This window comes from Pedobacter sp. ok626, from assembly GCF_900100435.1.
In the GTDB taxonomy this organism is placed as follows: domain Bacteria; phylum Bacteroidota; class Bacteroidia; order Sphingobacteriales; family Sphingobacteriaceae; genus Pedobacter.
Genome location: NZ_FNEX01000024.1, coordinates 1 through 96,243 on the forward strand (window position 1 = coordinate 1; position 96,243 = coordinate 96,243).

66 protein-coding genes and 1 rRNA gene are annotated in these 96,243 nt (G+C 40.0%); 14 read left to right on the plus strand and 53 right to left on the minus strand.

The window, feature by feature from the left end; genetic code table 11:
• From BLS35_RS25250 to BLS35_RS25275, 6 genes are all read right to left on the minus strand, one after another.
• Window positions 1–116: ribosomal RNA gene (locus BLS35_RS25250) — 16S ribosomal RNA — on the minus strand; the annotation flags it as partial.
• Window positions 117–1,029: 913 nt separating this feature from the next.
• Window positions 1,030–2,430, minus strand: a complete 1,401-nt coding sequence (gene uxaC, locus BLS35_RS25255) for a glucuronate isomerase (RefSeq protein ID WP_090786703.1) — start codon at window positions 2,428–2,430, stop codon at window positions 1,030–1,032.
• 52 nt (window positions 2,431–2,482) lie between these two features.
• Window positions 2,483–4,135 carry a UxaA family hydrolase gene (locus tag BLS35_RS25260; protein ID WP_090786706.1) on the minus strand — a complete coding sequence of 551 codons (1,653 nt, stop codon included), beginning with the start codon at window positions 4,133–4,135 and terminating at the stop codon, window positions 2,483–2,485.
• Window positions 4,135–5,652, minus strand: coding sequence for a tagaturonate reductase (locus tag BLS35_RS25265; RefSeq protein ID WP_090786709.1), 1,518 nt, complete (start codon window positions 5,650–5,652; stop codon window positions 4,135–4,137). Before BLS35_RS25265 ends, BLS35_RS25260 begins: the two co-directional genes overlap by 1 nt.
• Before the next feature lie 134 nt (window positions 5,653–5,786).
• Window positions 5,787–7,475 (minus strand): glycoside hydrolase family 28 protein, encoded by a 1,689-nt coding sequence (locus tag BLS35_RS25270; RefSeq protein ID WP_090786712.1) that lies wholly within the window; start codon window positions 7,473–7,475, stop codon window positions 5,787–5,789.
• A 260-nt stretch (window positions 7,476–7,735) separates the two neighbouring features.
• Window positions 7,736–8,686 (minus strand): pectinesterase family protein, encoded by a 951-nt coding sequence (locus tag BLS35_RS25275; protein WP_090786887.1) that lies wholly within the window; start codon window positions 8,684–8,686, stop codon window positions 7,736–7,738.
• 188 nt (window positions 8,687–8,874) lie between these two features.
• On the opposite strand from BLS35_RS25275, the gene BLS35_RS25280 reads away from it, so the two are divergent.
• The gene (locus BLS35_RS25280; protein ID WP_090786717.1) at window positions 8,875–9,888 is read left to right on the plus strand and encodes a LacI family DNA-binding transcriptional regulator; all 1,014 of its coding nucleotides are present in this window, start codon (window positions 8,875–8,877) and stop codon (window positions 9,886–9,888) included.
• A 5-nt stretch (window positions 9,889–9,893) separates the two neighbouring features.
• Here the strand turns inward: BLS35_RS25280 and BLS35_RS25285 are convergent, their stop codons facing one another.
• The 20 genes from BLS35_RS25285 to BLS35_RS25380 form a co-directional block, all read right to left on the minus strand.
• Window positions 9,894–11,300 (minus strand): glycoside hydrolase family 28 protein, encoded by a 1,407-nt coding sequence (locus tag BLS35_RS25285; RefSeq protein ID WP_254779131.1) that lies wholly within the window; start codon window positions 11,298–11,300, stop codon window positions 9,894–9,896.
• 22 nt (window positions 11,301–11,322) lie between these two features.
• Window positions 11,323–12,360, minus strand: coding sequence for a pectate lyase (pelA, locus tag BLS35_RS25290; RefSeq protein WP_090786723.1), 1,038 nt, complete (start codon window positions 12,358–12,360; stop codon window positions 11,323–11,325).
• Between the two features lie 27 nt (window positions 12,361–12,387).
• Window positions 12,388–13,410, minus strand: a complete 1,023-nt coding sequence (locus BLS35_RS25295) for a pectinesterase family protein (protein WP_090786725.1) — start codon at window positions 13,408–13,410, stop codon at window positions 12,388–12,390.
• Window positions 13,411–13,420: 10 nt separating this feature from the next.
• The gene (locus tag BLS35_RS25300; RefSeq protein ID WP_090786728.1) at window positions 13,421–15,076 is read right to left on the minus strand and encodes a glycoside hydrolase family 43 protein; all 1,656 of its coding nucleotides are present in this window, start codon (window positions 15,074–15,076) and stop codon (window positions 13,421–13,423) included.
• Between the two features lie 54 nt (window positions 15,077–15,130).
• Window positions 15,131–15,883 carry a rhamnogalacturonan acetylesterase gene (locus BLS35_RS25305; protein ID WP_090786731.1) on the minus strand — a complete coding sequence of 251 codons (753 nt, stop codon included), beginning with the start codon at window positions 15,881–15,883 and terminating at the stop codon, window positions 15,131–15,133.
• Between the two features lie 112 nt (window positions 15,884–15,995).
• Complete coding sequence (locus tag BLS35_RS25310; protein ID WP_090786890.1) at window positions 15,996–16,913, minus strand: alpha/beta hydrolase; 918 nt, start codon at window positions 16,911–16,913, stop codon at window positions 15,996–15,998.
• An 8-nt stretch (window positions 16,914–16,921) separates the two neighbouring features.
• Complete coding sequence (locus tag BLS35_RS25315; protein ID WP_090786734.1) at window positions 16,922–18,568, minus strand: glycoside hydrolase family 28 protein; 1,647 nt, start codon at window positions 18,566–18,568, stop codon at window positions 16,922–16,924.
• A gap of 55 nt (window positions 18,569–18,623) precedes the next feature.
• Complete coding sequence (locus BLS35_RS25320; RefSeq protein WP_090786737.1) at window positions 18,624–20,129, minus strand: pectate lyase; 1,506 nt, start codon at window positions 20,127–20,129, stop codon at window positions 18,624–18,626.
• A complete protein-coding gene (locus tag BLS35_RS25325) occupies window positions 20,114–21,118 on the minus strand; it encodes a pectinesterase family protein (protein WP_254779134.1) in 1,005 nt (334 codons plus the stop codon). The genes BLS35_RS25320 and BLS35_RS25325 overlap by 16 nt, the downstream gene beginning before the upstream one ends.
• Before the next feature lie 14 nt (window positions 21,119–21,132).
• Window positions 21,133–22,611 carry a pectate lyase family protein gene (locus BLS35_RS25330; RefSeq protein ID WP_090786743.1) on the minus strand — a complete coding sequence of 493 codons (1,479 nt, stop codon included), beginning with the start codon at window positions 22,609–22,611 and terminating at the stop codon, window positions 21,133–21,135.
• Window positions 22,612–22,718: 107 nt separating this feature from the next.
• Entirely contained in the window at window positions 22,719–24,308 is a 1,590-nt protein-coding gene (locus tag BLS35_RS25335) for a DUF4957 domain-containing protein (protein WP_165973425.1), read from the minus strand.
• Window positions 24,309–24,318: 10 nt separating this feature from the next.
• A complete protein-coding gene (locus tag BLS35_RS25340; RefSeq protein ID WP_090786749.1) occupies window positions 24,319–26,163 on the minus strand; it encodes a RagB/SusD family nutrient uptake outer membrane protein in 1,845 nt (614 codons plus the stop codon).
• Window positions 26,164–26,180: 17 nt separating this feature from the next.
• Window positions 26,181–29,420: a SusC/RagA family TonB-linked outer membrane protein gene (locus BLS35_RS25345; RefSeq protein WP_090786752.1), complete on the minus strand. Its 3,240-nt coding sequence runs from the start codon at window positions 29,418–29,420 to the stop codon at window positions 26,181–26,183.
• Between the two features lie 274 nt (window positions 29,421–29,694).
• Window positions 29,695–34,077 (minus strand): hybrid sensor histidine kinase/response regulator transcription factor, encoded by a 4,383-nt coding sequence (locus tag BLS35_RS25350; protein WP_090786755.1) that lies wholly within the window; start codon window positions 34,075–34,077, stop codon window positions 29,695–29,697.
• 139 nt (window positions 34,078–34,216) lie between these two features.
• Window positions 34,217–34,417 (minus strand): hypothetical protein, encoded by a 201-nt coding sequence (locus BLS35_RS25355; RefSeq protein ID WP_090786758.1) that lies wholly within the window; start codon window positions 34,415–34,417, stop codon window positions 34,217–34,219.
• Between the two features lie 88 nt (window positions 34,418–34,505).
• Window positions 34,506–35,660 (minus strand): peroxiredoxin family protein, encoded by a 1,155-nt coding sequence (locus BLS35_RS25360; protein WP_090786761.1) that lies wholly within the window; start codon window positions 35,658–35,660, stop codon window positions 34,506–34,508.
• Between the two features lie 15 nt (window positions 35,661–35,675).
• Window positions 35,676–37,025 carry a RagB/SusD family nutrient uptake outer membrane protein gene (locus tag BLS35_RS25365; RefSeq protein ID WP_090786765.1) on the minus strand — a complete coding sequence of 450 codons (1,350 nt, stop codon included), beginning with the start codon at window positions 37,023–37,025 and terminating at the stop codon, window positions 35,676–35,678.
• A 41-nt stretch (window positions 37,026–37,066) separates the two neighbouring features.
• Window positions 37,067–40,315, minus strand: a complete 3,249-nt coding sequence (locus BLS35_RS25370; protein ID WP_165973426.1) for a SusC/RagA family TonB-linked outer membrane protein — start codon at window positions 40,313–40,315, stop codon at window positions 37,067–37,069.
• A gap of 331 nt (window positions 40,316–40,646) precedes the next feature.
• A complete protein-coding gene (locus BLS35_RS25375; protein WP_090786772.1) occupies window positions 40,647–41,801 on the minus strand; it encodes a FecR family protein in 1,155 nt (384 codons plus the stop codon).
• 83 nt (window positions 41,802–41,884) lie between these two features.
• A complete protein-coding gene (locus BLS35_RS25380; protein WP_090786776.1) occupies window positions 41,885–42,475 on the minus strand; it encodes an RNA polymerase sigma-70 factor in 591 nt (196 codons plus the stop codon).
• 150 nt (window positions 42,476–42,625) lie between these two features.
• On the opposite strand from BLS35_RS25380, the gene BLS35_RS25385 reads away from it, so the two are divergent.
• The 9 genes from BLS35_RS25385 to BLS35_RS25425 all read left to right on the plus strand — a co-directional run bounded on the left by BLS35_RS25385 (window position 42,626) and on the right by BLS35_RS25425 (window position 53,444).
• Window positions 42,626–45,112, plus strand: a complete 2,487-nt coding sequence (locus tag BLS35_RS25385) for a TonB-dependent receptor (RefSeq protein WP_090786779.1) — start codon at window positions 42,626–42,628, stop codon at window positions 45,110–45,112.
• 178 nt (window positions 45,113–45,290) lie between these two features.
• Window positions 45,291–46,220, plus strand: a complete 930-nt coding sequence (locus BLS35_RS25390) for an outer membrane protein assembly factor BamD (protein ID WP_090786782.1) — start codon at window positions 45,291–45,293, stop codon at window positions 46,218–46,220.
• Between the two features lies 1 nt (window position 46,221).
• On the plus strand, window positions 46,222–46,548 hold the full coding sequence (locus tag BLS35_RS25395; RefSeq protein ID WP_090786785.1) for a DNA-directed RNA polymerase subunit omega: 327 nt from the start codon (window positions 46,222–46,224) through the stop codon (window positions 46,546–46,548).
• 44 nt (window positions 46,549–46,592) lie between these two features.
• A complete protein-coding gene (gene coaBC / locus BLS35_RS25400; protein WP_090786788.1) occupies window positions 46,593–47,792 on the plus strand; it encodes a bifunctional phosphopantothenoylcysteine decarboxylase/phosphopantothenate--cysteine ligase CoaBC in 1,200 nt (399 codons plus the stop codon).
• Window positions 47,789–48,694: a type IX secretion system protein PorD gene (locus BLS35_RS25405; RefSeq protein WP_090786791.1), complete on the plus strand. Its 906-nt coding sequence runs from the start codon at window positions 47,789–47,791 to the stop codon at window positions 48,692–48,694. Before coaBC ends, BLS35_RS25405 begins: the two co-directional genes overlap by 4 nt.
• Window positions 48,695–48,793: 99 nt before the next feature.
• On the plus strand, window positions 48,794–49,177 hold the full coding sequence (locus BLS35_RS25410) for a BlaI/MecI/CopY family transcriptional regulator (protein ID WP_090786796.1): 384 nt from the start codon (window positions 48,794–48,796) through the stop codon (window positions 49,175–49,177).
• A gap of 3 nt (window positions 49,178–49,180) precedes the next feature.
• On the plus strand, window positions 49,181–50,806 hold the full coding sequence (locus BLS35_RS25415) for a M56 family metallopeptidase (RefSeq protein WP_090786799.1): 1,626 nt from the start codon (window positions 49,181–49,183) through the stop codon (window positions 50,804–50,806).
• 97 nt (window positions 50,807–50,903) lie between these two features.
• Window positions 50,904–52,565: a DNA repair protein RecN gene (gene recN / locus BLS35_RS25420; RefSeq protein WP_090786802.1), complete on the plus strand. Its 1,662-nt coding sequence runs from the start codon at window positions 50,904–50,906 to the stop codon at window positions 52,563–52,565.
• 60 nt (window positions 52,566–52,625) lie between these two features.
• A complete protein-coding gene (locus BLS35_RS25425) occupies window positions 52,626–53,444 on the plus strand; it encodes an enoyl-ACP reductase FabI (RefSeq protein WP_090786807.1) in 819 nt (272 codons plus the stop codon).
• A gap of 68 nt (window positions 53,445–53,512) precedes the next feature.
• Here BLS35_RS25425 and BLS35_RS25430 read toward each other — a convergent pair whose 3' ends face one another.
• The 9 genes from BLS35_RS25430 to BLS35_RS25470 form a co-directional block, all read right to left on the minus strand.
• Window positions 53,513–54,079 carry a hypothetical protein gene (locus tag BLS35_RS25430; protein ID WP_090786810.1) on the minus strand — a complete coding sequence of 189 codons (567 nt, stop codon included), beginning with the start codon at window positions 54,077–54,079 and terminating at the stop codon, window positions 53,513–53,515.
• 45 nt (window positions 54,080–54,124) lie between these two features.
• Window positions 54,125–54,970: a hypothetical protein gene (locus BLS35_RS25435; protein ID WP_132226074.1), complete on the minus strand. Its 846-nt coding sequence runs from the start codon at window positions 54,968–54,970 to the stop codon at window positions 54,125–54,127.
• Between the two features lie 126 nt (window positions 54,971–55,096).
• On the minus strand, window positions 55,097–58,474 hold the full coding sequence (locus BLS35_RS25440) for a collagen-like domain-containing protein (protein ID WP_090786815.1): 3,378 nt from the start codon (window positions 58,472–58,474) through the stop codon (window positions 55,097–55,099).
• Window positions 58,475–58,491: 17 nt separating this feature from the next.
• On the minus strand, window positions 58,492–60,414 hold the full coding sequence (locus BLS35_RS25445) for a complement C1q domain-containing protein (RefSeq protein ID WP_090786818.1): 1,923 nt from the start codon (window positions 60,412–60,414) through the stop codon (window positions 58,492–58,494).
• Between the two features lies 1 nt (window position 60,415).
• A complete protein-coding gene (gene porV / locus BLS35_RS25450) occupies window positions 60,416–61,555 on the minus strand; it encodes a type IX secretion system outer membrane channel protein PorV (RefSeq protein WP_090786821.1) in 1,140 nt (379 codons plus the stop codon).
• 37 nt (window positions 61,556–61,592) lie between these two features.
• Window positions 61,593–62,087: a T9SS type A sorting domain-containing protein gene (locus BLS35_RS25455; protein ID WP_090786824.1), complete on the minus strand. Its 495-nt coding sequence runs from the start codon at window positions 62,085–62,087 to the stop codon at window positions 61,593–61,595.
• Between the two features lie 107 nt (window positions 62,088–62,194).
• Entirely contained in the window at window positions 62,195–64,330 is a 2,136-nt protein-coding gene (locus BLS35_RS25460; protein WP_090786827.1) for a tetratricopeptide repeat-containing sensor histidine kinase, read from the minus strand.
• Between the two features lie 6 nt (window positions 64,331–64,336).
• Window positions 64,337–65,059 (minus strand): LytR/AlgR family response regulator transcription factor, encoded by a 723-nt coding sequence (locus BLS35_RS25465; RefSeq protein ID WP_090786830.1) that lies wholly within the window; start codon window positions 65,057–65,059, stop codon window positions 64,337–64,339.
• Window positions 65,060–65,132: 73 nt separating this feature from the next.
• The gene (locus tag BLS35_RS25470) at window positions 65,133–65,927 is read right to left on the minus strand and encodes a helix-turn-helix domain-containing protein (RefSeq protein ID WP_090786833.1); all 795 of its coding nucleotides are present in this window, start codon (window positions 65,925–65,927) and stop codon (window positions 65,133–65,135) included.
• An 89-nt stretch (window positions 65,928–66,016) separates the two neighbouring features.
• Between BLS35_RS25470 and BLS35_RS25475 the strand changes: the two genes are divergently transcribed.
• Together BLS35_RS25475 and BLS35_RS25480 are read left to right on the plus strand one after the other, a co-directional pair.
• The gene (locus BLS35_RS25475; protein ID WP_090786836.1) at window positions 66,017–67,252 is read left to right on the plus strand and encodes a carboxypeptidase-like regulatory domain-containing protein; all 1,236 of its coding nucleotides are present in this window, start codon (window positions 66,017–66,019) and stop codon (window positions 67,250–67,252) included.
• 47 nt (window positions 67,253–67,299) lie between these two features.
• On the plus strand, window positions 67,300–68,373 hold the full coding sequence (locus BLS35_RS25480; protein ID WP_090786839.1) for a PA0069 family radical SAM protein: 1,074 nt from the start codon (window positions 67,300–67,302) through the stop codon (window positions 68,371–68,373).
• On the opposite strand, the gene BLS35_RS25485 is transcribed toward BLS35_RS25480, so the two are convergent.
• The 11 genes from BLS35_RS25485 to BLS35_RS25535 form a co-directional block, all read right to left on the minus strand.
• Window positions 68,348–69,352 carry an FAD:protein FMN transferase gene (locus tag BLS35_RS25485; protein ID WP_165973427.1) on the minus strand — a complete coding sequence of 335 codons (1,005 nt, stop codon included), beginning with the start codon at window positions 69,350–69,352 and terminating at the stop codon, window positions 68,348–68,350. The two genes, BLS35_RS25480 and BLS35_RS25485, sit on opposite strands and share 26 nt — an antisense overlap.
• A 1-nt stretch (window position 69,353) precedes the next feature.
• On the minus strand, window positions 69,354–70,673 hold the full coding sequence (locus BLS35_RS25490) for a Gfo/Idh/MocA family protein (RefSeq protein WP_090786841.1): 1,320 nt from the start codon (window positions 70,671–70,673) through the stop codon (window positions 69,354–69,356).
• A gap of 42 nt (window positions 70,674–70,715) precedes the next feature.
• Window positions 70,716–71,681 carry a formylglycine-generating enzyme family protein gene (locus BLS35_RS25495; RefSeq protein ID WP_090786844.1) on the minus strand — a complete coding sequence of 322 codons (966 nt, stop codon included), beginning with the start codon at window positions 71,679–71,681 and terminating at the stop codon, window positions 70,716–70,718.
• Between the two features lie 212 nt (window positions 71,682–71,893).
• Window positions 71,894–74,437, minus strand: coding sequence for an ATP-dependent Clp protease ATP-binding subunit (locus tag BLS35_RS25500; protein WP_090786847.1), 2,544 nt, complete (start codon window positions 74,435–74,437; stop codon window positions 71,894–71,896).
• A 370-nt stretch (window positions 74,438–74,807) separates the two neighbouring features.
• On the minus strand, window positions 74,808–76,454 hold the full coding sequence (locus BLS35_RS25505) for an FAD-dependent oxidoreductase (protein ID WP_090786850.1): 1,647 nt from the start codon (window positions 76,452–76,454) through the stop codon (window positions 74,808–74,810).
• Entirely contained in the window at window positions 76,454–77,236 is a 783-nt protein-coding gene (locus BLS35_RS25510; protein WP_090786853.1) for an SGNH/GDSL hydrolase family protein, read from the minus strand. Before BLS35_RS25510 ends, BLS35_RS25505 begins: the two co-directional genes overlap by 1 nt.
• 17 nt (window positions 77,237–77,253) lie before the next feature.
• Window positions 77,254–77,745, minus strand: a complete 492-nt coding sequence (locus BLS35_RS25515) for a hypothetical protein (RefSeq protein WP_090786855.1) — start codon at window positions 77,743–77,745, stop codon at window positions 77,254–77,256.
• 12 nt (window positions 77,746–77,757) lie between these two features.
• Entirely contained in the window at window positions 77,758–79,164 is a 1,407-nt protein-coding gene (locus BLS35_RS25520; RefSeq protein WP_165973428.1) for a RagB/SusD family nutrient uptake outer membrane protein, read from the minus strand.
• An 11-nt stretch (window positions 79,165–79,175) separates the two neighbouring features.
• Entirely contained in the window at window positions 79,176–82,577 is a 3,402-nt protein-coding gene (locus BLS35_RS25525; RefSeq protein ID WP_090786858.1) for a TonB-dependent receptor, read from the minus strand.
• 121 nt (window positions 82,578–82,698) lie between these two features.
• Complete coding sequence (locus BLS35_RS25530) at window positions 82,699–83,889, minus strand: FecR family protein (RefSeq protein ID WP_090786860.1); 1,191 nt, start codon at window positions 83,887–83,889, stop codon at window positions 82,699–82,701.
• Between the two features lie 59 nt (window positions 83,890–83,948).
• Window positions 83,949–84,545: an RNA polymerase sigma-70 factor gene (locus BLS35_RS25535; protein ID WP_090786862.1), complete on the minus strand. Its 597-nt coding sequence runs from the start codon at window positions 84,543–84,545 to the stop codon at window positions 83,949–83,951.
• A gap of 193 nt (window positions 84,546–84,738) precedes the next feature.
• Between BLS35_RS25535 and ettA the strand changes: the two genes are divergently transcribed.
• Together ettA and BLS35_RS25545 are read left to right on the plus strand one after the other, a co-directional pair.
• A complete protein-coding gene (gene ettA, locus BLS35_RS25540) occupies window positions 84,739–86,418 on the plus strand; it encodes an energy-dependent translational throttle protein EttA (protein ID WP_090786865.1) in 1,680 nt (559 codons plus the stop codon).
• A 190-nt stretch (window positions 86,419–86,608) separates the two neighbouring features.
• On the plus strand, window positions 86,609–86,875 hold the full coding sequence (locus BLS35_RS25545; RefSeq protein WP_090786868.1) for a hypothetical protein: 267 nt from the start codon (window positions 86,609–86,611) through the stop codon (window positions 86,873–86,875).
• A gap of 60 nt (window positions 86,876–86,935) precedes the next feature.
• Here the strand turns inward: BLS35_RS25545 and BLS35_RS25550 are convergent, their stop codons facing one another.
• The 7 genes from BLS35_RS25550 to BLS35_RS27970 all read right to left on the minus strand — a co-directional run.
• Window positions 86,936–89,581 (minus strand): peptidase associated/transthyretin-like domain-containing protein, encoded by a 2,646-nt coding sequence (locus tag BLS35_RS25550; RefSeq protein WP_090786871.1) that lies wholly within the window; start codon window positions 89,579–89,581, stop codon window positions 86,936–86,938.
• Window positions 89,582–89,585: 4 nt separating this feature from the next.
• Complete coding sequence (locus BLS35_RS25555; RefSeq protein ID WP_090786874.1) at window positions 89,586–90,365, minus strand: GLPGLI family protein; 780 nt, start codon at window positions 90,363–90,365, stop codon at window positions 89,586–89,588.
• Window positions 90,366–90,527: 162 nt separating this feature from the next.
• Window positions 90,528–91,346, minus strand: coding sequence for an alpha/beta hydrolase (locus BLS35_RS25560; RefSeq protein ID WP_090786876.1), 819 nt, complete (start codon window positions 91,344–91,346; stop codon window positions 90,528–90,530).
• Window positions 91,347–91,348: 2 nt separating this feature from the next.
• Window positions 91,349–92,221 carry an ROK family protein gene (locus BLS35_RS25565; RefSeq protein ID WP_090786878.1) on the minus strand — a complete coding sequence of 291 codons (873 nt, stop codon included), beginning with the start codon at window positions 92,219–92,221 and terminating at the stop codon, window positions 91,349–91,351.
• A gap of 81 nt (window positions 92,222–92,302) precedes the next feature.
• The gene (locus BLS35_RS25570) at window positions 92,303–92,527 is read right to left on the minus strand and encodes a helix-turn-helix domain-containing protein (RefSeq protein ID WP_132226075.1); all 225 of its coding nucleotides are present in this window, start codon (window positions 92,525–92,527) and stop codon (window positions 92,303–92,305) included.
• A gap of 480 nt (window positions 92,528–93,007) precedes the next feature.
• Window positions 93,008–93,544, minus strand: coding sequence for a CBS domain-containing protein (locus tag BLS35_RS25575; protein ID WP_090786883.1), 537 nt, complete (start codon window positions 93,542–93,544; stop codon window positions 93,008–93,010).
• A gap of 96 nt (window positions 93,545–93,640) precedes the next feature.
• Window positions 93,641–96,243: beta strand repeat-containing protein (locus tag BLS35_RS27970; RefSeq protein ID WP_175459633.1), on the minus strand; the 2,603-nt coding region annotated here is incomplete at its 5' end.

The window sequence follows — 96,243 nt, forward strand, 5'->3', positions numbered from 1 at the left end:
CGTTACGCACCCGTGCGCCACTTTCCCAATGAGCAAGCCCATTGGTATCGTTCGACTTGCATGTATTAGGCCTGCCGCTAGCGTTCATCCTGAGCCAGGATCAAACTCTCCATTGTAAAATGTTATGTTTGAACACTGACCATTCTTAACTTGTATTAATAATAGTCTTATTCTAATTATATTGTCTAGTTAGATTCTGACTTGAAAAAATAGCTTTGGTTTTCATGTACTTTGAAACCGTACTATCTTACCTTGCTATACTTTATAAATGACATCTCTTTAATGAACTTCGCGAATCACCTCACGGATCTTCTTTATATTTCTTCGTTTCCTTTTCTTCAGTTTCAACCTGGTCTTAATGTTCCTGATCTCTGTTTCGATTTTTCAACGTTTCAATCTTTTTATTCCGTTAACAAACTCCGTTTGATAACTCCCGTTCTGTTTGGGATTGCAAAGGTAGAAATCTTTTTGGTATTGTCAAGCTTTTTTATCAAACTTTATATCTTTTATTTTCCGAGTCTTTCAACTCATCATAAAGAAATACCAATCTCTTTTTCTAACCCCTTATTTCAACCTTCATCTTTATCCTTTTCACACAAACCCTTCCTCCGAAGCGGGATGCAAAAGTAGGAAAATTATACGCCCCCACAAACTTAAATAAACTATTATCTCTAAACAAGCCATAACTCACTGAAAAACAATAAGAAAAACTAAAAAAATATAAACCAACAGAAATAGCGATTCAGAATGGCCATACAAGCTGCCCCATACATGGTAGTATATATATACACCTATCGTTCGGTCAGGCTCCAAGGCAAACAGGTACTTCCTAGGTACCTCAGCCCTACCTCACAGGTACATCATAGGTGTAAACACCTTCCATATACCTGCCATGTACCTATGAGGTAGGGAGAATCTAACTGTTTGTCTTAGACCCTGCCTGAATTACCCCCAACTAGAACCTTATTCCACAAAAAAGCCCTTACGATATTTCTATCAAAAGGGCCTATCTAAAATTAAAACTGAGTATTAAAAGTTGAAATACGATTTAGCGTTATTATAACAGATATCTTGTACCACCTGTCCAATCCACTCCGTGTTGTCCGGCAATTCGCCTTTTTCTACGTCTTCGCCAAACAGATTACATAAAATACGTCTGAAATACTCATGGCGAGGGTAAGAAAGGAAGCTCCTTGAATCGGTAAGCATACCTACGAAACGACTCAACAGCCCCATATTAGACAAAGCGTTGATCTGTTTAATCATTCCATCCTTCTGATCAAGGAACCACCATCCCGATCCCCATTGCACTTTTCCTGCAACAGTTCCATCGTTATAATTTCCAATCATAGTTGCCATCAATTCATTATCGGCTGGATTTAGGTTATACAAAATGGTCTTAGCCAATCTGTTCTGCGAATCCAAGTTGTTTAAAAATTTAGATAGCTGTTTACCCTGACTAAAATCACCTATTGAATCAAAACCTGTATCGGGTCCTAACTGACTTAACAACCTATTGTTGTTGTTTCTTAAAGCACCAAGGTGATATTGTTGTACCCAACCTTTCTCATGATCCCAAAGGGCAAATTCGAACAACATAGCCGATTTAAACTTTAACACCTCCCCTAACGTTAAAGCTGCATTAGCCCTAATCTTTGTAAAAATAGTCTTCACCTCTGCTAGCGTATAGTCCTCTGCATAAATCTGCTCCAAACCATGGTCAGAAACTGTACAGCCATTGGCTGCGAAATAATCATGGCGCGATTTCAAAGCTGAAAGATAAACGTCCAGATCGTTAATTTCTCCACCTGTCAATTCTGCAAGCTTATTGATATAAACGTTTAATCCCGCTACATCATCAGCATTCATAGCCTTATCTGGTCTAAAAGCTGGGAATACATTTATATCTACCCCATCATTCTTGATTTTCTGGTGAAACTCCAAGCTATCAAGCGGATCATCAGTAGTACATAAAGTTTCCACCTTCATTTTGCGAAGTAAGTTCTGAACAGAATACTCTGCCGTTTGAAGTTTAGCAGTACATTCATTATATATACGTTCTGCATTATCCCCCGACAATACTTCATGTATATCAAAATAGCGTTGTAGTTCCAGGTGCGTCCAATGATACAATGGGTTTCTTAAAGTATAAGGAACTGTTTCTGCCCATTTTTTAAATTTCTCCAGATCAGTTGCTCCCCCGGTAATATAATATTCATCCACGCCATTTGCCCGCATAGCACGCCATTTATAATGGTCGCCCGCCAACCAAACCTGTGTAATGTTTTCAAAATTGATATCATTTGCAATCTGCTCAGGAATCAAATGATTGTGATAATCAATCACCGGCATATGCTTGGCATAATTATGATACAGCTTCTCTGCTGTTTTAGTTTCTAAAAGAAAATTATCATCTAAAAAATTCTTCATCTAACGCTACTTGTATATAGTATATATATGTTGATTATTTATGTCGTGCCCCTTACAAGGAAACACCTCTTTTCCACGGAATAAAATCATCCTGAATGTGGCGCACTGCACTTACAGTGGTTGTACCGCTTGCAACACCAATTACATAATCCAAAATCCGGCTACCCGCCTCTTTAATGGTTTCGTCGCCATCAATAATAGGCCCTGTATCCAAATCAATGATGTCATTCATCTTGTTAAACAATTTGGTATTACTCGATATTTTAATCACTGGAGCAATAGGATTACCCGTTGGTGTGCCCAATCCTGTAGTAAAAAGCACCACGTTAGCCCCCGATCCTACTTCGGCAGTTGTAGACTCCACATCATTACCCGGCGTACACAATAAGTTCAACCCTGGTTTAGAAACTTTCTCTGGATAATCTAATACTGCAACAACAGGAGAAGTCCCTCCTTTTTTAGCAGCACCAGCAGATTTAATGGCATCAGTAATCAAACCATCTTTGATGTTACCCGGTGAAGGGTTCATATCAAAACCAGAACCAGCTTCGGTCGCTCTTTTGCTATATGTTTTCATCAGATGCTCAAAACGCTCAGCATCTTCCTTATCTACACAACGATCGCTCAGATTTTGCTCTACACCACAAAGTTCAGGGAACTCTGCAAGAATCACTGATCCACCAAGCGCTACCAATAAATCAGAAGCATAACCAATTGCCGGGTTTGCTGATATTCCGGAGAAACCATCAGAACCACCACATTCCAGACCGATACAAAGGTTACTTAATGCAGCGGGCTTTCTTTCGTTCGCATTGGCTTGAATCAAACCAGCAAAAGTTTGTTTAATCGCTTGTCCCAATAATTCCGATTCTTTACCTATCGTTTGCTGATCCAGAATATAAAGCGGCTTATCAAAATTACGGCTCCTTTTTTCTATCTCTTCTTTAAGGATGCTTACCTGTGCATTCTGGCAGCCTAAGCTTAAAACCGTTGCACCGGCAACATTTGGATGGGTAATATAACCAGCTAACAAACCACAAAGGGTTTCAGAATCCTGACGAGTACCACCACAGCCACCTGTATGTGTTAAAAACTTAATGCCGTCCACATTTGGGAACATGCGGTTTTGCTTTGCAACATTTTCCGAATAAGTCAACTCCGCATTTAAAATATCGTTTACGCTGGCACCCTTTTCGTAAAGAGACATCAATTCTTTGGCTTGCACCTGGTAGTTTTCATTTCTACCATAACCAAGATTGTTCATCAATGCTTCCTGGATCACCTCAAGGTTCCTGTTTTCACAAAAAACCATTGGTATCACCAACCAGTAGTTGGCTGTTCCTACCTGCCCATCCGTACGATGAAAGCCATTAAAGGTTCTGCCTTTCCATTCAGTAATGTCCGGTTTTTCCCAATCGATGTGTGCATCCGTAGTGTTAAACTCCGTTGCAGCATGTTTAATATTACTGGTAGTAATAATAGAACCTACCGGAATATCTATTTGGGCCTTACCAACTAAAACACCATACATGATCAACTGATCACCAGCCGCCATATCTGTAGTAGTAAATTTATGCTTTGCAGGTACATTGTCGGTCAGCAAATAAGATTGACCTTCGTAAATCACCTCTTCCCCTTTCACAAGGTCCGTAAGCGCAACTAGCACATTATCTTTAGGGTGAACCTTTAATATTCTTTGCTTCATTATTTTGATACTTGTAGTGATTGATCAATGCTATTCAAAGCATTAGCCACGCCGTTTTTCAATATATTGTTATAATTCTCTTTTACAGTACGATTAAAACCATCAAGTGCCGAAAGATCAGCCCCCCATAATGCACTGTTCGCTAATAATAAATCTACGTAATCTGCCTCACTTTGTTGGGCAACCTCATGGAAATATGACGCTTCGTCATCAGTAATCAGGTATTCTTTACCTTCGTAAGTTCCAAAATACTGGTTGCCTTCTTTTCTTGCTACTTTCATAAACAACAGGAATGCAGCAAAACCGAAAGCAATGTGACTTGGTACTTTATTGTTTATTTTATAATAGTTTAGCAATACCGGTAGCACCCTGATTTTCATTTTCATGGTGTACTGAAAAGTAATGTTGATCCATAAATGCTCAATATTTGGATTGGCAAAACGATCAATTACTGTGTTGGCAAATGCTACAGCTTCTCCTTCGGCTACATCATAAGGTATAGCACCCACAATTTCCTGCATCATCAACTCTTTTACGTAGTTGCGGGTAGCCTCATTGTCCATCGCCTTAGTTACCGTATCGATACCCGAAAGGTAGGCTATGCCTGAGGTAAGTGTATGCGATCCGTTTAGCAAACGCACTTTCAATTCTTTAAAGATTTCAATATCAGGTCTTACAATTACCCCTTGATCTGCAGCTTCTAGTCCCAGTAAAGTCGAAACCTTCTCGTCGCCTTCAATTGCCCATAAGCGATAAGGCTCGGCCATAATGATCAGCTCATCGGTGTAGCCAAGCGCTGCTTCTAGTTTTGCTAGCGCAGCGGCATCTGGTTTACCTGGAACAATACGATCTACCAACGAATTGCAAAAACGAATATGTGTATTTAACCATGTCACAAATGCCTCTTCCAATTGGTTAAAAGCTGCAAGCTCAAGTACGATGGCCTCCAATTTCTTTCCATTATCTGAAATCAATTCTGTAGCAATTACGGCAAGATCAGCTGATGCTATTGAGCCTAGAGCTTTATATCTGGCATATAAAACGGCTAACAACTTAGCCGGAAATGATACCGGTGGTTTTTGAGTTGTACTTTCTTTTACCAACTGTATCCCCACTTCTGTGGTATTGGACACAATGATATTTAATTCTGGCGCACTGGCAATCTCCAATATCGTGTCCCAATCCTGGTCTGCAGTAAGTACGCGACTGATGGCTGATGAAATGATATTTTCTTCAACAGCCTGTCCGTTTTCAATCCCTCTTACACAGATTGTGTATAAACCGTCTTGTGCATCAAATTCCTTAGTCCCTCCTTTACTTGTCGATTTAACTACAGCTACCCTGCCGTTAAACAGGCCATTTCTGTTGGCTTTATCTATAAAATAATCAGGCAATCCACGCAACAGAACTCCTGTTCCAAATTGCAATACTTTTTCAGGAAGGTTAAATAGTTCTTCTTTTGGAAGGATTAAATCGACAGCTTTAATGTCGTTTAACGTATCTTTTGATAAGTTCATATTCAGTTTTTAATACGGTCGTAAAACAAGTCTACGCAATTATTATAAGTTAAAAATGCTGTTTCAGCGTAATTATTTACGCAAACGTTATCGATAACGATTGCGTTAAATCGGTGTAACACTAGTTTTACTATCTATTTCTTTTTTATTTGCAATACATTGGATCCGGCTCCATGACCAAACTCAGTTTGCAGCTTTGCGTTTGCAGTATTGGTTTCTGATAATATAATGTCGGCATTTTTATCACCATTTACCTTGATCAATAAATCTGCGTCGGTATAGCTTATGTTTTTCAGTCCAATAGTTTTCCCATTTTGGATATAAATTAAAGGCAGCGCACGCTTGATTTCCAGATGAGCATTAGAAATATTTATATTCTTTGCTTCCTGAATATCAATACCCGCTTTTGCTTTAACGATTAAATGATCTATGTAAATATCGCTGATACTCATTTCTGGCAGGCCTCTAACAAATATAGCTTTCTCAGCGCCATCACAAACTACATTATTGATGTAAAACTTCCTAAACACAGGTGTTTCTTCCGTAACGGGCAGCAACTTCAATTTGGGGTTTTCTCTCGTTTCACCTGCTAATGGTATAGGATCAACTGCAGCATAGTACATATCGAAAAGAATGGCCTCTCCTGCAATGTCTTTCATGTTGATGTTCCTGGCGTAAATGTTTTCTACCACACCACCACGTCCTCTGGTTGTTTTAAAACGCAGCCCAATATCTGTTCCTATAAATGTACAATCTGATATAAAGATATTTCTTGCTCCACCAGACATCTCACTGCCAATTACAAAACCACCATGTGCATGGTATACTGTGCTATTGCGAATAACTACATTTTCTGTTGGCATGCCGCGCTTACGCCCCGCAGCGTCACGACCTGATTTGATACAGATCCCATCATCACCTACATCAAATGTGCTACCTTCTACCAGTACATTTTTACAAGATTCCAGATCCAGTCCGTCGCCATTTTGGGCATACCATGGATTTTTAGCATATACATTTCTGATAGTTAAATCCTCTGTCATTAGCGGATGAAGATTCCATGCTGGTGAATTTTGGAAAGTTACGCCTTCCAGTAAAACGCGTTTACAACTGGTCAACACCATTAAATTAGGACGCAAAAAATCTTTTATTTCGGCATAAAAAGCAGTACTCTTCCCTTTAGCAATCAAGCCGGGATCTTTCATCTTTGAGCCTTTAAGTGATTTTTCTGAAGGATACCAGATCTTCTTATTTTCACTCAAGACTCCACCAGATGCCAACAGGTCTTTCCATTGGCTTTCGGTAAGTTTATCTTTTTTCACCATCCGCCATGCATCTCCCGCTCCATCAATAATACCAAAGCCTGTAATCGCAATATTTTCCTGGTTAGTAGCTGATATAGGAGATTGATTACGCATTTGAGGTATACCTTCCCAACTGCCTTCTACCAATGGATATTGATTAAAATCTTTGGTAAACTGTAGCAAAGCATTCTTTTTTAGGTGCAGGTTTACATTACTTTTCAACTCTATCGGTCCTGTAATCCATAAACCTTCAGGGATGAGGACAACACCACCACCGCGCTTATTGCAATCTGATATTGCTTGGTTAATGCTCTTCGTATTTAAAGTAAGGCCATCATTTTTGGCACCGTATTTAAGAATGCTGATGGTATCATTTTTAAAAGAGGTTGTAGCCACTACTGGCAGGTTATCAAAGGAATATCCTTTTGTAGCATTTGTATTTTGCGCAATGGCATTAAACGAGAAGACAAATAGAGGAACTGCAAATAGAGCAGACACTACTTTTTCATACTTGAACATAAGATTTATATTTGATTTTCACTCAATAAAACAAGTCTACGCAGTTTTAGAGAAGATTTAAACAAAAAGGCGGAAAATAACTGCGCAATCGTTGCCAAAGACAAAATAGGGATATGCTTCTGAGACTGCCTGATCTTAGGCTCCCTGAAAAGGGAGCAAAGCTCAGAAGGTCTCTTCTGCATACCCAATTTTGTAACTAAACTAGTGGAAGTAACTTCATTTTGCGAAGGATCCAATCCTTAATCTAGTAAGGGTTTGTTTTAAATAGTAGGATCCCAGCCTCTGAATATCTGTGCAGTGGTATAGTTCTTAGCTTCTTCATCGCTAAGCTGATGCGACCAGGTTACTCTTTTTTCAGGTTGGGCTCCTATTCCTTTGTTTTTATATTCCGCATAGAAAGCCGTTTGTTCATTACTTTCTTTGCCCCAATTGTGCCAGCCATCTGCTTTTATTACAGGGCTGAGTTCACAGTTAAAAAAAACAGTCTTTGCAGCTGGACGCCATGGCCTACCTAAATAAACAGTTCCATCTGGTGCGGAACCACCCAATTTACAGTTCATAAATACATAGCCATATTTTGTCGTATCTGGGGTAGAGGCAGCGGTAACATAACCGGGTTTCTTGCAAAAAATTTCACATTCCTTAAAAATCGCAGTGGCCGAACCAAATATAAAATCAACTGTACCACTGATAAAGCATTTATAAAAGTACTGTCTGCTTCCTTTTCCGTAAGTATATAGGGTGTCTTGAAAGCCAAGTATTCTGCAATTTAGAAACCTGGCTCTATCCCCGGCAACCCAAAGGGAAACGGCCTGACCAACTGGTCCGGCACTATTCTCAAAAGTGATATTCTCAGCAGTAAAATCATCTGCGTAAATGAAAAAAGAAGAGGATCCAGAAGTACCTATATCTTCTCCGAAACTGTTTTTCTTTTGAGCGTAGTCATCATAAGTTAACACCGTTTTATCCAGACTTTCACCTAACAATTTCACCTTTCTTTTAGAGGCTGAAAGATTTAGTTTCTCTTTATATACCCCGCCTTTAATGAGTATGGTAGTGGTTGTGTTTCTAAAGTCAGGCACAGCGTTTATCGCCTCTTGTACTGTTTTAAAATCACCAGTGCCATCTTTTGCCACCACAAAATCGGCTTTTTGGGCAAAGGTTTTATAAAAACACATTAGACAGGTAAGGCATAAAAGTAATCTCTTCATTTTCTGGTCGCGAGGTTTGGTTAGTTCTTTGCACAACAAATTACATCGTTTTGATAATAGATTATTCAAATCAGGCTCTTTAATTTGCGCAATCGTTCCCAATATAATTAGTCTCGCCATTAACATTATGAGAATGTCGCCATCTGATATTATAAGAATAACGTTATATTGCATCTTATTTAGTTTTTATGTTCGAGCCACCTACCTTAAAAGATATCGCGAATGCCCTAGGACTATCAACTTCTACTGTTTCCAGGGCTCTAAGGGATACTTATGAGATTAGTGCAAAAACTAAAAAACTAGTCTTTGAATATGCTGAAAAGATAAACTATCAGCCTAATCCGAATGCTTTAAGTTTAAAAGAACGAAGAACGAAATCGATTGGGGTGGTAGTCAGTGAAGTCGCCAATCATTATTTTTCTCAGGCCATCAATGGCATTGAATCTATTGCATACGACAGAGGGTACCATGTAATCATTACACAAACTCATGAATCTTACGCCAGAGAAAAAATAAACATACAACACCTTGCATCCCGTTCTATTGATGGCTTACTGATTTCTCTCTCTGCCGAAACCTCTGATACCGCTCATTTAAAATACTTACATGAAAGAGGTATGCCCATGGTCTTTTTTGATCGGGTTCCTAATGACATCCATACGCATAAAATCACGGCAAATAACGAGCAGGGTGCATTCGAGGCTACAGTACATCTGATTAAATCAGGCTATAAGAAAATTGCCCACCTCACCAGTTCAGATCATCTATCTATAAGTATTGAGCGTTTACGTGGGTATACCGCCGCGCTGAATAAATATAACATTTCAGTAAATCCCGAATACATTAAACATTGCCCACATGGGGGTATGTTTCCAGAAGAAACAGAACAGGCAGTTTTAGAACTGATCAACCTAAAGGATAAGCCTGATGCAATTTTTATAGCTGGTGATCGCCTATCCATTGGTTGCCTTGAAGTCTTGAAAAAACTGAACATTAAAGTTCCTGAACAAATTGCACTCGCAGGATTCAGCAACTCTGATGTACTAAACCTTTTTGAGTATCCCATCAGCTCTGTTCGACAACCCGCATTTAGAATGGGGGAAACTGCAACAGAAATGCTGCTGCAGCTCATAGAAAGTAAATATCCGGTAACAGACTTTGAAGATAAGGTGATTGATACCGAATTATTTACCCGCAACTAATACTTTTACTTTGTCATCAACTTACCGTTGATCGTTACATTTTCCAACTTAAAATTCTTCACATGATCAATCTTCATTGGCGTTTTTACACCACGAATATTGCAATTGATCATTCTTAGATTTTCAACCGGCGATTCTTTATAAGCGTTTACAAAAATAGCATAGTCGCCACCTTTCTCTACATCAATATTTTCCACCCAAATATTTCTAATCACGGGCATAAAATCACCCGGCTTCTCATAAAACATGTTACATGTAACCGCAGCATCGCGATAGGCGCCCACTTTGATGTCTTTCATAAACACGTTTTCAATAATACCACCTCTGCTAGAGCTCGTTTTCAATCTTAAAATCCGGTCTAAATTTGGACTGTCCATGATGCAATTGATGGCAAAAATATTCCTTGCTCCACCTGATATTTCACTACCAATAACCACTCCACCATGTCCATCCTTCATCTCACAATTCTCTATGATGTGATTTTCAGCAGCTCTCCCAATTCTACGACCATCCTGATCTCTTCCAGATTTAATAGCAATACAATCATCGCCTGTATCAAAATAACAATTCCTAATGAGTACATTTTTACAAGATTCAGGATCAATACCATCCGTATTGGAACCATGGGCAATAATCCTTAGGTTTTCCATGGTTACATTTTCGCACAATACAGGATTTACATTCCACATTGGTGAGTTAACCATCTTTACATCAGAGATCAGAATATTATTGCAGCTATAAAGCTGGATAAAATTAGGGCGTAAAAAGTCGTCCTCACCAAATACCCTCGTCTTAGGATTGGTTTGTTTATGATTTAACTCGTGCAACAGATCTCTTGCTTTAACTTGCTTTGATGGTTTTCCCACATTCCATGCATACCAATCTTTATACGTCGCATTGCCATCCAATATTCCTGTACCTGTAATCGCAATATTTTTCTGACCATAGGCGTAAATCAATGCGGAGTAATTCATCAACTCCATACCTTCCCATCGACCAAACACAATTGGATAGTGCTTGGGATTTACACTAAACGTAATTTTTGCGCTGTCTGCTAAATGCAGGTTTACATTACTTTTTAAGTGAATGGCACCGGTTAAGAAATTACCAAAAGGGACAACTACCCTTCCGCCACCATTTTTAGCACAATCCGCAATGGCTTTTTTAAAAGCTTCTGTATTCAGCGCTTTCCCATCCCCTTTTGCACCGTACTTGGTGATCAAAAAATCTTTAGCAGGAAAAACCGGTGCCTTGATCTGCTTCCTGATCTTTGCCATTTCCGCTAATGGTTCTGCCGTAGTTTTCCAAACTGTAATCGGTTGTTGTGCGCTAACGCCCAAAACCAGCATTACAAAAATTATTGCCATCAAGCCACTCAGCTTATACTTAGCATTTGTCGTATACCCCATCATTGTACCTATTTAAAATAAAAAATCATTTACTATTTCTTTTTAGCCACTCTGGATAAGCCTTTTCAAGCACTTTTTTTGGCCAGTTCCCATACCAGGCATATCCATTACGTCGCTCATAACCGATATCTTGAATGGAATATTTCACAATACCATCACGGTCACAAAAGAAAGGCCTGTTGGTTCCAATCTCATAATATCTTGCCCATATGGTGGAGGCAGGATCGGTTACCACTTGTCTATCTTTGCCCAATTCTGTACCTGGAGCTGGCACATCAATCACTTTGTAACCCGAAATTTTCACAGCCTGAAACCATTCTACGGCTGCATTTACAGCATCCTTGATTTCCTTTGAAGGGTTTGGTTGGCTCATTAAGAACTCAACAATTTCATCACTTTCAGAACCACTTATAGAAGGCAACTCGTAAGCTCTGGCCTTTGCGGGTTCTAATGTCCGTTCATCATACTGTTGACACCAAGCGGTAAGCTTACCCTTTACTTTGATCTGCGTTTTCAGGATACAATCAATCCCCTTCTTTATGGCATTGGCACCAGGCTCAATTAACTTCGGACTAACTACATCAAAGTCATTCTTCTTTAACACCACATCTTGCAGAACATTCAATGCATTGATCATCGCATTGTCGTTATAGGTAATATGAGCTCTATAAAGATGCTTATCTGGATAATATTGTGGCCATCCACCATTTTGATACTGGGCCTTTAACAGATAGCGAATACCATTCTCAGCAGCTGCAAGATATTTTGGATTGTTTTCTTTTTTATAAGCCTTTACTAAATACCTAATTTCCTTTGCGGTCGAGCCATTATCAATATTGGCATCATCTCTTGCTGCTTCTTCTGCTATCTCAGATTTTTGGCTCTCCGAAAACTCAACATCGTATTTAAAGGCTTTACCTTTAAACTGTTTAGACCAGCCTCCACTTCCCCGTTGGAACAGCAGCATATTATCAGCCTGCAGATCCTGAGCGTTAACCTCTACAAAAAACAGACAGGCCACACCAGTCAGCACAATCTTTGTTATATTTTTATATGATTTCATTGTTTATATTTTCGGTTAATTATGATTTTAAATTCCTGACAACGGGTTCCAATTATCCGCACCGCCAAGTATATTTTTAAGTGTATAGGATTTTATTGCTTTTGCATTTAACTGATGCGACCAAACTACACGGGCTTTTGCAGCTGCACCCGGCCCCTTACTCCCAAATTCAGCATAATAGGTCGTTTTCTCTTTATTAGGAAACATAGCATCGCCTTTCCAAGGGTTCCAGCCTTCGGGCGTGACGTGGCTACCTAAGTCACAGTTTATAAAAACCGTTTTTGCGTAAGGCCGCCATGGTCTGCCCAGATATACTTTTGTTACTTTTTCTGCAGCTTTAAGCGTGCAGTTAAAAAGCACAAAGCCAAATTTCTGATTGGCTCTTGTAGCCGCGGCTGTTACATAAGAATTACTAAGGCTGTTAATGGTACAGTTTTGAAAAACTACTGTCGCTTCACCAAAAATAAAATCCGTAGTACCCTCTATGAAGCAATCCTGGTAAAAGTGCCTGCTTTTCGCTGTCGCGGCATAAAGCGTATCCTGAAAGCCCAATAGTTTGCAGTTTTTCGCAACAAAGCGATCACCCTCCACATGTAATGCGACAGCCTGTCCCACTGCACCAGCAGTGTTGGCTATGGTCAGATTTTCTATACTTAAATCATTCCCTTGCACCAACACGGTATAGGAAGTATAAGTCGTAAACTTGTCTTTACCAAAAGCATCCTTCCCCTGCGGATAAACCTTTCCAGAAAAATCATTATTAGTGATGATGGTATTTTCCTTATCCTCTCCAATCAATGAGATGTTTGTCTTCCAGGAAGGAATAACCAGCTTCTCTTTATAGATTCCTATTTTAATAAAAATCTTCACCCTTTTCTCTCCTAAATCACGTACTGCATTTACAGCTTCTTGTATTGTTTTATAGTTACCAGTCCCATCCTGGGCGACAGTAATCTCCAGTGGAAAAGCGGTTGGCTGTGCCAAGAGTTGCGTTACGCAGCATACAAAGCATAGTACAATTAATAACGAAGTCCTTAACAAATATCTCATTTATATACATTTAGTTGACTGGTTCAATTCTGAACCAATCGAAATCAACATAACCTGAATCATTAATTTTAATATCTCTGGTACAGAACAGGCCAACTTTAGCACCTACCCATTGTCCAGGCGTTGCCACAAACTCACTTCCTGCATCTTGAAATTTCTGGCCATCCGTACTATAACTGAATTTGCATTTTCCACCTTTGTTTACATTTACCCTTAAGTACAAGGTAGCAGCATCCAGTTTGGTTAGCGTTGTTTCTATTTCTTTGCTTCCCTTATGCGCATTTTTACAAACCGAGTAAACCAGATAGTTTCCTCCCTTTTTACTTTTAATAGAAAGATTAGCATAACTCTGTCCCATAATGATCAATCCTGCTTTTTCATTTTCAATCTTTGTATTGGGCGAAAACGTAAGCTTTGCCGTTGCTTTAAATTCCTCAGTTGGAAATTTCTGTAATAAGATATTGGGTACATCCCAATAATTCTTTGCACTGTCCGGCATCTGATCAGAGAATAATCTAAGTGTTCCTTTACTCGTATTCATAAACGACCAGGTTGCTTTTGGATTCGCCTGCCATTGCCATTGAAGCCCCAAAACTCTGCTATTAAATTCATCACTTTCTACAGGAGTCAGAATGGGATAAACCTTACCTACATTCGGTTTTTTATAGGTCATTACCGGCTCCCCGATCCCATCTCCATCTTTATCAACGCCAATAACCGGCCAGTCGTTGATCCATTTCATAGGTTGCAAATGCACAACCCTGCCATACGCATCCTTATCCTGAAAATGCAAAAACCAGTCTTCACCAGTTTGTGTATTTACCCAGGCACCCTGATGTGGACCGTTAACAGCAGTATTACCCTGATCCATTACTACTTTTCGTTCGTATGGACCGTAGATATTTTTAGATCGCAGCACCAATTGCCAGCCGGTAGAGACACCACCTGCAGGTGCAAAAATATAGTAGTAGCCATTACGCTTATAAAATTTAGGGCCTTCAATAGTAGGATCTAATTCATGTCCATCGTAAACCAATACTCCGGCATCCAGTGTTTTAGTTCCTTCAGGGTTTAGTTGCTTAACGGCGATAACGCTCTTTATTCCGGCACGACTTCCCGCATAGGCATAAGCCAGGTAGGCTTTTCCATTATCATCCCAAAACGGACAAGGATCAATCAGCCCCTTACCACCTTCAATTAATATGGGATCAGACCATTCTCCAGCCGGGTTTTTCGCTTTCGTTACATAGATTCCAAAATCTGGATCGGGATAATAGATATAAAACTCACCTTTATAAAAACGGATGGCAGGTGCCCATACGCCATTGCCATGCTGCGTTTTGGAGAAATGATCAAATGGCGGCTGACGTTTTAAAGCATGATTAATAAGTGTCCAGTTCACTAAATCTTTGGAATGTAAAACCGGCAAGCCCGGAACAGCATCAAAACTGGAAGCTACCATATAAAAATCATCGCCTACTCTTATTGCGTCCGGATCAGAGTAATCCGCATCGAGTACCGGGTTTTTATATGTGCCATTACCCTGATCGGCTACCCATACTTTTGAAACATACTTTACTCCGGCAGGAACAGACTGGGCATTTGCCCCCACTGCTCCTGCTAACAAACAGCTGCTGAAAACTAAACGTTTTATATTTTTATTCATATCTATATATTATTACCATAAACCTAATTTTAATCAGGCCGGCTATTTTAAGGGCTAATGCTTTACAATCCGATTGGCAAGTTCCAAATTCATTTTTCTTAATTCCAACAATACCAGTTCAGCCATTCGGCGCGCACCGTACTCATTAAAGTGGGTATTGTCATCAACACCCGCAGGATAGTTAGGATTTTGGCCCGGCTCCAGCTTATTGAACAACAATTTCGAGTTTTCAACTCCCATTTTCTGCAACAACGCCATACTCTCTTTGTCTAGATCTATTAAAGGAACTTTCATTTCCCGGGATAGGGTTCGAACAATTTCCGAATAAACCTGATGCGTTGGCAAAACCTTGCCCTCGGTGTCAAAATTTCTGCGGGCAACCGGTGTTATCAATACCGGGAATGCGCCGGCCTTCAGGCTCTCACTTACATATTTAGCCAGATTATTTTTAAATTCTTCTTCTGTAGTATACGTTTTTTTCGTCTTTACCTCATCGTTATGACCGAACTGTATAAAAACGTAATCGCCGGCTTTTAAACTATCTGTCACCGACTTCCACCTACCCTCGGCCATAAATGACTTTGTACTACGACCGTTCTGTGCTCGATTATCAACTGTTATCGATTCATCAAAGAAATTAGCGAATGGCATTCCCCATCCAGTTTCAGGGTATTTGGAGACTTGTTTTATTGACATAGTGGAATCTCCTACCAGGTACACCTTAATCTTTCTGGCTGGAATATTAAAGGACATGAGTACAATCAAACTCAAAAAAGCTATGGCACTTAATTTATTAAACTGTTTCATACATAATTCTATTTGGTTAAACAATCATACAAACTTGGAGTTGCTTTTCAATGAGGCCATAAGATTAAATCTATGCAATCGTTACCGACAGCTGAAATGAGATTTTTACATTTTACTTGGTTATATTTTCAGGTATAAATCCCATTTCTATCAGCCAGCGCTCACAGAGCTCAGTCCACATTTCAGCTGACCCCGGATTGTTACGGAGCGCAATGGCGTGCCCACCCTGTGGGAAAATATGCAGACTACTTACAACTTTATGCTCCAATAATGCCTGGTAAAAAAGAAGGCTGTTATGCGGATCTACCGATTTATCATTGAATGCATCGACAATAAAACATGGAGCAGTCGTTGCTGTCACCTGCAACTGTGCCGAATATTTAACAATTTGTTCTGCCGTTGGCTTTTCACCCAACAAATTTTTCAGGCTTCCTTTATGGGCAAATTTGCCCATATCAATCACCGGCGAAACCAGGATCATAAAATCAGGTCGTGCAGAAACGTTATCCAGTGCATCACCGATTGAAGAAATATCATCGTTAAATGTGCCTGCCATACTAGCCAGATGCCCACCCGCAGAAGAGCCCTGGATTCCAATCTTATCTGTCTTTATCCCCCATTTTTCAGCATTGCTACGTATTATTTTAATCGCGCGCTGTGCATCTTGTAACGCTCCTTTTTCCCGTTCATTTAAATCCGGACTATTAGGGAGCCGATAGTTCAGCACAAATGCGGAGATGCCCATTGTATTAAACCATTTCGCCAATTGTGTTCCACTGATCACATAAGCCAAACGTTCATATCCACCCCCGGGACAAATAACTACCGCAGCCCCCTTGTTGTCTTGACTTGAGGGGAAAAATGAATATATGCCAGGTGTCCCCACCTGATAAATGCGCTCATTAGCAATGCTGTCTTTTAATTTTACCCCTTTCGTGTTTGGCATTTTACCCCGAGACCAAAGCGGAATAAACTCCTGAGCACTTAATGCACCAGCCCATAACAAAAGTAGTGTCAGTATAACTTTCATATGCTCCATTACTTTTTAAACGACTTTTCTTGCGCTCCGTGATTAAAGCTTGCCTTAATCGCATCGTTTTTCAAGTCGGCATTTTTCATCCGAATATTTGAAGTCGATACACCATTGATGTCAAATAAAACTCCTGCTTCCGGATTAAATCTAACCCCGTCTAAATTGATATTTTTACTGCTTTCAATGTATACTAAAGGATCTTTGCGTTTTGTTAACAATACAGAGTTCTTTATTTCAATGTGATCCGCATCAATTATCTCGATTGCATTATTGGTATTCAGAAACAGGTTTTTCATCTTAATATTCTTAACTGCCATTTCCGGAAGACCTCTGATAAAAACGCCCTTGTTCGCTCCGTTACAAACTATATTCTCTATAAATATGTCCTTGAACTGTGGTGTCTCTATACTAACTTTTGGTACTTGCTGTATTTCATTAGCTTCCGGTGGTTTAGTCCAGTAATACATATCAAAAAATATAGCCTCGTCAACAATGTTAAACATATTGAGGTTCTTAATGTAGATTTTCTCTACAATTCCACCACGGCCTCTGGTTGTTTTGAACCTAATCCCCTTATCTGTTCCCATAAATGAACAATCTGATACAAATATGTTTCTCGCTCCGCCAGACATTTCGCTTCCTACTACAAATCCTCCATGCCCTGCGTAAACCAGGTTATTCCTAATGATCACATTTTCTGTTGGCATATTTCTTTTTCTGCCTTCTTCATCTTTACCGGATTTAATGCATATCGCGTCATCCCCAACATCAAATACAGATCCTTCGACCAGTACATTTTTACAGGACTCAATATCTACACCATCACCATTCTGTGCATAATCTGGATTTTTCACCTTAATATTTCTTATCGTCAGGTTATTGCACATTAGTGGGTGTAGGTTCCAGGCCGGTGAATTCTGAAAGGTGAGTCCCTCCAAAAGAACTTTACTGCAGTTTGTCAGCACAACCAGGTTCGGCCGTAAAAAGTCTTTGATGTCTTCGAAATCTGATAGCTTCTTCGCGGGGCCTAATAAAACAGAGCTTTTTTCGAGATATGCTTTCTTTGTTTTTTCGCTGGGAAACCAGGTCTTCCCGTCTTCACTTACCAATCCTCCCGACAGTTTTTTTTTGTTCCATTCCGCTTCAGTCAAGGCATTTTTTCCTACCATCCGCCAGGCATCACCATTTCCGTCTATTGTACCAAACCCCGTAATTGCAATATTTTCCAGATTAGTACCCATAATCGGCGATTGGTTTCTGGCAGAGGGCTTACCCTCATAGTTACCTTCTATAATTTTATACTGGTTAAAATCAGCTGTAAACTGAAGTAATGCATTTTTCTCCAGATGCAGATTTACATTACTCTTCAATTCGACCGGTCCGCTAAGCCAATAACCGGCAGGGATCAACACCACGCCACCACCTTTTCTGTTGCATGCTATGATAGCTTCATTAATACTTTTCGTATTTAGTGTATTCCCGTTACTTATTGCACCAAACCGAACGATATTGAAAGTATCCGGTCTAAAAGCCGGCTGTTTTATTTCAGGGAGCTTGTCCCAGGAATAATCGTTCGTTTGCGCATTGAGGCATAACGTACATAGACTTAGCGCAACTGCGGTTAGAAAAAATCTTAAATAGTATAATTTCATCTGTTTGTATTTGTGTATTTGTATCTACTTCAACAGGTTTCCCTGCGATTTAATATTATTGGGTTTTAACCTGATTTTCAGTAATTGAAGCGACAAGACTGTTAATGTAAACCTCGATGTTATCATAAGCAGTACTCAGGTTACGACCACCAGCATTTGCCACTTTAGGATCGAGACCTTTGGATTTTTCCCAATCATCTGGCATGCCATCTCCATCTGTATCCGGCAATGCCGGTAGGCTTTGCAGCAGAGGCCAGCCATCAACATCGGCCTGTGTATCAATAATTCCATTAGTACTGCCATTAGAGCCTGCTTTATAGAAAGTTTTATTACGGGTGTGTAAAACAGTGCGTGTATCAATCGGATCTCTTTTTAAGACAGCACCCGCATAATCAAGCACTTTATCATACGCCTGCAATGCCGTATGAGTAGTTACATTGTTATCAATGGCCAAGGGTGTATTTAACTTCATTGCAAGCCTGTCTGCTTCCGATACCGTTCCATAACTACCATGAAATTGATTGTACACACCATACGTCCAGTTATCATTTGTAACCTGGGTGCCTTCATTTACATAATTGCCATTAATATAGAATTTGCCCCAGATGTCGTAGACCTCAGTACCAGCGATTTTATTTTTGTCGATTGAAAGAATACGTTCTTTCTTGGTTGTCGCTGGTCCAGGTTTATAATAGTTATTGATGACATTGATATTCATCCCTTCACCACCATAAGCATTATTAGTAGGCCCCCAGTTATAGAAAACATTGTTTCTCATATCCACCAGATCCGTCAAGGCGAAAGCTTTTCCCGCCTCTTCCCCAAACCTTGGATTACGACTATCGTGATTGGCCATTAGATTATGATGAAAAGAAGCATATTTCCCTCCCCATACACCCCCGTAACCATGCGCTCCCTTTCCATGCACAGAGTTTCTTAAACTCTCGGTAATTAAACACCACTGCAGCGTAAAGTTCTCATTGGCATAAAAAGATACACACTCGTCGGTAGACCAGCTCATTGAACAATGGTCTACAATGATATTTTTCTGAAACCTCCCGCCAAAGGCATCCCCCTCCTGCTGCTCGGTATCGCCCATTCTAAAACGCAGATATCGTACAATGACATTGTCTGCACCTACATTCACTTCATAGTTCCTCAGACAAATACCATCACCCGGGGCGGTTTGTCCGGCAATAGTGATGTCTTTGTTTTTAATTACCAGCCTACTTTTTAAAGGAATCGTACCAGAGATCTCAAAAACTACAATTCTGGGGCCTGTTGCGTCAATCGCGGCCCTCAAACTTCCAGCACCGGCGTCATTGAGGTTTGTAACTTTAATTATTTTTCCACCTCTGCCACCTGTTGCGTTACGTCCAAAACCTTCTGCTCCGGGAAAAGCATATGCAGATTCTATGATAGGTTTTGGTTCTGATGTACCCTTATTCTCTTCCGTCGTAGGAGTCAAATCTGCTTTTTTTCTTTTTTCGCAATTGGTAAAGCTGAAAACAATAAGCAACATTACCGTGCTCAATGATAATCTCTTTAAAATGGCTTCCATGTTCCTAAAATCTTTTCTACTGTATATTCTTTCGCTTGTTCGTCTGTTAATTGTTTTGACCAGGGTTGTCGTTGTCCCGCCTTATATCCTTCTCCGGTACTCTTGTATTCCGCATAAAAGGCGGTTGCTTCATTCGCTACATTCCCCCAGTTGTTCCAGCCCTCAGGTTTAATATGTCCGGCCATTTCGCAGTTTAAGAATACTACATTGGCATTAGGTCGCCATGGTCTGCCCAGGTGTACAGTTGCTGCACCTGATGTTCCGGTTAATTTACAGTTAAGATATACATATCCGTATTTTTTACCCGGAGGAGTAGAAGCGGCAGTTATGTAACCACTTCTTAGGCTATGTAAGATGCAGTTATCGAAAAGCGCGGTCGAGCCACCAAACATATAGTCTACTGTACCTGCGATATAACAGTCTTTGAGATACTGTAAGGTATTGTCTGCGGCGTAATAGGTATCTTGAAATGCCAGAAATCTGCAATTTTTGAAAGCAGCGAAATTGCCACCGATGTTAATAGCTAAAGCCTGGCCTGCATCTATTCCTGCAGTATTTTCGAAAGTCAGGTTTTCGGCCTTAAAGTAATCTGCTTTAACAAATACTGACGCAGATCCGGAGGTTCCAAATTCTGCACCATTAGCATCCAGTTTTTTCGAATAATTATCAAATGACAAAACAGTTTTCTCACTGTTTTCTCCCTTGAAACAGATGTAGCTTTTATTTTTAGGAACGGTGATCACTTCTTTATAAATTCCGTTCTTTATCGCTATGACATAATATTTTGTTGCATTCGAAGGCGCGGCATCAATTGCGGCCTGTAAGCTGGTATAATCTCCCGTACCATCCTTAGCTACTGTCTTATCTGGCTTAGCTTCTACGACGACATTTACTTCCGGATCTGGCTCAGTCGCCGCATCATCCTTTTTACATGCCACACAAATCAAAAAAATCATGACACAGATTAAGTACTCTATATTTCTTTTCATCTTCATAAGCCTTGTTATTTTATCTGGTTAATCGTTATATCTTTAACCAGGCTGTTTATATAAACTTCGATATTGGTATATCCTGTACTTAAATCATTTCCATTGGCATTAGCTATTTTAGGATTCAATCCTTTTTCCGTTTCCCAGATGTCAGGCATACCATCTCCATCTGTATCCGTAAGCGGGGCCGTAGCGTTCAAAACGGGCCAACCACCAACATCGGTCTGCGAGTCGATTATTCCTTTTTTTTCCGTCTTTGAACCATTGTAAGTAACAATACCTTCTTTAACCTCTTTCATAATCCTCGCATCTACGGCATCTCTCTTCAAACTTGCTCCTCCATATAATAACACAGCATTGTAGGCTTGCAGGGCAGTATGCGGTGTTATTACTTCTGCAACAAAAGCTGTTGCCATTTTTGCAAGTGCATAATTTACATCTCCCAAACCCGATCCTTTGTCCATTCCCCCACTCCAATTATCCTGTGTTACCGTAGTGTTACCATCTACATAATTACCTGAAACATAAAATTTACCGAAGCCTGGCCCATATTTAACCAGATCAGTCTCCATCGAGATTTCCATAATCCTGCTCTTCCTCGAAGTTGCAGTTCCCGGTCCTGCTTTATAATAATTGGCTACGAGATTATATTCTCCGTTTTCTCCGCCGTACGCACTGTTGCTTCCCCAGTTATAGATCACATTGTTCCGGTAATCAACCTTGTCTATTCCAAAAGGACTGCTTCCGGTTCCTGTTCGGTGCCCACCATCAAAACGTGCATTTCTACTGTTATGATGCGCCAATAGATTGTGGTGAAATGTAACATTTGAACCTCCCCAGATTGCACCATATCCATGGTCATCTTTTTCATGAAAAGATTTATTTAAGCTTTCTGAAAGTACACACCATTGCATGGTGAAATTTTTATTGGCATAAAACGAAGAGCATTCATCTATTGACCAGCTCATGGAGCAATGATCTATTACGATGCTCTGGTGATAACGTCCCCAAAGCGCATCTTGCTCATTTTTTGTTAAGTCACCCATACGGAACCGCATATAGCGGATAATCACGTTGTCAGCATCGATATTCATCTCGTAATCCTGGATACAAATACCATCACCTGGAGCAGTCTGCCCCGCTATGGTCACATTGCCATTTTTAACCTGGATACGACTATTTAGTTTAATATTCCCCGATACTTCGAAGACAATAACTCTTGCACCTGTTTCAGCAATAGCTGCTCTCAGGCTCCCAGTCCCAGAATCATTCAGATTAGTCACTTTAATTACTTTACCACCCCGCCCTCCCGTAGCTAACTTCCCATATCCTTCCGCACCTGGAAACGCCAAGGCAGTTTCCTGTTGGGGAACACCTGCTTCCGGCTCACTAATTTTTTCATTTTCAATCGGATTTTTCGCCGATTTTTTGCATGATGCCAGGAAGAAAAAAAGCATGGCAATGCCCGATAAAGAAATCTTTAATGTTTTCATGTAGTTCAATTAAGATGTGAATAATGAGATTACGCTCTTATTAGAGTTATAAAGAAACTATACGGAAAACTTCTTCTTTCCGTATAGTTTCAGGATCACCTGTTTCTTTATTTAAGTCTCCAACGTGGATCTCCGGCCGTACTTCTCCCTCCGAAACCACCATCTTTGATTGTAAAATTTCTGGTAGCAGGACTGGTAAAGATATCTGTGGCAGTTTTGGTGTAAGCTGTTGTCCCCGGAATCTGCAGCGCACTTGCTGACCAAACAAAATCGGATGTAGTAAAATTATTGGAACCGGTTATCCCAACCGAAGCTGCTCTAAAACTATTTACAGCACTAACTGGCGGCGTAGCAGCTGTCGCTTTACCTGGTCCAAAAATATTATTAGTAAAATCCAAGGTTCCAAGTACTACATTATTGTAGTCGACCATAAACTTTGCACCAAGTGGACTGCGATAGAAAGTTGAGTTATTTATTTTCACACTTTCTGCGGCACTTTTACTAACCAGCAAAACTTCGGCTCTTGAAACCGTACTGTTACTTATGGTTATATTTTTCGCTTTCGAAGCTGCATCGTCAACAGTTAATATTCCATAGCCGCCAATGCTGTCGATCAAACAGTTATTAAATGTTAGACTATTAATGGTTAAGGCACCTCTGAGTCGTGCAACACCTCTCATATTTTCTATTCTGCAGGATTCGAAAGTAATTGCTCCGATGTTCCCTGCGGAGTTAGGGTTGAACGCATATTTACCTGCAGCATCATTCGTTCGGATAATTACATCATTAAATGTTATATTATCAATACTGGCATTAGCAGCAAATGCAAAATTACTGCCTGTATTAAAAAATATTACTGCCTGGGCTGGCACCAGTTGATTTTCGCCACTGATTATCGTTACAGATTTATTCAGATTGATGCTCGTCATGCTATATTCCATTCCTCTTCTTAAAACAATTGTCGCACTGGCAGGAACCTTCAATATCGTATCTGCTAATATAGTCGGCTTGTCGGCAATTGCTGTCAAATCAATAATTACACCACTTGGAATTGCCTTTGTGGTATAGCTATTTGAACCTCTAAATTTCGCACCACTGTAAAGTTCTATTTTGTAAGCTGTTTCAGGCGATAATGCTGCAACCAGCAGATAGGCATTGCTGATATCAGTAGCCGTAAGACTGATCGTTTGCACAATTGCATTGTTAATGACACTCACTACTTTTACTGTTGTTACGGCTTCGCCCTCGTTCCTCCATTTAAATAATATAGATTTCGAGCCAACATCAGCTAACTGGGCATCCACAACAATAGTTGGAAATCGCGGGGTTTTTATCTCACCTAAAAATGACGGCTTAGAGTTTTTTGATGAATCAGTTGCGACTGCAATAACCTGTATCTGATACAATTGTTCCCAAAGTAATCCTTCAAATGTCACTTTGTTAGAATCGATATTAACCGATCTGTCAATAGTTTTAAAAGTATCACGACTAATCTGCGCGATATAACCCTTAACTCCACTCATTTGCTGCCATGATGCATCAATATAATTTGAAGGAGCAGTAAGATCCCCTTTGATTACTGGTCTAAACAACCTCGGAGCTTCCCCAAGATCATCCTCTTTTTTGCAGGACATGATGCTGCTGACCATCGCTATTAATAAAGCGATCATCATATAATTCTTGAATATATTTTTCATGATCTGAATATTAATTTCCGTAACCATAACCGTCATTTTTCAATGTACCCCTGCTTGCAGATATCGTTGAACTGTGCAGCGGAAGAATATACCTTACCGGGGTTAATCCTGTTTCGTCTTTGTAACCACGCCATGAATTGAGGACGTAATCTCCCGGACGCTTCAACGTATTATTATAAAGCGTTTTTAACCAATTGACACTTATCCATCCATTTGGGTTGTCGCCTTTATTTGGTATATCTTTCAAAGGTGGAGTTTCTGACGTCTTTCTAAATGTACCTCCGTAAAAAACAATTTTTTTATCAGGTGTATTGCGATAATAAACTGTGCCAGGTAAATTAGCATATGTTCCAGCACCATTAAAAGTATTTTCTCCCATTTGTGCCAGGATATTCTTAGCTTCTGCGATTTTCTTGCCGTAATTATTCCATCTAATCAGATCATAACGACGAATACATTCACCAGCAAATTCAAACGCACGCTCATCAACAATTGCGTCAAAAAACCGCTCTTTGCTCACACTTACGGTATTGATATAGTTGTCAACTTTAGTTTGTACCGTAATGGCATCTTTAGGAAATGCCCTGGCTCTTACTCGCCTCAATGCAGCCTTTCCTTCTCCGGTAGGTCCTTCATTCAACTCATTATCACTTTCCGCAAACATCAGCAAAACATCAGTGTAGCGCATAATCGGCCAATTGATTCCTGTTCCTTTTGCAGATGCAGGGCCAGATGGGGTGGGCATCAGAAGCCTGGACCATTTACCAGTACTTACGCCATTTCCCGCCAACGGAACCTGTACCAGCTCAGAGTTGTATTTAAAAATAGCAAAAGATTCCAGACGTGTATCAAGCGTATCATAAGCATAATATAATGCCGGACTCAAACCGATATAACTACTACTGGCACCATAAGGATGAGTTCCACCGTCAACCGTGCGTCCAATATTCCAACCTACATCACCAAATCCAGGTGCAAAAGCGACCTCAAATAAAACATCTTCATTGCTAACTACCCTCCATTTACTTTGATTATCAAAAATATCTTGAAAACGCGCAGTTAAAGGTCTATCGAAATCTGTCATCAATTTACGGCTGTAATCACGTGCAATTTTATAATATTCTTTGTAATCAGTCTTTCTCTTTGAAGTCATATCAGGATATAGCCAATAGCCCCCCCGGCACAATGCCAATTTCGCTATTAGTCCGATTACAAACTCCCTACTGATGCGTTCTACACCATAAGGAACCTGGCTTGCCGGCTTCATTAAAGGTTCAATGCTGATTAGGTCGTTTATTAACGTTGTCATAATAGTATCACGACCGACTCTAGGCTGATAAAAATTATCTCCGCCACGGGTAGGTTTCAAATTAAACGGTATATCTCCCCAGTAATTAATTAACCAATAGTACCACAGTGCCCTCAAAGCTTTAGCTTCACCCAACAATTGTTTTATGTCAGGATTCTCAGCAATCTTCGAGTTTTCTAAACCTTCGACACAAAGATTCGCTCTATTGATGGCACTATAAGCATTGTTCCACACCGTGCTGATATCATTATTGGCATCTGTAGCTTCCAGAGACCATATATCTCGTCTTGTATTATCTGGTGCTGAGCCCACTCCTCCGATTTCAATATCGGTATTCCCGATGAAAGTATTAGATAGTCTTGAGGTGAAAGCATCCTGATTAAATAAAGCATAAATGCTGTATACAGACTTTGTCGCATCAGGTACGGTTCCAAATATTACCTCTTCGGTAAAGATTGATGGAGAATCCGTTTCTAAATATTTTTTACAAGATGATAGCACTACCATTCCCAAAATCAAAATGGTAAATGTTTTTATATTTTTCATATCAAAATTCTTTATTGTTAAAAACTCAGGCTAAGACCAAATGTATAGGTTCTACTTTTCGGATATGCTGAATAGTCTACCCCCGGGGTCAAAGCAGCATACCCTCCACTTCTGGTTGTAGATACTTCGGGATCATAACCCGTATAGTTTGTCAACAGAAATACATTGTAAGCGGTCCCGTAAAATCTCAATGACGAGATGCCTACTTTGGATGTCAGCTTTTTTGGCAAAGTATAACCGAGCGTTATGTAAGTCATCCTAAAGAATGAACCATCTTCAACCGCGTCATCACTAAATAGTGGAGATGCTGTTCCACTGGAAAAAGGAGACCAAATCTTAGCGTTTTTATTGAGCTCCGCCAAATCATTCAGTTCTGTTACCAATTGACCCTCACCATTAATATATTTGAAGCGATCTTCATAATTCATGGTGTTTAACATATTGCCAAACGTTGTTCTGTAAAGCATATTAAATTGAATTCTACCCGTGTTGTAAATCTGATTTCCGTAAACCCAGTTGAAGAATGTTGATATGTCAAACGATTTATAGGTTGCGTTTAAACCGAAACCTCCACTATGACTTGGAACCGCACTTCCAATTATCCTCCTATCCTTATCAGCAGTCACAAGCCCGTCGCCGTCAAGGTCTTTAAGCTTCATTGTACCAGGCCTTATTCCGATGGTACCACCTAATAACCCACCTGAAGTTGGCACGCCAGGTTTGAGTACATATGTTCTTGTAGCCGGGTTATATGATAAAAAGTCATCAACGGTATAGAAGCCATCACTTACATACCCGAACATTAAACCAATTGTTTTGCCTACCTCAAGCAAATAATCTTCCCGGGTTTTTAAATCTGTTCCAGCCCACTCAGATCTGGCAACCCGTCGGTCATTACCATCCAATTTATCAATTTTAGGTTGATTCCTGCCTATGTTAAATGAAGCACTAAGTGTAAAATCTTTTTTGGTGATCAGGTTCGCATTAAGTGAAAGCTCAATCCCTCTATTACTTGTTTGTCCAATATTTAAATATTGAGCACTAAACCCGGTCTGAGGTGGAATGTCATTTTCTACAATTAAATCTTTGGTGGTATTCTTGTATATATCTAAGGTTGCACTAATTTTATTATTAAATAATCCGAAATCCAAACCTAAATTTCTCGATACAGTTGTTTCCCATTTTAGATCAGGATTAGGTAATGTTTTGTTAACCGGCCGATAATAGGTTTGGGCAATATCTCCGGCGCCATAACTTCTATCCTGCGTATTTCCAAATACAAATCTCCAAACATCATTATTGATCCTGTTATTTCCAGCTTCGCCATAACTCGCCCTAAACTTTAAATCAGAAATAACATCGATATTTTTCATAAATGCTTCATCAGATACCCTCCAGGCAAATGATGCGGCAGGAAAATATCCCCAACGATTTGATGGCCCAAATTTACTACTACCATCCGCTCTTAAAGTTAGGTATAAGATATATCTGTCCTTGAAAGTATAGTTAATGCGACCAAAACCTGAGATCAAATCCTCCCCTCTGGATTCCAAGGTCTCAACCCTTTCCGACGTGCCTGATGCCATATTTGCAAATACCATTTCAGGGGTAAGATTTTCTTCAAAGTACTTCGCACGGTTAAATACTGAGCTTCCTGAAGTTGTATTCAGCTCCTGGCCCAATAAAACGCTGAGGTTGTGATCTTTCTTTTTCAGCACCTTATAATTTGCGGTATTTACCCATCTATAAGTATTACTTGTTCCGCTGGAAAGCTCAACAAGTGGCTTGTTTAAACCAACATTACGCGACTCTCCAGTCAACGGCCCCCAATAACGTTTGTTTACATTATTTCTTTTGATTACTGAAAGCTCCGACCGTAAGGTTAGTTTTTTGTCAACATCCCAACCTAAAGCGGCATTCAAGCTTAAATCATTATTTGTCCTTTTACGATAATCCTGTTGAACCAGATCGGTAGGTTTAATTACTGACCTGAGAAAGTTATCAAAATCATCATTTCCCTCCGCTACATCATCCGGATCAAGTACAATCTGATCTGCAAGACCATTGACAGGTCTAGTTTGGATTCCATCGCTTATCCTGATGCTAGAAGTACCTGAAGTACCTGCACCGTCTATGGCTGTAGCCGAGTACCTAGCTGCCAGATCTAGTTTCAACTTGTTAGAGATCTGGTGGTTCAATTTAAAATTTAGATAAAAACGCTCTTGCCCGGAATTTAGCATCAAGCCCTCATCCTTGTTATAGGTTGAATTAAAGCTAAGCTTGGTTTTATCCGTACCTCCGGTTAAGCTTAAATTGTGTTGTTGAGAATTTACAAAACGACCAAAAAGCTCTTCCTGCCAGTCTGTAGGCTTTTGATATTTATATAATTCGAGATCATCATATACGCCAAAATACCTGGTAAAATTTTTGAACTCACTAGACGTCTGCCCTCTTAGCATCCCGTATTCATATTGAACCAATGCAAAATCATAAGGCGAAAGGACTTCTAATTTTCTTGGTAACGTTTTAGCCTGCCCATATCCATTGTAGGAAATAGCAGTTTTCCCAGCTTTTGGTGATTTGGTAGTAATGATCACTACGCCATTTGCACCTCTGGCACCATAGATGGCTGTTGACGAAGCATCCTTCAGCACATCAACACTTTCAATATCCGTGGGTGCAATATTGTTAATGTTATCTACGATAAATCCATCTACAATATATAAAGGTGTATTGTCCTGTGTAATCGAACCACCACCCCTTACGCGGATAATCACGTCAGCTCCGGGCGCACCATCTAAGGTGGTTACCTGCACCCCTGGTATCCGGCCGGTTAATGCCTCCGCAATATTTGCTACTGGTGTTTTAGCGATTTCACTGCCTTTTAGTGATCCCACAGCTCCGGCAAGGTCTTTTCTTGCTACTGTACCGTAACCAATCACTACAACTTCATTTAGCCCCTGCTGATCATCCTGCAGGGTAACGTTTATTTCGGAACGGGTTCCTACAGTAACCTCTTTCGTTACGGAGCCAATGTAGCTAAAAACCAGAACCACATTACCCGTTGCCGGGATATTAACTGTAAATTTTCCGTCTGAATTTGTGGTGGTCGCGGTAGTCGTTCCCTTTAGCTTAATGCTCACACCCACCATAGCCCCTTTGTCATCAGAAACTTTACCTGTAATTTTCCGGGTTTGCGCCCACGCTGTACTACATATAAGTAACAGCATAAAAAATGGAAGTAGTAATTTATTCATAGTTTATATTTAGTTTCTTGTTATTAACCAAATAAACTATCATTCATACAGCCAGGATCTTCGTATGACAAACTTAATTTCAGACGAAGGTGCGTGAAGACTATTTTCTCATTTAAATGAGTGATGCCGTTCCTGTGATAAGCTCGAATGGTTTAATATTTGGTTATTCGTTTAAACAAACTTACCTAACAGGTGAATTTTAGAGGTCTAATTTTTGACCAAATACGTCCAAAAACTATCAATAAAGCGTCAGAAACACATTTTATCTCTTTAATCAGGATTTTAAGCCCTTAGACTTTAAATATTCGGATGGAGATACACCATATTCCTCTTTGAAACAAGTACTGAAATATTTGGCACTATTAAAACCAACCGCGTAAGCGATCTCAGAAATGTTTTGCCCATTGGCATCCAGAAACTGTTTCGCTCTTTTTAAGCGCATCTCACGAACAAATTCAACAGGAGCCAGATTGGTCAGGCTCTTAAACTTTTTATAGAAAGTCGTCCGTCCCATTCCTATTGATTCGGCTACAGAGTCAATATTAAATTCCATATCTACCATTCCATTTTCGACAATATCGATGATCTCCTTCAGGAAGATTTCATCTTTGGAAGTGATGACAATTTCCCCGGGATTAAGTTCTATGGTTTTCTTACTGGTTAATAAAGACTCAAATATTTTTTTACGTTGCCTTAACAGGTTATCTATCGAAGCAAGAATAAAATTAGTTTGAAAAGGTTTAGTGATGTAATAATCAGCGCCGTATTTTAAACCTTCAATCTGATTTTCAACCGATGATTTTGCAGTGAGTAGAACAACGGGAATATGACTTGTAGCAACATTACTCTTCAATTTATCCAGCAATTGTATACCGTCCATTTCGGGCATCATCACATCGCTCATAATCAAGTCTGGCACTAATTTAAGGGCAACTTCGAGCCCTTCTTTTCCGTCTTTGGCTTCAACAACCCTGTAAAACTCCTGTAACTGATCTGCCAGGAATTTCCGCAGCTCATTGTTATCATCTACCAGCAATACCAAAGGCAGATCCTCCTTCTCTCTGGGAGATGAACTGATCTCAACATTCGTAATGACTTCTTCAGGCTTCGGGAAAACATATTTTTGTACTGGTGATCTATCTATAACAATACTTTCTCCATCTTTAAAATGCTGTTTTCCCGATGGCAGTTTAAGAATAACTGCCAAGCCTTCATCTACATTATTTCGGGCTTCAATGTCACCATGATGCAGTTTAACAATTTCCTTACAAAGCGCCAGACCAATCCCTGTGCCTTCCAGATTATTTCCAGGTGCCTTCTCTACCTCGTAATAGAGTTCAAATATATCGTTCAGCTTGTCTCCTGGAACGCCAATTCCCTGATCAATGACACTAATTGTAAAGAAGTCTTCCTCTTTATCAATTACTATACTGATTATTTTATAATCTGCTGTAAACTTAAAAGCATTAGATAGCAAATTATAAATCACAATGTCTATTTTCTCTGCGTCTATCCAGGCATAAAGCTCCTCAACATTTGCAGAGATGGAGAGTTCAATGTGTTTTTCATTGGCAATTTCAGAAAAGTGCTGTGCAATGTCCTCCACCAGGGCCAATACATCTACATGGGTTACCTTAAGATTCATCTTTCCACTTTGAGCTTTCCTGAAGTCTAAAAGCTGATTGATAAACCTAACCATTCGATTGGTATTTCTACGTACCACATTGATATACTCCTGTCCTTTAGCTGATAGATTCTCCTGCCGTGCTATTTCTTCAATAGGATTTACAATGAGTGTCAGGGGCGTCCGTAGTTCATGAGAAATATTCGTAAAAAAACTGAGTTTGAGCTCTGTCAAACGTTGCTCAACGGTAATTCTGTTACGAAGCCTGATCATGGTAAATACAATCCTACGGGCTATCTCAATTAAAACACCGAATAAAATAACATATAAAATATAGGCCCATACCGTACGCCATGGTGGCGGGGCAATATTTATGGAAAGTGTTTTTACCGGCAAACTCTCATATAGGTCCGAGTTCAGACTCTTCACCTCAAAAATATATTTACCCGGAGGTAAATTCGTATAGGTAGCTTTTCGCTGATCATTTACATGATGCCATTCTGCGTCGAATCCCCTTAAACGATAGGCATACACCTGCTTATTGCTGGAACGATAATCGAGCACAGTAAAATCGACACTGATAATATTTTCGTTGTATTTAAGCTCAATATTCTTTTCATCGTTGATATCAACATTCAATGGAGAACTTGCTTCTCCAGGAACAACATCCTTATTGTTAATCTGAAAATTGGTAAAAGCTATTTTTGCTTTGATTTTCTGATCGATAATTGCCAAAGGATTGAAAGTAATATAGCCATTTATACAGCCAAAAAGCAGGTCGCCATTAGGAAGTATTAAACTTGAAGCTTCCGAGAGGCCTGTTTTCGGCAGCCCGTCATAAGAATCGTAATTTCTGAAGCGCTCCTGTTCAGGATTCAGCTTCGAGATGCCATTCTCCGTTCCCAGCCATAAATTGTGCGTCTTGTCTTCAATGATACTTAAAATATAGTCACTTGGCAAACCATCTTCTATGGTATATGCTTTAAATTTTAATCCATGATCAGAGACGCCCAGGAATTTGTTTAGGCCTCCTCCCGAAGTTGCGATCCACATGCGGTCCTTGCTGTCTCTGTAAATATATTGAGCATCATTATTGCCCAGACTACTTTTGTCGCCGGGAATTTTACCATAACTCTTAAAAGTATAGTTGTCTGGTTTTCCTCTATCAGGATCAAATATGACGAGACCATTAGTCGTCGCCACCCATATGTCACCATTTACGTGTTGTTGCACATGCCTCGCTTTCCAGGAACCTACAGGATAATTTTTAAAAGAATTATGGATATTTACAAACTTGATTTTATCTCCGTCAGGTACGAGCAGATTAATCCCATACTGATAGGTAGCTACCCATATCCTACCTTTCTTGTCTTCCAGGATAGAATAAATAAGGTCACTGCTCAAGCTGTTGATATCATTTTTATCAGCCTTGTAATGTGTAAGTACGTACCTTGATCCATTTTTATCGGTGGGTACGGCCCTGTATAAACCATTTCCTTTCGTCCCCAGCCATATTGTACCGGTTCGATCCTGCACCATATTATAAACCAAGCCAATACTTCCCGAGGGCTTATTAACAAAAATATCTTCTACTTTTTCCCCCTTGTTATAAACATATAGGTTACCTGATTTTGAAGAAATCCATAAACGCTGATTTTTATCGCTAAATATTCCCCTGATCTCATTATCAGATTTATTAAGTGTCTTTGACACAAGCAACCCATGCTTAAAATCATTTACCTGGAAAATAATCTTCTCTATACCTCTGTCTCTCGTACTGAGCCACAAAACTCCCGCTTCATCAAGATAACTCCAGATCACAATGTTTGAGAATTGATGATCTGCCGAACCGGGTTTATTGTAAAAATATTCCACAGCATCAGTAGCCCGATTATAATACCCAAATCCCCCTCCCTTCATACTCATCCAAACCCTGTCATTATGGTCTTCAAAAACTTTATATTCCTTTGCTGTATTGTAAAAATTAGCGTCATTCTCCTGAAAGAAATACTTAAATGTACGCGTAACCGGATTATACTTGATCAGTCCATGCTTTTCAGGTTCAATCCACAATAAGCCGTTCTTGTCTTCATACATAGACAACATTGGCCCTATCCCAGGCATCGACGCAGTCACGCTTTTCAAATCTGAAATGCTTATCGTAATCACGTCCCTCCCAGCTGTAGCATATATGATCTGTTGTTTTTTACTCAGCAATAATGCATTTAACCTGTTAACTGCTATTTTCTTCTTTAAAAACTGACGGGAGGATTTATCATAACGAATTAAATATCCATCGTTTGTACCAAACCATACATGCTGCCCCTCTTCAACCATGCAGGTATAAGCCATCCCCTTTGCAAAAACAGCATCCAGGCTCATATTTTTATATTGCCCAGAAGGATCGAGAAGTAAACAAGAAAGCCCAGACTGTGTACCAATCCATATATTATTCTGTTTATCCGCCTGTAAAAAATTAACCCTATTTGATGGCAACTGAAAATCTGCTTTCTGTCCTAGTCCGTATCTGATAATTTCAGGATTACCGGAAGTTGTATTTTTAACTGCAAAAACACCTTGATCCAAGGTAGTAAGCCAAACAAAATCCTTCCCTCCCAGTTCAATTCCAGTAAACAAGATATTCTTGATTTTCTTTTCTTCAAGGAGGCTTGATATCGCCAGAAACTTTTTACGCTGCTTATCAAAGCGGTATACCTGATTATCATATACTTCAAGCCACAAATAACCTTGTTTATCTTCTATGATATTGTCAACCCTATTAATTTTTAAGCTGGAACTATCACCCGGACGGGTTTTATAGGTTACGAAATTATGCCCATCAAAGCGGTTGATCCCATCCCAGGTACCAAACCACATAAAACCATCACGGTCTTTAAGGATATTCATCACCCCATCATGGGATAAACCGTCTTCAGTTGAATAATGCTCAATCTTACACTTGATCTGTGCGGTAACCTCCACTGTTGAAAACAGCAAGAAAATAAGACCAAACAGCGTCATTTTTTTAAGCATAATACAAACTTAACACATACCCGATTATAATTGGTGTTACAACAAGATTAAATACTATGTGTTAATAAAAAAAAGATATCGCCGATTAAATGTGTGCAATCGTTTTCCAATTCTCTAATCACGCCTAAACAAAAAGACGCTACAGGCTCAACACCTCATTGAGTCCAGCCGGCACTAGCCTTTTTTCCACCAGGAACATATCAATCAATTCTTTAATTTCATATATTGATATATGCTCATAAAATTTGATCACCGTTCCATTGGGGGCAATAATTTCCATTACTGGCATTCTGCTTTCCATCCTGTCCTGTTCCAATTCTATATCACTTAATGCTTGCATACCATTTACTTTGTAATACTATTTATTCAATTAAACATAAAGTACCTCAAGCCCGAAAGTAAGATCGCCTGAGGTACTTCGTTTTTTTTTATTTAATCAACTCGCGCAATTTCTTTGCTAACTCCTCACCTCTTAAATTCTTGGCTATAATCTTGCCTGAAGGATCAATTAAAAAATTCTGAGGAATCCTGGTAATTCCATAAAGTACTGCTGCATAATTTTTTATCCCCTTTAAATCTGACACATGGGTCCATTGCGATATCCGATCTGTTTCGATAGCTTTTAACCATGCTCCTTTTGCTCTTTCATCATCTACGGAAACCTGCAAAATGGCAAAATTCTTGTCCTTAAATTGTTCATAGCCCGCTCTTAATGCCGGGCTCTCGGCCCTGCATGGAACGCACCAGCTGGCCCAGAAATCAAGCAGTACATATTTACCACGATAAGAACTTAAAGAAATCATTTTACCACTTGTGTCTGGCAATCTAAAATCCCTGGATTTTTGTCCAATATCCGCACTCTTAAAAGTCTCAATCTGCTTCCTGATATATTGTCCTGCCGGCAATTCCTGATAAGATTTGCTCAACTGGTTATACAAAGAATCTGCAGCAGCAGGACTATAAGAAAAAGAAGAAAGGATACTGCCGAAAGCCAGTAATGCCACAGGCGATTTTTTTGCGAAATCAATTACAAATTGTTTGTTTGTCAAAACTCTCCGTTTAAGAATTTCGGCATACTTTGATGACAGACTATGAAGTGCTATTGAGTCTTTTTTCTTATCAAGTTTCCTCATCGCAGACTGTATATCATACCCTTCTTTCAAACTAGTGGTTCTAGCCACCATAAAAGCGCTATGGGAAGCATCAAATTTTCCGTTGGAGCTAAAATCAGCAAAACTACCTTTCAGCTTTATCTGCATAATCCCCGGAACGATATAACAAACCAGAAAATCTTCAACCTGGCTTTTTATTTTACTTGACATTGACAGCCGACTGATTCTTGCTTCAACTGGCTCCGCCAGTTCACCTTTAAATACCGCTAGGTCCGATACTACTTTGACACTGTCGTAATGCTGCTGAACTACTCCATTTTGCAATACCTTATAAAAAATGTATAGGTAATCGGGCTTTACAGAGACTTCCTTTAGGTCCACTGTTAAATTAAATGGCCCGAATAATTTCGTTTGCCCGTAACTGCTCATCCCTGCAAGAAGGAGGATGATAATAAATATTTTTTTTTTCATTTTTATAAATTATAATTAGTTATATCCCTTATTCTGTATCAGGTTACCATTTTTACTCATTTCAACAACCGGAATAGGAAATAAAGCAGCATCCGTCTTCCACACACCAGGCTTCACAGCACTAAGAACAAGATCTATTTTACCCCTGCGCTTCAGGTCATAAAAGCGATTTCCCCATTCGGTGAATAATTCCAGTTGTCGCTCCTTAGCAACAGCCGCAATCAGCAGATCTTTATCCAGTGTGGTCAACCTTGTAGCATTTGCACGATCCCTAACCACGTTTAAATCGTCCTGCGCAACCTGAACTTTTCCCTGCTGAACACAGGCTTCGGCATGAATAAGATACATTTCCCCCAATCGCAACACCGCGTCATATTCCAGATTATTCTTCGTCGATTTATATTTACCTGGGTAAGGATAACCCGCAGACATGGAAATCCAATTACTCCTGCGCAAATCTTTCGTCTCAAAAGCGTTGTACAGAATATCCCTAATTGTATAACGTGGTCTGGCATTGGCTCCGGTTACAAATGTTGTCGCAATAGATGCATACCCCTTAGCTCTGGAATCGAATTGCCAAATTGCTTCTGTGCTAGCTGTAAGGAAGGCTTTTGCAGGCTCTACCATTTGAAAAGTTTTCTTATCGGCAAGCAATATGGCCGACTGCAATTCCGCATTTTGCCAATCGCCAAGATATAGGTAAACTTTCGCCAACATGGCAATTGCAGCATATTTATTTACCCTGATACGCTCTCCACCCGGATAGTTAAAAGACATGCCTGCAACAGCCTCCTTCAGATCGTTTAAGATAAATTGATAAACTTCATCTGGTGCCGACTGTTTCTTCAATGCACTGATCGTGGGATCAGTAGTATCAATAATCGGAATATGGCCAAACATATTCAGCAAGTGAAAATGGGAAAATGCGCGAAGGAATTTTGCTTCTCCCATAGCCTTCATTTTAAAAGCCGTACTGAGATTTGAGCTTTCTGAAAGCCCTTCTATAACTGTGTTTGTCCTAAAAATGGCTGCATAAGATACAGACCATAAAGTCGACACGTTTGCGTCGGAGGTAAGCAGTGAATTACTCTCAAAAGAATTGCTTGTAGTACTCACTAATTCGTCTGCATACAATGCATTTAAGTAGCCAATACCACCACCATAAGGAGCTCCTATAGCTGTTGCATTGTACATCATACTATAAAGTCCGACTAAGGCCGCATCCACACTAACGGAGTCCGAATAGACCGCCTTTGGATCAAGAGTTCTTTCAGGTGAGCCAGTATCCACCAATTTATCACAACTGGTAACTAAAACCAGGGATAAAAACCCAAGTATTGTCAAAATAAAATATCTAGTTTTCATTTATTTCTTCTTTGTTATTAATGAAGTCATTGATTCATGCTTTAGAAAGATGCCTGTACACCGATTGTAACCAACTTGAGCAAAGGCATTGTTAGCCCCACTGTTTCAGGATCCAATCCGTTGTAATTTGTAATCGTTAACAGGTTTTGGGCCCTCAGGTAAACATTTGCACGTCTCACATTTATAGGCTTAAGCCAATTTTCAGAAAGGCTATAAGTTAGTGACACATTTTTAAGTCGAATAAAGGATGCATCACTGAAGCCAGCATCAGACAATCTAAATAAATTCAAATAGGTTTTTGAAGCATCCGAACTACTTTGACTACTATAGATAAATGGGTAGTCTAAAATACTGGCTGGGAAGTTGCTATTGTTTCCAGGTGCACTCACTAGATCTCTATAGATGTTAGGAGCTTTTTTTTCTACAAACTGAAATAAAAAATCCAACTGAAATCCTTTATAAGTGAGACTATTATTTATCCCTCCATAAAATTTAGGATCTGAGGTTCCCAGCACAACAAAATCACCCCTGTCATTTTCAGAAAGACCTGCAGTAATCTTTCCATCACCATTGATATCTTTTACTGTTGGCAACCCATTCTCAAAGCCGGTAAATATATATCCATTCAACAGGTTTAATGATTTACCAATTACCATCCCTCCCCCGGAAGCCCCTGATGCATAAGCGCTATTTTCCAACCCGGGGTAACTCACCAGCTCATTTTTCGGGGCCGTGAAATTAAACGAAGTCCTCCAGCTAAATCCTCCAGTATTTAGGTTAACCGTACTCAGCTCCAGTTCAAATCCTTTGTTTGCAACTTTGGTTCCGGAAAGATTCCCCGTATATCCTGTAAATCCTGATTGTGAAGCGATAGGTACAATATTCATCAATAAATTATTGGTTTCATTTCGAAAAAATGATCCTGTCAGTAAAACCTTATCTTTAAAAAAACCAAGGTCTAAACTCAGGTTAAACTTTTTAGTCACTTCCCAGCTATAGTTTAATTGATTCGCTAATTTACTTATATACAAACCACTTACACCACCATATGGCACTGCTGTGCTCCCGTATGAGCTAGCATAACCATTACCTGAAATCTGATCATTACCAATACTACCATAACTGGAACGTAGCTTTCCAAAGCTTAACCAGGACAGCTCCTTTTTAAGGAAATCTTCTTCAGAAAATATCCAGGCGGCACCTATACTTCCAAATTTACCATATCGGTACCCGGGGGCAAATCTGGATGAGCCATCGATCCTATAGCTAGCATTTACAATGTATTTTTTATCCCAATTGTAATTTATGCGACCAAAAAGGGAAGCGTACTTCCCGCTACTTTCACCACTGCCTTTTGATGTTACGTTAAGACTCCCGATGTCATTGTACAAGGCGTCATTGACAAAAGTGCCTATCATAAAAATAGGCTGAACATTATGTGTATACTGATAGGTTGCTCCAATCAATGCTTCCAACTTTCCCTTACCAAGCACCTGACTATAATTTAACTGTGGCTCAACCTGATAAAGTTCATTGTACGAATTGCTATAGGTCAGGCTACCTGTTCCTGCCGTTGATGATGCGGGATTTTTTGAGGCCCTTGTAATGGCGGAAGTAACCTCGACGTTTATATTGTTAAATTGCAAATCGGTTTTAAAGTTCAGACCTTTGATAATTTCATAGCTAAGCCCCATGTTAGCAAGCAAATTAAAGCTATTGTACTTATTAATGTTCTTTAAACTAGAAAGCGGGTTAGAATAGCCTGTTTGCCATGCCAACGAACTGTCGTCATTATACAAAGGCAAATTTGGCGGAAGGTTATACACCGAACTCAATATTAGCGCAGCCGGCTCATTCCGTTCTTTTGCCAGGCTCACATTCGCATTTACCTTAAATCTTCGATTGTTGCTCTGATGTTGCAGATTGAACCTGCCTTGGAATTTTTCATCCGAAAAGTCATTTGAGACCACACTTGACTCCTTTCTAAAATTACCACTAAGCAAGAATTGGGTATTTTGTTCTCCACCTGAAACAGTAAGATTAGCATTTGTAAAATGACCGTTATTACCTGTCATTAATTTCAGCATATCAATGTCGCCCCCAGTATTAAATACAGTAAGATCTGGGGCATTCAGCGGTGTAGGGGTAATTTTATCATATGCAAATCCCTGGGTTCTCATACTTAAATATTGCTCTGCATTTAACATAGGTACTGTTCGTCCCACCTTATTGATTCCGCTATACAACTCTGCATCAATTGTTGTTTTGCCCTTCAGACCTTTTTTTGTTGTAATTAATATTACACCATTAGCGGCTCTGGATCCATAGATGGCTGTTGCATCAGCATCTTTCAATACATTGATACTTTCTATATCATTAGGTGATAATGAGTTTAAAGGGCTAAAACCACCCCCTTCTCCGGAACTAACTACTCCCACCGTATTTTCTATAGGTTTGCCTCCAAAAGGTATACCATCGACAATATACAATGGTAATTTACCGGCCTGGATCGTATTCTGTCCCTGGATCACAATGTCGAAATTAGAGCCTGGCGTACCATTACTCTCCTTGATATAAACGCCGCTCATCCTGCCAGCAAGTGCAAGGATTGGATTTGATATAGGCTGTTTGGCAATCTCATCGGATTTCAACGTACTGATGTTTCCTGTGCTAAACCTTTTACTCGTCTGCCCGTAAGCTTGTACACTAACTTCATCCAGTTTTGATATTGCTGGCTCGAGTACTACAGTGCCGATATTGGCAGTAACATCGATCTGTTTGCTGTTAAAACCAACACATGAAATGGTAATTATGGCTTTTTCATTTACGCCTTTTAGCACAAACTCTCCTTTTGCATTTGTAATTGCGACCAACCTCGTGTTGCCGTAACTGGCTACAACCGTAGCGCCCGGTAATGGATTACCAGGCCCATCAACTACCACCCCGCTAATATTAATATTACTCAGGTAATCGACCACGCGATCTAAAACAGAAATAGTTTTTTGCCTGATGACAACAGTTTTATTCTCTATGGAGAAAGTCAAAGGCAGACTCCCAATACATTTATTAATGGCTTGTTCAATGCTTGCATTTTTTAAACTGACAGAAAGCCGTCCGGTCCTTTTAAAAGAATTGGCATCATAAAAAAAATCATAGCCACTCTGTCTGCCAATTTCATCCAGCAAGTATTGTACGGAGACGTCTTTTTTATTCAGCGTTATTTTTTGCCCATAAGATGCTGCATTCACATGCACCAAGCTTATGACTAACAAAAAAAATGTGAGTTTCATGAGTATTAGAAATTTGGGTATCCAGCCCGGAAGCTTACTTAATATCCTGGTAAAATTTTTATACATTTGATTTTCTGGTTTAGGGCGAAGCATACCATTGCCTGTCAAAGCTTTGGCTTATTTCGCAGGTTAAGCACATGCCTTCTGTTCTCAGGATTTAGCATGCGCTGGAAATTGAAAAATTGTTTACATTTTTTTAACTGAAATCAGAATACATGCAGGAGCGTCGCAAGCGCTCCTGCTGTTCTATATCTCAGCTTTTCCTTTAAATTCAGGGGGCTCTTTTTCTCACTTTCTGGTTTGGTTTAGGTTTCAAATTATAAATAGTTGATCATCTGCTCACTTTAATATTTCGTCCACGTATTTCAAAGTGGACTTTCCCGGTTCGTTCAATAATATTGAGTATTTCTGAAATAGGTTTTGCGGTGGACACGGTTCCGCCGAATGCTAAATCTCTATAACTATCCAGCCCACCTTCGTAAATAAAATCGACATTATACCATCTTGATATTTTTTTCATCAGTGCTTCAAATTCAAGCTCATGAAATCTAAAATAACCATCTTTCCAAGCAGTTGCTTCAGCAATATTAGCAGCTATTACCTCAATTTTCCCGTGCTTTATTATAGCTTGCTGACCAGGTACAATCTGTTCAGACTTGTTACCGGTTAAATTGGTAACCTTTACAGCACCTTCTAATAAGGTTGTTTTCATGCTGATATCGTCGGGATAAGAACTCACGTTAAAATGCGTGCCCAATACCATTACTTCTTGTCCCCGGCTAACTACAATAAAAGGATTTCTGCGATCCTTTGTTACTTCAAAGTATGCCTCACCAACCAACTCAACTCTCCTTTGTCGCTTAACATGATTCGTAAAAATAGTGGGGAATGTTACCCTGCTCTCTGCGTTCAGCCAAACTTTTGAACCATCTGGCAATGTTACCTGATAAGTACTTCCACGAGGTGTACTTACACTCGCGAAATTTTGAACGGTAGGTATACTGTTCTTTGAGCCGTAAATAATATCCGATCCATCATTATAAGTTAATTTGTTTGCACCGATAACGACTCCAGAATGGGTATTGCTCAATTGCATTATCTTACCATTTCCAAGTTTTAATATTGCTGATTTTCCACCAGGTGCAATATCATTTTGGCTTACGATTGGCAAATAATCGTTTGAAATAGAATGATCATTATAGAAGTAAATACTAAAAGCAATAAGCGCAACTGCAGCAGCGATTCCTGTAGCAATTCTTGCCCATAATCTTCTTACAGGCTTTAAAATTCCGATACTCGCTTCCTTCTTTATATACTGCAACATAGCATCTTTTAACAACTCCTCTTCGTTGTTAACTTCTGCCATCCATTCTATTTCTTCAATATGCGCAGTGCTATACCATATTGACAACTGCTTCAGTTCATCCTCTGTCGCTTTATCATTAAGGTATTTATGAACAAGGATCTGTATTTCTTCTTTTTGCATAGCACCCTATATTGGCCAGTTTACAATGAAGTACCATAAGAATATAGGTTACCCTTGCTCTACTTAAAAAAAAGAGAAAATAGTTACTTCAATATTTCATGAACGGTCGTAGAAACAACAAGCGTCAATATTCCTGAATCTTTCAAGTTCATTTTAATCGTTTTCAACCCTTTGGTCAAGTGGCCCTCAACGGTCTTTTCAGAGATATTCATCTTTTTTGCAATCTGAGGAATCGTCATCCCAATAACCCGACTATAGTTAAAAACCAGGCGACACTTTTCAGGCAACAAATCGACTTGCCCATTGATATACTCCTGTAAAAATTTAGCTTCTATCTTTTGGTCATCATCAGCATAACCGTTCAGTTTATATTCCTTGTTCTCTATATCTCTACGCCGCCGTTCTCTTTCTATCTGTTTGAATACCGAAAATTTTACAGCTGTCGCCAGATACCTCTTTAATATCCGTATATCCAATTGATCTCTCCTATTCCAGATTCCAATAAAAAGTGATTGCACAATCTCCTGCGCTGCAGACTTGTCTTTAGTATGATTGTAGGCAATTGCCATCAAAGTGTTCCAATACCGATCATAAATCTCAGTAAACGCGGCCACATCACTTCGCCTCAACAAAGCAACAAGCTCTTGATCTGAATATAAACGATAAGTAACCACTATGCCTTTTTATCCTACCAAGGTAAATTTACTAAAAAGCTGTCCAGCATCTCTCTTTCATTATCTATTTAAAATTATTCTAAATAAATTTGCTGTTCTAAATTTCAGATCTTACATTTGCCGCCGTTAGAATTAATCTAAATAAGCACCATGAGGAATATCTACTCTTTTTTCATTATCACTATTATATTTTTATTAACCCAACCTGCTTTCGCTCAAGAGGGCCCTTCGCAACTTGCGTCTGCACCAGTTAGAGGTGGTATTAAGGGAAAAGTAAGAACTAATGATGGCAAGTCAGCCGGCCATGTTACCATTCAAATAGTTGAAAACAATAGAAAAACATTATCCAATGAAGAAGGGAACTTCAAATTCAACAACTTAAAAAGTGGAGAATATACTTTAAAAACCTCGTATGTAGGTTTGAAAGTTCAAACTCAAAAAGTAACGGTAATTGAAGGACAAACAGTAACTGTTGAATTTCTGCTTTTAGAAAACTCTGGACAGCTTGACGAAGTAGTGATTGGTGGTTACCAAACACCTAATCAAAAACCAGTTAGTCTTGGCAAAATAGCGATTGCCCCTAGAGATTTGCCGCAATCTGTTCAAATCATAGGAACTCAGGTAATTGAAGATCAACAAGCAAATCGCTTAGCTGATGTCATTAAAAATGTAAATGGCGTTTCTTTGGGCGCTAACCGCGGATCTGTTGGCGAGAACTTTTATGCTCGTGGTTATAGCCTTGGTGCAAACAATGTGCTTAAAAATGGCGCTAGAACAACCATCGGTGGTATGCCAGAAGCCAGCACATTAGAATCTGTAGAAGTACTTAAAGGTAGTTCTGCTTTACTTTATGGCGGTGTAAGTGGTGGTGCTGTGGTTAACATGGTGACTAAGAAGCCTAAATTTGAGTATGGCGGTGAGTTTTCTATGCGTGCAGGAAGTTATGATTTCTATAAACCAACGCTTGATTTATACGGCCCAATATCTAAAAATGTTGCTGTTCGCGTAATTGGAACTTACGAAAAAGCCGGTAGCTTTAGGGATAAAGTAAACTCTGAAAGAATCTATGTTAACCCTTCTATACTACACCAAATTAGCGAAAAAACAGATCTACTCATCCAGGGTGATTATTTAAAAAGTGACTATACACCAGATTTTGGTATTGGCACTGTAGGTAACCAAGTATCTCCACTTGGCAGAAATGTATTTATAAATACGGATTGGGCTTATAACAAAACCAATACGACTACCGCACAAGCTGCTTTAAATCATAAATTTAATAACGACTGGAAATTAAATGTTTCTGCATCCCTACAATCTTATGATAGAAACTATTTCTCTAGCGAACGTCCTTTTGTAAAAACAGATGGCATTTGGAATCGTGCACTTACCAGATCTAAAATAAAAGAACTTACCTTCAACCAACAAGTTAACTTAACTGGAATATTTCAAACCGGTTCTTTGAAACATACATTATTGATTGGTGCAGATGCTGATCAATCCAAGATAAAAACTGCTGCTTTCAGCAATCCAAATACACTAACCGCTGCGGATAAATCAAAATATTATGACCAGGTAAATCTGCTTGATCTGTCTTCGTTCAATATCACTACAAACTTTAATGCCCCAGAAACAACTTTATTGACCAATACAGAAGCTCCTATTTATCGTGTGGGTGGCTTTGTTCAGGACATGGTAGCTGTTAGCGAGAAGTTTAAAGTTTTAGCAGGTATCAGATGGACTTATCAAAAGACACCAACAACAACTATAAAAACGCTTGCTGATGGTACAGAAGCTAAAGGTACAACTGCGGATAAAACAGATAAAGCCTTTTCACCTAAAGTAGGTATCATTTATCAGCCTATTAAAGCAACATCTTTCTATGCAAGTTACGCCAGCAATTTCACTTCAAATGCTGGTACAGATGTCGCTACAAATGCGCCAATGCGACCATCCATTATTGATCAATATGAGGCCGGAGTTAAAAACGACTTCCTTGACGGAAAACTATCAGCCAACCTTACCTGGTACAAAATTATTAACAACAGATTTGCACAAACGGCTGATTTAAACCTTCAGGGCCAACCCAACGGCGATAGCAACCTAAAAGAGTTTAGCGGAAAAACGGCAAGTGATGGCGTTGAAATTGACATTACGGGAACTATCGTTGAGGGGTTAAATTTCATCGCTGGATATAGCTACAACTACATGCGCTATACCAGTACATCAGCCACAAGGACATATACAGATCCTACTACTAATAAAGAGACCATCATCAGTGGGATAGTAGAAGGTGAACGTCTAGTTGGTACGACTAAAAACACAGCTAACGGAAGTCTTTTTTATACTTTCAACAACGGTGTTGTTAAAGGCTTAAAACTCGGTGCATCTGCGTTTTATACTGGCGACCGTAATGGAGGACGTAATACCAATAAAGCTGGAACAACAACAGGTATTATCCCTGTCAAAGGATTCACTACTTTTGATCTGTCAGCGGGTTATAGCTACAAAAAATTCAGTATCCTTGGCAAATTATCAAACTTGACGAATGAGCTGAATTACTACATTCACGAGAACTATAGTGTAAATCCTATCCCTCCAAGACAATTCATGACTACAGTAGCTTATAAATTCTAAATAGATATTTGCCATCCCTATAAAACCGGGCTATCTGTAAAAAGGTAGCCCGGTTTGCATTTAAAAATGGTCATTTGTTAAATTATGTTAAGACCTTGCTACCTTCAATGCCTTTACATAGCTTAGCGTCCTATTATTTTTAATTGACGTTATCGTATTATTACCTTATCTTTGCAGAATGTTTAAAATTAAACACGTACTACTATTAAGTTTCACCATTATAGCCCTGACCATTGCGGGCTGCAAAAGCCAGTTTGAAAAAATCAGATTGAGCAATGACGTAGCTAAAAAATATCAGGAAGCTATGCGACTGTATAACAAGAAAAATTACGCAAAAGCGTTAATCTTGTTTGAAGACCTTTCTCAGAAGTACAGGGGTAGAGCTGAAGCTGAAGAGTTGAACTATCACTATGCCCTAACGCTATATAAACTAAAAGATTACACTACTGCAAGGTATCAGTTTAAATCATTTGCCGACACCTATCCTACCAGTAAATATGCTGAGGAATGCAGATATATGAGTGCATATTGCTATTACCTTGATTCGCCGGCACCTAGTCTGGATCAGGAAAATACCTACAAAGCAATTGATGCCTTACAACTATTCATCAACTTTTACCCTAAGAGCGAACGTGCTATCGATGCAGCCAAATACATTGGTCTGTTGCGCGCAAAACTAGAGGATAAAGCTTATACCAATGCGAAGCTATATTACGACCTTGGCGGTGCAGGCGCTAATGCGGTGAATTACCAATCGGCAGTTATTGCATTGAAAAATGCTCAAATTGATTTCCCGGATATTAAGTATGCGGAAGAAATGGACTTGCTGATTATCAAATCACAATATGAGTATGCAAGAAATAGCTACGAAATTCGTCAGGAAGATCGTTTTAATGAAGCTATCGCTTATGCAGATGAATTTATTGAAGCGCATCCACAAAGCAAACTATTACCAGAGGCCAATTCTTTAAAGAAAGCTAGTCAAAATGGTATAGAGAAAGCAAAAACTTTCCTTGCTGAAGTAGAAAAAAACCAAACAAAATATAAAGCATTGCTGGAAAAGGATGCTAAAAGAGACAGTATTACTACTAAAACCCCCATCAAATAATATGAACACTAATAAAACCACTGTACCGAATACTACGGTTACCAGAAATGTTAATGACCTGGATCAGAAAACACATAATATTTATGAGTCTTTAGTTATTATTTCTAAAAGGGCCAATCAAATTTCTAACAATATGAAAGAAGAGCTTCATGGCAAATTAGCTGAGTTTGCTTCTTCTAATGACAACCTGGAAGAGATTTTTGAAAACAGAGAGCAGATTGAAATCAGCAAGTACTATGAGCGTTTACCTAAGCCTAGCTTAATCGCTATTGACGAGTTCTTGAACGATAAAATCTATTACAGAAATCCTGCTAAAGAGCAACAATAACATTACGCATAGGGGTTATTTGCATCAATGCATTCATTAAAACCATGCTAAAAAATAAAAAAATAATTCTTGGCGTTTGCGGCAGCATTGCAGCTTATAAATCAGCTATACTAGTAAGACTACTGGTAAAGGCTGGCGCAAACGTCAAAGTAATTCTTACAGCCGACGCGGGAAATTTCATTACTCCCCTCACCCTGGCTACCCTCAGTAAGAATCCTGTTTACACACAATATTTCGAAGAAGAAACCGGCGTTTGGAGCAACCATGTAGAATTGGGCCTTTGGGCAGACTTAATGGTTATTGCCCCAGCAAGTGCCAACACTTTAGCCAAAATGGCTGGTGGCTTATGCGATAACCTACTTACGGCTGTCTACTTATCCGCTAAATGCCCGGTATTTGTTGCTCCGGCAATGGACCTGGATATGTGGAAACATGAGAGTACTCAAGCTAATATTAATAAAATACTCTCATACGGAAATCAGGTGATTAAACCTGGAAGTGGCGAGCTGGCAAGCGGTTTATATGGGGAAGGTAGAATGGCCGAACCAGAAGAAATTGTTGCTTTCTTATCGGATGCAGTAAGTGCTTCACTCCCCTTATTGGGAAAAAAGGTATTGGTTACTGCCGGTCCAACTTATGAAGCTATCGATCCTGTACGTTTTATTGGAAATCACTCTTCAGGTAAGATGGGTTTTGCTATTGCAGATCGGTTTGCCAGTTTAGGTGCCGACGTAACACTGATTACAGGCCCTACTTCGGAAAAAAGTACTTACCCATTGAAACGTATTGATGTAGTGAGTGCTGCTGATATGCTACATGCCTGTAAAGCTGAGTTTAATGCTGCTGAGATCACAGTAATGAGTGCTGCTGTTGCAGATTATACTCCCGTACAAAAAGCCAATCAGAAGATTAAAAAAACGAGTAGCGAATTTAGTCTGGAGTTAAAAAAGACTGAAGACATCCTGGCTACACTCGGACAGTTAAAAAAAGCAGGACAAATATTGGTTGGTTTTGCTTTGGAAACTGAGAATGAGGAAGAATATGCAAAAGGTAAGTTGGTCAAAAAAAATCTAGACCTTATTGTGCTCAATTCGCTGAACGATAAAGGTGCTGGCTTTAAAATGGATACCAATAAAATAACTATATTTAATAAAGCTGCTGAAAAAAACGTTTTTGAAATGAAATCGAAGACAGCCGTGGCAATTGACATCTGTAATGAAATATTAAAACTGGCCAAAGCATGAAAAAACGCTACTCCCTCATTTTCTTAATCCTTTTTTTCTGCAGTACTTATAGTATAGCACAAGAACTAAATGCCAGGGTACAGATACTGGCGCCTACCGTTCCGAACATCAATAAAAGAAATTTAGAAATACTTCAAAATATCATCAGGGAGTTTTTAAACAACAATAAGTGGAGTAATGAAACTTATACACCTATTGAGCGCATTGAGTGTAATTTTGTGATCACGATAACGGCCTGGGATGGGGGGGCGGGCTATAAAGCTGAGGCACAGATTCAATCGAGCAGACCGGTTTACAACACCGCATACAATAGCACTTTGTTGAACATCAGCGACAAGGATTACGATTTTAATTACAATGAAGGCCAATCTTTAGATTTCTCTGATCAGAACTTTATTTCCAATTTAAGCTCTCTTCTTAGTTTTTATGCATACACCATTATCGGTTTGGATAAAGACAGCTTTAATAAATTAGGCGGTACGTATTTTTACAATAAAGCTCAGAATATTTTAAATGTTGCTCAAGTATCTGGCAACAAGGGCTGGAAGGCGTTCGATGGCTTAAAAAACAGATATTGGTTAAATGAGAACCTACAGAATAAAAGTTTTGAGGAACTGAGACAGTTTATTTACGATTACCACTTGAATGGACTGGACCTGATGCAAGAAGATCCAATTGCTGGAACCAAAAGAATCATCACCCTCCTATCGGCCTTAAAAAAAATGGATAAGCAAAAGCTAGGTTCTATTTTTCCTAACATGTATCTAGCTACCAAAGCTGATGAACTGGTTAATATCCTTTCTGCCACCAATCCCCAGGATAAAATTCAGGCATACAACCTGCTCTCTGAAATTGATCCAGCCAACATCAATAAATACGAAGCGCTAAAAAATTCCCGTTAACCCCTTTATTACAACACATTAAAAAAAATATGTTAAACTATTTTTAATATACGAACAGATTCGTATATTTGATTACGAAACAATTCGTAGATAAAGATTATGGCAGCGATAAATAACCTTAAACCTACAGAAAGCGAACTCGAAATCTTACAGATTCTGTGGGAAAAGGGAAACTGTACGGTTAGGGATGTACACGAGATTTTAGAAAAGAATAAAGATGCCGGCTATACAACAACGCTTAAACTCATGCAGATTATGCTAGAGAAAGGTTTAGTGGCCCGGGACGCTTCTTCTAAAACGCATATCTACCGCGCCTTACTAAACCAGGAAAAAACCCAACAGCACCTGGTTGATAAAATGATAGACAATGTTTTTAATGGCTCGGCGGCGCGTATGGTTATGCAAGCGCTGGGCAACCATACTGCAAGCAAGGAGGAGATTGATTCAATAAAAAAATATTTAGACGGACTAAGTAATCAATAAAAAATGGAAGCAATTGTAAACAACTTAATCAAAGCAACAGGATGGAGTATTTTTCACTCTTTATGGCAGGCGGCAATTATTTACGGATTATTGTTAGTACTGGTTGCGATTTTACCTCGCGTAACCGCAAAATTAAAGCACAACCTTGCCTACGGGGCCATTTGCATGATGTTTACAAGTTTTATCATTACCTTTTTCTACTCCTTTAAATGGCCTGCTGCAGGGAAATCAGCTCCCGTTGCAGACCTTGGTCATCAGCTTATCAACAATCCGTATCTATCAGGTTTCTCCGATACCATTGGTAGCCGTACAGAGCAGTTTTTCCCTTTACTGGTAGGCGCTTATACAATTGGTTTGCTTTTGCAACTGGTTATCCTTTCCGTTGGCTACAGAAAAGTGCATTTACTAAAGCAATCTGGTAAGCAAGCGGTACCCCTGGCTTGGCAAATCACTTTCGAAGAACTCTTTTCCAAGCTAAACCTGCGTCGGCAAGTCGGTTTCTATTTGTCTGAACATGTAAACATGCCATTGGTAGTTGGTTATTTTAAACCTATAGTTCTTTTTCCGATCGCTCTTGTTGCACAGCTAGATATTAAACAAGTTGAGGCCATCCTGATTCATGAACTTTCGCACATTAGAAGGAATGATTATCTGCTGAACCTGATAAAAACAGCCATAGAAACGCTAATGTTCTTTAACCCTTTTGTATGGCTAAGTGGCAAATTTATCAATATAGAACGCGAGCATGCTTGCGACGATCTGGTACTTTCGCTTACAGGAACTCCACTAACGTATGCTCATGCGCTTTTAAAACTGGAAATCCTTAAAGATAAATCTACCCCCACTCTTTCCATGGCTGCGTCGGGTAAACAACAACACTTGTATCAACGTATAAAAAGAATTACTGATATGAAAACAAATTACAGGAATGCAAAGCAACAGCTTTTTGCAACCATGCTTGCCGTAGTTGCAATACTCTCATTGGCCTGGATCAGTCCGGCAAAAATAGCAACACCAAAAATTAAACCTAAGTCAACTGAACTCGTGGTAACCAACAGAACTGACCATTCTTTGAGCATTACCTCTACGGCACCAGATGCCCGATATGGTGTACTAAAAATAAACATTGATACACCAAAGAAAAAGCTTAAGGTTAAAACCGTATGTGTAAAAGTAAATGGTACTGACCAAAAATTTAAAGATAGCCTTGCCCTTGTCAATGACTTTCAATTTAATATAGACTCGACAATCAACCAAAGCCTTGCTTTTTTAAAATCTCCAAAATGGCAGGCAGATGTTAAAAAAATGGCAGAAGGCTTCAGTAAAAATTTCGATGCTAAAGCAATCGAACTACAGGCTAGAGAAGTAGAAAAACAGGCAATGAAGATGGAAAAGTATTTCAATTCTGAAAAATGGAAACAACAACAAGTGCAAATTGAAAAGCAAGCCAAAGAAATAGAGCGACACTTCAACTCACCAGAGTTTAAAAAAAGCATAGAAAAAGAGGTGGAGAAAGCAAAAGCGCTTCAAAATTCTGCTGAGTATAAAGAATTAAAAAAGAAATTTGATGCTGATGTTGAAGCCATCAAAAAGAAAAATCAGTCAGCAACAGACAGTACATCTCATTAACAGACCAATACACAATGTAATCAAAAGGCAGAGGATAATCTTCTGCCTTTTTTTGTGGAGTTCATCGCTAAGTTTTCATAATTTAGCAACATCATATATGCTACAAAAACTTTCCATCCGTAACTACGCTTTGATAGACAGTGTTGATCTGGAACTTGACAAAGGTTTGAACATCATCACTGGTGAAACTGGCGCCGGTAAATCGATTATGCTTGGTGCATTATCTCTAATACTTGGACAACGTGCAGAAACAAAGTACTTTTTTAATCAGGATAAGAAATGCATTATAGAAGGCTGGTTTTTATTAGCCGATACTCAGCTGCAATCCTTATTTGAAGAAAACGATGTCGACTTTTACAAAGAAAACACGTTGAGAAGGGAAATTTCCACTGATGGAAAATCGAGGGCATTCATCAATGATACCCCAGTAACCCTTACGGTAATGAAGCAGATTGGTGAGCGACTAATCGACATTCACTCCCAACATGCTACGCAAGAAGTTAGTGATCCCTCATTCCAATTATTGGTTGTAGATACGCTTGCTGGTCATCAGCCATTACTAATGGACTACCGCAACAAATTTAAGCTGTACAAACAACAGCAGCAGCATTTGTCCGAATTGCAAACAAAGGCCAATGAAGCCCGGAATAAGCAAGATTATGAGCAATTTCTGTTTAATGAACTAGAAAGTGCAAGCTTACAAGCTGATGAACAGGAAAAACTGGAAACCGAATTGCAAATGCTGAATAATGCGGAAAGCATTAAAAGGAGCTTGCTTACCGCTTACAATTTATTAAGCGAAGAAGAAACTGCCATCCTTCCCATTTTAAAAGAAGTGGTTGGCCAATTCCAAAATGTAGAAAAATTTAATCCTGAATACGAAGCTTTAAATGAGCGACTGCGCTCGGTTTTAATTGAGGTAAAAGATATTGCCGCCGAAACAGCTGGACTGGAAGAACATATTGTTTTCAATCCTGCCCGGATTGATGAGATCAATGCCCGTTTGGACCTTATCTATGGATTACAGCAAAAACACAGGGTAAACAACATTGAAGAATTACTAAACATTCAGCATCAATTATCTGATAATCTAGCTAACCTTTTAAGCAGCGATGAGGAGATTGAACAGTTGATCAAAGCCTTGGAGCTATTACAAGCTGATTTGGAAATCATGGCTGGAAAGCTATCTGCAAATAGGACTAAGGCGATCCTGAATACTGAAGCTAGTGTTGGCAAGATCTTACATCAAGTTGGCATGCCCAATGCAAAAATAAAGATTGAACAATCACAAGCCGCAGCACTCAATAAAGACGGTAAAGACCTCATCAGCTTACTCTTCTCTGCCAATAGCGGTCAAGCACCTGCTCCGGTAGGCAAAGTAGCCTCTGGCGGTGAGCTTTCACGTTTAATGTTAGCCATTAAATCTATTATGGCTAAGCACACTTCCTTGCCTACCTTAATATTTGATGAAATCGACACGGGAATCTCCGGAGAAACCGCTTTACGCGTTGGAGATGTAATTGGAGAGTTGGAAAAGAACATGCAGGTAATTTGTATTACGCACTTACCTCAAATTGCAGCCAAAGGCGATGCACACTACTTTGTTTATAAAAATGAGCAAAGTGAGCGTACTACAACCGGCATTCGCAAGCTAAGTAATGCTGACCGGGTAAGTGCAATTGCGGAGATGTTGAGCGGCAAAACACCGGGTGCTTCGGCCATGGAGAATGCTAAAGACCTGCTGGGTTATAAAAACTAAATGCGGTATTCTGCAAAGAAAAAAATCATTAACTTCGGCCTGTTTTAAAACAGACATACTATGTATAACTTATTAAAAGGTAAACGCGGCATCATCACAGGCGCATTAGATCAAAATTCCATTGCCTGGAAAGTTGCAGAAAAAGCACACGAAGAAGGCGCAACATTTGTTTTAACAAATGCCCCTATCGCGATGCGTATGGGAGAGATTAATGCTTTGGCTGAAAAGACAGGATCACAAATTATTCCTGCAGATGCAACCAATGTAGATGAGCTAACCAACTTGTTTACCCAATCACAAGAAATATTAGGCGGTAAAATAGATTTTGTATTGCACTCTATCGGTATGAGTGTAAACATTCGTAAAAAGATCCCTTATACAGAATCTAATTACGATTACTTTATGAAAGGTATCGATGTTTCGGCTATGTCCTTTCACAAAATGCTTGCTGTTGCTAAAAAACTAGATGCCATTAGTGAAGGTGGTAGTGTGGTAGCGCTTACTTATATGGCTGCTCAACGCACCTACCCATTCTATACAGACATGGCTGATATTAAAGCTATGTTGGAATCAATTGCCCGTAGCTTTGGTTACCACTATGGTTTAGAGAAAAAAGTACGTATCAATACAGTTTCTCAATCACCAACCAAAACTACTGCCGGTACTGGTATTAAAGGTTTTGGTGATTTTTATGATTATGCTGACGCTATTGCTCCATTGGGTAATGCAGATGCTGAATCTTGTGCAGATTACTGCGTAACTTTATTCTCTGATTTAACCCGCATGGTAACTATGCAAAACCTTTTCCATGATGGCGGCTACTCTTCAACTGGAGTGAGTGACATCGTGATGCAGAAAATGGGCATTGAACAACAATAATTATAAAATTAAAACCCCGAAGCTTAAAAAGCTCCGGGGTTTATAAAATTTGCAATATAGATTGATCATCAAAATGGCGGATCATTTGTTCCTCCAGCATGATAAATCACCCGGAACTTTCCTTCTGTTAATTTAGAAGTACGCTTTGGATTGGTTGCATACGCTGCATATAAGGTGGGCGAAAAAGTACCCTCAATAATATAGGCTTTGGGATCCGATTTATCTATTTTACTAATCTGCACTACATTTTGTTGTATTGGAACTTCCGATGTAGTAGCCGACATATATTTATCAGAACTTTTGCCCCCAACTTCAGGATTGTAAAATACGCCACTGTGAGTACCGTTATCATTTTCGGTTGCAGGATAATTTCCTACTCCTATTTTATCGATGGAATGAAAAGAAAGATCCATAGTTGAACCATCTTTTGCCACTGCAAAAATAGAAAACTGCCCGTCAATAGCCGAATGACTTACATTGTACTCTTTGAATTCTTCATCCGGAAAGGCTTCCCACAGTACACCATCGACTTTTACAGAAAAGAATTCACTGGCACCCGCACTGCTCTCCTTTTTTTTACTGCAGGCAATTAACGCTGTTATCGTAACAAGCGCGATCAATATTACGTTTTTCATAGGTATATATTTTTGTAATCAGATATGGTTTCGTAAGCATAGGTTTTAATTCAAAGGCCAACCCTCAAACAGGTTACTAACAGGCTCCCATTGGGTTGTTAGCAACGTTTGTCGGCCTTTATCAGCACCGTTTACGGGATCATCCAGCTTATTGCGGACAAAGGAAGCGTAGGTATTCGTATTCAGGTCAACAAATACAATCTGACTGACATCTTTTCCATTGTAGGTCGTGTTAAAAGAAAAAATAAGATCAGCTTTCGACCAGTCAATAGGATCTGCGTCCATATTTCCATTGGGCTTTTTAACCAAATCGCTAATCTTATATCCATCAATAAACTGATTGGCACCTCCTTTTACATAAAGATACTGTTGTGATCTTACATCAAAGTAGATAGAATTATTACTGTAATTGACAATATATGCTTCATAAAGAGAAGCACCACCTGATATTTTACCAGGGACCTTCCATGCCGGAGGCAAATTACCAAAAAAGCTTTCATAAGTTCTTATTGTAGAATAATGGTAATCGTACACTTCTTCAGGCTTATCATTATTTACAAATTCAGACTGAAATTCGGGAATCATCCGGACGCTTGTCCAGCTTGTTGGCCAATTTTTATCCGCCTTAAAACTACTGGCCGCACCTAGTGGCAGTGATGCGGAAAACTTAAATTTACCATTAGTCATTTTAAAGACCAGTTTCTTAGGGTCATTTTTCACACTTAAATTGAATATATATAGATCTTCATTAGCAGCATACGTCCGATCGGTAATTACAATTTTACCTGTCATATCTTCTTTTTCAGGTTCAGCTGTATCTTTCTTTTTTGAACATGAAAGAATCAATACCATGAGCCCAATAAGAGCCAGGCTTATAAGTTGTTTTGTCATTTTCATAGGCTTTAGCATAATAGATTGAAGATAGCAGTCACACACCCTCCAATGGTACATTAATCGATGAACCTATTTGTTTAATCGTTAAAGGGAGAGAAATATTTACCTTGTAAAATGATAAGTTTATTTAATACTAACCAATACCTTTATTTTCTGTATCCCCGCTCCATCAAAAGCTTCCAATGATTTACCTAAAACCTCACCTACTTTTACCTTTGTTAAATCTGCTTTCATAGCTACGCCAGGTTGTGATGAAGTAACCAGCATATCACCACGCTTAATTACTCCGCCTTCTAAACAAACTTTGGTTGGTATTACCCCGATTACACCCATAGGTACTTTTGCACTCAGGTCGGTATCAATATGTTCTTCAGTCAACAAAACGCCTGGTTTTGTTGCATAAACACCCGCTACCAAATTAGAATACGCACCATTTGATTTTTCAACCGCCCGATCCTGATCTCGAGAAATGATCAGGATATCTCCAGGTTCATAAGCTGTTACACTTCCAAAAACATCAAAAGCTTCGGCAATGTCAGCGCCACTATTTTGCGTACCACCGTTAAAAAAGCCTGTCCCTGCATTATCAATCCTAGCGACATTGGTTGCTGGATTTGCAGAAACAAATGGGTTATTTTTAAAGATAGCAACATTACTGGTACCGGGGCTGCCAAAAGCTGTAGCAATAAGCGCAGGCCCCGTACCAAAGGTAAGCGCAGAGACTGCTGGCGATGCCGTACTCCCGCTTAAGTTTACAAAATAGCCAGCTATTGCCGCCCCCGTTGTCTGCACATTAACAGCTTGCCCCCCAGTTGAAACATCATTTACATTTAGCTTACCATTTACTTCTACATTTCCTTTTGTAGTTTGTATGGCAAGCCCTGTACCGCTGGAAAAAGTACCCGCAGCCCCATTTTGACTGATTGCCCTCAAACCAATTCCATCTATACTCGCGGCATACACACCGTTACCACCACTTTTTGATTCTCCAAATACACCGATCCCATTACTGACAGTTCCATAAACACCTGTTCCGCCAACTCCAGCGTGAGTACCGTATACACCGTATCCATTGCTCCCCAGGTTCTTGTTTTCGCCCCTTACAGCTATAGAAAGTGATCCAGCACTTGTGGAAGAGATCTCAGCCCGAACAGCAACGGCATTTGTAGCGGTAGAACTGTTTATTCCCTCAATTGCAGCACCAGAACCAACAGTTAGCCCCTTTAATGTTGTACTGTTATTCGCTTGGGCGGTGTTATTGAAAAAACCAGCAATACCAGTTGCGCTAGCTCCATAAACCCCATAGCCACTTCCATTTGCAGATCCACTAAGCCCTGCACCATCAGTTGTCGAAGCAAAAACTCCATTGCCGTGGACAGAAGTACCATAAACACCCCAGCCACTATTCTCTTGAGATCCCCAAATCCCAATACCCTGTACTCCAGTACTTACCCCGCGCAAAGCTGAAGCGAAAGTACCTTGACTGGATATCGTTCCGGTGATAGCAGTTGCATATGCATCGCTAGCGCTATTTGTTGCGTCTATAGCAGATCCTTTTACTGTATTCACGTTTATTCCTTTACCCGTACCTCCAGTTGTTATTGTTAACACATTATTTGAATTGGTTGGGTTAGTGAGTTTAAATTCCGCTGCAGGTCCGGCAGCACTAAAAGCCATCAATCCTGTACCAGAATTGCTGCTTCCCGTTACGCCAACGCCCAAAGGTGAAATACCAAAAATACCGCGACCTTGCTCTGAAACACCATAAATACCAATACCATAACCTGCATGAGTACCTTTAATACCTGCCGATTGAAAATCATTTACCGCCGTGTTCTTGTTTTCTCCAAGGAAGGAAACAGCATCCGAAAACAAACCTGTAGTGGAGGTTATTTCAGCTCTAATCGCAACAGCCTTGACATCTGTAGAGCTATTGACAATATTAAAAAGAGGATTTACATTACTCTGTGTGGCAGAATAAGGCAAGGAAAAACCGGCAGCAACAGTCGGGGGTTGCCAGGTAGCATTTCCCGCAGCATCACTCGTTAATACTTTGCCGGCAGCTTCGCCAATACTTTGAAATGTAAGCTTCCCAATTGTTAGCAATGCAGTACTACCACCATTACCATTGAATATACCTGCGTACCCCCCTACCGCTGCTGCAAAGCCACTTACACCAACTCCTTTTTGTGTATTCCCAGAAACACCGGTCGCATTTTCTGCAGAGCCAAAAACACCAGCGCCAAATTTTCCACTACCCAGCAGTTGCCCCGAAACACCCGACGAAGTTTTGGAAGTTGTATTGGAATTTGCCAAACCTTGAACCCCCACACCGAAATTTTCCTCAGATTTATTGCTACCCAAAATGGCCGGTTCAGAATTACTTACACTGGTATTTTCGAAACTGCCTGCAGATCTTAGGCTTGTCGAATTATTGGTTATGCTAAAAGGAATAACATTATCAGCTGATGAAACACCAGAATAAGGCAAGCTAAATGCTGTACCACCCATAATTGCAGCTGGTATCCAATTTGCACCATCAAATTTCAAATATTGATCGGCAAGCGGAGCTATATTGGATACTGGTTTATTTTGTAAAGCTATTACTTTAGGATTTGGGTATGTTCCGCCCAAATCGCCACCCGCTGTACCATTTGGAGGCAAAGCTGCAGGTATAATACCCACTGCTAATTTGGGGAGGGTTACTGAGCCATCAAGTATTTTTGAGGTTGTTATTTTATCATTTTCGATGGTTGGGTTAGGATAATTACCTGATAAATCACCTCCTGCAACTGAATTGGTAATATCTCCCGGATCACCTTTTGGACCTATCGGACCTTGTGAGCCAGTTACTCCGACGGGACCAACTGCACCGGGATCTCCCTTATCTCCTTTTGGACCGGGAATCCCGGCAGCGCCTGCCGTACCATTTGCTCCGGCAGGGCCAACAGCTCCAGCAACACCTTGAATTCCCGGATCCCCCTTATCTCCTTTGTCTCCTTTTAATCCGGGAGCTCCGTCAGCACCGTTTGCACCAGCTATGCCCGTAGGACCAGCAGGGCCTTGCAAACCTTGCGGACCTATTGCTCCCGGATTACTATTTGCAGCAAATAAAGCATAAGGAACACTCATCAATTGTGTAGTACCAAGGTCAGAAAAGCTACCGCTACCTATAGCTAGTTCAACTTTTAAGTATTGATTGGTATTTTGCCAGGGCACAGCGGCAAACGTACCTGTTGACGCGGTACCTCTACCGATCTGTAAAGTAAACAAACCCAACTGGTTTGTACTTAAATTATGGTTTTCCTGGTACTGAATAGCCCCACCGGCTGAGCCACCAAGAATAGATATTTTAACTTTAACCGGTTGATTAGCCAACACAGTACCATTTATATTTCGGGCTACGGCCTGATAATTGATGCCATTTAACCCACTTTGCGCAAAGGTTCCTGGTATCGCCAAAAGCACAAAAAACAACAGTAATAAAGTATACTTCTTCATGATATATGTGTTTACGGTTAGTTTGTTAATGCAATAGAGAAGCTATTTGATCCGGTGCTATTGTCAAATGGCAGAGTCGTAGCCGATCCAGAATTTTGATATAGCGCAATTTGTATTTTATCACCTCGGTTTAACCTAAGCGATTCGCTAATCAGAAGTGTATTGGGATTATTTCCAGCCGTAGTAAAAACGTACTCCCCTACACTGCCATTCACAAAAATCTGAATGCTTAAGCTACAGGCATTGGTATATGCCGGCAAAATTAGTTTTGCATTGATCTGGTAAATTCCATTTATTGGAACTGTATACGAGCCATCACTGTCTTTAAATGCCCCGTATTTATCAGGATCATCATAATTATCATAGTTATTGTAATCCTCAATTAGCCATTTGTTAAAAACTGTAGTAACCCCATTTGGCAACACCAGGCTACCACCTCTCCCGCCTTTTATTTTTGCCTGTACACCTCGATGTACCCCTTGCCAGGTTGCATTCCCATTTTCATCACTTGTAAGTACTTTTCCATCGGTTGAACCCTGACTACCTGTATTTGTAAATTGTAATCCACCATCCGTTTTTAGCGCAACACCTATGGAAGTTTTAAAACTCCCGGCAATTCCAAAACTAGTCTTAGCACTTATGGCAATATTACTACCCTCTACTTCGAGCCCCGTACCAAGCACACTTTTAGCCACGATTGCAGCACCATTTGTACTTTCGGCAAGTATGGCATTTCCTGCACCATTATTTTTCAAACTCAAAAGCGATTTGGGATCAGCCAAAGTCCCCGTATAAGGCAATACAAAACCATTATTATCCTGCCAGGTGGCATTACCATCAGCATCACTGGTAAGCACCCTCCCCAACTTTGCACCAATCTTATCAAATCTTATTTTCCCATAGGTATACAAAGCTCTTCCTTTGTCTGCCAATGCGAAAAACGAACCGCCAGTCCCCTCCTCTGTAATGGAACTCCCATACACACCATTACCTTTACCACTTGCAATTCCGGCAACGCCATAGCCATTGATGGCACGCCCCCTAATCCCTGCAGCCTGATCTCCAGTACCCTTAGCCTCTCCAGATACAGCAGATGCTTCAAGTCCATCTGAATTACCCACTATTTTGGCCGAAATCGCTATTCCTCCGCTCGTTGAAGCACTGGAAACTACTAAGGCGGCTGTTTCGTTTGCTGCATCCGTATTGGTAAAAGCGGCTACCGAATTTGAAGTACCAGTATTTGAAATACCGAAAGCAGCCCCATTGGTCACTAAATAAGATGAACTGTAGGGCAAGGTTAAACCATCTGCGGCGGGTATCCAGTTTGCGCCTGCAAACTTCAACACTTGATTTGGAGTCGGAACAGTAACAGCAATAGGTTTTCCTTGTAGACCAACTACCTTTAAATTGGGATAAGTACCAGTCAAATCTCCAGCAGCTGCTGATGCATTAATATCACCAGGATCCCCCTTAAGTCCCTGCGGGCCAACAGGCCCCGGAATTCCCTGCAAACCCTGCAGCCCCTGTGGGCCGGGATTACCACTAGCAGCAAACAACGCATAGGGTACACTCATCAATTGTGTTGTACCCAAGTCAGAAAAACTACCTCCACCAATAGCCAGTTCTACTTTTAGATACTGATTGGTATTTTGCCAAGGCACAGCCGCGAATGTTCCAACATTTGGTGTTCCTTTTCCTATTTGTAAAGTAAATAGACCCAGCTGATTTGTGTTTAGGTTATGGCTTTCCTGATATTGCACGACCCCACTTGCAGCGCCTCCAATAATAGAAATCTTTACACTTATAGGCTGATTGGCCAGCACAGTTCCGTTTGTATTGCGCGCCACAGCTTGATAATTGACACCATTTAGCCCAGTTTGTGCTTTCACAGCAATAATGCCTAGCATTATGATGACGAAGAATATAAATATTTTTTTCATGTTACTTATTTAAAGCGTAGCTTATTGTAAATTTCAACCCATTTTTAAGCACATACCGTTCTGCAGTAGGTGCGATGAAACTGACATCAAATTGAAAAGGATTCACCTTTAACCCTGCCCCCACAGCAAAATGCTGCCTGTTCCCTTTTTCAGGATTTTCATAGAAAAATCCACTCCTCAAAAATAATTGGTCCTGAAAAGCAAGCTCAAATCCACCGGCAACAGTAAATTCCGCCAGTTCTTCTTTAAAACCTCCGGGAGCATCAAACAAGGAAGTAAATAAAGCTGAGGGTACGCTTCTGTTGGGGTCTTTACCCTTTTCAATCACACTGGTAGGTATGCCATTTTCATCCCTTTTGTATATGGGTGTAGTTGGTACCATCAGCTTATTAACATCGAACAAAAGGGTGATGCTGCTTGTACCATTCATAAATAAAGTATAACCACCACCAATCCGCAAGTTCATGGGTAAAAAAGCTCCCCGGTCTGTTTCTGATGTATAATTCAACTTTGTTCCTATATTACTCAGGCATACCCCCCAGGCATATCTGGAATTACTTAAGCTTTGCTCAGCATAAATACTTACATCGGCGGCAAGGGCATTTACACTTTTCACTTCTGACCCGTTAAATGTTCCACTACCCAGATCACTGTGGATATATCTTCCCGAAAGGGCCAACGCTAATCCATCTCCAAACTTTCTGGAGTAAATGCCACTCACAGCATATTCACTGGCCTGATATTGCTGTAAAAGCATCCCAGTCTCGTCCCGGAAGTTGATACTACCCAGATCCAGGTATTTTAAGCTCAACCCTATGGTCTCCCTGTCACCGAATTGATGATGTGCACTTAGGTAGCCCAGATTAAGGTCTTTCCCCAACTGCCGAAGCCAGGGTACATAAGAAACACTTATCCCCGTTTTGCTGGCAAAAGACAATTTTGCAGCATTGATAAATGAGGCATTGGCATCTGGCGTTAAACCGGTTGCAGCTTCTGCCACTCCAGTAGTGCGGGCATCCGGACTAATGAGTAAAAATGAAGCCCCAGTGGTTACCGGGCTGTAATGGTATTGTTCCTGCGCGATACTGCGTAGATTTATACTCAAGAGTATAAAAACTATGATTTTAATCAGCGGTTTCATAAGCATATTTTAATAAGGATAAAGGCAGATGTGCAGCTTAGTGTATAACCAGTTTTTCCGAATACACTTTATAATTCACATACATCACTACATGATATACTCCCGGAGCCAGACCATTAAGTGAAATAATGTGTTCTATTTTCCCGGCAATTGCGCTTAGCGAATAGGAATAGACCATCCTTCCGGCATTATCCACCAGGTTGATCATTACTTTTGCATTGGCCAGCAGATCAAACTCCACTTTAGTTCTGGTAGTCGCCGGGTTTGGATAAACGATCATATCTTTTATCACCAGTGTTTCGGTGGTAGGAATAGCAGATTCTGGCTGTTGAAAACCTTGCGTAAGCATCAGGTCGTTGCTTTGCTGCGTTAAAATGGCGACCTCGCCAAGGGTATACTGTATTAAAGTATTACCTGTTTGGATACTACCGCCAGTACTGCCAACGACACTTCGGTTTAAGACAGCCTGAGCATTGCTTTTATAGCATAGAAAGAGTAGCGTAAAAATGAGTAGTAGAAGGTTTGGTTTCATAGAGAGATTGATTGTAATCTTGATAAGATGAAGTTAATCAAGACCTTAAACACTCCCATCATTTAATCGGTAAACGTATCGAAATACTCGATAGAGGAAAATTACAATCAGGAAAAAACCACTTGTGTAGTCGTCCCCTCCTTGGTACTAAAAATATTTAGCTTAGCGCCGATCATTCCGGTTAATTCTTTTACAATCAACAAGCCGTAGCCGGATGATTTACTATTCACGTGAACATCATTGATCAATTCTTTGATTCTTTCGGCCGGAATAATTTCACCATGATTTAAAATTGAAATATATTGTTGCTTTTCCGCATTGATGTTCGCATGGATCGATATAACCGTTTCTGAAAAAGAATGGTTCACTGCATTTTGCAATAGGTTACGCAAGATGGTAAACAACAGGTTATAATCACTATTTACAAACTGATAATCAAGCTTTCCTATTTCCAGTTTCATTTTTTTACCCTCAGCCTGGTCCCGTAATAGTTTCAACACCTCCATCAGCAAATGTTCTACGTCGACCTCTTCATTGTCAAGTTCAAAATGATCCATTTGGCTTTTAGACCATAAGAGGAGATCCTCCATTGTTGCCAGCAAATTGGATGAAGATTGCATCAGGCCCTTTTGGTGCACCTTTTCACTTTCTTCATTAACAAAGCCAGGTTTAGTTTGCTGTAATTTCAAGAAAGTAAACAACTGACTAACGGGACTACGCAGATCATGCGAAATGATTCCAAATAGTTTAGCTTTGGTTTGATTGGCAACAAACAGCTCCTCGTTAATCACATCCAACTGTTTGTTCTTTTTATCCAACAACAAATTGGCCTTTTGCTTGCTTCTATAGTTTACATAAATTAAGACCAGTGCCACCAGCAACAACAGTGCCCCTCCGATTAATAACCAGCGGGCATTTCTTTCCTGCAATAACTCCATGTTTTTGGCTTCATTTTCTTTATTTAACAAGCCAATTTTTTGCTGCTTATATTCATTCTGAAACCGGGCTTCCATTTCAGCCAGATTCAAAGAGACCTTTTCCTGGTTAAGTGAATCAGAAACTGTTACATATTTACTGAAGTAGTTTTGCGCACCTGCTTTACCTCCCAACATGATCGTTACGGCTGTTAACGACTTTAACAAATCCACATATCGTTCCTTATCATAAATCGCAGTACCATGTTCCGAAGCTTTGTAATATTTAACCGCAAGTAAATAGTTACCAATACTTTTATAGTAATCACCATAAGAAAGATTAACCGCCGAGGTTAACATTTCATTACTATCCAATTTCGCCTGCTGATCAGCCCTATCTATATAAGATTTGGCCAAAGGATAGTCTTTATCCTTTAAGGCCAACGCAGCAATCTCCAAACTTGAAGAGACGAGTTCCGACCACTTACCGTGCACTTTACCACTTACACTATACAAAAGATTATAATACTTTAACGCTACTTTTCTATCATTTAAAAGCACAGCAGCCCTGATAAATTTACCGTAAGCTGTTATATCAAAAATAATAGATTGTCCGAGGTATGGATTTACCTCATTTAAATATTGCAGGGCTTTATGCGGTTGCTTTAAGTAAATATAAATTTCTGATACCATCATCAGTTTAACACCATAATCTAATTTACTTTTTACAGCTTTCACCGTGTCGGCAATGTGTTTGTGCAGGGCTGCACTTTTTAAAAAATAACTCAATGCAATGCCGTAGTAAAACTTTTGCTGCTGGTTATACAGGCCCAGATTATAATAGATGTCACTTTTATTTTTTAAGGTATCTGTTGCTTCTGCAAGCAGCTTTAATTTTTGGGCAGCATCATCTGCTTTGCCTTGCATCCCCAGATAATGATAAATAGCAATAAGGTTACCCAACGATTTCAGGCTTTTCTCTAACAAACCTGCTTTTAGGGCCTCAGAATAGGCTTGTTCAAAATGGTCTTTCGCCTGTTTAAAATCCTGCTTGTAATAAAACCCATTGCCAATCGCCTGATTAAAAAGAAATTTGTAGCCATGATCATCAGGCCGCGTTAATTTAAGCCCGGCACTCCCCGTGTTAATTAACAAATCTAAACTTTCGGGTTTACCAGAGAATGTAGCCATAGTAGTTTCGCAAATTTTCTTTTTCTCCTTCAGCAATTGGTCGTACCGATCCTGTTGGGCATAAGAGGTGCTACAGAAAAACATATTTGAGAGCATCGACCATAACAGCAGGCAAATTGGTAACGTTTTTAGATGCATGTGATTTTATTTAAAGGTTTGTTTGGCTTCTTTCAGGTAAGTTTTACCTATTGGCAATACACTGGTTCCTATGTCAATATTTTTAACATTGAGACTTCTCACTTTACCTACAGCAATAACATAACTCCTATGGATACGCATAAATTTACCCACTGGTAGTGACTCTAAAAAATTTGATAATGTAGCTAGTGTTAGATACACTTTATTTTCCGTTACAATCTTTGTGTAATCACCAAAAGCTTCAAGGTATAAGATCTCGATACAGTTTAGCTTTACGGTTGACAGCCCTACTTTAAAAATAACTTCTTCTTGTTTAAAGAGTATATCATAGGCGTTTGCCTTTTGCTTAAGCCGGATAAAGTCATCGATCCGCTGTACGGTGCTGTTGAACCTATGGCTTTCAAGGGGTTTTAAAATGTAATCAAAAATCCTTAATTCGAAACACTGGCTGGCATAGTCTGGATAAGAGGTTATAATCACACAAATGGGGGAATAACTCCCAATTTTATTAAACAACTGCAAACCTGTTATATCCGGTAAATCTATATCAAGGAATATGATATCAGGTTGCAGTGTGTTGATACTTTCCATCGCTTCCACGGCATTACCAAAACTTCCTAATAACTTTAAGTGACTAAAATTCATCACCTCTGCTTCAACGGCTATCCTGTCTAAATAATTGTCCTCAACAATAATACAGCTCAAAGTATTTGTCATGAAATGTTTCATGTTCGAAGGTACACGGTCTACCTACCCGTGCATAGTAAAAATCGACGGTTTTCAAATTAGTGTCCCAGGCCATTTATCTTCTGTGCCATTCAGAAGGAGTACATCCGTAAAACCGTTTAAATTCTTTAATAAAATGATTCTGATCAAAGAAACCGAATTTATAAACCAACTCCTGCCAGCTAACATTCTGATTTCTGCTTATAAAATTATTGATATCATTAAAGCGTACAATCCGGCTAAAAGTTTTTGGGCTGAGGCCTATTTTTTCACGAAATTGATCACCAAGTGTAGTCGTTGAGATGCGCATACTTCTTGAAAGCTCATCAATCCTTACCACCCCTTTGCTGTCTTGAATTTGTTGACAGGCGTAGGCAACCACATCTACATTGACTTTTGCAGTCAAAGGTAACCGATTTAAGAGCCATTTCTCCAAAAGCACGATCGCCTCAACTGGTGAATGGGCAGCTGCCCTGAGCTGTTCTGCTAAGCTTGACGCTTCCGGAAACAGCAGTCGCATGTCTGTGCCCTGATTGCATAGGTACCGTTGTGGAATCCCAAAAAGCTTAAAAGCACCGTATGGTTTAAATAGCACCTGGACAACACTCTTAGGAAAACGGTCAAAAGATCTACCTTGGTCAAGCAACCCAACAAAACAAAGCGGGTAGCTGGAGATCTCTTCAATCCCGATTTCGCGGAACTCATGATATTCGTCTAGGACAAATGACATCTGCGTATAATCAACAGGATAAATACTCAGCGCACTGAAATGATCCTTTATCACTCCTGGCCCCATATAACAATAACTCTGCACATAGGGTTGAAGTGCCTGGTGTGGGGTGAATATACCCATGTTCGCTAGGTCTTCCATAAAAAAATACGAAAATTGACTATATCAAATATAACTTTCTAACCAAATATTCTCCTATCCTTTTTGTTCTTTTTACTACATTCGCATTCATGATGAAGTCTTTGATTATAACGATGCTTATCTGGTTTACAGGACATTGCACCTGTGCTCAAACTTCGTTCTCAATAACTGGGACAGTTAGGGATCAAAAAGAATCATTACCGGGTGCCGGTGTCTATTTAAGTGGCTATAAGGTATCCACTGTGGCGGATAGTGAGGGTAAATTTAGAATCAGTAACCTCAAGCCCGGCAATTACGATCTTTTGGTGCAAATGGTGGGTTATCTCCCCTTTTCAAAAAGTGTCATCATATCCGACAAATCGGTTCAGGTTGAATTGGTTTTAAAGGAAAGTACCACCACTTTAAGTGAAGTGGTGATACATGCCGATCCAAATAGAGCCAAATACCTCAAGCAATTTAAAGAGTACTTTATAGGCACAACTCCCAATGCCACACAATGTAAAATATTAAACCCTCAGGTATTAGATATTGATTATGATGTGACCAAAAGCCTTCTCAGTATCAAATCGTCTGATTTTCTAATTGTAGAAAATAAAGCGTTGGGATATCGTCTAAAATATATGCTTGATTATTTTGAGTATAACTCAAGAACTCGGATCATCTATTTCTCAGGACATCCTTTTTTTGAAGAATTAAAGGCTTCTGGCTCGAAGATGAAAAAGTATATCGATAAGCGTGAAACAGCCTATTATGGCTCATCGCAACACTTTTTCAGATCTCTTTACCAGGGAAAAGGTAAAGAAGAAGGATTTATCATCAACAAGATGATTAAAATTCCTAATCCTTATCGCTACCCGGATAGCATCATTTTTAAAAATCTAGTGTGGCTGAAAACACCGGGAAAATTCTCCATTATCAGCAAAAGTACCCCACCCAGAGATACAGCTATGATTTCCTTTTGGTTAAAGCAGCAGGATATGCCTAAATTTATTGACTGCCTGGACCGTAAAGAGATATCACCAGACAATCTGGTCTATACTTACAACAAGAACCTAAAATTATTAGACGGCACAGGCGCATTGGCTATAAGCTATACTCGAGAAAGAGAATCATTAGCTTATTCAAAAACAGGCTTCTGGATTTTCCGCCCACTTGATGTACCTGATTATGAGATATCTGTAGCGAACTTAACCCAAGGACAGGTACGTTTTTATGAAAATGGTGGTATATACGATTCCAGAGCGATGTTGTACCAAGGCTTTTGGGCGTATGAGAAAGTAGCCGATATGGTTCCAATGGATTATATTCCTCAGGTAAAAAGGTAAAAACATCCCATCTTGCAAATTACTAATATTATTAGTAATTTTAACTAATGAATTTAGACAAGGAAAAACCAGATAGTTATGTTAAAGGGCGCGGTGCCCAATTTAATCCGCACAACCGTTTCGCCAAAAACGATTATGTAAAAGAGCATGATGAGGGGATTGACGATTGGGAGGAGGAAGACCATAAGACTACTTTTATTCTCGGAAAATCTAAATCCATCGTCAACAAAGTAGACAGCCCAGATGTGGGCATGGACTATTCTTTAAATCCCTATCAGGGTTGCGAACATGGCTGCACCTATTGCTATGCGCGCAATGCTCATGAATATTGGGGCTTTAGTGCCGGACTCGATTTTGAGCGCAAGATCATTGTAAAAACAGATGCACCAGCTTTATTTAGAAAATTCCTTGAACGCAAAGCCTGGGATGCATCCGTCATTTCCCTATCTGGCAATACAGATTGCTACCAGCCTGCAGAGCGAAAGTTCAAGATCACCAGACAATTGCTGGAAATCGCACTGGAATACAAACAACCCATTGGAATGATTACCAAAAATGCTTTGATATTAAGAGATATAGATCTGCTGACTGAGCTAGCTAAACAGAACCTTTGCATGGTATACGTTTCCATTAATAGTTTAAACGAGCAACTGCGCCAGAAAATGGAGCCGCGCACCACCACAGCAAAACAACGTTTAAAGATTGTCGAACAATTAAGTACCGCTGGGATCCCAATGGGTGTAATGGTTGCTCCATTGGTCCCGGGCCTAAGTGATCACGAAATCCCCGCTATTTTAAAAACCATTGCCAATTGCGGCGCCATAGCGGCAGGTTATACCGTAGTGAGACTAAATGGTGCAATTGGTGGAATATTTGAAGACTGGTTGCGTAAAAACTACCCTGACCGCTTTGAAAAAGTATGGCACATGATCCAATCTTGCCATGGCGGAAATGTGAACGATAGCAGATTTGGCGACAGAATGAGAGGCGATGGTAACATTGCCAAGCTCATCAAAGACAATTTTAAATTGCATTGCCGCTTAAACCATCTCAATGAGCAAAAGATAAAACTAGACTCCAGTCTTTTCAAAGTGCCTAAAGTCCAACTATCATTTTTTTAAAACCCTTTGTTAAAGTATCCGCTACACTCCCATCACGTTTATGATAAATGATATAGGCTTCCATCCCCTTTTTTGAGGCTACAAAATCAAGTGCTTCATGAACACTCATAGCCATTAAAGGACTATCATAACCATCGGCTGTAACCGCATCTTTAGCATAAACGGTCACGCTGATTAATGCATTGTCCAAGGGATAACCTGTTTTTGGATCAATCAGATGCGCAATTTTCTTCTTCCCTTTTTGCAAATACTTCCTGTAATTGCCAGCAGTTGTGATTGCACCATTGTTGATGTTAACGACATGCCTGATCACGGGTTCTGCATTTGCTGATGCTGCCGGACCTTCAATGCCAATACGCATCGCCGAGCCATCAGGCTTAGGCCCCTTTATCCTAAGTTCTCCACCTATTTCGACCACAAAAGACCTGATGCCTTTCTTTTTTAAATAATCAGCAACTACATCAACACTATAGCCCTGAGCTATCCCATTGAGATCGATTTTTATACAAGCTTTGCTTTTTTTAAGATAATTACCTTTTAAACTGAGGTTATGCATCCCTATGCAATTTAGCAATTGTTTCACCTCCGTGCTATCCGGAAACTTAGCTATAGGCTTAGGGCCAAAGCCCCAGGCTTGTACCAAAGGCGCTACAGTTACATCAAACATACCTTTGGTATCCTTATAAACAACGAAAGACTTCCGCATTACCTCAGCAAAGTGAGAATCCAAATCAAATCCTTCACTAGATTCATTGAATTTATTGATCAATGAATATGGTTTATAAAGTGACATAGAAGAATCTATTACACTTAAGATACTATCTACCGACCGCTTGGTCACCACACTATCCCGGGCAAAATATTTAACAGTATAATCTGTCCCCTGCGCGTACCCACGAATGGTAAATTCCTGCTGATCTTTTTCCTTAAGCAAGAAAGAGATCAGCAGGGGAAATAACAATAGAATATACTTAAACAATTTAAATCACCTTTGTTTTACCTGGAGTAGGGATTGGATAAAGGCCATTTGCATCAGGCATTAGTTTTGGATTGGCATCCCAACTCAATTGATCAGGGAATAAACTGTTATCCGCTTTTAAAGCATCATCCCATTTAATCACCTGCCCCGAATAAGTCGCATACCGACCTACAATTGCCGTAAAGCAACTCTTCGCTGCACGTTCTGCATCCTGAAATTTAAACTGCCCCTTGCTGATTGCCTCAAACAACTCATCATGCTCAGTTTGATAAGGATTAGCATTACCTTTTGTCGGGTGGCTAAAGATTTGCTTCCCCTTACTATCCCACAATATGCCGTTATGACCTGCCGATAAATAGGTACGCCCCTTAGTTCCCTGGAAAGTCTCATCAACCCGGTTTGCAGTTCCCTCATAATGGCGACACTGACTATAAATCACTGCACCATCGGCATAAGTAAGCTCTACCGCATGGTTATCGTAAATCTCCCCGTAATCCTTACCTGTTCTCCAGGCGCGGCTACCCGTTCCCTGGATCGAAACAGGATAAGCGTTTTTAACCCAGTTGGCAATGTCTATATTATGTACGTGCTGCTCTACAATATGATCCCCACACAACCAGTTAAAATAATACCAGTTGCGCATTTGGTACTCCATTTCGGTTTGGTTAGGCTGACGTTTTTTTACCCAAACACCACCACTATTCCAATATACCTGACCACCAACAATATCACCTATAGCACCATCCTGAATGCGTTTTAGGGTTTCCCTATAATTCGCCTGGTACCTACGCTGCAAACCAACTACCACATTTAATTTTTTCTGTTTAGCCAATTCAGCGGCCGCCAACACTTTACGAATTCCCGGTGCATCAACAGCAACTGGTTTTTCCATAAATACATGTTTCCCTTGTTTTACGGCCTCCTCAAAATGCATTGGCCTAAATCCTGGTGGCGTTACCAATAAAACCACGTCGGCAAGCGCAATTGCTTTAGCGTAACCATCAAAACCTACAAATCGGCGGTCCTGAGGCACGTCAACCTTGTCTTTAAACCTTTCCGAAAGCTTCTGATAACTACTGTTTAGTCGGTCTTCAAAAGCATCAGCCATGGCTACCAGCTTCAAATTTTGCTTAGTACTTAAAGCTTGAAAAGCAGCACCAGTCCCTCGATCCCCACAGCCAATTAAAGCTATTTTAATTGTATCATCAGTTGATGAATGTCCACCTGCAAAAGCAAACTGGTTTAACATTATTCCGCCTGCAACCAGTGCTGAGGCTTTTAAAAATTCGCGGCGTTTATCGCGTAGTTCTTCATTGTTCATGTTGGTTTGATATTTGGTTCTTGATTTGTGAGTTTTTTCTTATTAATAATCAGCAATCGGCGCCCGGTTGTAATAAGCGTCAATATCTGCCTTTGAAGGTGCTTTTACAGGTCTTACCAGTCGCATACCAATAAATGGAGCTTCTGGAAACCACCAATTACTTTTAGGAATTTGAGGATCCAGCTGTTTCCAAACCGGATCAGAAGGTGTTCTAGCCGCTGAACGCAATTCTTTGGCTTGATCATCATATGATCCACCGCGAATTACATTTGCATATAATTTATCCGGAACAGAAACCGGGTTATTGGCCTTATCGCCCTTCACCGTAGCATAATAATCGGCTTTATATTGATCATAAGTCCACTCAGCTACATTGCCGTACATGTCGTACAAGCCCCATTGATTAGGCTTCTTTTGTCCCACTGGATGAGTTTTCTCTTCGCTATTGATCTTATACCAGGCATAATCACTTAATTGAGCAGGATCATCGCCAAAAGCATACTCAGTCGTACTTCCTGCACGACTTGCGTATTCCCATTCAGCTTCCGTTGGCAAACGATAAAACACGCCAGTCCTGGCATATAACCATTTGCAAAATTGGATGGCATTATAATGAGTCATGGCAAGCGCTGGGTGATTCTCCTTTCCCATACCAAAGGTCATGTCCAAATAGGGTTTTGTTGGTCGCGTAACGGCATCTACATTGGCCGGTACTGCCCCAATACTCTGGGTAGTTTCGTAATCCTTATACAAAAAAGGTTCGTAAATATCCCAGGTAACTTCGACAGCCCCCATCCAAAAAGGATCTAGCTTAACAGAATGAACAGGCTGCTCATCAGATTTACCTTTCTTGCTTCCCATCAAAAACTCGCCAGCGGGAATAGCTTTCATTTCGAAGCTCAGCTTTGTGCCGTTGATTTGTTGGGTATAGGCTTCTTGCTTTTCCTGAGCTGATGCCTGAAAGACACCAATGATCAGGGGCAGCGCTAATGATAATTTACATTTCATTTAGACTGATTTTGATATTATTGATATTTTAACCTAAACTATTTCTATCTAAAATAGAGGCATTTATCTTAATAACCAAAATCTATTATCGCTTAATTTATCAAAATGTGTAAAAAACACACTATCTAGCCAAATATTGGATAAAATCCTTCAAATAAAAAACCCCGATCAGCTTATCGCTCATCAGGGTTTTCTCTATAATATCCCGGGAATTATTCTATACTTCCTTCTTCTTTTTTCTTCTTCTTATTACCGGGACTTTTATTCTCTACCACAATAACATCATTTTCTTTATCGTAGTCGATCTCCAGTGTATCACCTTCATGGATTTCTCCTTTAAGGATTTCTTCTGCAATCGGATCTTCCAGATATTTCTGAATCGCACGTTTAAGTGGTCTTGCTCCAAAGTTTGCATCAAAGCCTTTATCTGCAATAAATTCTTTGGCTTTATCAGTCAACTTCACTTCATAACCTAAGTTGTGAACACGACCAAACAATGATTTCAATTCAATGTCAATGATTTTAAAGATTTCTTCTTTACCCAATGAATTGAATACCACTACATCATCCACACGATTTAAAAACTCAGGAGCGAAAGCACGTTTCAAAGCGTTCTCAATTACGCCTCTTGAATGCGAATCTGCCTGATTTGTTTTGGCAGAAGTAGAGAAACCGACTCCTTGTCCAAAGTCTTTTAATTGACGTGCACCAATGTTAGAGGTCATGATGATGATTGTATTTCTAAAATCCACCTTACGACCTAAACTATCAGTCAGCTGTCCTTCATCCAATACTTGCAATAAGATATTGAATACATCAGGGTGTGCTTTTTCAATCTCATCCAGCAAAATTACTGCATAAGGCTTTCTACGTACCTTCTCAGTCAGCTGTCCACCTTCTTCATAACCTACATATCCCGGAGGCGCGCCCACTAAACGTGATACCGCAAATTTCTCCATGTACTCACTCATATCAATCTGAATCAGCGAATCATCACTGTCAAACATAAAACGAGCAAGCTCTTTTGCTAATTCGGTTTTACCTACACCAGTTGGGCCAAGGAAAATAAACGAACCAATTGGTTTCTTAGGATCTTTCAATCCGGCTCTGGTGCGTTGAATAGCTTTAGTTAATTTCTTAATTGCCTCATCCTGTCCAATAATTTTGGTAGCAACCGTATCGTACATATTTAACAGTTTTGCACTGTCTGTTTGTCCAACACGTTGCAAAGGAATGCCGGTCATCATCGAAACTACCTCAGCAACATTATCTTCTGTAACGGTATAACGTTTTGTTTTGGTTTCAGCTTCCCATTCCGCTTTTGCACGATCAAGCTCTTCTAAAAGATTCTTTTCAGTATCTCTTAATTTTGCAGCTTCCTCATATTTCTGGCTTTTTACAACCTTATTTTTCTCTACCTTAATTTCCTCGATTTTATTCTCGATCGTAATGATGTTGTCAGGAACATGAATGTTTGTTAAATGAACCCTCGATCCAGCCTCATCCAAAGCATCAATAGCTTTATCTGGCAAGAATCTATCCGTAATATACCTCGAAGTTAAAGCCACACAAGCGTGGATCGCTTCATCAGTATAAGTTACACCGTGGTGCTCTTCATATTTCTCTTTAATACGATTCAAGATCTCGATCGTTTCGTCAGGAGATGCTGGCTCGATCATTACCTTTTGGAAACGACGGTCTAATGCACCATCTTTTTCAATGTACTGACGGTATTCATCCAATGTTGTTGCCCCGATGCATTGTATTTCTCCCCTTGCCAAAGCAGGTTTAAACATATTCGATGCATCCAAAGAACCCGAAGCACCACCGGCGCCTACAATGGTATGAATCTCATCAATAAACAGAATCACATCCGTAGATTTTTCCAGCTCGTTCATCACGGCTTTCATACGTTCTTCAAACTGTCCACGGTATTTAGTACCAGCCACCAACGATGCCAGGTCTAAAGTTACCACACGTTTGTTAAACAATACCCTCGAAACCTTACGTTGAACAATGCGTAATGCCAATCCTTCTGCAATTGCAGATTTACCAACACCCGGCTCACCAATCAGAATAGGGTTATTTTTTTTACGACGTGATAAAATCTGCGACACGCGCTCAATCTCTTTCTCACGTCCAACAATTGGGTCCAAGCGACCTTCTTCAGCAGCTTTGGTCAAATCTCTTCCAAAGTTATCTAAAACCGGAGTTTTAGATTTAATATCAGAAACCTTTTTAGGGCTACTAAATGCTTCTTCTTCGCGATAATCGTCATCACCACCGGTTGATGCACTATTCTGCGTTTCGTCTCTAAAGCCGTTTTTATTCACTTCAACCTCCTGTTTAAATATCTCGTAATTGATGTTAAACTGTAGTAAAATCTGTGAAGCAATGTTATCGTCATCGCGCAGGATAGAAAGCAATAAATGCTCCGTACCTATCAAATCGCTTTTGAAGATCTTTGCTTCCAGATAAGTGATCTTTAATACCTTTTCTGCTTGTTTGGTTAAAGGAATATTTCCCAGATTAACCGTAACACTCGACGTACCTCTAACTGAATCCTCTATTGAACGACGAAGTTTTGAAGTATCAACACCGAGTGATTTTAATATTTTAATAGCCATACCATCGCCTTCGCGAATAAGGCCTAACAACAGGTGCTCAGCCCCTATGTAATCGTGACCTAATCTCAGGGCTTCTTCCCTGCTAAAGGAGATCACATCTTTGACTTGTGGTGAAAATTTAGCTTCCATATATACCTTTCTAATTCGGGAATGCTCTAAACTATAAAATTTGTTTTACAAATGAGCACCCGTATTTTTTTTAATTTATCAACAATTACGCCATAGCGACTAAAATAGATGTTGTAACTGCCGTTATTGCATAAAACTTACCAAGTTCTGACTTAATTCGCGGCAAGCCTCATTAAATAGATAAAGTTAAGAAGCCTCAGGAGCCGAATTAAACAAATTATAAAGGTCTAAAAAACTGGATTGTCCACAAATTGTAATCATTATCTCTCTTTCCTCCTCCCTGTCAAAAATGCTCAACAAAAATAATTTATCTAGCAAAATGGCAGATTCCTTCGTATATCTCTTATAAAACTACCAAATAAATATCTAATTATTTTGCACGAAGTCGTTGCTTTTGATTCAACAGCAATTTTTCTAATTGTCCATAAGGTACTTTCTGCACATTTAAACCACCATCTATGGCCAGTACCGCAGCGGTTGCCGCAGATTCACCTAAAATCATAAATACAGGCTCCATCCTTACCGATCCGAAAGCGATATGAGAGATTGACAAACATACAGGCACCATCAGGTTGGTGCACTCCTTTTCCTTTGGAACTATCGCGTCATAAGCAATACTATATGGCTTAGGTGCTTTAACACCAATATCACCTTCATTCTGGATAAAACCTGCCTGAGTAACATATCGCTGTGCATTGTGCGAATCCAATGCATAAGACCCCATTCCAATCGGATTAGGTGCTTCCCTGTTTCCCAGCACTTCGTGTTCTGTCATCACATAGGCACTCACCATCCTCCGGGCCTCCCTAATGTACAGTTGATGTGGCCAATTACCGTTATCTTTGAACTCGTCTTTTGCCAATCCCCAGGTATTCAGTTTATCCTGTAAGTTCTTCGGTATGCGTGAATCTGTTGCCATGAAATATAATAACCCCTTCTGATAATTTTCATGATCCTTGATGATCTTTCGGCGTTCCTTATAAGTAGCCTCAGGGTAAGCGTAATTCATACCAATATAATCTGTACTAAAAGGACCGTGGTTATTCGTGTCAGTCTTCCTGTTTGGAACGGCATCAAACTTATTAAACAGTTCATTCCAACCGCTTTGAAATACCCTGGCCAACAGCTCATAGTCTGCAGGGTTATAGCGGTCAGGTTTTGGAAAGGCAACTCGATTCTCCGGATGATCGGTTAAACACATCCTGAAACAATAAGCCTGCAATTTATTGTCACCCTCGCCTTTTACCCCTGGATCCTCCTTAGAAATTCCGGCAAGCAAGCCACTCGATTTATCCCCCGGCACTTTGTAAGGGTCAATCTGTTTTGCAAAATGATGGTGATGCTGAAAAACCTCCGTCTGGATGCCATTCCAACTTTCTCCGTACACACTATTGGCTTCGCGGCCTACATGGTAGCTTACTTTGGCCGCAGCCATCAGGTCACCCTCATAGGTTGCATCGATAAACACCTTACCATAAAACTTCTTACCACTCAACGTAGTCATAGATATGATCTTTCCATTCACTTTATTGACACCCTTTTCCCTGTCTAACCATTCATTACGGTAAACATTGAGCTTGTTTTCCTTCACAAAATCTTCCATCACCTTTTCTGCCACATGAGGTTCAAATATCCACATGGTTCTGTCGGTGCCGTCTATTGCTGGTGTACCCTGACCTTTATTACCGTATTCTTCCTTTTTCTGCCATTTCCAGGCAGTATCGGTATGGTAATACATATACACACGGTGATAAAATTCCCTTGCCAATCCGCCAATCACCTCCTTATCTCCGGTATCCGTAAAGCCGAGTCCGCCCGAAGAAAGGCCACCAAGGTGTATATCGGGAGAAACGATAATCACCGATTTGCCTAATTTTGCAGCCTGTACGCCAGCTGTTATCGCGGCAGATGTACCTCCATAAATGATGATGTCGGCATTATAAGTTTTCTTTTGAGCCCAGACTGTATTGGCCAGAAGGGTAACAGACAAAATCAGAATTGCGAATTTATTTCTCATTACTTAATCTTTAACAATTTACTTAAAAAACCAGGATAACTGTCTTTATCAATAGACCCATCCCCTTTCGTGATGCTGTCACCAAAACATACGATGCCCGAAGCCGGCAATTTATGGTCAGTTATGAAATCATAGACTGTTAAACCAATAAACCGATATCCGTTTGCTGTGGGGTGGATCCCATCCCGCTTGTTGGTATTGGCAAGATTCTGAATTAAAGAATCCTTGTCCGTGCCTATTTTGCCAATTGCCGCAAAGCGATGTTCCAGATCCAGCAAATAGGTTTTATACTCCGCAGCTATTTTTCTTACGACATCGTTGATTTGCTTTCTTCTTCCGGACACCCCCTCGGGTTCATAAAATGCTTCGGAGTGACGGGTTAGCAGATCGGGCTCATAACAAGGAAGTATGGTCATCAGCAACACCTTGCTTTTCGTTGCTTTAATTCGGTTCACCATCTCTTTAAGATTTTGTTCATATTCCGGCAAGGGTACGTGCTTTACACTGTTCATATCATTGGTACCAACCATCAATATGGTTAGTTTTGGCTTATGGATCAGACAATCCTTCTCCATACGTTTCAGCATATCCACTGTATTGTTTCCCCCGACACCAGAATTAATGATGTCAAAAATCGCCGGTTCTCCATTTCCCTTAAAAGGAAAAGGAGAACCAGCAGTGTGCGCAAAAGACGCATTGCGCAGCAGACTATTCATCAAAGCAGTTCCGGCAATTGCACTAAAAACATACTTAACAGTTTGTCTTCTGTTGATATAATTCATTATTTGCGAATTGAAATTTATGGTTTAGTTATGGTGTAAGTAAAGTTTTTGTATGCTTTAACTGATCCAAGGCCCAACTCTACATTGTTACTTGCGGATGTCAAGGTAATAATAACTGTTTTATTCACCGTCACCGGAACATTCTTAATAGGAATGAGAATCTCAGCAGTGTATTGGCCCGCGGGAATCGTCACACTGCTGTATGTTGGCATTGTATAGTTTACATCAACCACAGCTGTTCCTGATATAGTAAAATTTACCACTACATCATAATCCTTCGGCGTATTTACGTAAACTCTGGCTCCGGCAACCGGTATGCTAGGTGCTCCGCTTGCAGTGTTGCCTACTGCGGTTACAGCCCCCGGATAAGGTCCTGTATTTACTTTTGCTACAATGTATACTGCATTTGGAATGTCCGGATAATTCTTTTCATCTTTCTTACATCCCACAATTGCAATTCCAAATAATAAAACGATTAAGCTTATTTTATTAACTATTAAAGTTTTCATAATTTCCATAAATTAATATCCTGGATTAGGAACCAGGTTAGGGTTATCAATAAGTTCCTGGGCAGGGATTGGCCAGCGCAACCAGTTGGGATTGGTATTTCCAGTTACCGTAGCATAACGTCCTGTTCTAATGAGGTCATAATATCTTTTACCTTCATAAACCAGTTCTCTTAGCCTTTCTCTTTCAATTTCCAAACGAACGTCCCCCTGCAAGGTAGCTAGCGTACCGCCAATATTAGCCCGTCCGCGAACTAGATTTAGTAGTGTAATCGCATCCGGTGTTAGTCCCTGTTCATTTAAGGCTTCGGCTCTGAACAAGATGATTTCAGGTAAGCGGTACACGATTCTGTTCGCATCCTGCTGTAAAACATTATTGGCTACCGTACCAGGATATTTCAGCACGTAAGTTTGATTAGGGTCTCTGTAGGGAGCTGGACTGGGGCCGGAGTTACGGTAAGTACCCGCGGTTCTCAGGTCACTGGCAGCGAGCGCACTAAGCACAGCAGGAGACGGCTGGAACCTCCAGTTGCCAGCAGTATAGGCCTGACCTAAAGGAAGAAACAGATCCGTCAACGGATTTGTATCACCTTCCTGATAGGTATAGTTATACTGGATTTCGAATATCGATTCTGAGGAGTTCTTATTGGTAAAAATAGTAGGGTAACTTGCTCCGGCTACCAAACTGTAATTCGCCGGACTCACCATCACTAGTCTGGCCATTTCTGCTGCCTCAACATAACGCTTCTGCCATAAATATAAATCAGCCAGCGTACTTCTGATTGCTCCTTTTGTAGCACGTCCTTTATTTTCAAGCGTAGAGCTAAAAGGAAGATCTGGCACCCTTACTTCTGCAGCCTTCAAATCCAGTTCAATCTGTGTAAAAATCTCTGCTCTGGTTTTTTGTTTAGGAAACAGCTCGCCGGAAAGGCTCTCAAAAGGCTCGAGTACTAAAGGTATATTTTCAAATGTGCGTGTTAAATAGAAGTAAAAAAGTCCTCTTAAGAAATAAGCTTCTCCCATAATCCGTTCCCTGCGGACATCCAATGCCGGATCTGAAATTGCAGGCACGTGTTTAAGTACGCCGTTGATCCTGTTTATGCCCTGATAAAGAAAATTCCAGGTCACATAACCGTTGCCTGAGCCTACATTACCACTAGTCACCTGCAAGTCATTGGATAGAGTCCTGTCGGTATTAGCGAAAACATCTGTCCGGCCATCTCCCCAGACTACATAATTCACCGCATTTTTTTGCAATGCGTCATAACAAGCATTGATGGCATTGTCTGCATCAGATGCTGTTTTAAAGAAATTGGCACCGGTTATCTGGCTTTCAGGAACTTGGTCGGTCACTTTCTCGCAACCAATTCCTGCCAAAACCACCAGCATGCCTAGTATATATTTTAATCTAAATCTTTTCATGGTCATAACTTTTAAAATCCAACACTTAACCCAAATATGAATGTCCTGTACTGAGGATAAGTTCCCTGGTCAATACCAATATCGGTAACTCCGCTTCCAAGAGAACTGGCTTCAGGGTCATATCCGGTATAATTAGTAATGGTAAAGAGATTTTGTGCAGTGGCATATACCCTGATATTTCTGATCGGCGTCTTATTAAAAAGCTTTGTAGGCAGCTTGTAGCCTAGTGTCACGGTTTTAAATCTTAAATAAGAACCATCTTCAATCCAACGGTTAGAGAATCTTTTGTTTCCAGCAGGATCGGCATGGTTAGCACGTGGAATATCTGTCACATCACCTTCAGCTCTCCATCTTCTGAGCATATCCAGACTTCCGCTAAATCTACCGTCACTTTCCACGGTAAAGCGGCTTCCGTTAACCACATCATTACCATAAACAAAGGTGGTCAGGATATTCAGGTCAAAATTCTGATAAGTAAAAGAGTTGTTGAATCCTCCGGTAAACTTTGGAAGCGCAGAACCGATAATCATCCTGTCCCCATCATCTATGGTCTTGTTACCGTTAACATCCGAAAACATCATATCCCCACCCTTAAACACGTAATTGTTAGCTCCAATACTGGTAGAAGTTAAGCCCGTGGCATTGTCGGTGGTATATTGGTACACCCCATTGGACTTCCAGCCATAAAAACTACCGATAGACTCTCCAACCCTAAGCACAGAATAGGAAATTAATGAACCAGTCGATCCCGCCCCCTTTTGTAAGATAATCTCGTTTGCGCCCGAATTTAGGCTCAGCACTTTGTTTTTATTAAAGGAGATATTGAAGCTAGAACTCCATGTAAACTTTTGCCCTTCTATATTTCTGGTATCCAGCGTAAACTCCAATCCTTTATTTTCCGTAGCGCCCACATTCTGAAGTACAGAACTAAACCCTGTTGTACCCGGCAAAGGAACATTCAACAGTAAGTTTGAAGTTTTCTTTAAATACACATCGGCATTCAGGGTAATCCTTGAATTAAGCATAGAGATATCCAAACCGATATTGTATTGATCGGTCGTTTCCCAGGTAAGATCAAGATTAGGGATTGTGGTCATGTGGATGCCACTTTGTCCCAAATATCTTGAACTGGTACTGTATCCGCCCTGCGCAATGTAATCATCTATAGACTGGTTACCGGTCCTGCCCATACTTGCACGAAGCTTGAAGTCATTCACTGCGGTTATGCCCGACCAAAATGATTCATTACTGATTCTCCAGGCTGCCGATACAGCAGGAAACATAGCATAACGTTTGTTTGCACCAAACCTTGAGGAACCATCACGACGAGCGGTTGCTTCTAAAAGATATTTGTCTGCAAATGAATATCCAATTCTCGCAAAGGCAGAAGATAGCCCATTGGCGCTAACGCTAGACCCCACTCCATTAGCTATCGAAGCTGCATTCAGCGTATAGATGTTGTCAGTTGCATATTGGGAACCTGAAGCTTGTAGCCCAAAAGAACGTCGCTTTTGCTGACTGTAACCCAATAAGCCTGTAAGTTTATGGTTTCCAATGGTTTTAGCATAACTTAGTGTATTCTCATTTACCCATCCGGTAACATTTGATGAAAAACCAAAACCAGATGATACACCATTCCGCGTAGCATTCGAGGGCTCAAAAAAAGTATCCAGTACAGAGGCATAGTTGACACCCAAGGTCGACCTCAACCTCAATCCCGGAATGATTTCGAATTCCCCATAAACATTCCCCAGCAAAGAAGTCACCTGATTCTCATACTTTACACGCTCAGCATAGGCAACCGGGTTTATAAAGCCGGATACATCATCATTGTACAACGTACCATTTGGATTATAAAGTGGCATAGCCGGGGATTTTTTTAAAGCCACCTGGATCAGCGATAAACCACCATCATCAGTCGACGAGCGCCTATTCAGGTATCTTGTAACCGACAGATTAGAACCGAACTTTAACTTGTCTGTCGCATCATAATCCAGGTTCAATCTACCGCCGCCCCTTTGATAGCCAGAATTAATGATGATACCCTCCTGGTCAAAATAGTTACCACTTAGCGCAAACCGAAGTTTATTTTCCCCTCCTCTTATCGCCATTTCATAATTTGATATCGGAGCACTTCTTAAAATCGCATCCTGCCAGTCGGTATTAGCCAAATTGCCAGAGTTATCCGGCAAAATAAAACTATATAGAGAAGTAATACCGTCATTAATTGCATTTGCACGCTGTTCCTGAATTAACTCCAATGACTGTATGCTGTTCATCATTTTTGGCCTGGTGTTTTCATTGTCTTTTTGCACACCTCTATAATAGCTCAAGTTATAGGTTGTGGCTCCTTTGCTTCCTCTTTTCGTAGTTATTAATACCACACCATTTGCCGCCCTTGAACCATAAATAGCCAAAGCTCCAGCATCTTTCAGAATTTCCATAGATTCAATATCATCAGCATTGATGGCCGACAAAGCCGAAGGTGGTGTTCCGCCCCGCCCACTGTAACCGGTTAATGATCCTGATTCAACAGGCACCCCATCCACAATATATAGCGGATCATTACCTGCGTTAATAGAGGTAGTACCTCTTATTCTCAAAGTAACCGCACTACCCGGTGCCCCTGAATTCTGCACCACCTGCACACCGGATGCCCGGCCCTGAATCAGTGATTGAGGCGTGGGTACAGGAAGATTTTCTATTTCTCTTCCTTTTATCGAAGATACCGCAGAGAGCAAATCCTTTTTCTTTTGTGTACCATAACCTACCACCACAATTTCAGAGAGCCCTTGCTCTTGCTCCACCAGTTGCAAATTGATCTGAGTTTTGCCCGATGTAGCGATCTCCTGGGAGGTAAAGCCAATGTAAGAAAATACAAGTATGCCTTTCTCCGGAATCCTAATGGTATAATCACCATTCTGATTGGTAGTCACCACTGCTGATCCTTGTTTGTGTTTAACGGTAATTCCCGGCATAGCCATACCTTTTGTATCGGTTACTTTACCGGTAACCAGCTTTGTGGTATCGGCAGTGCTATGCAACCTTGGTCTGTCTTTCAGAAAGACTACAATGTTTTTACCTCTGATGGCGTAGTCTAGGTTCTGCAGATCAAGAATCCTCCTCAAGGCCTCATCAAGAGGTATATTATTCATAGCAAGATTCAACACAGCCTCCTCATTAATTTTATCGGGGGGCCAGACTACATTATAGCCCGTCTGTTTCTTTATACTTTTAAAGATCTGCTTCAGAGATTTTCCATCCTTATGAAGTGTAATCCTTTGCCCCAGCACAGCTGCAGAAGCATGGACGAGGAACACTAAGATTAAAATCGTGGTAAGTTTCATCACACGCATTAGTTGGTCAGACAAAATAGCAGAGCGACCATGCCTGATAAGGTCATAAAAAGTCATATATTTGGTTGTTTTGGTTGATAATTTATTGTACTAGCAATTTTGTAATAATCAAAACTTACATCCGGGAGTGTTAGAGCACTCCTGGATTATTTTAATTATCGTAATGTGGTTGTAAAGACTATTGCATAACGATAATCCTCCTTCCTTCGATGCTAAACTGAACTAATTTCGTGAGCGACAATACCTGAAGGAGTTCTCTTGCATTTTCAAACCTGGAAACGCTCCCACTCAGCACCAGTTTCCTGCTCGCTTCATCCTGATAAATTATATCTACATCATACCACCTGGATACCTGGCGCATAATGCTTTCCAGGCTTTCGCGGTTAAAGTTAAAAGTGCCGTTCTTCCAGGCTACTGCAATTTCCGTATCTACTTCCAGTACATCAACGTGGTCAGCTTTCAATACAGCTTGCTGACCAGGCTTTAAAGTAGTAAGGCTTCCTTTTACCCATACTTTCACCGCACCTTCCAGCAATGTCGTCCGGGTGCTGTTTTCATTATCATAAGCATTCACATTAAAATGAGTACCCAATACCCTGATCTCCTGCAAATCAGTAACGACCTTAAAAGGGGCGTCTTTTTGTTTGGCAACTTCGAAATAAGCTTCTCCTTTCAGCAAAACTTTTCTCTCATTTTTATCAAAAACCAGTGGGTATTTTAATGATGACATGGCATTTAGCCATACTTTGGTGCCATCAGGCATGGTAATTTCATACTGACCACCTCTAGGTGTTTCTATTGTGTTGAATAAATTCAGCTGATTGGCCTTCCCCTTCACTTCATCCAATTTGTACACGAGTTTACCATCCGCTTTTTTGGTAATCTGGATTCCGGCCTGACTAAGTATTGTGCCATTTGCTTTGTCATCAAGGGTAATTTTTTTACCGTCAGCCAACGTAAGCGTCGCTTTGTTTCCACCAGGGGCCAATTGTTCTGATTTTACCGACACAGACTGCTGAACAATCTGCTGCTGTTCCTGCTTGTTCATAAAGAACAAAAGTCCTACACTTAAGGCAATCAATACCGATGCGGCTATAGCAATTCTTCTATATAAAAGGTTTTTTTGGTTTTTATCCCCATAGCCTGCATCCGGTTGTGTCATCATCTTTTGGTGCATGCGTTCCCAATCCCCTTCCGGATGCTGTGCTACTTGTGATTCGCTGATCCAATGCTCCTTCAACAGTAATAGCAGTTCTTCCTTTTTTTCATCTTTTTCAATCAGCGCAAACAATTCATTAAACTGCGCTGCTGTGCAGGAGTTATCTAGATAACGCGCTAGTAAAAAGGATAGCTCATTTCCTTCAGACATACATTTTGTATTTGGTTCTAAATACAAAGACGAAAAAAAACAAGGGGAGGCCTACTCTGCTATGAATTATTTTTAAAAAAAATAACAACCAGAATAATCAGGTCTGAATTTGCAGAAATATGCAGTCTGATAAAGCTTAATGCATCCAGTATATGATTCTTAACTGTAGCTTTAGAAATATTTAAATGTGTTGCAATCTGATCATAAGTCATGTGCTGCTCCCGGCTTAGACGGTATACAAATTGTCTTTTATAGGGTAACTTACTAACCACCTGATCTAACTGACTCTTCAATTCATCAAGATACAGTTGATCATCAGAACTACTATTGTCTGCCGCTTCGATCTCGGTCCAGATGAGCTCTCTCAGAATTTTATCTTTAGAAGCTAAGCGTAGAAAATCAAAAGCCTTATTCCTGGCGACCTTAAAAAGAAATGAGGAGAAATTATTGATTTCGGTTAATATACTTCTGCTATGCCAGAGCTTTAGAAAAACGTCCATTACAATTTCTTCTGAGCTTTCCCTGGATTTAGTTACTTTAAGCAGATAGGAATGAAGCCTTCCGTTATATTTTTCAAAAAGCCGCTTGAAAGCCGCTTCATCTCCTTCACTAATAAGGAGCAATAGATCACGGTCGTTATCATCTATAATTTTCATACGGTCTGCCAGGCTGGCTTATACAATGGTTTAATCTATTTGGTCTACTACACAATAGTACATAAACTCGCTAACTAAACAAAGTCGGGATCTATTAATAGATTATCTTATGCACCATTTTGTTCCTGGTTTACCTTTCTTATCTTTGCTGTAAATAGAGGGTTCTTAAAACCCAACTAATATACGAATAAAGATGTCAGACGAAAAGATCATATTTTCAATGGCGGGCGTAAATAAGATTTACCCGCCCCAGAAGCAAGTTTTAAAAAATATTTACCTGTCCTTTTTTTACGGTGCCAAAATTGGTGTAATTGGTTTAAATGGTTCAGGAAAATCTTCTCTCTTAAAGATCATCGCAGGTCTTGATAAATCCTTTCAGGGAGAAGTTGTTTTTTCTCCAGGTTATAGTGTAGGTTACCTTGCACAAGAGCCAATATTAGACGAGAACAAAACTGTAAGAGAAGTAGTTGAAGAAGGTGTGGCCGAAATTACAGCCATCCTAAAAGAATACGAAGAAGTTAATGAAGCATTCGGTTTAGAAGAAAATTATTCTGATGCGGACAAGATGGATAAATTAATGGCCCGTCAGGGTGAACTGCAAGATAAAATTGATGCCGTTAACGCCTGGGAATTGGATTCCAAACTAGAGCGCGCCATGGATGCCTTGCGTTGCCCAGATCCTGAAACGAAGATCGGTGTATTATCTGGAGGTGAACGCAGACGTGTAGCCATGTGTCGTTTATTGCTACAGGAGCCAGATGTATTGTTATTGGATGAGCCTACCAACCACTTGGATGCTGAAAGTATCGACTGGTTAGAGCAGTTTTTAAAGAATTATAAAGGAACCGTTATTGCCGTAACTCACGATAGGTACTTCCTGGATAACGTAGCCGGATGGATCCTTGAACTAGACAGAGGTGAAGGTATTCCCTGGAAAGGAAACTACTCATCTTGGTTAGATCAAAAAGCTAAACGCCTGGCACAGGAAGAAAAAACAGAAAGCAAGCGTCAGAAAACACTGGAACGCGAGCTGGAGTGGGTACGTATGGCCCCGAAAGCCAGACATGCAAAATCTAAAGCGCGTTTATCGAACTACGACAAACTGGCTTCGGAAGATGGTAAAGAAAGAGAAGACAAACTGGAGTTATTCATTCCGGCCGGACCAAGGTTGGGTAATGTAGTCATTGAAGCCAATGAAGTTACTAAAGCTTATGGCGACAGGATTCTTTTTGAAAATCTGAGTTTCTCTTTACCTCCGGCTGGAATCGTTGGGATTATCGGACCAAATGGTGCAGGTAAAACTACGCTATTCCGCCTAATCACTGGACAGGAAACTGCTGACGCTGGTACTTTCCGCGTTGGAGAAACTGTAGCATTGGGTTATGTAGATCAAATGCACAATGATTTAGATCCTGAAAAAACAGTTTATGAGAACATTACTGACGGACTGGACAATATCCAGCTTGGTAATAAAGCGGTAAATGGAAGGGCTTATGTTTCCAAATTTAACTTCAACGGTGGCGACCAACAGAAAAAGGTTGGCGTACTTTCTGGAGGGGAACGCAACAGGGTACATCTGGCCATTACTTTGAAAAAAGGCGCAAACGTATTGTTACTGGATGAGCCTACCAACGATATTGACGTAAACACTTTAAGAGCATTGGAAGAAGCACTGGAAAACTTTGGTGGTTGTGCAGTTGTGATTAGCCACGATAGATGGTTCTTAGATCGTATATGTACGCACATCCTTGCCTTTGAAGGCGAATCTCAGGTTTACTTCTTTGAAGGAAACTATAGCGATTACGAAGAAAACCGTAAAAAACGCCTGGGTGATGTAACGCCACACCGCATTAGGTACAAAAAACTGGTATAAATTTGTATAGAGAGCAGGTGTAAAATAAATGTACAACTGCTCTCTACAGTTTGTCCATCATTTCCACACTGCTAGAGCTAACGAATCCAACCTAAAGCCAGCTTACTATAAATTTTCATGTTCCTAGTGAAAAAAACTGTTTTGGTTTAGTTTTTGAGAAATATCACTTATAAACAAAAACATCATCACTATGAAAAAATTATTCTTATTTAATGCGTTGTTGCTAGCTGCAACCAGCGTATTCGCGACAACCGGCCTGCTGGGGATGATCTCATCACCAGCAAATGCAGAAACCATGGCACGCTGTACTGCTCAATACAACCTTACAGTGGTGGATAGCGATGGAAATGTACTGGGAAACTATCAGGCGGTAGCCACTGGTTCTTCCTGTGCTTCTGCGATGGAGAGTGCTAAAGGTAGTGCTTATGTAGAAGCTTATACTATGTTGCATTCTTAGCTGCAAATAAGCTAAATTAATCGAAAACAATTAAAAAAACCTGCAATGTAGCAGGTTTTTTTAATTGCCTTTATTCTTCTCAATAGACATAGACACACATAACATTACATACCTGCCCAACAAGCTTGCGCTGCTGCTGGACAGTCCAACATTACTTACATTGTTGTTCACGATACTGCTCACATCCAAAAGATTTTTTCCTGAAATACTATAATTGAACCTACCTTTTTCAGGATGATAGAGCAACTCTGTATTCAATATGTTGTAACCCTTGTGGTTCAGTGTATACCTGTCATAAGCTAAGACATGAGTAACCTGTCGGCCTAGTTTTGTTTTAGCTGCGATGGCGTATTTATAAGCCTCATTGCTGGTTATTTTCTCTTCTTTCTGATAGATAGCCTCCTTTAGGTAGTGAAATTGCGCGTACAGATTAACAGGCAACTTAAAACCTGTGCCTAGTTTCAATTTGACCCCGTGGTTTAAGTTAGCAAACGGGTTGATCTGCTCACCTAAAGCTGCGTAATATTGATGTTGTGCAGCGGTTAATTCTACAGTAGCATCAATCGCCAACACCGGGATAAATTTTTGTAATACCATTTCGCCGCCTAGCCGCTTGATCCCTTTATAAAGACTCATTTGCGAAAAGTAAATTTCATTGTCGAAAAAATTGGTGTTGATCCAACCCAAACGACTGTAACTTGCATCTGCCACAGCCCTAAATGCCATGTAATTAGCTGAAAAACTATTGTTCAGATACGTTAACGCAGCGCGGTGCAGAAAGAATGCACGGAATTGATTTAAACCCTGATTCACATTCCTGACGTCTGTGAATACATAATTTTCATAATAGGACAGCGGGTCAGGAATATTATTCTTCAATCGATAATCAAAAATCAAATCCTGGTTTTCATTAAGTTTTGCTTTGAGGTTTACCCTGGGCTGAAGATAAAAAAACAGGCTATCCTGATTGTAAATATGTGCTTTCCTGAGGTGTGCTTCCAACATGAACTGGAGTTTAATTATCCGGTTATCGAAAGTATACTTGTGCCCAAAGTACAGGTCCCTGCCTTCTGTTTGATTTTGATTGACAAATTGCCCGCCTAGCTGGCTTTTCAATTGTCCATCTATCTTATACAGCTCGGTATTAAGGTTACTTTTTGATAGGCTGGCGCCCAGATTAAAGTAAAAGTAATGATTCCCCGTTTTTTTAAGTCCTTGTAAATCCAATGATACTGTATTGACCCTGGTATACACCTTTTGTAAGAGGTGTCGGGCATTTTCAAAGTCTGAGATCCTGCCATACAAATCAGATTCCGAATCGTAGGCCTGCTCCACTTTTTCAGAACTAACGTTTGCTACTGCAACAAAAGCAGTTGAAGGGTTTGCTTTAAAAATATATTTTAATGCAGTCCTTAAGTTATGGAACTGATCTGCCTGCCGTTGCAAGACCACATCAGCCGGGTTTAAATTAAAGGAAGAAGCTGAATTAGCCTGATAGTCTTCATCTTTGATCGTATAAGCAACAGTGGCAAAAACATGTGATTTTTCATTGATCCGCTGGTCTGCACTCCATTCCACCTGATAGTTTTTGTTGTTACTGTTCCTGCTTTCCCTGTCTTCAGTCAAAATGGTTTCAGGGAGATAATACTGCTGAAAGCGATAACGTTCATCAAACAGTTTATTCTTGATGGCATACACACCCAGCGTAATCTTTAAATCTTTATTTATTCTATTCACCAGCGATATGCTTCCAGAAAAGCTGTTGTTTAAACGAAAATAATCGCCATCAAATGGGTTCGCATCTTCAATGGTATGGTTCAGGAGCTTGTTGGACGGCTGAGCTACATTGATATTGCTCAAGTTGAGCAGATCTGCCTGGTACTTTCCAACGTTGTTGTGATTTAAAAATGAAAAAGCCTTAATCCCATTATAAAAAGAAATTAAATTGGTGGAGAGGTCTTTACGGTTGGCTGTTCCATAAGCAGCATCCACACTTCCGGAAATGCTTTTTTTATCTTTAATTTTTAAATTCAGTACCACCTCGTCAGAACTGATAATTCCATTCAACAGGTCATTTTCTACATAATGCTCTATGGCCTGAACCTCTTCCACCAAATTTGGTTTCAAATGCTGGGTGATAGTTTTATAATTTTCGCCCGTCATGTCGTCGCCTTCTAATAAAACCTTGTTGATCCGCTGCTGGTTAAAATAGATGGTCCCGTCATTGGTTACTTTCATACCAGGCATTTTTTTGATCACGCTTTCCAGGTTTCTGTCCTCAGCACTGGTCAATCTGGCCACGTTATATTTTGTTGTGTCGTTTGCCGAAGTGGCAATGGACGGTTTAGATTTAATGTTGATTTCTTCCAGTTGCAAAGCATCGTCAGCCAGTGTAAAATTGTGGTTAACAATTAATTCCCGCTGTTGGTTGGCAATATCAATCTTAAGGGTATCTCTTTTTACTCCTATATAACTGGCTATAAGGTACAGGGTTTTGTTTCCGGTTACATCTGCTTCAATAGAGTAAGCCCCCTGGGCGTTGGTAGCAGAAAACGACAGCACTTCCTGATCTGCATTTTTAAGTTGCAGATTGGCCGATTCTATGGCACCTTTAGCACCTTTAACCAGTCCACCTACTTTGAGTTGCTGGCCTACGGCATACTTCGCTATACAGGCTAAAAATATAATAAGGATAAAGCGTTTCAATTCCCTAAAACTTTTCCATTTTTTCGGGCATAGTAATGGTCCGGTTGCCTGTTGTACCGTTGTCTCCGGTAAAAGTCACCCTTGATAAAGCTTCATTTTGCTTGATCCGGCTTTTGTAAGCATTGATGAAATCGCGCTGGGTAATTGGTTTATCTTTCTGATATACTTTAGGTGTAGTTAAAATAGCGGGGTCGAAACTGGCTTTGAGGTTGATACCCGTAAGTTCATAGCTATATATGGAATTTGCATCTTTAACCGCCACGATCAATCCTGGCAAGCCGCAAAATTTCCAGGGGCCGTTAGAAATTGCAATTTCATCAGCAAACCAGGCTTCATATTCCCTCCCCCTAAAAGAGGCGGTAGCCTTTGTACAACTGTATTTTAGGATCTTACGCTTTTCCTTGCTTATTTTCCATTTAAAATTTGAAAGGGTATCGGTAATCAGGTAATATTTAGCCAGGATATTATCACTCAACTGCAATTCCTTTGCTCCAAAATTTTTAAACACAAAATATTTTTTGCTGGTATTTATAACCTTGGTTTCCGAGGTAGCATTATCTATGTTCATAATTGAGCCTTCTACATTTTTCGGAATATTCATTTCCAGAGATTTGTTTCCTGAAAAATATAGTATGGAATTAATTACCCTGGACTTTCCTAACAAGCCATCGTTAATAGTTAAACTGTAGTTACATGTTCCCTTTACCTGCGCATGTAGGATAAGGTGAAAAACACTTAAAATTAAAAGCAAAATACTTCTGGTAAGTACATTGGGTAATGCCATATTAATGATGATTAAAAGCCTTTTTTAGTAGTAATTAAATATAGTTTGTTGGTGACATAGCAGAATTAGCAAGAAGAAGCTCAATATTCCAATGCTAACCCTACAAATTTAACAGCTATAGTTTACAATTGTTTTAGTGGGATAGGAAAAAAAGCTCAGTAGTTATCCCTTCTTATTAAAGAATCCATTAAAATACATCAACTGATATTTGATGGCATTTGCCCAGTAATCCCAATTATGTACACCGGGTCTGATGATAAAATCATGAGGAATATTGTTATACTGCAAAGTTTCATGCAACTTCATATTTACATTATAAAAGAAATCATCCTTGCCACAGTCAATAATTAAAGCCAATCGATTTGGAACCAGCATCCAGGTCATATTTACGACGGTATTATCTCTCCAACGTTGCACATTTTTATCGTAATCACCCAGTCTTTTAATAATGTCCCAGGACGCTGGAAAAGGTGTAATGTCTACCCCACCACTCATACTTCCCGCAGCACCAAATACATCCTGATGTTTAAAAGAAAGATATAAAGCACCATGTCCCCCCATGCTAAGTCCCGTAATTGCTCTGCCTTTCCTGTCTTTTATAGTATTGTAATTCTTATCAATCCAGTTTACCAACTCAGTAGCTACATAAGTCTCATATTTCCATTCCGGATCAATGGGACTGTCAAAATACCAACTGGTTACATTTCCATCCGGGCATACGATGATTGTTTGATAATCATCCGCATATTGCTGAAGGGCGGGCACCTTTTTTATCCAATTAGAAAAAGAACCACCAGCACCATGGAGTAGATAAACGACAGGCATACTTTTCGCCTGGTTATAACTATCTGGCGTAATGACTACAGCCTTAATATTTTTCTTCATAGCAGCACTATAAGTTAGCGCTGTATCTACTTTAGCAGCATGAGACAACTGTACACACAGCAATGCTACAAGACTTAAAAAAATTGTTTTCTTCATTATTATTGATTGATCCAAATACAGGCTGCCCCGACCAACGCCGCATCTTCCCACATTTCGGTTTGCCTGATGATTACATTTTTGTTTACTATTTTTTGTTGCAACTGAGGCATAAAATGATCCCATGTGCGTGCGATGTTCCCCCCAATAACCAATACTTCTGGATTTTCATCGGCAATAAAATCATTAAGGAAACTAGCCAGATTTATAGCGAATTCATCAAATATCTGATTCTTTAAAGCAAGCGTTGAGTTATCCAGTAAGTCCTCAACATTTTTCACTTCCTTACCTGTCAACTCCTTGTATCTGGCCAAAAACCATCGTGTAGATATATATTCTTCTGCATTTTGCTCAAGAAAAGGTAGTGCAGCCCTGTTTACATCTACCACAGTCCCACTACAGTTACTAGCCGAGCCGAGTCCGGTACCCAAGGTAATGCCTATTGCTCTGTCCTTATCAGCTGCAGCGCCTGCAGCCATTTCACCTCTTAAGAAAGCTTCAGCATCATTAATAAAAATGATAGATTGACGCGATATATTTAATCGCTCTGATAATATTCGCCCCACATCGAGTCCATATAGAGAGTCGTACTTTTTTACATTTTCAAAAAGCGCAATCCCTTTTTTATAATCAAAAGGTCCAGGCATGGCCACACCTATTTTAACCTCCCCAATAGGTAGTCCAGCAACTAAAGAACTCAGGGCTTCTACCCAGGAATCGAAGATAACAGCCGCAGTCGATTCGGAAGCCACCCTTTCGCGTTTTAAACTATCCGAAATCACGTGATAGTTGGAAGAATCTATATATGCAGCTGTAATGTGCGAACCGCCAATGTCTACGCCAATAAAAGGAGTCAAAGCTGTATTAAGGTTCATAGGTTTAGCAAAATTTTGGTTAGGTTATTCAAATAAAGGTATTTAAACCGCTTTATTAAAATGTTTTTCAATTTTTTTAAACTATTTATTTTCTTCCCCCAGTGCTAAAAGTTCGTCATACGTCAATTCATATAGTTTTGCTGTTTTCTTAATCAATCTATCCGCGGGGTACACAAAATCATCTTCGATTTTTTCATAGGTACTTAAAGCCAACTTTAAATACTCCGCGGTTTCCTTTGCCGTTCTTTTAGCATTTTCCCTTAAAAAGGTAAATTTCTCCCCCAATGTCAATTTCATATTGTTCATTAAACTTTGTTTTATAGATAGCAAGTAACCACCAACAAGTAATATTGGTTTTTCGATTTTTTTTCGGCCTCTTTGCAGGCTGGATAGCACTGCTCAATGTGACTTTACTGGTACTCATCTGGGGATGCTGTTCCAATTGTTTTTTTCTCGAACAAAGACGAAGGAGAGACGAACCAGACTCGACGCAATAACGACTTTGTAAAGGAGCGAGATACAGCAATCTTACAACCCTAATGCAAACCCGAAAATTTTTCTGAGACGGCGTCAGGAATGACGCCTATATATCACAATTCAAATCTCCAAGATTAGAGTTGCTGCGATATAGATATTAACATAAAACAAATATAATGATTCCAATTTAATTCATCTATAAAGACTGTATCAAAAACTCCATATCGCATATCCGTTTTATCGAAATCCTAATAAATATAAGACAGCGCGTATAGAAACCTTATTGACAAATCGAAATTGATCTTTGTTTTATGAACGATTATCCTTTAACATATCAATTGCGGTTTTTAGACTAAAAAAAAACTTATGATAGAGTGTACCATACATTTCATCGTTACTGGCTAAAAAGCTAATCAAATCTTTAACGTAAACGATGCCAATACATTTGCCATTAATTATAACAGGCAAATTTTCCTGGTCCTTTTTAAGGAGTGTATCAATTGCTTCAAGTACCAGTCGTTGCGGATGTAGTCCCATTTCGTCATTTAATTCAAAAAGGTAAGATCCCTGATCAAGGATAAAAGAACAGATCTGAGGGTTCTGAGCTATTCCCAATGTTGAAAACGAAACAAGCTGATCGACATAGTCATTTAGCGTTGCAATAGTATATTTGGACAAACAGTGTGAGCTTTTGGCAAAACCAAACACTCTTTTTAAAGTTGTTACACTGATTCTTCTGTTCAAAGACTCCTGGATCTCTAGGGCAATGTGCCTGCAGTCACGGGGTGTAATATTGGTCAAACCCGTTCTTAAAATTATCTGTTGTTTTAATTCTTCAACATCCATTTTAATTATACCTGTTTTCTATTTAATATTCCTACTATGCCCTTCATCAAATTAGCATCGAATAGACCTGGGCTAATACAAGTAATCTATAAGTTACTATTGCACTCTGGTTACTTTTAAAAAGCTGTTTGCGAATACTGTGCTCGTTCCACTCGTAACCTTTAAATGTTTAATAGTTAGCGTTGGAGCCGTACTACCTGTCACAACAATACCTTTTATTACAACGCCACCTGTCTGACTGGATGACGCTAAGAATGAAGATGATGTCGCAGTATTAAATGCATTTATTCGTAGAGTTTTTGAAGCGGTACTTGTACCCGAACCTGTAATCTGAGCTTCTATAGATGCGCCGGTAGTATTGCTTAGATTCACGCCGTAATTTATACCAGTAGTAACTGCACTAGTAGAAGTTGACAAAACTGCTTCAAACTCATAGGTTGTGTTAGCGGCTAGGGCCAGTGACAAGCCTGTTATATCGGCCAATGTTTGACCTGTTGTTGTTACCGTAGTAGCAACCCTTGTATATGTTGGTCCTTCCGCCTGTACAAATTCGGTTGTAGCCAATTGAGTGGTGTTGGTTCCAAATGCAGCGGTTACTGCAGTTGGAACCCCGGTAAGAGCTGGCGAAGCAAGCGGAGCCTTTAATACTACTTCGTTATCAAGCTCGTTGATAGCAGCCTGAACATTAGTTGCTGCTATAGTTCCTGCAGGTGTATTAGGAAGCGTGTTTGCAGTTTGGTCTCCCGTATTTGTTCCAGATAAATTTGCTACAGATGTATTGGCTAACATTGCGTTTGTTATCGCGCTGTTTGCAATAGAAGTGGCATTGCCTACTGAGGTTACTACTCCGGTTAAATTCGCGTTTGTCGTTACGCTACCGGCAGTGGTCGCGGTCGCTGCATTTCCACCGATACTTAAATTAGCTACCGGTGTTGTTGATGTTACTGTAAAGGGTGCTGTCCCTGTTGCTACATTTGATATCAAAACCGGTGCGGTCAGGTTTCCTCCGGTTAGGACGAGGCTTGTTCCTGTTGCGGCTCCCAATACTGGTGTTGTCAGCGTTTTATTAGTAAGCGTCTCAGTACCAGTAAGCGTAGCCAATGTACCTGTCGTTGGTAAGGTAAGTGTTGTAGCCCCCGTTGAGTTCAATGTTGTTGAAAAAGCACCGCTTGTAATTAATGAACTATTGTTAGCCAAAGTTAATGTAGCTGTTGTGGCTGGTGCGCTTATGGTTACTTTATTTAATGTTGTCGCAGTAGCCACACCAAGATTAGGCGTTGTAAATGTTGGGGAATTTGCAAAAACAGCAAGCCCTGTACCAGTCTCGTCCGATAATGCTGCTGCCAGTCCGGCAGAGTTGCTTAACGTGCCTTGTTTCCCTGCTGACGCGGTACCAGCGGCAGCATCAGCATAAGCAGTGGTGGCAATTTTCGTACTGTTATCTGCAACAGTCTGGGTCACACCAAATGTTGTAGCAGGAAGTGTAACCGGACCAGTAAAAGTCGGCGAAGCTAATGGAGCATATGAAGTATTAGTGTAAGCATTCGAGCCCAAAATCCCACCAGCTCCAATATTCAAAACTGAGCCATCTGTGCCAGAAAAAGTTAAACTGTTATTTGAAGTCAATGTTTTACCATCTAAGACTGTTATTGTAGCGCCTGTTGCAGGAGCGGTTAAGGTAACTTTGTTTATTGAACTAGCTGTTGCTACTCCAAGATTAGGTGTCGTAAATGTTGGCGAAACTAACGGTGCTTTTAAAGCGAATCCAGCTGTAAGTGCTGTTTGGTCTGCCTTCAAGGCTATAGCATCCGTAGCGGTTGTAAGATCTGTTACGTTTGCTTTTAATGCTAATCCAGTAGTAAGAGCTGCCTGATCTGCTTTCGATGCCAAACCAGTTGTTAGATCTGTTGTATTTGCTTTTAATGCCAATCCAGCAGTAACTGAAGTTTGATCTGCCTTCAAGGCAATAGCATCTGTGGCGGCTGTAAGATCTGTTATGTTTGCTTTTAGTGCAAGTCCAGTAGTAAGTGCTGCCTGATCAGCTTTCGATGCCAAACCAGTCGTTAGATCTGTTGTACTTGCTTTTAATGCTAATCCAGCAGTAACTGCCGTTTGGTCAGCTTTCAAGGCAATAGCATCTGTGGCGGCTGTAAGGGCTGTCTGATCAGCCTTTAATGCAAGTCCAGTAGTAAGAGCTGTCTGATCAGCTTTTGATGCCAAACCTGTCGTTAGATCTGTTGTATTTGCTTTTAATGCTAATCCAGCAGCAACTGACGTTTGATCCGCCTTCAATGCAATAGCATCTGTAGCAGCTGTAAGGGCCGTTTGATCTGCCTTTAATGCCAATCCAGATGCGACTGCCGTCTGATCTGCTTTTAACGCCAAACCTGTCGTTAGATCTGCTGTATTTGCTTTTAATGCTAATCCAGCAGTAACTGCCGTTTGATCTGCCTTCAAGGCAATAGCATCCGTAGCGGCTGTAAGATCTGTTACGTTTGCTTTTAGTGCAAGTCCAGTAGTAAGAGCTGTTGTATTTGCTTTCAAGGCAATTGCATCTGTAGCAGCAGTAAGATCTGTGACGTTTGCTTTTAGTGCAAGTCCAGCAGTAAGAGCTGTCTGATCGGCTTTCGATGCCAAACCAGTCGTTAGATCTGTTGTATTTGCTTTTAATGCTAATCCAGCAGTAACTGAAGTTTGAT

Excerpts from the sequence above, each read along its gene's own strand:
- uxaC (WP_090786703.1), bottom strand. The coding sequence starts at position 2,430 with ATGAAGAATTTTTTAGATGATAATTTTCTTTTAGAAACTAAAACAGCA.
- BLS35_RS25260 (WP_090786706.1), bottom strand. The coding sequence starts at position 4,135 with ATGAAGCAAAGAATATTAAAGGTTCACCCTAAAGATAATGTGCTAGTT.
- BLS35_RS25265 (WP_090786709.1), bottom strand. The coding sequence starts at position 5,652 with ATGAACTTATCAAAAGATACGTTAAACGACATTAAAGCTGTCGATTTA.
- BLS35_RS25270 (WP_090786712.1), bottom strand. The coding sequence starts at position 7,475 with ATGTTCAAGTATGAAAAAGTAGTGTCTGCTCTATTTGCAGTTCCTCTA.
- BLS35_RS25275 (WP_090786887.1), bottom strand. The coding sequence starts at position 8,686 with ATGAAGAGATTACTTTTATGCCTTACCTGTCTAATGTGTTTTTATAAA.
- BLS35_RS25280 (WP_090786717.1), top strand. The coding sequence starts at position 8,875 with ATGTTCGAGCCACCTACCTTAAAAGATATCGCGAATGCCCTAGGACTA.
- BLS35_RS25285 (WP_254779131.1), bottom strand. The coding sequence starts at position 11,300 with ATGATGGGGTATACGACAAATGCTAAGTATAAGCTGAGTGGCTTGATG.
- pelA (WP_090786723.1), bottom strand. The coding sequence starts at position 12,360 with ATGAAATCATATAAAAATATAACAAAGATTGTGCTGACTGGTGTGGCC.
- BLS35_RS25295 (WP_090786725.1), bottom strand. The coding sequence starts at position 13,410 with ATGAGATATTTGTTAAGGACTTCGTTATTAATTGTACTATGCTTTGTA.
- BLS35_RS25300 (WP_090786728.1), bottom strand. The coding sequence starts at position 15,076 with ATGAATAAAAATATAAAACGTTTAGTTTTCAGCAGCTGTTTGTTAGCA.
- BLS35_RS25305 (WP_090786731.1), bottom strand. The coding sequence starts at position 15,883 with ATGAAACAGTTTAATAAATTAAGTGCCATAGCTTTTTTGAGTTTGATT.
- BLS35_RS25310 (WP_090786890.1), bottom strand. The coding sequence starts at position 16,913 with ATGAAAGTTATACTGACACTACTTTTGTTATGGGCTGGTGCATTAAGT.
- BLS35_RS25315 (WP_090786734.1), bottom strand. The coding sequence starts at position 18,568 with ATGAAATTATACTATTTAAGATTTTTTCTAACCGCAGTTGCGCTAAGT.
- BLS35_RS25320 (WP_090786737.1), bottom strand. The coding sequence starts at position 20,129 with ATGGAAGCCATTTTAAAGAGATTATCATTGAGCACGGTAATGTTGCTT.
- BLS35_RS25325 (WP_254779134.1), bottom strand. The coding sequence starts at position 21,118 with ATGAAAAGAAATATAGAGTACTTAATCTGTGTCATGATTTTTTTGATT.
- BLS35_RS25330 (WP_090786743.1), bottom strand. The coding sequence starts at position 22,611 with ATGAAAACATTAAAGATTTCTTTATCGGGCATTGCCATGCTTTTTTTC.
- BLS35_RS25335 (WP_165973425.1), bottom strand. The coding sequence starts at position 24,308 with ATGAAAAATATATTCAAGAATTATATGATGATCGCTTTATTAATAGCG.
- BLS35_RS25340 (WP_090786749.1), bottom strand. The coding sequence starts at position 26,163 with ATGAAAAATATAAAAACATTTACCATTTTGATTTTGGGAATGGTAGTG.
- BLS35_RS25345 (WP_090786752.1), bottom strand. The coding sequence starts at position 29,420 with ATGAATAAATTACTACTTCCATTTTTTATGCTGTTACTTATATGTAGT.
- BLS35_RS25350 (WP_090786755.1), bottom strand. The coding sequence starts at position 34,077 with ATGCTTAAAAAAATGACGCTGTTTGGTCTTATTTTCTTGCTGTTTTCA.
- BLS35_RS25355 (WP_090786758.1), bottom strand. The coding sequence starts at position 34,417 with ATGCAAGCATTAAGTGATATAGAATTGGAACAGGACAGGATGGAAAGC.
- BLS35_RS25360 (WP_090786761.1), bottom strand. The coding sequence starts at position 35,660 with ATGAAAAAAAAAATATTTATTATCATCCTCCTTCTTGCAGGGATGAGC.
- BLS35_RS25365 (WP_090786765.1), bottom strand. The coding sequence starts at position 37,025 with ATGAAAACTAGATATTTTATTTTGACAATACTTGGGTTTTTATCCCTG.
- BLS35_RS25370 (WP_165973426.1), bottom strand. The coding sequence starts at position 40,315 with ATGAAACTCACATTTTTTTTGTTAGTCATAAGCTTGGTGCATGTGAAT.
- BLS35_RS25375 (WP_090786772.1), bottom strand. The coding sequence starts at position 41,801 with ATGCAAAAAGAAGAAATACAGATCCTTGTTCATAAATACCTTAATGAT.
- BLS35_RS25385 (WP_090786779.1), top strand. The coding sequence starts at position 42,626 with ATGAGGAATATCTACTCTTTTTTCATTATCACTATTATATTTTTATTA.
- BLS35_RS25390 (WP_090786782.1), top strand. The coding sequence starts at position 45,291 with ATGTTTAAAATTAAACACGTACTACTATTAAGTTTCACCATTATAGCC.
- BLS35_RS25395 (WP_090786785.1), top strand. The coding sequence starts at position 46,222 with ATGAACACTAATAAAACCACTGTACCGAATACTACGGTTACCAGAAAT.
- coaBC (WP_090786788.1), top strand. The coding sequence starts at position 46,593 with ATGCTAAAAAATAAAAAAATAATTCTTGGCGTTTGCGGCAGCATTGCA.
- BLS35_RS25405 (WP_090786791.1), top strand. The coding sequence starts at position 47,789 with ATGAAAAAACGCTACTCCCTCATTTTCTTAATCCTTTTTTTCTGCAGT.
- BLS35_RS25410 (WP_090786796.1), top strand. The coding sequence starts at position 48,794 with ATGGCAGCGATAAATAACCTTAAACCTACAGAAAGCGAACTCGAAATC.
- BLS35_RS25415 (WP_090786799.1), top strand. The coding sequence starts at position 49,181 with ATGGAAGCAATTGTAAACAACTTAATCAAAGCAACAGGATGGAGTATT.
- recN (WP_090786802.1), top strand. The coding sequence starts at position 50,904 with ATGCTACAAAAACTTTCCATCCGTAACTACGCTTTGATAGACAGTGTT.
- BLS35_RS25425 (WP_090786807.1), top strand. The coding sequence starts at position 52,626 with ATGTATAACTTATTAAAAGGTAAACGCGGCATCATCACAGGCGCATTA.
- BLS35_RS25430 (WP_090786810.1), bottom strand. The coding sequence starts at position 54,079 with ATGAAAAACGTAATATTGATCGCGCTTGTTACGATAACAGCGTTAATT.
- BLS35_RS25435 (WP_132226074.1), bottom strand. The coding sequence starts at position 54,970 with ATGACAAAACAACTTATAAGCCTGGCTCTTATTGGGCTCATGGTATTG.
- BLS35_RS25440 (WP_090786815.1), bottom strand. The coding sequence starts at position 58,474 with ATGAAGAAGTATACTTTATTACTGTTGTTTTTTGTGCTTTTGGCGATA.
- BLS35_RS25445 (WP_090786818.1), bottom strand. The coding sequence starts at position 60,414 with ATGAAAAAAATATTTATATTCTTCGTCATCATAATGCTAGGCATTATT.
- porV (WP_090786821.1), bottom strand. The coding sequence starts at position 61,555 with ATGAAACCGCTGATTAAAATCATAGTTTTTATACTCTTGAGTATAAAT.
- BLS35_RS25455 (WP_090786824.1), bottom strand. The coding sequence starts at position 62,087 with ATGAAACCAAACCTTCTACTACTCATTTTTACGCTACTCTTTCTATGC.
- BLS35_RS25460 (WP_090786827.1), bottom strand. The coding sequence starts at position 64,330 with ATGCATCTAAAAACGTTACCAATTTGCCTGCTGTTATGGTCGATGCTC.
- BLS35_RS25465 (WP_090786830.1), bottom strand. The coding sequence starts at position 65,059 with ATGAAACATTTCATGACAAATACTTTGAGCTGTATTATTGTTGAGGAC.
- BLS35_RS25470 (WP_090786833.1), bottom strand. The coding sequence starts at position 65,927 with ATGGAAGACCTAGCGAACATGGGTATATTCACCCCACACCAGGCACTT.
- BLS35_RS25475 (WP_090786836.1), top strand. The coding sequence starts at position 66,017 with ATGATGAAGTCTTTGATTATAACGATGCTTATCTGGTTTACAGGACAT.
- BLS35_RS25480 (WP_090786839.1), top strand. The coding sequence starts at position 67,300 with ATGAATTTAGACAAGGAAAAACCAGATAGTTATGTTAAAGGGCGCGGT.
- BLS35_RS25490 (WP_090786841.1), bottom strand. The coding sequence starts at position 70,673 with ATGAACAATGAAGAACTACGCGATAAACGCCGCGAATTTTTAAAAGCC.
- BLS35_RS25495 (WP_090786844.1), bottom strand. The coding sequence starts at position 71,681 with ATGAAATGTAAATTATCATTAGCGCTGCCCCTGATCATTGGTGTCTTT.
- BLS35_RS25500 (WP_090786847.1), bottom strand. The coding sequence starts at position 74,437 with ATGGAAGCTAAATTTTCACCACAAGTCAAAGATGTGATCTCCTTTAGC.
- BLS35_RS25505 (WP_090786850.1), bottom strand. The coding sequence starts at position 76,454 with ATGAGAAATAAATTCGCAATTCTGATTTTGTCTGTTACCCTTCTGGCC.
- BLS35_RS25510 (WP_090786853.1), bottom strand. The coding sequence starts at position 77,236 with ATGAATTATATCAACAGAAGACAAACTGTTAAGTATGTTTTTAGTGCA.
- BLS35_RS25515 (WP_090786855.1), bottom strand. The coding sequence starts at position 77,745 with ATGAAAACTTTAATAGTTAATAAAATAAGCTTAATCGTTTTATTATTT.
- BLS35_RS25520 (WP_165973428.1), bottom strand. The coding sequence starts at position 79,164 with ATGAAAAGATTTAGATTAAAATATATACTAGGCATGCTGGTGGTTTTG.
- BLS35_RS25525 (WP_090786858.1), bottom strand. The coding sequence starts at position 82,577 with ATGACTTTTTATGACCTTATCAGGCATGGTCGCTCTGCTATTTTGTCT.
- BLS35_RS25530 (WP_090786860.1), bottom strand. The coding sequence starts at position 83,889 with ATGTCTGAAGGAAATGAGCTATCCTTTTTACTAGCGCGTTATCTAGAT.
- BLS35_RS25535 (WP_090786862.1), bottom strand. The coding sequence starts at position 84,545 with ATGAAAATTATAGATGATAACGACCGTGATCTATTGCTCCTTATTAGT.
- ettA (WP_090786865.1), top strand. The coding sequence starts at position 84,739 with ATGTCAGACGAAAAGATCATATTTTCAATGGCGGGCGTAAATAAGATT.
- BLS35_RS25545 (WP_090786868.1), top strand. The coding sequence starts at position 86,609 with ATGAAAAAATTATTCTTATTTAATGCGTTGTTGCTAGCTGCAACCAGC.
- BLS35_RS25555 (WP_090786874.1), bottom strand. The coding sequence starts at position 90,365 with ATGGCATTACCCAATGTACTTACCAGAAGTATTTTGCTTTTAATTTTA.
- BLS35_RS25560 (WP_090786876.1), bottom strand. The coding sequence starts at position 91,346 with ATGAAGAAAACAATTTTTTTAAGTCTTGTAGCATTGCTGTGTGTACAG.
- BLS35_RS25565 (WP_090786878.1), bottom strand. The coding sequence starts at position 92,221 with ATGAACCTTAATACAGCTTTGACTCCTTTTATTGGCGTAGACATTGGC.
- BLS35_RS25570 (WP_132226075.1), bottom strand. The coding sequence starts at position 92,527 with ATGAACAATATGAAATTGACATTGGGGGAGAAATTTACCTTTTTAAGG.
- BLS35_RS25575 (WP_090786883.1), bottom strand. The coding sequence starts at position 93,544 with ATGGATGTTGAAGAATTAAAACAACAGATAATTTTAAGAACGGGTTTG.